Here is a 115,343-nt window from a genome sequence, read left to right on the forward strand (position 1 = left end):
TTGTAGAAACCGTCGAGGTTGGTGCGCATCACCACGTCCCAATCATCCTCGCTCAGCGCCGGAAAAGCACCGTCACGCGTCAGGCCGGCGTTGAGCACCACACCGTAATAGGCGCCGTGGGTTTCCACGTCGGCTTCGAGAATGGCTTTGCAGCTGGCGCGGTCGGACACGTCGAATTGCAGGACGCGCGCGTTGCGGCCAATCGCCTCGATGTCGGCTTTCACCGCGAGGGCGTCAGTCAGCCCGCTGCGGCAATGCAGCACGATGTCATGCCCGGCCTGAGCCAGACGCAACGCAATGGCACGGCCGATGCCACGGCTGGAACCGGTGACCAGTACGGATTCAGTCATGACTGGCTCCTGGAGTTTCATTGAGGTATTGAGCAGCCTGAGGCGGGCGGAACACGTTCAGACGAGCGGTGGCGTGAATGCCGGGGGCGTTGATGTGGCATTCGAACACACCCATGCCGTTGTCGTCTTCCAGCGAGCGAATGCCGTGGATGGTCAGCTCGGTGCCGGCGGGGAAGTGTTCGACATTGCATTCGAATTTGCGGGTGCCGAGCAGGAAGCCCAGCTCCACCGCATCGCCGCGCTGGCGCGCATGGCAACCGGCGTAGGCGGCCACGCTCTGGGCCATCAGTTCGATGCCGACCCACGCCGGCAGGCTGCCGTCGGGCCGATTGAACAGGCCATCGGGCTTGACGGTGAGGCGGGTATGGATCTGCTCGTCGTCGAACGACAGGATCTGATCGATGAGGATCATGTCGCCAGCGTGGGGCAGAAGTTCGGCGAGCGGCCAGTCAATCATGGGGCGTCTCCGATAATCAGGCTGACGTTATTGCCCCCGAAGGCAAAGGAATTGCTCATCAGGTAGCGAGGTGCAATGGACGCCAGGCGATCGGCCGGAGTCACCCAGTTCAGGGGCGGCAGGTCCGGGTCGGGTTGGCCGTCCCAGACATGGGGAGGCAGCGCGTGCCCGTGGTTGGCGGCGCTGAGGCTCAACCAGCAGAACGCCGCTTCCAGCGCGCCGGCCGCACCGAGGGTATGGCCGGTCATCGGTTTGGTCGAGGAGCATGGCACGCCGGTTGGAAACAATGCCGCCACGGCCAGGCTTTCCATGGCGTCGTTGTGTTGGGTGGCGGTGCCGTGCAAGTTCAGGTAGCCGATCTGCTCGGGTTGCAGGTTGGCGCGGCCCAGGGCTTTGCGCATCGCTTGCAGGGCGCCACGGCCGGTCGGTTCCGGTGCGGAAATGTGGTGGGCATCGGAACTGGCGCCGCTGCCCAGCAGGGCGATGGACGGTTGGTCGCCTGGCACTTTCGTCATCAGGAACAGCGCCGCGGCTTCGCCAATGTTGATACCGTTACGGTTGACCGAAAACGGGTTGCAGCGTTGTTCGGAAACCGCTTCCAGCGCCGAGAACCCGTTGAGGGTCAACTTGCACAAACTGTCGACACCGCCGCACAGCACCGCATCGCACAAGCCCAGGTCCAGCAGGCGCTGGGCGCTCATCAGTGCCCGGGCGCTGGAGGTGCACGCCGTGGAAATCACATAGGCCGGGCCACTCAGTTGCAGCCAGTCGGCGAGGAAGTTGGCCGGCGCACCGAGTTCCTGTTGCTGATAGTCGTAGTCGGCCGGGAACTGCTGCTCGCGGATGTAATGCGCCAAGCCGCGGCTGGCTTCATCGATGCCTGAAGTGCTGGTGCCGAGGATCACACCGATGCGGTCGCTGCCATAGGTCTGGATCGCTTGATCGATGTCGGCGCGGATCTGCAGCGCCGCTTCCAGCAACAGTTGATTGTTGCGGGTGCTCTGCTTCGCCAGTTCTGCCGGAATCGGTGCCAGTTCTCCGCGCACCGCGGCCACCGGCAATGTACGTTCCGGCACCCAGCCAGACTCGCTGCGCATGCCGGAGCAATCGCCGGCGAACAGGTGGCTCGCGACTTCCTGCTTGCCGCGACCCAGCGCGCAGATGACCCCGAGGGCATTGAGGTAGGCGGTCATGGCGTCTCACCACTCAGGGGCGTGACTTGATAGGTCGGGCCTTTGGGCAATTTCAATTCAAAGTTCAACGGTTGTGCGTAACGGACTTCCCAGTGCTCGGGCAAGGAGCGTTGTGCGCCATGCTGCCAGGCCGTGGGGTAGTTGCCGCGCAATTCATCTTTGGGCGTCAGCGCAAACAGCAAGGCCGCGAACAGCTCGCGGGCTTCCGGATTGGGTGGTAGCAGGCCGTCTGCCTGCCATTGGCCGTCGATCAGCTTTTGCCGCGCCTGAGGAATGCCCAGCAGGTCCATCATCGACCAGCGGATGCCCGGGCCTTCAGGCGCAATCACCAGCACCCAGTCCTGACGCTGATTGTCGAGCAGCCGCTGGATGTGCAATTGCTGCGGCAACGGCAGCGTCGGAGTCTGCTCGGGCAGCGGTGCCTTGCTGGCGCAGGCACTGATCAGCAGGGCTGCGCCAATGAGCAAAACTCTCAACACCGCCGCATACCCTGTGGGAGCGAGCCTGCTCGCGATGACGGCTATACAGTCGACATTTATGCTGACTGACCCACCGCTATCGCGAGCAGGCTCGCTCCCACAGTTGGCGTACGTTGAGTTCATCACACAGCACCTTCCCGCGGTTTTCGCGCCACCACATTGACCAGGGTTTCTTCCCGCTGGCCAAAGGGTTTTGGCTGGCGCAGCCCCATGCGTTCCAGCAGCCCAAAATCCTTGGCGCGGCTCCACCACAAGTAGGGATAAGACACATTGTGCGGACCGAATTCGAAGCCCTGGCGCTGAATCATTTCCAGGTACCCGGCGGCGCTTTTCTGCACATGCATCGGATGACGGAACAACCAGCGGATCACCCAGGTATCAATGTAAGCCTCGGTGGATTCGGCGAACAGCAGATAGCCACCTGGCTTGAGCACACGGTAGAACTCGGCGAGTGCCTTTTCCTGCTCGACCAGATGATGGAAGGTCTGGTGACAAAACAGCAGGTCGACGCTGGCATCCGGCACGGCCAGCGTCGCGCAGTCGCTGCCGATCAACTCCACGTCCATGCCCTGACGGGCGGCTTCTTCGCCGCTCAGGTCGAGGCTGTGCGGGTCGGCGTCGACGCCGATCAGGTGCTGCGGCGCGAAGGTCTGGCGCAGGTACTGGAACGACTTGCCCTGACCGCACCCGGCGTCCAGCAACACCGGCCGCTCCGGCAACGGTCCGCTGAACAGGCCGCGCAAATCATTGATCGCCACACGCAGCACATGGTGCTGCCAGGTGTGGCTGCGCAGGAACCAGAAACCGAAGCGGGTTTCTTCGACGTAGTTGTCGGTAAAGTAGGTCATGTGGCATCCCTTGCGCAGAGTTCCGACAGCATCCGCAGTCGGCGTTTCGGTTCGGCGACGAACGGGTTGCGCTCGTCCCAGGCATAACCGGCGAGGATCGAACTGATCATGCGACGGATGTCCGGCGAGCTGTCCGGATGGAAAATCACATCCTGGAACGTCCCTGCGTACCAGCCTTCGACGTAGCAGCGGAAGGTATCGACGCCACGTTTGAGCGGTACGGCGAATTCGCTTTGCCAGTCGACACTTTCACCTTGCAACTGACGGTGCAAAACCCCGGCGGCCATGCTCGCCGAACGCATGGCGATGGTCACGCCGGAGGAGAACACCGGGTCGAGGAATTCCGCCGCATTGCCTAGCAACGCAAAGCCCGGCCCGTGCAGGGTTTTGACGTTGGCCGAGTAGCCGCCGATGGTGCGCGCCGGGGTGTCCCATACCGCGTTGTTCAGCACGCCGGACAGGCTTGGCGTCTCGGCAATGAAGCCGCGCAGGCAGTCGTCCAGATTGTCGGTGCGCCCGGCGAAATGTTCCGCCGCCGCGACCACGCCCACCGAGCAACGGCCGTTGCTGAACGGGATGGTCCAGAACCAGATATCCCGTTGGGTCGGATGGGTGGTGACGAGGATTTTCGTGCGGTCGAACGTCGGGTGGTCGATATGGTCTTCGACGTGGGTGAACACGGCCTGGCGCACCGGGAAATTCGACGGTGCTTCTAGGTCAAGCAGGCGCGGCAGGACGCGGCCGTAGCCGCTGGCATCGAGCATGAACTCCGCTTCGACGTGGTACTCACTGCCATCCTCGCGTTGCACGCCTAGCAGCGGTTTCGCCCGTTCGATATCGACACTGACGATCGCTTCGCCATAGCGGATTTCCACGCCTTGCAGGGCCGCTTGATCGGCCAGCAGTTTGTCGAAATCGGCACGCTGGACCTGAAAGGTGGTCGGCTTGCCCTGGCTGAAGGTGTCGCCGAAATCGAAGGCGCTGTAGTGCTCGCCCCAGGCGAACGCCGCTCCGGTTTTCAACTGGAAACCGGCGGCGTTCACTGCGTCGAGCATGCCGGCTTCTTCGACGAAATCCAGGCAGTGGGACAACAGGCTTTCGCCGATGGAGAAGCGTGGGAAATGCTGGCGTTCGATTACCAGAACGTCGTGCCCTTTGCGCTTGAGCAATGCGGCGGCGATGGCGCCCGAAGGGCCCGCGCCGATAACGACGACCTGGCGACGTTCCATTTCAACGATTGGCATGGGGGCTCCTTGCCGGTACGGCAGCTTCCAGGGGGATTCGGTGCATGCCGACGAGTGCCGGCAGCAGCGTTGCGATCAGGCCCATCAGCATCAGCGCGAAGTACAGCGGCGGGCTGATGAGTTGTTGTTGCAGCAGCAGGTTGAGAAAGACGATCTCGCTCAATCCGCGAATATTCAGCAGCACGCTTTCGCGCCAGCGGCTGGCACCGGCAAACGACGCGCCGGCCCAACCCAGGCCCAGCCAGTTGCCCAGCAGTTTGCTGGCGATCGGGAACAGCAGCAGGGCGGCCAGTTGCGCCCAGCCGAGGCTGTCCATGGCGCTGTGCACGTTGATCTGCACGATGCCGAAGGTGAGGATCAGCGGGATCGCGACCCAGGTCTGCAACCCATTCATCCAGCGCGCCGGCACGGGCAGTACCAACGGGATCTTGAGCGCAGCCATGCACAGCAGGTAACCGATGCCGACAATCAGCGCATTGAGTTTGTAGTGCTCGGCCACCACCAGCAGGGCGAAGAAACAGCCGCTGTAGAGCCGTGGCCGACGCAGGCCGATTATCCGCAACAGCAAGGGCACGCACGCGCAGGCCAGCGGCAGCAGCAGGCTGCTCAGGTGCAGGCTGCCTTGGGCGATGGCGAACAGGGTCCAGCAGGTGAGGTCGATCAGGATTGCGGTCTGCACCAGGCGCCGGGTCGCCGTGGTCGGATAGCCGATATGCCGCAGGTACAAATACAACACCGGAATCGCGGTGATGGCGAACAGCAGACCGACCGCCAGCGAGCTGATCCACGGCTGTGGCGGCAGCAGCCAGACGGCCGTGGCCAGGCCACAGGCGAAGGGCACGCAGAAACTCGGCAGGGCGATTTTCAGGCTCTGGCGATCGAGTCGCAGGTCGATGACATCGCTGAGAATGTAGCCGAGCAGCAGCGCGAAACTCAGGCTGTAGAGGTTCTTCAGCCAGATCGGCGCGACCAGTGTCGCACCGCTCAATTGCCATTGCGGTTCGATCCAGAAATACATCAGCAACGGCAAACCGATCGTCGCCAGCAACAACTGGCTGACGATCGGGATCAGGCCGAAATGACGCCCGACCCGCGTGGCCACGGCGAACAGCGCCAGGGCCATCGCCCAGAACAATGCGACCATCACGTTGCCGACTCCGCGATCGTGGTCGCATGCACTTGCCGTCCGGCCCACGGTGCGAGCAGGAAACTGAACGCCAGGCCGAGGCTCACAGACAGCCCGAAATTGCTCACCGCCGGCGTACTGGACACCGCCAGCAACCCGAACGACAGCCAGGTGGTCAGCGCCGCCAACAGCGTGCCTAAAAGGCTCACGGCCGCGCCGCCCACCTGTTCGCGCATGAGGATCGCGTAATCGACGCTGATCGCCGTCACCAGCAGCAGACCGAACAGGCTGAACAAGGTCAGCGGCTGCCCGAGCCAGCCGAGACTTGCCAGGCTGCACAGCGCCGCCAGCAGCGGCAGGGCGACGATGCGCAACGCGCCGCCGAGGCCGAACGGCAGGATCAGCACCAGCACGATCAGCACGCAGGAAGCGAGTTTCAGCTCCGCGGCGCTGATCTGGGTTTTGGCGAACACGCTGTTCAGTTCACCCAGGCGATCCACCAGTTCGACGCCCGGCAAATCCAGCGCCTGCACCCGCAGCAGTGCCGGGTTGTTCAGGCCTTGCAGGCTGACCATCGCCGCCACGCCATCCTCGGTCGGGCCCAGCCATAGCGGGCGATAGGGTTCGGCCAGCGGACCGGTCAGCGCGCTGTCGATGTCTTCGACCGGCAGTGCCTGCAACGTCGCCAGCTCGGTCTTCAGCGCCTCGACGGGCACGCCGACCTCGAGCAACGGCTGCCAGAACGTCGGCAACTTGCTCAGGGCTTCGCGCACCTGTCGTTGTTCGCTCGGCTGGCTGACCAGTTGATTGAGCGACAGATAGCCCTGGAGCTTGTCCAGGTTGACCAACTGATCCAGCCGCTCGCTCAACGCGGTTTGACGCTCGAGCAATTCTTGCTGGTTGGCGGCCCGCACCAGAAAGAACTGGCTGGTGGGCTGGTAACCGGTGATGCGCGCGATGGTCTGGGCTTCGTCGGCCAATTGCTGTGGCGCGCCGACCCATTGGCGAATGTCGTTTTTGCTGTCGAGCTGCAACAGGCCGCCGACGCAAAAGGCGATCAGCAAGGCCAGCAGCACTGGCGTTTTCGCGATCCTGAGCAACGCCTCACGACGATCCAGCAAGTGCTCGGACACTCGCAACGGCCACTGCGCCGGGTGCAAATCCGCCCCTTTGAGCAGCGCGGGCAGCAGACACACGGCGGACAGATAGGCGCCGAGCAATCCGGCGGCGGAGAACACGGCAATCTGGGTCAGGGCCGGGAACGGTGTCCAGGCCAGCGCAAGGTAACCGATGCAACTGGTGATCAGGCTCAGGGTCAGGCCCGGCAAGGTCAGGCGCAGCGCCGGCCAGCTGTGCCAGGGTTTCAGGCTCCAGCTCTTGGACAAATAGTGCAGCGGGTAATCGACCGCGACTCCGATCAGACTGGAGCCGAGCACCAGGGTCATCACGTGCATATGGCCGAACAGCGCCACACAGGCCACCGCGCCAAACAGCATGCCCACCAGCACCGGGACGAACGCCAGCAACACGCGCCAGCGGCGGAAGGCCAGCAGCAACAGCAACAGAATGCCGATCGTCGCGCCGCCGCCGACCCAAGTCATTTCCCGGGTGGCCTGTTGCTGACCATTGGCGGCGTACAGCAGGCCGCTGGCGGCCAGCAGTTGCACATCGCTTTGCGCTGCTTCCTCGCGGCTGTGCTTGAGCAGCGCTGCCACTTGCAGCGGCAGGTTCATGTCGAAGGCATTGCCGGTGGTGCGCGCCCGCAGCAGCACCCAACTCTTGCCGTCGGCATCGGCGACCAGTGCGCCGCTGCCGATGTCCAGTTGCACCGAGCCATGTTGCGGCTGGCTGTTCTGGATGCGCCCGGTCAGGCCCAGCCAGTCATCCTGGCTCGGCACCAGGCTGAAACCGGTGAAGGGGTCGAACAGCGCTTGCACCCGTTGCTGGATAAAGGCGTCGGGATGCTCGATCAGCTGTTGCCGATCCGTCGCCGAGAGCATCGCCAGCCGGCCTTGCAGCAACTGTGTGCGCAGTGCCGGCAAGTCCGCTTGCAATGTCCATTGGACCTTCTCGAACAAACCGCTGGCCTGCCATTGTTCGCCCAGCTTCTGCGCCATGGCGACCGCTTGCTGGCGATCGGTGTGGCCAACCAGCACCAGCATTTCGCGGTTCAGCGGTTCCTGCATGCGTTGTTCGGCGCGCAGTTCCAGCGCGTCGGGCGCGGTGCCCGGCACCAGTTCCATCAGGTTGGCCGACAGCGGCGCGCCGTCCCGCCATTGCCAGCCGGCGAGCGCGAGCACCGCCAGCAGCAGGATCAGAAACAGGCGCGGAAGCGTGCGTTCACTCGGCAAAGTCATGTTGCTCCGCGTCGCTCAACGGTTGGCTGCTGGTGCTGTCCTGCATGCGCAGCAAGGTGCTGTCGCCCTGGGTTTCCAGCAACTCGATGGTGCTGACCAGTTCGCCGCCGGTGATGTTGATCCGGTTGAACACCTGCTTGAGCAACAGCGAGCGCGGGATCAGGGTCAGCGTCCAGTTCTGCGCGTCGCCGCTCAGGGACAGCTCGAAGTCCCGTTGCAGGCCGCTGCTGTCGCCTTGCAGCACGGCGAGGAACAAGCGGTTCTGCTCGGCGCCGGCACTTTTGCCCGGGAGCATTTGCCAGCCATTGGCGTCACGCCGGGCGATGCCTTTGGCGGTGATGCGGTAATCCTGTTGCAGCGGGGTTTTCAGCAACCACAGCAGACCGTGGTTTTTCGCGAGGACGAAGGTGCCCTTGCTGGTCAGCGGCTGGGGCAGGGCACGCAGGTGTTTTTCCTGGACGAACCGGCCGTGGATCACATCGGGTTTGGCCAGTTGATCGCTGAGCTGTTGCAGATCAAACGCCTGCGCCAGCCCCGGAATACCCAGCAACACACACAACACCGTAGGAGCGAGCTTGCTCGCGAAAAACCTGAGAGCACCGCGGGGTGTCAGGGGCCCAGCGTTATCGTTAACGACCATCGCCGGCAAGCCGGCTCCTACAGGGGGTGGGCAGAACATCATGGCAGGGCCCTCTCGACGGCGTCGGTGAAGATCTTGGGCGAAGCCAGCTGCATTTCGCGGCTGCTCATGTCGACCGCGACCTGCACCGAAACGGCTCGGGTCAGGCGCTCGCCGGTTTCCAGGTCGCTGATCAGGTAGTTGATCTTCAGACGGTTTTCCCACTCCACCAGATTCGCCCGCACGTTCAGCTTCTGCCCGAACACCGCACCGCGCACATAACGCAGTTGCAGGTCGATCACCGGCCAGGCGTAACCCGACTCGACCATCGCGGTGTAGTTGTGGCCGATTTTATCCAGCAGCGCACAGCGGGCGATTTCCAGGTATTTGACGTAATGGCCGTGCCAGACGACGTTCATGGTGTCGACGTCAAAGAACGGCACGAGGATTTCCGTATCGCTGTGAAGCACTCCCTTGCTACGCATGCAGCCTCCAGTGTTGCTCGGCAATCCGTTTCAGGCACAGGCGCAATTCGCCTTCCAGCGCACGATCCTCGATGACCGGCGGGAAGTCTTTGGCCAGTTCTTCATGCATGGCCGCCAGCGCCGGTGGCAACGGCCGGGCGTCCTGCGCCTTGCTGCGCAGCCACACGCCTTGATTGGCGGCGAGCAGGGTAGCGGCGGCGACCTGTTCGGTCAGCTCCAGCACGCGGATCGCGTCGCGGGCGGCGATGGTGCCCATGCTCACCTTGTCCTGGTTGTGGCATTCGGTGGAGCGCGAGAACACGCTGGCCGGCATGGTGTTTTTCAGCGCTTCGGCGGTCCAGGCGCTGGTGCCGATCTGCACGGCCTTGAAGCCGTGGTTGAGCATCGCGCGATCCGCCGTGGCGCCGGACAAATTGCTCGGCAAACCATGGTTGTAGCGCTCGTCCACCAGCAACGCGAGTTGCCGGTCGAGCAGGTCGGCGACGTTGGCCACCAGGTTTTTCAGACTGTCCATGGCGAACGCGATGTGGCCGCCGTAGAAGTGCCCGCCGTGCAACACGCGCTCGGCTTCGGCGTCGATGATCGGGTTGTCGTTGGCGCTGTTGAGTTCGATCTCGATGAACGAGCGCAGCCAGTTCAGGCTGTCGGCCAGCACGCCGAGCACGTGCGGCGCGCAACGCAGGGAATAGCGGTCTTGCAGGCGATGCAGCGGCGCGGTCGGCGCGTCGATCGCCAGGTCCTTGCGCAGCCACGCGGCGACTTGCATCTGCCCCGGGTGCGGCTTGGCGGCGAACAGGCGCTCGTCGAAGTGCTCGGGATTGCCTTGCAGCGCGACCACGTTCAGCGCGGTGATGCGTGTGGCCAGTTGCAGCAGGTAATCGGCGCGGGCGTAGGCCAGGCAGGCCAGGCCGGTCATCACGGCAGTGCCGTTCATCAGCGCCAGCGCTTCTTTCGGGCGCAGCACCAGCGGCTGCCAGCCGAGTTCGCGGTGTACATCGGCGGCCTGGCGGCGTTCGCCACGGAACATCACTTCGCGCTCGCCGGACAAGGTCGCCGCGACATACGAAAGCGGCGTCAGATCACCGCTGGCGCCCACCGAACCTTCCTCCGGAATCAACGGCAGGATGTCGTACTCGAGGAACGCTTGCAGGCGTTCCAGCAGCTCGATGCGAACCCCCGACACGCCGTGGCACAGCGACTGCAAACGCGCCGCGAGCACGGCGCGGGTGGCCTGGGCGTCGAGCAGTTTGCCGAGGCCGCAGCCGTGGAAGGTGTACAGATGACGTGGCAACGCCTCGACGTGATGCAGCGGCACCGCGACCACGCAGGAATCGCCGTAACCGGTGGTCACGCCGTAGATCACGCCTTCCTTGTCCAGCAGGGAATCGAGGAATCGCGCGCCCTTGGCGATGCGCTCGCGGTACGCAGGATCGGCCTGCAACTGCGTCGGCACCTGACGGTTGGCCAGGGCCAGCACGTCTTCGATGCGCAAAGGGAGTTCGCCGAAGGTTACCGGCTCAAGCGTTGGCGTCGTCATCGGTCTTCCAGAAAGGGTAAAAGTTGAACCATTGTTGGGGCGCTTCGAGGCAATAGTGACCCAGGCGTTCGGCGTAGCGGGTCGCCCACTGATGAATGACCTGCTCGCGGTCGCTGCGCTTCCAGGTGATGGCGTCGGCGAACGGTTCGAGGGTCAGTCGATAATCGCCGTCGGCTTTCTTCAGGCACAGCAGCAGGTTGACCGGGCATTTCAGCAAGCCCGCCAGCAGCCACGGCCCTTGCGGAAATCTTGCCGGGTGGCCGAGGAAATCCACGGTCACACTGCGCCCGCCATGCAACGGCACGCGATCCCCGGCAATCGCCAGCCACTCGCCGCGCTCCAGGCGCTCGTGCAGTTGCAGCATGATCACCGGGTCGAGCTCGCTGACCTGGATCAGCCGCAGGTTGGTCGCGCCGGCCTCGCCCAGCAAGCGGTTGAACTGCTCGGCGTGCTTGGTGTGCACCAGCACGTTCATCGTGACCTTTTCGCCGATCTCCGCCAGCGCGCGGCACACTTCGAGGTTGCCCAGGTGCGCGCCCACCAGCAGTTGCCCACGGCTGCCGCGCAACTGGTTGCGCAGCAGCGCCGGGTCGATGATTTCGATCTGCTCGATGCTCAGCTTGCCGTTCCACACGTCGAGCTTGTCGAGCATCGAATCGGCGAAGGCCATGAACTGGCCGAACACCCGCCAGTGGCTCGGGCGCAGCTCGTCGCGACCGCTCCAGTCGGCGAGGCGCTGCTGGTATTGCCAGGCACTGTGACGAGCGCTGCGACCAAACAGGAAAAAGTACAGGACGATGCCGTACAGCAACGGGCTCAACAGCCGCCGGCCGAGGACCTTGGCGCCGAACGCGGTGATCTTCATCAGCCAGAAGCTGCCGCGCTCCTGGCGGTCGGCCCAGTGTTGTTTGTCGGCTTCGCTGCTCATGCTCGCCACCGTCGCCAGAGGATCACCGGCGCCCGCAGCAACATGCCGAAGAACAGCCGGGTGTGCATGCTCGAAATCAGTACATTGTCGTGGAACATACGGAAATGCGAGACACCGTCCAGCGGGTAGTGCACCTTGGTCGGTAGCCACTGCATCGGCTGATTGCGCCAGGCCAGGCGCACCAGGATGTCCGAGTCGAAGTCCATGCGCTTGCCGACTTTCGCCGAGTCGATGACTGCCAGGGTTGGCGGCAAGGGGTAGACGCGAAAGCCGCACATGGAATCGCGAATCTGCAGCGACAGGGTGTTGATCCAGACCATCACGTGGGTCAGGTAGCGCGCATACAGGCGACCTTTCGGCACGCTGGCGTCGTATTGCGGGTAGCCGCAGATCACCGCGCGCGGATGGGCGCGTGAGTGCTGAATGAAGGTCGCGACGTCTTGCAGGTCGTGCTGACCGTCGGCATCGACCTGCAAGGCATGGCTGAAACCCAGGCGCGAGGCTTCGCGCAGACCGGTCATCACCGCGCCGCCCTTGCCCTGGTTGGCGGCGAGGCGGATCAGGTAGACCATCTCGCGGCGGGCCAGTTGATCGAGCACCGACGCGCAGGCCTGATCGCTGGCGTCGTCCACCAGGATGCACGGCAGGCCGCTGGCGATCAGCGCGTCGACCACGGTGGTGATCGCGGTTTCGTGGTTGTACACGGGGACGATGGCGCAGGGGTTATGCATGGTGGCATCCACCCGAGAGACCGAGTTGAATCCATCGCGAGCAGGCTCGCTCCCACAGGGGACCGTTTTGCACAGTTCCACTGTAGGAGCGAGCCTGCTCGCGATTGAGTGCGCAGCACTCACCAGACTTACGCATCACCCAAAGCCTCCAGCAAAATCCGCCCGCTGGAGCAGGTGGCGGTCTCGTTGCGATAGGCGAAATACAACTTGCTGCGCACCGGATCGAAGCGTAAATGCAACTGGACTTCATCACCCGGTCGTACCAGCTGCTGGAATTTCAATACTTCCATACCGGCGAATTTTTCCGGCAGGGTCATCAGTTGCTGGCCAAGCTGCAGGGCCCACTCCACCTGCACCACACCGGGCAACACCGGTGCCTGGGGAAAGTGGCCGCTGAAGTAGGCGAGGTCCGGTGGCACCGCCAGTTGCAGGCTCCACTCACCCTCGATTTGCTCTTGCTCCAGCACTTCCGGCGACTTCGGGCGCGGCGCCAGCAGCAACGCTTCGACGTCGGCCTGTGGCAGTTTTCCCTGGGTGTTCAGTGGCAGCTGCCGCAGCAGGCGCCAGCGTCGAGGCAGCGCCAGGGCTTCGCAATGCTGGCTCAGGTGTTGGCGCAGTGCCTGAGTGAGGGTGCGTCGACCCTGATTGCGCAAGGCATGCAAACCCGAGTCGCTGAGCACCAGCAAGGCGCCCAGCGAGGCGCGATTTTCCTGGACCACGCCGAGGCGCGCTTCGGCGACCCATTCGTGGGCGGTCAGCGCTTTTTCAAGCATCGGCAGCGAGATACGCTTTTCTTCCAGTTTGACGATCCGGTCCAGCCGTCCGAGCAATTCGAAGCGCCCGTCAGCGGCGATTCGTGCGGCATCCGCGGTGTGCTCAACGTGGCCGGGCGGCAGGTAGGGCGAGGCGATAAGCAACGCGCCGTCGCTGTCCTGGCTCAATTCGACACCGGCAAAGGCTTGCCAAAGATCGGGACCCCGACGCCAGGCGATGCCACCGGTTTCCGAGCTGCCGAGGATTTCCGTCGGCCACTGTTGCAGGCGTTGCTGCAGGCTTTGCGCGGCTTCGATCGGCAACGCACCGCCCGAGGAAAACACCCGACGCACCGCGCTCAGCGCCGGCCAGTCGAGGTTGTCACCCATGCGCTTGAGCAGCGCCGGGCTGGCGACCCAGGCGAAGGCTTTGTGTTCGCGGCTGGCGCGTTGCAGGTCTTCGGGAAACGCCAGTTGCTTGCGCACGAATGGGCGCCCGGCGCACAACGGCCACAACACCCGGAACAGCAGGCCGTAAATGTGCTGGGTGGCAACGCTGCCAATCACGCAGGCCTGGCCCAGATCGGCGCCCCACAGCTGTTCGAGCGCCTCGACCTCGTTGGCCAGTTGGCGCAGGGTTTTGTCGATGCGCTTGGGCTCGCCACTGGAGCCGGACGTGCACAGACTGAGCGTGCAGCGATCCAGGTCCAGGGCGGTGGCGGTCAGAGGCGCGTGGCGATAGTCGCTCAAGTGCGCATCATCGGCCTGATCCGTCAGCCACAGGTCAACCTCGCTGGACCAGCGCTGGCGCGTTTGCGGTTGCAGATCGGCGGGCAACAGCACGCTGGCACCGGCGCGCCATGCGCCGAACAGCGCAATGGCCAGCTCGGCGGCGTCTTCGAAGTGCACGGCGATGCGCCCTACGCCCTGGGCTTGCAGGCCGGCGGCCAGGCTCAGGGCCTGTTCGCACAGGTGTGCGTGATTCAGCGCCGGCTCGGCCGTCACGCGGCGGTCCGGTTGAGCCTTGAGCAACAACTGCTCAAGTTTTATCCAATTCATGGGTGGCCTCGTACCCGTTGTCGTATCAGCCATTCAATGGCAAACATCAGGCCGATCAACCCGTAGGAGATCAGGCCGGTGTACAACATCCACCAACTCAGCGGCGCCCAGAGGGTCAGGGCCGCGGCACACAAACCGTTGCACAGGAAAAACACGCACCAGGCAATGGTGACCTGGCGGGTATAGCGAATCGCCCTGGCCGGTAAACGCGGTTCGCGCAGGCGGGCCAGGCGTTCGACCATCGGCGGACCGTATTTGAGGCTCAACCCGAACAGCACCAGCATGAAACCGCTGATCAGCACCGGGTACCAGCGCAGCATGGCGGGGCTGTCGAACAGCGCCAGCAACAGGCAGAACACGATGGCGACCGTTGCCATCCACAAACTGCCCGGCCGGCGTACGCCCGTCAGCGCCCGCGCCAGCCACAGGCTGCCCAGGAGCAGGCCGAACTGCCACGGCGCGAAATGCTCCATGCCGAAATACACCGCAAAGGGATACAGCAGGCCCGCCAGCAGCAGGCCGAGGCCGATCAGTCGGCTCATGCGACGGGTTGAACCAGACGGTAGACCGCCTCGACCACGTCACTGACGGTGCGCACCGACTTGAATTCTTCGGCGGCGATTTTCTTGCCGGTCTGGCGTTTGATGTGGTCGATCAGGTCGACCGCGTCAATGCTGTCGATTTCCAGGTCCTGATAGAGGTTGGAATCGAGGCTCACACGTCCTGGATCCAGCTCGAAGAGTTCGACCAAGGCATCGCGCAGGGTGTTGAAAATGTCTTCACGAGTTTGCATGGTCCGGTCTCAAGCTGCCTGTTTTGCAGTGACGAACGCCGCAAGGCTCGCCACGTTGCTGAAGTGATTGCGGGTGTCCTTGGCGTCGGCGTCGATTTTGATGCCGTACTTTTTCTGGATCGCCAGGCCAAGTTCCAGGGCGTCGACGGAATCCAGGCCCAGGCCTTCGCCGAACAGCGTCTGGTCGTCGCCGATGTCATCGACGCTGACGTCTTCGAGGCCAAGGGCGTCGATGATCAACAGTTTTATTTCACGGTGCAGATCGCTCATCTTCGGCGAGCTCCTTAATAAAGTAGTGGTGCAAGTAATCATTGAGCTTGCGCGAGGCTTGGGGCGCGGGGCCTTGCGCGGCGAAGGCCTGTGGGTCTATATCGGCCCCGACGCGGAAACTGAAGTGCACGCGCCGTTTCGGGATCCGATACCAGGGCTCGGCCTTGGTCAATGTGGTCGGGCTGACCTTGATGACCACCGGGGTAAGGATTTTCGCCCCGCGCAAGGCAATCGACGCCGCCCCCCGATGGAAGGCGGGCGATTCGCCGGGCTGGGTGCGGGTGCCCTCCGGAAAAATGATCAGGGTCTGGCCACTTTTCAGCGCATCTGCCGCAGCGTCGAGCATGTCCATGCTGCCGTCGTTGCTGATGTATTCGGTGCGGCGCAAAGGGCCACGGGTGAACGGGTTCTCCCAGAGGCTGCTTTTGACCACGCAATTGGAGTGGCGCACCAGGCCGATCAGGAACACTACGTCGATCAGCGACGGGTGGTTGGCGATGATCATCTGGCCTGGGCGACCGAGCTTTTCCGCGCCTTGAATGTCGTAGGTCAGCACGCCGGTGCGGGCCATGAAGCGGACGAAAAACCAGAAGCAGCGACTGACGGTCTGCCGCGCCCGCAGCCGATGGGTCTGTGCGTTGCCCGGCAGGCAACTCAGAATCGGGAAAACCATCAGACGCAGGCACAGCCCACCCAACCCGAAGAGGGCGAAGCTTGCGGCAGTGGCCAGCAAACGCCAGTAGTAGGCGTCGCGGTTTTTTTCACTTACGGGTTGCGTTGCCAGGTCCATACACGATTTTTCCAGGCATGTTGGCAGGTGGTTTGCTGGCCGAGCAGGGTACGCAAGAGATTCAGGGCATGGGGCCAGTGGGCTTTGGACAACTCATCCGAAGTGCTGTTCAGGGACAGCTGCCAGTCGTTGCCGGGCGTCAGCAACAGACCCACCGCGTAAGGGAAGGGCACATCGTCTATCCAGTCCGAATAGGCTTGCGGCGGTTGCTCTTCGGTGACCACCAGCAGGACTGCGGGCGCGCCTTCGTCAAGCAGCGCCGCGGCCTCTAGCATGCCGTGTTCAAGGCCATCGCCAGCGGCTGCCAGTGCGGTCATTTCGCTGGTTTCACCGCGCATGATCGACCACAGGCCGATGACCGCGTTGTGCACCGACAGGCTGAACTGGGTCGGCGACAACGGCTGCTCGGCAGCGAGATCACTGAGGATATCGAAGGTGCGCGGGGTTTCGCCGTGGCGAGAAATAAAGACCAACGGTAGGTCAGGGCGACCATCGGCCAATGGCCAGCCGACGCTGAACGCCATGCGCGCCAGGCGACTGAGCCGACGCCGCTGCATGGCCGGCAGAAACGAGACGTCGGGGGCAGCATCGCAATTTGGCAGGACGACCGGTTGTCGGCTCCAGGCCTGCCAATCGTCCACGCTTTCGAGCCCAGGGGCCCACGCGCGCCATTGGGCGATGTTGAAGTTGATCACAGGCATTCATCCCGCCCCTGCGGGCTAACTTGACGCGGCGCGTCGAAAAAACAGCGGTTCACCTGACGTGACGCTGAGCGCCGAGTGGCGCGCATTATCCCGGTGCGGCGAGCGCGTAGCAAATGCTGGTTACATTTTGCTCAACGAAATGTACCGATTGGTTCGTGAACGGCTGTCGTTTAGCCATTATCCACATCGAGGTGAGCGTGTCTGTCGGATCAGGGAGGGTTTTTCTGGGTGAGAAGACGGTGTTTTCAGTGAGCCTTCGCACCTGACTGTGTAGTCCCTGTGCCGACGAGGTAGCTAAGCAACGCCGTGGACTACTACACTCGGTCATTCTTTGATACACGGAGGTTTTGACATGCGGCGGGTGGTATTCAATCAGAAAGGTGGCGTAGGCAAATCCAGCATTGCCTGCAATCTGGCGGCGGTCAGTGCCAGCGAGGGCTATCGCACCCTGTTGGTGGATCTCGACGCCCAGGCCAATTCCACCCAGTACCTCACCGGGCTCACCGGTGATGACATTCCGATGGGCATCGCCGACTTCTTCAAACAGACGTTGTCTTCAGGGCCGTTCTCGAAGAAAAACCAGGTCGATATCTACGAAACCCCGTTCGACAACCTCCACGTCATCACCGCCACCGCCGAACTGGCCGATTTGCAGCCAAAGCTCGAGGCGAAACACAAGATCAACAAGCTGCGCAAACTGCTCGAGGAGCTGGATGACGACTACGACCGCATTTACCTCGATACGCCGCCAGCCCTGAATTTTTATGCAGTATCGGCATTGATCGCCGCTGATCGTGTGCTGATTCCCTTCGACTGTGACAGCTTCTCGCGTCAGGCGCTGTACGGTCTGCTGGCTGAAATCGAAGAATTGAAGGATGACCATAACGAAGGGCTGGAAGTCGAAGGCATCGTCGTCAACCAGTTCCAGGCCCGCGCCAGCCTGCCCCAGCAAATCCTCGACGAATTGATTGCTGAAGGATTGCCGGTGCTGCCGGTGTACCTGGGCACTTCGGTGCGCATGCGTGAATCGCATCAAGCCAACACGCCGCTGATCCACCTCGACCCACGGCACAAGCTGACCCAGCAATTCGTCGAACTGCATAACCTGCTGGAAAAAGCCTGATCTTCCAGGCACCACCGAACTCCTGTGGGAGCGAGCCTGCTCGCGATAGCGGTGTGTCAGGCAACATCAATGTTGAATGACAGATAGCAATCGCCGGCAAGCCGGTCTCGCTCCCACATTGGATGTGTGGGGTGCTTAGATTCCCTGGCTACGCAACCAGCTCATCAACTGCGGTAACGGAAACGCCCCGCTCTGGCGCGCCACTTCCCGGCCGTTCTTGAACAGGATCAGGCTGGGAATCGAGCGAATCCCCAGCTGCGCCGACAATTGCTGATTCGCCTCGCTGTCCAGCTTGGCCAACCGACATTTACCCGCCAATTGCCCGGCAGCCTGCTCGAACACCGGCGCAAACGACTTGCACGGCCCACACCAGTCCGCCCACACGTCCACCAGCAACGGCAAATCGCCCTTGATCTGGCTCGCGTAATCAACTTGTTTCAATTCGAAAGGCTTGCTCAGCAAGACCTCGGCTTTGCAGCGCCCGCATTTCGGCTGATCACCGAGGCGCTCGGCGGGGATGCGGTTGAGGCCGTTGCAGTGGGGGCAGGGGATGAGGAGTGGGTCGGTCATTGTGGGCTCTCAGTTGGACAGCTAGTGACCCTTATCTGGAGTCGAGGTCTCCGTTAATCAAGAAATTAGTCTGTAGGTTGTTGCCTTCTTCTTTTGCGGATACTCCCTACAGGCAATGAAGTCTCGACTGATTGGCGATGAGAAGTTGGGCTTTTAATCTTCGGTAGCAGCTTAAGAAGGCACTTCCTTGTTGGAGTTGATGGCCCAGGGTGCATAAAGGCGCAATGCGCTACTACCTTCCCGACCTTCTCAGACTGCTTCCGCTCAACAAGGGGATTTTGTAGGAATGGAACACGTCAGATGTGATCAAAATGAGGCGCGGGATGCAAAAAGGTATTTGGATGAGAGCAAACGTTTGGCTGATTGCTCGAGAGATTGTTTGTCCTTGCTACGCAAGTCAAAAAACGAAGATGACTATAACCGGCTGGTTCAGGCGCTCGATGAGTTGCTTGAAATAACCGGCGATGACGAGTCGCACCCACTTATGAGCCTTGTCGACATCATCGGCGACTGGATTGAGGAATGGGATCACACGCACCACCCTATGGCCGAAGCCAGCGGTGTCGAGGTTCTCGGGTACCTGATGCGATAGCATGGTTTGACTCAGAGCGATCTGCCGGGTGTAGGCACGCAATCGGTCGTTTCGGAAATACTGAGCGGCAAGCGCCAGCTCAACCTGCGACAGATCCGCTGGTTGGCCGAGCGCTTTGGTGTTTCAGTGGAAACGTTTATCTGAATCACCTCAAGACGAGCAGCTAATTTCCAAATGCTTCCCCCACTCCGGCGGCCGTTCGGCATAACCCTCCATCCCCGGCTGCTCCTCGAACGGTTTGCTCAGCACCGCATGCAGCCGGCGAACCTCTGAATAGTCGCCGCTTTCCGCCGCATCGATGGCCTTCTGCGCCAGGTAGTTGCGCAGGATGTAGAGCGGATTGACCGCGTGCATGCGCTGGCGGCGCTGCTCCTGGTCAACGACTCCTTCGCGGGCGACACGGGCGACGTAGCCTTCGGCCCAGGCATCGAAGCCCTTGATGTCGACGAAGTCGTCGCGCAAGCGGGCGACGGCCAGTTCCGGCGATTGATCGCCGAGGCGGCGGAAGAACAGGCTGTAGTCGACGCCGCTGTTCTGCATCAGTTGCAGCAATTGCTCCAACAGTTTCTGGTCATCGTCTTCGGCGGTGGTGAGGCCCAGGCGGCGGCGCATCAGGTCCAGGTAATGGGCCTGGAACAGCGGCAGGTACAGGCCCAGGGTTTCGCGCAGGGCTTCGACGCTGATGAACGGCGTCAGGGCCTGGGCCAAAGCGCTGAGGTTCCACTGACCGATCGGCACCTGATTGCTGAAGGAATAGCGGCCCTGGTCATCGGAGTGGTTGCAGATGAAATTGGCGTCGAAATCGTCGAGGAAGGCGAACGGACCGAAGTCGAAGGTGATGCCGAGGATCGACATGTTGTCGGTGTTCATCACCCCGTGGCAGAAGCCGTAGGCTTGCCATTTGGCGATCAGCTCGGCATTGCGCTCGACGATTTCACAGAACATCGCCAGGTACGGTTCGGGTTGTTCGAGGCACTCCGGGAAGTGCATCGCCAGTACGTGCTCACCGAGCTCTTTCTGCTTCTCGGGGCGTTTGGTGTAGTAGAAATACTCGAAGTGGCCAAAGCGCACATGGCTTGGCGCCAGACGCAGGACCATGGCCGCGCGCTCCTGTTTCTCGCGCCACACCGGGGTGTCGGAGCCGATCACGCACAACGCGCGGGTGGTCGGAATGTTCAGCGCATGCAGGGCTTCGGAGGCGAGGAACTCGCGGATCGATGAGCGCAGCACGGCGCGTCCGTCGCCCATGCGCGAGAAAGGCGTCTGGCCGGCACCTTTGAGGTGCAGGTCCCAATGCTCGCCGGCCTCGTTGTACACCTCGCCCAGCAGCAAGCCTCGACCGTCGCCCAACTGCGGGTTGTAGGAACCGAACTGATGCCCGGAGTAGACCATCGCCCGGGGAATCGCATCGGCCCACAGCTTGTGACCGCTGAACAACTCGGCGAACTCCGAGGTTTCGGCCACGGCCGGGTCAAGGTCGAGGAGTGCCATGGCGGCAGGGCTCGCGACCACGAGGCGCGGGTTGTCGATGGGTTCGGGCAGTACATGGGCGGAAAACGTATCGCCCAGGCGATCGAAGCGATTATCGAAGGTCAGTTCGTCGAGGGCTTTCACCGGCCATCTCCAGCAGAATGTCCGAGCATTCTGCTAGGGATAGGGCGGTTAGTCGAGCTTGGCGGGCGGCGGCTCTTGCAGCGGTTTGCCATCGGCCATCGGCACGATGGTTTTGGTTTCCGGCTCGATCGGGACCATTTTGTATTCCTGGCCATGCAGGTTCTTGAGATAAACCTCCATCTGCCGGAACGAGATGTTGATGTGCTGCTTCTTGAATTCGCGGTTGATGAAGCGGTTGACCTCGTCGAGCACCGGGTTTCGGTCACCGAGGTCGCGCACGTGCATGCGCAACTCGTGGTCGAGGGTGCTTTCGCCGAAGTTCAGGAAGTACACGTGGGGTTCCGGATCCTTCAGTACCCGCGGGTTATCGCGGGCCGCCTTCAGCAGCAGTTCCTTGACCAGGTCCAGGTCCGAACCGTAATCGACGCCGAGTTTGAGGGTCACCCGGGTGATGGTGTCGGTCAGGGACCAGTTGATCAGTTGCCCGGTGATGAACGTCTTGTTCGGGACGATGATGTCCTTTCGGTCGAAGTCGGTGATGGTCGTGGCGCGGATGCGGATCTTGCTCACCGTGCCCGACAGGTTGCCGATGGTGATGGTGTCGCCGATCCGCACCGGGCGTTCGAACAGGATCATGATGCCGGAGATGAAGTTCGCGAAAATCTCCTGCATGCCGAAACCGAGGCCGACCGAGAGTGCGGCCACCAGCCATTGCAACTTGTCCCAGCTCACGCCAAGGGTCGACAGGGTCGAGACGAAACCGATGCCGGCGATCACGTAGGACAGCAACGTGGTTGTGGCATACGCGCTGCCCTGGGCCAGGTTCAGCTTCGACAGCACCAGCACTTCCAGCAAGCCCGGCAGGTTTCGCGCCAGGGCGAAGGTGATGCCGATGATGATCAGCGCACCCAGCATGTCGCCGATGCTGATCGGCACCATGCTCATGTTGGCGCCGGTGCCGCTGGTGTATTCGTAGAGAGTGATGTTGTCGAGGTACGAGAACACCGAGATCAGGTCCGACCAGACCCAGTACAGCGCGGCCATGAACCCGCCGAGCAGGGTCAGGCGAATCAGGCGCAGGGACTGTTCGTTGACCTTCTCGATATCCAGCGTCGGCTCTTCGATCACCGCTTCGCCATCGCCGGCCTCTTTGGCGGCCTGCCGCTTGGCCAGTGCGCGTTGGTAGGCCAGGCGCCGTGCCGCCACGCTGAGGCCGCGGACGAAGGTGGCTTCGATCACCAGCCAGAACATCAGCAGGTAAAGCGTGTTGATCAACCGGTCGCTGAGTTTCAGCGCGGTGTAGTAATAGCCAAAGCACACGGCGACGAACAGCGCGATCGGCAGGGCGGTAAACATGATCCCGACGGCTTTGCGGAACAGTGAGGCGTTTTCATGGGTCGGGCTGCTGATCAGCAGACGGCTGAGCAGCCAGGCCATCAGCGCGTAGCAGGTCAGTACCACCGGCATGCCGAGCACGTCATCGGCCAGCGCCGCCGGTTGCAGTTCAGCGACGGCCACCACCGCCACCAGGGCCATCACCACCAGGCCAAGTCGACGGACCCAGCCCTGGAGGAATTCGACCTGAGGTTTTTCCCAACGGAAATGCAGTTCGGCCACGCCACCCGGCGCGAGGATCCGGTAGGCGGTGTAGAACACCAGCCAGGCCTGACCCATTTGCAGCAGTGCCGAGCCCATGTTGGCGTTCTGCCCGCGAGCGTCGATCTGCAAGGCCAGGCCGCACAGCGCCAGGCCCAGCGCGACCGGCAAGGCCAGCAGAATATTGATCAGGATCGCCTGCGGCGTGTGCAACTGGCTGTCACGCTTGAAGTGGCCGATGTCCTGGTGAACCTTGTTCAATCGGGCATACAGGCTTTTGCGTCGCCACAGCAGGGCGCCGATCAGCAGCACCAGCGGCAGGAACAGCAGCGGTCGTTGCGTCAGGCCGTCAATCAGCTCGCTCACGCTCGAGGCCAGCGGCAGGGTCGCGACCTGGCGCTGCAGGCGCTCCGGCACGCCGCGCATCCATTCCGGATCCAGCGGCTTGTTGCTCGGAATCCAGAACATCTGCTCATCGAGCGTCGCCCGCAGGCTTTGCGCGGTGCTGAGCAACTGCTTCTGATTGAGTTGCAGCGTGATCGACTCGTTGAGCACCGCGCTGAGTTCGCGGTTCAGCCGCTCCAGCAGGTCGGCGCGGGTCGTGGCCAGTTCCAGCAGGCTCTTGCGCAGTTGCGGGGTGACTTGCTCCGGCGGCTGGGTCGACAGCAGGTTATCGACATAGGTCGCCGGGTTGCTGAGCAATTCCCGTTGCTGACTGACTTCGAACTGATACAGGCGAATGTCGGCGATCTGGTCGGCCAGGTCGCGGTCGAGCTTGAGGCGCGGCAGGCCCTGTTTCTGTTTGTAGAGAATTTTCGACAGCAGCAGGCTGCCCTTGAGCACGTTGATCTGCTCGTCCAGGGCCGAGTCGCTCTGGGTCACGTTGTCCAGTTGCTGCTTGGTTTGCAGGTTCTGCTGGGTGACTTCGTTGAGACGGTCGGTGCTCTTGAGTAGGTAGTCCGACAGCTTCAGGTTGGCCGCGCTTTCGGTGGCCAGCAGGGCGCTGCCGCCGGACTTCTGCGCCTCGATCGACTGCTGCGTCACCGTCTCCTGGGACTGGGCCAGGCGCTTCTGATTGATCAGGGTTTGCAGTTCCTGGATTTCCCGGTCCAGGCGATCGGACTTCTCTGTCAGCAAGTCATGCTGGCTGTTGCCCAGGTCCTGCAACTGGCTGTTGCCGGCCAGTTCCTGGCGGCGCAGCGGGATCAGCGCATTCAGGGCCGCCAGCTCGGCGTTGAGCAGGTCACGCTGTTCGCCACTCAAGGTTTTGCCGTTTTCTTTACCGGCCTTGAGGATGTTGTTGATCTGCTGAATGCGCGTCTGGCTGCTGGAGATCTCGGCCTGGGCGCGTTCGGGGCGGGTTTGCGCGGTAATGACCAGGCTGTTCGCGTCGGCGAGGGCTTTTTGCAGATCGCTTTGCTGGGTCGAGCGCTCGGTGAGCATCTGCTCCAGCTGCTGGATGGACTCTTTGGTGTAGCGCTGCGCCACCGGCGTTACGCTGCTGGCCTTGAGCCGAGCCAGTTCGCGCTGGTTCTCGATGTTCATCTTCGGCGCGGTGGCGAGCTGCTGCTTGAGGTCGACCAGTTTCTGCTCGTAGTCACGCTTGTTGTTGAGTTGGGTCAGCGTGTTTTGCAGCACGGTCTGCAGGGCTTTCTGATCGGCTTCCGGCAGTTTGCGGTCGGCGATCTTGTCCAGGCTCGCCTGCACGGCTTCGCTGGACGGCGGCTCGGCCGCTTGCAGGGTTCCGACAGAAAGGCTCAAGCCCAGCAGGGCCATGATGAAAAAGGTGCGCAGGGTTGACATAGAGACCGATCGAAAGCGAGACGAAGAATGGAGTTTAGAGGAAGAGTCCCGGACCCGGGCGACTTCCTTCGGGGAATCTGACGCCCACTTTGCCGATCTTGTTCCCGTCCATGACCGCGACGGTCCAGATGGTGTTGTTCCATTCCACCTGGTCACCCACGACGGGTGCACCGCCCACTTTCTGTGCAATGAAGCGACCCAGGGACATGTCCGGATCGATGCCTTCGACCTTCAACCCGTACAGGGCCGCAACCGCGGCCAGCTGGGCATCTCCTTCGAGTACGAAGTCGCCGAAGAAGCGCAAATCCAGACCGCGTTGCGGCGCCTGGCTGAACAGTTTTCCGAGGGCCGGCAGGTTGTGTTCGTGGCCGATTACGCACAGCAAATCATCGACTTCGAGCACCGTACTACCCGACGGATGGAGCAGTTGTTCGCCGCGAAACAGCGCCGCGATCCGCGTGCCTTCGGGCATTTTCAGTTCACGCAGGTGCGAACCGATGCACCATTTTTCGGCACCGAGGCGATAAACGAACAGCTCCCATTCACTGGTGACGTGCACTTCCAGGGCGGAACGCGAGATCGGCGCAGGTTCCGGCGGCACCGTTACCTTGAGCAGTTTGGCGATCCACGGCAGGCTCGTCCCCTGCACCAGCAGCGACACCAGCACGATAAAGAACGCGAGGTTGAAGTAGAGCTGGGCGTTGGGCAGGCCGGCCATCAGCGGGAACACCGCCAGAATAATCGGGACCGCACCGCGCAGGCCAACCCAGGAAATGAAGGCTTTCTCGCGCCCGTGGAAGGCCTTGAAGGGCAGCAGGCCGACCAGCACCGACAGCGGCCGCGCGAACAGGATCATCCACAGCGCCAGGCCCAGCGCGGGCAAGGCGATGGGCAGCAAGTCGTGTGGCGTCACCAGCAGGCCCAGCACCAGGAACATGCCGATCTGCGCCAGCCATGCCATGCCATCGAGCATGTGCAGGATGCCGTGGCGGCTGCGCACCGGGCGGTTGCCGATCACCAGGCCGCACAGGTAAACGGCGAGGAAGCCGCTGCCGTGCAGGGCGTTGGTCAAGGCGAACACCACCAGCCCGCCGGCGATCACCAGGATCGGATAGAGGCCGGTGGCCAGGTTGATCCGGTTGACCAGTTGCAGCATCAGCCAGCCGCCACCGAGCCCGATCACACCGCCGATGCCGAACTCGCGAAGCAGGTGGGTCAGCAGGCTCCAGTGCAGGCCGGTCTGGCCGCTGGCGAGCATGTCGATCAGGGTGACGGTGAGAAACACCGCCATCGGGTCGTTGCTGCCGGATTCGATTTCGAGGCTGGCGGTGACCCGTTCGTTCAGGCCTTTGCCGCCGAGCAGCGAGAACACCGCCGCGGCATCCGTGGAGCCGACGATGGCGCCGATCAGCAGGCCCTGGATCAGGTTCAGGTCGAACAGCCACGCGGCGGCCATGCCGGTCAGCCCGGTGGTGATCAGCACGCCGACCGTGGCCAGCGACAGCGCCGGCCATAACGCCACGCGGAAACTCGAGACCCGTGTGCGTAAGCCGCCGTCGAGCAGGATCACCGCCAACGCGAGGTTGCCGACCAGGTACGCCGTTGGGTAGTTATCGAAAATAATGCCGCCGCCATCGACGCCGGCCGCCATGCCCACGGCCAGGATGATCACCAGAATCGGGATGCCGAGGCGGGACGAAAGTGAGCTCACCAGAATGCTCGCACCTACCAGCAACGCGCCGATCAAGAACAGGCTGTTGATGGTCGTCGCATTCAAAGGCAGTACTCCAGAAAGCTGAAAGGCGGGCACAAACTGACCATGCAGTCTGCGTGCCAGCGATTCTAACCTGTTGAAATGTGATGCTGTCAAAAAGCTTTTGCAGATCAAAAGCCCGGCAAGGAATTCGCCGTTACGCAATCCCCTGTAGGAGCCGGCTTGCCGGCGATGGCGGCCTCAAGATCATCGCAAAATTTGAGGGCCTCATCGCCGGCAAGCCGGCTCCTACAGGGGAATTGTGGTGTTAGCGGGTCAGAGGCTGAACCGGCTGACCATCGTGTTCAGGTCCACCGCCAACCGTGACAGCTCATTGCTCGCCGCACTTGTCTGACTAGCGCCGGTCGCCGATTGCACCGACAGGTCGCGGATGTTCACCAGGTTACGGTCCACTTCACGGGCCACTTGCGCCTGCTCTTCCGCCGCGCTGGCGATCACCAGGTTGCGCTCGTTGATTTCGACGATGGCGCTGTTGATCGTGTCCAGCGACAGGCCGGCGCCGCGGGCGATGTTCAGGGTCGATTCCGCGCGCTCGGTGCTGTTGCGCATCGAGTCCACGGCGTGTTCGGTGCCGGACTGGATGCTGCCGATCATGCGCTCGATTTCGCTGGTCGATTGCTGAGTGCGATGCGCCAGTGCCCGCACTTCGTCCGCCACCACGGCAAAACCGCGCCCGGCTTCACCGGCACGCGCGGCTTCGATCGCGGCGTTCAAGGCCAGCAGGTTGGTCTGGTCCGCCAGGCCACGGATCACATCCAGCACCTTGCCGATGTCGCGGGACTCGTTGGCCAGGTCGCCGATCAGCGTCGCGGTGCTCTGCACGTCGGTGCTCATGCGTTCGATGGCGCTGACGGTTTCCTGCACCAGGTCACGACCGTCACCGGCCGAAGTGGTGGCGTTCTTCGACGCTTCCGAGGTGCTGACCGCATTGCGCGCGACTTCTTCCACGGCGCTGGTCATTTCGTTGACCGCCGTGGCGGCCTGCTCGATTTCGTTGTTCTGCTGGGTCAGGCCACGGGCGCTTTCGTCGGTGACGCTGTTGAGTTCTTCAGCGGCGGACGCCAGTTGGGTCGCCGAACCGGAAATCCGTTGCAGGGTATCGCGCAGCTTGTCCTGCATCTTCGCCATCGCCGCCAGCAGGCGACCGGCTTCGTCCTCGCCATCCACGGTGATCGGGCGCGTCAGGTTGCCTTCGGCAATGCCTTCCGCCGCGTTCAGCGCGTTGGCGATCGGTTTGGTGATGCTGTTGGTCAGCAACCAGGCAAACAGAAGGGTCAGGCCGGTGGCGATGACCAGCAGGGCGATCACCAGATTGAAGGAGGTTGAGTACTGCTCGCCGGCGGTGTTGTCGGTTTTTTCGATCTGCCGGGTGTTGATCTCAAGCAGTTTCGCCAGGGCCGCGTTGACCTCTTCGGAGTTGGCGAGCAGCTCGGAGTTGAGCATCTTGCGCAGGTCGTCGACCTGATTGTTGCGCGAGAACGTCTTCATCCGTTCTTCGAGCTGGCGGTACTGCGCCAGCAACTGCACGTACTTGTCATAAGCCGCACGTTCTTCCTGGCCATCGATCAACGGCTCGTAGACTTTCTGGGCCTCGCGGATCTGCTGATTACGTTGATCGAACAGGTCCATGGTTTTCTGCTGGACGTCGGGTTCGCGGTTCACCAGCAAACGGTAGGACAGCACCCGCAGGCGCAGGGTCAGTTGCGTGAACTCATCGAGGCTCTTGATGCTCGGTACGCTCATGGACGCGATGTCTTCACCGGCACCACGGATCTTGCTCATCTGGTTCAAGGCAAACACCCCCAGAACCAGCATCAAGCCGCCAATCAGGGCGAAGCCGAGGAACGCTCGGGGAGCGATATTCATATTACGAAGGGACATGGTGTTTACCGAAATGAGCGCATCCGTGCGGCGCTGAGACTGACGTATGGGTGACTTATCGGTCAGGTGGCGCAAGTCTTGAGCGGCCGCGCTCATTTGCCGCATGCATGCCGCCCTTTGTAGGAGCGAGCTTGCTCGCGATGGGCTCGAATACACCGCGTTTAATCAGAAAGGGCGCGTCATCGTTGACGACCATCGCGAGCAAGCTCGCTCCTACAGGTCGGGGTTGGCGACGAAGTGCAGGAACCAGATCCGCCAATCACAGTCTTTAACGTTCACGAGGAAGGTCGACCGCCAGGAAAATCAAGGCCTTGCGCCCCAATACCCCTGGCATCCGTGGTGACTTTTCTTTATCGTACGCGCCCCTTGAAAATGCCTGGAAAATCAAAATGTTGGAAGCATCCCTAAGCCAATTGGAACAGCTGGTCAGCGACCTGGTGCAACAGAACCAGAGCCTGCTCGGCACCAACCAGACCCTGAGCGCAGAACTGGCCCAGGCCAAGGATGAAAACGAAAGCCTGCAACTGAGCCTGATGGAACAGGAAGAGAAACAAGGCGCCACCGCGGCACGCATCCAGGCCCTGGTTGAACGCGTCAGCGCCGGTCCGGTCAGCGCATGAGTGTCGGCGCCGCAGGGGTAAAAGTCATCTCGATCCTGGGGGAGGACTATTCGATCAAGGCGCCGGCCGGGGAAGAGCAAACCCTGCTGGACGCCGTCACGATGTTGAAAGCTGCACTGGCCGACACCAAAAGGAAGTACCCGACGCTGATCGGTGACCGCCTGCTGGTACTGGCCGCGATGAATCTGTGTTCCCAGCAGATCGACATGAAAAAGCAGCACAAGCTCGAACTCGACCGTTACCAAGAGCAAGTCAGCGCCACGGTTGAAGTGATCTCCAAGACGATCAATCAGGCCTGATCGGCTTTGCGCACAACCAAAGAATAAATTGTCGTTTGCGTTGTATACAATCGGCACGGCTGTTGCAGTGTTTCAGCCTCTTATTCTTTGGGGGTGCTCCATGCAGTTCTGGCGACGCAGTATTCAATGGCAGTTGATCCTGAGTATGGGCACCGCCCTGCTGGTCAGCATCCTGATCGTGGTTGGCATTTATACCCTCGTGGTCAACCGTCTCGCCCAGCGTTATCTGGTGGAGCAAGCGCTGCCGTCGAGCATCGAAGCGATGCGCAACGACATCGAGCGCATCCTCGTTCAGCCCCTCACCGCCGCCAAGGACATCGCCAGCAACAGCATGGTGCGTGACTGGCTGGCAACGGGTGAAAACAGTGCCCAGACCGCCACGTTCGTCGAGTATCTGGAAGGCATCCGCGCCGAACACAAAGCCTTTACGGCACTGATCGTCGGCACGGCTTCAAACCATTACTTCACCGAAAAAGGCCTGGACCGGACCCTCAGCCGTGCCAATCCCAAGGACGCCTGGTTCTACTCGTTCCTCGACAGCGACCAGCCGCGCACCCTCAATATCGACAATGACACCGCGACCGGAGAATTGGCGCTGTTCATCGACCTCAAGGTTGAGCAGGCCGGCAAAGTCGTGGGCGTTGCCGGGCTAGGGCTGAGCATGAAAGAGCTGTCGGAGCTGATCCACAACTTCAACTTCGGTGAGCACGGCAAGGTCTATCTCGTGCGTTCCGACGGTTTGATCCAGGTGCATCCTGAAGCGCAGTTCAGCGGTAAGCGCACACTGGCCGAGCAAATTGGCCCGTCGGCAGCTCAGGCGGTCATGGGTCAAAAAGTTGCCACAAGCAGCGGCTTCGCGCGCGATGGCGAAGATTATCTGGCGTTGAGTCTGCCACTGCGGGATCTGGGCTGGACCCTGGTGGCCGAAGTGCCACAGGCGCAGATCTACGCCGAAGCCCGTCGCGCCCTGTGGATGAGCAGCGGCATCGGCCTGGCGGTGGCGCTGGTGTGCCTGTTGCTGGTGGTGTTGCTGGCCCGTGGTCTGGTGCGGCCGATTCGTCAGGTAACAGCGGCGCTGGTAGCCATCGGTAGCGGTGGTGGAGATTTGACCCACCGGTTAGATTCCAGCCGCGCCGATGAGCTGGGTGACCTTGCGCGCGGCTTCAATCGGTTTCTGGAGAGCCAGCGCGGCATGATCGGCGAAGTGCTGACCACCAGTGAGCGCTTACGCACCGCCGTCAGCCAGGTGGCGAAGGTCGTGGACAACACGGCGGAACGGTCCGGTCGGCAGCAGGAAATGACCGACATGGTCGCCACCGCTGTTCACGAAATGGGCCTGACCGTGCAGGAAATCGCCCAGAACGCCGGCAACGCGGCGGTCGCTTCGCAAAATGCCCGTGATGAGGCGATGCAGGCGCGGGAAGTGGTCGGCGGGTCGATCCGGCATATCGAAAGCATGTCCGATGAAATCGGCCTGGCCGCCAGTGCGGTGGGCGAACTGGCTGATCAGGTGGCGTCGATTGATCAGGTGCTGGCGGTGATTCGCGGAATTTCCGAGCAGACCAACCTGTTGGCGTTGAACGCGGCGATTGAAGCGGCGCGGGCCGGCGACATGGGGCGCGGGTTTGCAGTGGTGGCGGATGAAGTGCGGACGCTGGCGCGGCGCACCCAGTCGTCCACCGATGAGATTCAGCAGATGATCGGCAGCCTCAAGCACGGCGCGGAGAACGCGGTGTCGTCAATGCACAGCGGGCAAGCGGCGACGGGTACGGGCGTCGAGTCGAGCCAGCGCACCGGGGCCTCGTTGACGGCGATTACCGGGCAGGTCGAGCGGATCAGCGACATGAACCATCAGGTCGCGACGGCGACGGAAGAGCAGTCGGCGGTGACGGAAGAGATCAACCGCAATGTGCAGGGGATTTCCGATCTGGCCCGGGCGACGGCGGGGGAGGTCCGGGCGTGTCGGGAGGATTGCCAGACGTTGCAGCGGTTGGCGGATGATCTGGCGCGGCAGATGGGGAGTTTCAAACTGAGTTAATAGGGCGCCTGTTCGGACGCCATCGCGAGCAGGCTCGCTCCCACATTTGAACGCGTTGTCTGGTTAAACGCGAACCACTGTGGGAGCGAGCCTGCTCGCGATTGGTTTTCAGCGGCGCTGCAAAAATCTGATCAGAACCACTCATCCTGCATGTTCAAACACACATCATCCCGCGCCTCAAGAATCGCCAGCTCATGGTGGCAACCCGGGACTTCCCACGTCAGGAAATACCGCGCCGCCTGCAGCTTGCCTTTATAGAAGCTCACATCCGCCGCATTGCCTTTGGCCAGGCCTTCCTCGGCGCGAATCGCCTGTTCCAGCCAGCGCCAGCCAATCACCGTGTGCCCGAACACTTTCAGGTACAGCGCCGAGTTCGCCAGGCTGCTGTTGACCTTGCCTTGGCCCAAATCCGTCAACAAGCCGATGGTCACCGTTTGCAGGCGGGCCACCAGTTTTTCCAACGGTTCGCGCAATGCCGTCAGTGATTCATGGGCCTGCGCGCGCTCGGCCGTGTTGGCAATCAGGCGGATCAACTGCTTGAGCCCCGCGCCGCCGTTCTGCGCCAGTTTGCGTCCGAGCAAATCCAGCGACTGAATGCCGTGGGTGCCTTCGTGGATCGGGTTCAGGCGGTTGTCGCGGTAATACTGCTCGACCGGGTATTCCCGGGTGTAACCATGGCCGCCAAGAATCTGGATCGCCAGTTCGTTGGCCTTCAGGCAAAACTCAGACGGCCAGGATTTGACGATCGGCGTCAGCAAATCCAGCAGCTCGTGGGCGCGATGGCGCTCGGCTTCGGTTTCCAGCGTGGTGGTGTCATCGAACAGTCGCGCCGCGTACAGGCCAAGGTCGAACGAACCTTCGACGTAGGCCTTTTGCGTCAGCAGCATGCGCTTGACGTCGGCGTGCTGGATGATCGCCACGGGTGCGGTGTTCGGGTCCTTGCTGTCCGGCACGCGACCTTGCGGGCGCTCGCGGGCGTATTCCAGCGAGTACAGATAGCCGGCGTACCCGAGCATCACCGCGCCCATGCCGACGCCGATCCGCGCCTCGTTCATCATCTGGAACATATAGCTCAAGCCATGATGCGGCTTGCCCACCAGATAGCCGACACACTCGCCGTTGTCGCCGAAGTTCAGTGCCGTGGACGTGGTGCCGCGCCAGCCCATCTTGTGGAACAGCCCGGCGAGCAACACGTCATTGCGCTGGCCCAGGCTGCCGTCATCGTTGACCAGGAACTTGGGCACGATAAACAGAGAAATGCCCTTCACCCCGGCCGGCGCATCCGGCAATTTGGCCAGCACCATGTGCACGATGTTTTCCGACAGCGGGTGATCGCCGCCGGAGATGAAGATCTTGTTGCCCTTGAGTCGATAGGTGCCGTCAGACGCAGGTTCGGCGCGTGTACGAATATCCGACAGCGACGAACCGGCATGCGGCTCGGTCAGGGCCATGGTGCCGAAGAAGCGGCCGTCGATCATCGGTTGCAGGAAACGCTGCTTCTGCTCTTCGGTGCCGAAGCTTTCGATCAGGTTCGCTGCGCCCATGGTCAGGAACGGGTACGAGGTCGACGCCGCGTTGGCCGACTGGAAATGCGCGAAACAAGCCTGGGACAGCAATGTAGGCAGTTGCATGCCGCCGGCGTCGAAACTGCGCGCGGCGTTGAGGAAGCCGGCTTCGAGAAAGGCATCCACCGCCGGTTTCACTTCAGGAATCAGAATCGCCTGGCCGTCCTCGTAGCGCGGCTCGTTCTCGTCGCCCTTGCGGTTGTGCGGGGCGAAGAATTTCTCGGCAATGCTGCGGGCGGTGCCGAGGGCGGCATCGAACGTCTCGCGATTGTGCTCGGCGAAACGCTCACGCTGGGTCAGGCCTTCGGCGTCGAGGACTTCATACAGCTCGAAAGCCAGATTGCGGGAACTGAGCAACGTCTCGGACATGGCGGCCTACCTTTTTTTGGAATGGGCCGAGTCTAGGCGTGGGAATAGAGGCTGAACAGGATGATTGATGAGCGTGATGGTGGAGTCCGGGCACCGCTAATCAAATGTGGGAGCGAGCCTGCTCGCGATAGCGGTGTGTCATCCAACACAGATGCCGGATGACGCACCGCTATCGCGAGCAGGCTCGCTCCCACAAGGGTTTTGCATTCCAGGCGACCATTGCGGTCGCCTGGTTTGAGGCGGTTTAACCGATCGTCATCAAGCTCGCATTACCACCCGCCGCAGCGGTGTTGACGCTCAATGCCCGCTCGATCACCAGGCGCTCCAGCGCCACGTTGGTCTCGCCCTGGGACAAACCATGAACGCCGACAATCGCACCGGCACGCTTGGCCACTTGCTGGCACACCGCACGCAGCTGGTCGGAATGGCCATGATGCAGAACCGCATCAAACACCACTTCGTCCTTGTTCCAGTCGGACACCAGCTTGATGCGCGCCTGAACTTCCTTCGGCAAGCGTGCGAACAAGGCCTTGGTCAGGTCAGCTTCCGGCCACACGGCCGAACCGCCCACCGCCAATACCGCCGCCAGTTGCGTCAACAGATCGCCTTCGACTTCCGCCAGGCACAGCACGTGTTCGCGCGGCAGGATCGCATAGCTGTTGCGCTCGCCGGTCGGGCCGGCGAGTACACGGGTGATCCCGCTTTGCGATTGCGCGGCGAACTGCACGCACAGGGCGCTCAGGTCAGCGAACTTGTGGCTGTCGGCCCAGGCTTGCAGGGCGGTCAGCGGTTTGCTCATGGCGTCGCGCAGACGAACGTCCGGCGCGACGGCAGCATCACCGCGAGCGAAGGATTGTTCGATGGCGTCCGTAGGACGTGTCGACAGCAGGCGGTACAGGTACAGCGGACCACCGGCTTTCGGACCGGTGCCCGACAGGCCTTCGCCACCGAACGGTTGCACGCCAACCACGGCGCCCACGATGTTGCGGTTCACGTAGACGTTACCGGCGTTGACGTTGTCGATCACCTTGGCGATGGTTTCGTCGATGCGCGTGTGCACACCCAGCGTCAGGCCATAACCGGAAGCGTTGATCTGACCGATCAGCTGGTCGATGTCTTTGCGCTTGTAGCGAACCACGTGCAGCACCGGGCCGAAGATCTCGCGTTGCAGCTCATCGAAGCTTTCCAGCTCGATCAGCGTCGGCATCACGAAGGTGCCGCGTTTGACTTCTTCGGCATCGGCGATCGCCACCTGATACACGCTGCGACCTTTGTCACGCATGGCCTGGATGTGCTTCTCGATGCCAGCCTTGGCTTCGGCGTCGATCACCGGGCCGATGTCCACGGACAGTCGCTCCGGGTTGCCGAGACGGCATTCAGCCATCGCGCCCTTGAGCATTTCGATGACACGGTCAGCGGAATCTTCCTGCAGGCACAGCACGCGCAGTGCCGAGCAGCGTTGGCCGGCGCTGTCGAAGGCCGACGACACCACGTCGATCACCACCTGCTCGGTCAATGCCGAGGAGTCGACGATCATCGCGTTCTGACCACCGGTTTCGGCGATCAGCGGAATCGGGCGGCCCTGGGCATCCAGGCGACCGGCGACGTTGCGTTGCAGCAAGCGCGCGACTTCGGTGGAGCCGGTGAACATCACGCCTTTGACCCGATCGTCGCCGACCAGACCGGCACCGACGGTTTCGCCACGGCCCGGCAGCAGTTGCAGCACGCCTTCCGGAATCCCGGCTTCGAGCAGCAAGCGCACGGCTTGAGCGGCCACCAGCGGAGTTTGCTCAGCAGGCTTGGCCAGTACCGGGTTACCGGCGGCCAATGCGGCAGCCACCTGGCCACTGAAGATCGCTAGCGGGAAGTTCCACGGGCTGATGCACACCACCGGACCCAACGGGCGGTGGGCGTCGTTGGTGAAATCGTTGCGCGCCTGCACCGCGTAATAACGCAGGAAGTCCACGGCTTCACGCACTTCGGCGATGGCGTTGGCGAAAGTCTTGCCGGCTTCGCGAGCCAGCAGGCCCATCAGCGGCTGGATCTCGCCTTCCATCAAATCGGCGGCACGTTCCAGAATCGCCGCGCGCTCGGCCGGCGGAGTCGCCTGCCAGATCGGTGCGGCTTTCAGCGCGCACTGGATCGCGTTGTCGACGTCTTCGACGTTCGCTTCCTGGACATGGCCGACCACATCACGCAAATCGGACGGGTTCAGCACCGGCGCCGGGGTTTCCGTGCTGGAAGCGCAACCGAGCATCGGCGCGGCTTTCCAGTGGTTGTGCGCGGTGGCCAGCAATGCGCAGGACAGCGAAGCCAGGCGATGTTCGTTGGCCATGTCGATGCCGCTGGAGTTGGCGCGCTCGGTACCATAAAGGTCGCGCGGCAGCGGGATGCGCGGGTGTGGCAGGCCGAAGCCGCCTTCCAGCGTTGCCATCTGCTCGATGCTGGCCACTGGATCGGCCACCAGTTCCTGAATCGAAATGGACTGGTCGGCGATGCGGTTGACGAACGAGGTGTTCGCGCCGTTTTCCAGCAGACGACGTACCAGGTACGCCAGCAGCGTTTCGTGAGTGCCGACCGGTGCGTACACGCGGCACGGACGGTTCAGCTTGCCTTCGGAAACTTTGCCTACAACCTGTTCGTACAGCGGTTCGCCCATGCCGTGCAGGCACTGGAACTCGTACTGACCCGGGTAATAGTTCTGACCGGCGATGTGGTAAATGGCCGACAGGGTGTGGGCGTTGTGTGTGGCGAATTGCGGGTAGATGACTTCCGGCACCGACAGCAATTTGCGGGCGCAGGCGATGTAGGAAACATCGGTGTACACCTTGCGGGTGTAGACCGGGTAGCCTTCCAGGCCTTCGACCTGGGCGCGCTTGATTTCGCTGTCCCAGTACGCGCCTTTTACCAGGCGGATCATCAGGCGATGACGGCTGCGGCGAGCCAGGTCGATCACGTAGTCGATCACGTACGGGCAACGTTTCTGATAGGCCTGGATCACGAAACCGATGCCGTTCCAGCCAGTCAGTTGCGGTTCGAAGCACAGGCGTTCGAGCAGATCCAGCGACAGCTCGAGGCGGTCGGCTTCTTCGGCGTCGATGTTCAGGCCGATGTCGTATTGCTTGGCCAGCAAGGTCAGCGACAGCAGGCGCGGGTACAACTCATCCATCACGCGCTCGTACTGTGCACGGCTGTAACGCGGGTGCAGGGCCGACAGCTTGATGGAAATGCCCGGGCCTTCATAAATCCCACGGCCGTGGGACGCTTTGCCGATCGAGTGAATGGCTTGTTCGTACGACGCGAGGTACTTCTGCGCATCGTGCTCGGTCAGCGCGGCTTCACCCAGCATGTCGTAGGAATAGCGGAAGCCCTTGGCTTCGAACTTGCTCGCATTGGCCAGGGCTTCGGCGATGGTTTCGCCGGTGACGAATTGCTCGCCCATCAGGCGCATGGCCATGTCGACGCCCTTGCGGATCATCGGCTCGCCGCTCTTGCCGATGATGCGGCTCAGGGACGAAGTCAGGCCTGCTTCATTGTGGGTGGCGACCAGTTTGCCGGTTAGCAGCAGGCCCCAGGTGGCGGCATTGACGAACAGCGACGGGCTGTTGCCCAGGTGCGGCTGCCAGTTGCCGGTGCTGATCTTGTCGCGGATCAGTGCGTCGCGAGTGCCTTTGTCCGGGATGCGCAGCAGCGCCTCGGCCAGGCACATCAGCGCCACGCCTTCCTGGGATGACAGGGAAAACTCCTGCAGCAGGCCCTGAACAATACCGGCACGACCGCCGACGCTTTTCTGATTGCGCAGTTTCTCGGCAATCGAGGCAGCGAGCTTGTTGGTGGCTTCGGCCATGGCGACCGGCAGGCGCGCCTGTTCGATCAGCATTGGCACCACTTCCGGCTCTGGGCGACGGTAAGCGGCGGTGATCGCGGCGCGGAGCACCGATTGCGGCAGGATGCTTTCGGCGAACTCAAGGAAGCACTGGTGAGCGTGGTCGACGTGGACCTCGCCACTGTCGTCGGCTTCCTTGGCGGTCAGGCCGTTGAGTTCGGTCAGGGTTGCACCACCCTCGAGTTTTTCCAGGTAATTGAAAATTGCCTGCTTGATCAGCCAGTGCGGCGTGCGATCAATCGAAGTTGCGGCAGCCTTCAGGCGCTCGCGGGTCGGGTCGTCAAGTTTGACCCCAAGGGTGGTGGTAGCCATGTTTTTATCCTCATGTTTGCCACGACTGCGTGGCATCAGCTGGCGGCAAGATTAGCTGTGCGCTGATCGAGGTGCAACCGGGTGCAACCCTTTTTTTGTCGGAATAATAAGCAGCTCGTCAGGAATTAATTTCCGGTACGAACGTACCGCTCCTGCTTGGTGCTTTTGCTTCTAGTAAAGCGTCATGACTGCGCTAAAAGGGAGCAAAAACGGGCGCTTTTCAGCTAAATCCGATTAGGTGCAACTAATTCTCAAGAAATGGGTTGCACCTTATTTGAATTGTTGAATAGGATTCGCGCCCAAGGTGCAACCCGTCGAAAAAGACAGGTGCGCCGGCTGATGGCTTTCCTGGGGAAACATCAGTCCTAAATGCGTGGAACCGAAAATCGTCTGATCAAACGTTGTCGTTTATCGGCGTTTTCACACTCTGCCGCTACATAAAAACAAAGCCAGGGCATCACTTAATGAGCGTAAGCAATCCAACCCTGATCACGTTCGTGATCTACATCGCAGCAATGGTGCTGATCGGCTTCATGGCCTATCGCTCCACCAACAACCTTTCCGACTACATTCTGGGCGGTCGCAGCCTGGGCAGCGTTGTCACGGCACTGTCCGCCGGCGCCTCCGACATGAGCGGCTGGTTGTTGATGGGCCTGCCAGGCGCCATCTACATGTCCGGCCTGTCCGAAAGCTGGATCGCCATCGGCCTGATCGTTGGTGCTTACCTGAACTGGCTGTTTGTCGCCGGCCGTCTGCGCGTGCAGACCGAGCACAACGGTGATGCCCTGACCCTGCCGGATTACTTCTCCAGCCGTTTCGAAGACAAAAGCGGCCTGCTGCGGATCATCTCTGCGGTCGTGATCCTGGTGTTCTTCACCATCTACTGCGCCTCCGGCATCGTTGCCGGTGCCCGTCTGTTCGAAAGCACCTTCGGCATGTCCTACGAGACCGCGCTGTGGGCCGGTGCTGCGGCGACAATTGCCTACACCTTCGTCGGTGGTTTCCTGGCCGTCAGCTGGACGGACACCGTACAAGCCACGCTGATGATCTTCGCCCTGATCCTCACCCCGATCATCGTGCTGCTGGCCACCGGCGGCGTCGACACCGCGTTCCTGGCCATCGAAGCGCAGGATCCTGCCAACTTCGACATGCTGAAAAACACCACCTTCATCGGCATCATCTCGCTGATGGGCTGGGGCCTGGGTTACTTCGGCCAGCCGCATATCCTCGCGCGTTTCATGGCGGCGGATTCGGTCAAGTCGATCGCCAATGCCCGTCGCATCTCCATGACCTGGATGATCCTGTGCCTGGGCGGCACCGTGGCTGTAGGCTTTTTCGGTATTGCCTACTTCTCGGCCAACCCAGCGGTAGCAATGCCCGTCAGCGAAAACCACGAGCGCGTGTTCATCGAGCTGGCCAAAATCCTGTTCAACCCGTGGATCGCCGGTATCTTGCTGTCGGCCATTCTGGCGGCGGTGATGAGTACTTTGAGCTGCCAGTTGCTGGTGTGCTCGAGCGCCCTGACCGAAGACTTCTACAAAACCTTCCTGCGTAAATCGGCGTCCCAGGTGGAGCTGGTCTGGGTCGGCCGCGCCATGGTGCTGCTGGTCGCCCTGATCGCCATCGCGATGGCCGCCAACCCGGAAAACCGTGTACTCGGTCTGGTCAGCTACGCCTGGGCCGGTTTCGGTGCAGCGTTCGGTCCTGTGGTGCTGATCTCCGTGATCTGGAAAGACATGACCCGCAACGGCGCACTGGCCGGGATCCTGGTCGGCGCGATCACCGTGATCGTGTGGAAACACTTCGAGCTGCTGGGCCTGTACGAAATCATCCCTGGTTTCATCTTCGCCAGCCTGGCGATCTACATCGTCAGCAAACTGGGCGCGCCGACACAGGGCATGCTGCAGCGCTTCGCGGCTGCCGAGGCTGATTTCCGCCTGAACAAGTGATGGGGATGAGCTGAGGCTCAGAGCTTTCGCCGAACATGAAAACGGCCCGCTTCCTTTGGAGGCGGGCCGTTTTTATTGGGCGTTAGAAAAACCCTCTGTAGGAGCGAGCCTGCTCGCGATGGCGTCGTGTCAGTCGCCATCAGTATCGAATGATCGGCCGCTATCGCGAGCAGGCTCGCTCCCACAGTAGGACGGTGGTGTGTCTGACGGGAATGTCTGTAGCCGGGTGTCCCGATTCTTGAAGGACGATTCTTTAAAAAAACACGACAAATCTGAGTTTCCTGTCCCTCCCTCAACAGCCCTTGTCGCTCATGCAGAATCGCCCGCCTTCGTTCTGCAGAGACACATCGGATGTTCGCTCTTGCCAATCAACCGCGTTTTACGCTGACCGTCGACGGCGATCAGAATGAGCTCAAAGTGCTTGAGTTTTCTGGCAGGGAGGCTATCAGCCAGCCGTACCGTTTTGACCTGGAACTGGTCAGCGAACGACCGGACATCGAACTTGAAAGCCTTCTGAATCGTCAGGCATTTCTGAGTTTCGATGGGCAAGGTTCCGGTGTTCACGGTCAGATATGTCGGGTGGGCCAGGGTGAAACCGGCCACCGCCTTACGCATTACCAGCTCACCCTGGTCCCGCGCCTGACCTACCTCGACCAGCGGATCAACCAGCGAATCTTCCAGCACAAAAGCGTGCCGGTGATCATTGCGCAAATCCTCGAGGAACATGGCATCCAGCGTGATGCGTTCGAGTTTCAGCTCGGTAGCAATTACTCCGATCGCGAGTACTGCGTGCAATACGCGGAAAGCGATCTGGCGTTCATCCAGCGGCTCTGCGCCGAACTCGGCATTCACTACCATTTTCAGCACAGCCCCGAAGGGCATCGGCTGGTGTTTGGTGATGACCAGTCGGTTTTTCCTCTGATCGAAAAACAGGCAACTTTCTTGCCTGACTCCGGAATGGCGGCCGAAACCCCCGCAATCAATAGCTTCAATGTACGACTGGAAGCTCGCACCACCGCGGTCGCGCTTCGCGATTACGACTTCCGCAAGCCCGGGCTGCAACTGGAAAGCCGAATCGACAACGAGCAAGTGCCGGCGCTTGAGGATTACCAATTCCCTGGTCAGTTCACGGATCGCGAACACGGCAAGGATCTCGCTCGGCGGGCCCTGGAACGCCATAACGCGGATTATCGCCAGGCAGAAGGCTGGGGCGATGAGACTGCTCTGGTCAGCGGTCATTTCCTACGCCTCACCGAGCATCCCCGTCAGGCGTGGAATGATCTGTGGCTGATCACCGGTATCAAACACCATGGCCGCCAGCCGCAAGTGCTGGAGGAACTGGCCAGCAGTGATGAGTCGGATGATTTCCAGGGTTATCGCAATACCTTTCTGGCAACACCGTGGGACGTTTCGTTTCGCCCGCCGCACATCGGAAAACCCCGTGCTCCCGGTTATCAATCGGCTGTAGTCACCGGCCCGACCGACAGCGAAATCCATTGCGACGCGTACGGTCGCGTCAAGGTTCAGCTCGCCTGGGATCGTGATGGCAAACGCAACGAGCATTCCAGTTGCTGGTTGCGTGTCGCCACGGGCTGGGCGCATGACGACTATGGCGTCGGTCTGATCCCGCGGGTCGGCATGGAAGTGCTGGTGGGTTTCGTCGATGCCGATGTGGACAAGCCGCTGGTCATGGGCTGCCTGCCCAATGGCGCTAAGTCGATTCCTCTGAACCTGCCCGCCGACCATACCCGCAGTATTTTCCGCAGCCAGAGTAGTCCGGGTGGCGGCGGTTACAGCGAATTGCGCATTGAGGATCGCAAAGGTGCCGAGGAAATTTACCTGCGGGCGCAGCGAAACTGGACTCAGCACGTGCTGAACGACGTGCACGTGCAGGTCGATCACCAACGCAGCACGGTCATCGCAGCAAACGACAACCTGCATGTTCGCGGTGACCGACACGTTCGCGTCAATAGCCAGACCCTCAAGGCCAGTGGGGAGTTTCACGCCAGCGCTGGCCAGCAAATTGTCATCGACGGCGGAGCAAGCGCGACTATTCAGGCGGGCGGGCACTGGATCAACATCGGCCCTGCCGGGATCTTCAGCAGCGTACCGATTCAGCTCGGTGGTGCACCCATGCAGGCCATGGGCGTTGCAGCGTCACCACGAACACTTTTCGCACTCAGCGCGGCACAGATTCTTAGCCTGAAAAGCGACGCTCCATTCTGCGAAGAATGCGAGCGCTGCAAGGACGGTGTCTGTGCAGCCTGAACGCCTCTCACCTCGCGAATGGCTGGAGCGACAACCGCTGGATTCTTCCGAGCAGTTGTTCGCGATTTTCAGCAATGCCAGTTCCGCAGAACCGTTCAAAGCCTGGCGGGGCTCCTGCCCGTGTCCGATCTGGGCGGACACCCCTTATGCCGAGTGGGAACCGGTCATGCCCTATGTCGGAATTGTCGCCGCTGACAGTGAGTTTCTGGATTGGGTGGCCCGGACAGAATCCACTGACTGGGGATGGCTGGCTGTTTCTTCCTCGACTCAAGACTCGTTCGTCGAGCATTTGCGCAGCCTTACGCAGGTGCTTTTGCCCAATGGAAACGCCGTGTTTTTTCGCTTTTGGGACGGGGGCCATTTACTGCCGATTCTTCAGTCCGCAGAGGTCGACGTCGCTCAACTATTCCCGGTTGTGAGGCGCAGTCTGATCAATGGCAATCCATTCGACATCGGAGGCGCCGCGCACAACACCCCCAGGATTTTCCCCTGGTGGGAAGTCTCCCCAACGCTGCTGAAGCAACTTGCGGAGCAATCAAATACCACGCGGATAAACAACTTGCTCAAGTGGTTGAGCGAAGACCGCCCTGATCTTTTCGAGGCGTTTTCCGAAGGCATTTTGCGCCACAAGATTGCGATTTTCCTTGAGGCGCCAGACCTGCCCCCAGCACCGAAATCAGCGTTGGTGGATTACCTGATAACGGAGCTGGACTGATGGATCAGATCGTACGGATCGAGCAGGAACTCGATGGCTTCAAGGACACGTTGAGTGTGTACCGCGTGCAACTCCGAGGGTTCTTGAGTCGCACTGCGGATAAGGTCAGCCGGGCGCTGGATATGCCGTCGCTGATGGACATGGATCGGCTGGTCAAGGTGGGCAATACCACCACATCAGTGAGTAAAAGCGATGACGATTTTTTCTCCAGTGTTGCGCAGTGCTCGCTAAACGGAAATCTGGAAATTGAGAGCAAGTTCGAGTCGGTTCATGACATCCCGCTGGGGAACATTCAGGTTGATGTCATTGCTGTTGATGGCGGCGAGCGGACGACGATCACTCTTGATGAGTACGGCAAGGGATCGTTCAAGGGCACTGCAGGAAAGTTCTACCGTGTTCACGTCCAAAGCGAAGTAACCCCCAAGCAAGTCGATGATCTTTTCAAGTCTTACGATGGCCTGACCCAACAGCTGGAAACATGGCTGCGCAATGAGTGGCAAGGCTTCAAGCCGCAATGGTCGCAACAATCAGCATCCGCTTCGCTGGCCGCGGCGGGCAACGGAATGCTCGCGGGAAGTTGGGCAGCGATTCAGGGCGTCTGGGATGGCATTGGTGAACTCACCGACATTCTGAAAGACCCCAATGCCTTTGTCGAAAAGCTGGGTGAGAGCGCGGGAGAACTTGCCAGGCTCGCCGAAAGCGCGCCAGACATGATGGCAAAAGCCATGTTGCTGGCCAGTGACGAGGCCGCCCTGTGTTTGCTGATGCGCACCGCAACATTGTGGTTGGAGATGTTGCCGCCAACGCAGTTGGCCGGGTCGTCGGCCGAGGCCATTTCCAAAGTGGTCGTCGGGTTAGTCATTGATCTTTTGATCGGCCTGGTACTCAGTGTGGTCGGGGTAGGCATTGCCTGGCTGGGCGTGCGTCTGGCCAAGTACGGCGCGCAGATTTATCAAGCCGCGATGGCGTTCGTGAAGTCGATGGTCAGGATCATCGACAACTTCATGGGCCATGTAGGCGACTACAAGAAAGTGGCTGCGCGTGGTGCCGCAGCTGGCCTGAAAAATGGTGGAATGCGTTTACGCTGGAGTGGCCGTAAAAACACCACCCTCAAACAAAACGAACACCGCGACGACGTTCCAAACCAAGCAAAAAACCCCAACGGCGACAGCGCCGATTCCGCCGATAAAACCGCCACCAATAAATGCCCGGTATCGATGGTTACCGGTGAAGAACTGCTGACCCTCACCGACGGTTCGCTGGACGGCATCCTGCCGTTCGACTTCACCCGGCTCTATCGCACCAGTGCTGTCGAGATCGATGGCGGGCTCGGTTATGGCTGGAGTCACAGCCTCGCGCATCGACTGGAAATCGGTGGCGATTCCATCATCTGGATCGACCACGAAAACCGTCGCACGGTTTTCCCGTTGCCCTCAAACGAGCGACCGGCGATCCACAACAGCCTCTCGCGCGCCGCGATTTTTCTGGGTGATGAGCCTGAAGAACTGATCCTTGCCCAGGCCGGCGACGAGACGCGTTTTTATCACTTCATCAACGGTCGGTTGACCGCGATCAGTGACGGTTACGACAACCGGCTCCTCATCACCCGCGATCGTCAAGATCGCATCCAGCGCCTCGATAACGGCGCCGGCCGCGCCTTGCTTTTACGTTATGACCGCCGCCACTTAGTGGCTGTCGATTACCAGCGTTTCGTCTCTGCGGATACGGTGGACGAGGCTTGGGTCACCGAGCAGACACTGGTCAGTTATTGCTACGACGACCGCGCCCGATTGATCGCCGCCACCAATGCCGCCGATGAAAGCGAGCGCTACGACTACGACGATCAGCACGTCATTCTCCAGCGGCAACTGGCTGGTGGTGCAAGTTTCTTCTGGGAGTGGGAAAGGTCCGGCAAGGCGGCGCGATGCGTCCGGCACTGGGCGTCGTTTGCACTGATGGAAGCGCGGTACGTCTGGGATGACGAGGGCAGTGTCACCGTCCATAACATCGATGGCAGCGAAGAGGTTTACCAGCACGACGACCGCGCGCGTTTGGTGCGCAAGGTCGGTCTCGACGGCGGTGAACAACTTAACGCGTACGACGACAAAGGTCGGTTGATTGCCGAACAGGATCCGCACGGCGCCATCACCGAATACCAATACGACGAAGTAGGACGCCTGGTCGCGCTGATTCCGCCGGCGGACGAACCAACGTCCTATGAATACCGCAACGGTTTCCTGCACGCGCGGTATCGCGGTAAAGCGGTGTGGAAATACCAGCGCAATGCTCAGGGCGATGTCACCGAGGCAACCGATCCTGACGGCCATGTCACCCACTATCACCACGATGAAAAAGGTCGGTTGCTGTCGATCCGTTATCCGGATAACAGCCGGCATGCCTTTGTCTGGAATGCCTTGGGGCAGTTGCTCGAAGAGACGTTGCCGGACGGTGGCCAGCGGCGGTTTTCCTACGATGCGCTGGGGCGGCGGATTACGCGTCAGGATGAGCACGGTTCGCTCACTCACTACGCGTGGGACGCCGTTGGCCGACTGATCCAGACGACGCTGCCTACCGGCGCCACCCGCGCCTTCAGCTACAACGCCTACGGAAAAATCACCGCCGAGCGCGACGAGCTGGGTCACGTCACTCGCTACGAGTACGTCGATGACCTGCACCTGGTCAGTCGCCGAATCAACCCCGACGGCACTCAGCTCAAGTACCGCTACGACAACGCCCAGCTGTTGCTCACGGAAATCGAAAACGAATCCGGTGAAAAATATCAGCTGGACTACACGCCGAATGGCTTGATCCGACAGGAAAGCGGATTTGATGGTCAACGCACGGCGTATGCCTACGACCTCAACGGCCATCTGCTGGAAAAAACCGAGTTCGGTGATGACGGCTCGCAACTCGTCACGCAATACGAGCGCGATGCCGCCGGCCGGCTGCTGGTCAAAACCCTGCCCGATGGCATCAAGGTCGAATATGGCTATGACCGCCTCGGCCGCCTGATTAGCGTCGACGATGGTCACGACCATCCGCTGGAATTCGAGTACGACCAACAAGATCGATTGATCACCGAACACCAGGGTTGGGGCACGTTGCGTTATGGCTACGATGCTTGCGGCCAGCTCAGTCGCATGCGCCTGCCGGACGGCAGCAAGCTCGACTACCGCCACGAAAAGGGCGGCGCGCTAAGTGCCATCGACCTCAATGGCACGCCGCTCACCGCCCATCAATTCAGCTTCGGTCGTGAGTTGCAGCGTCAGCAAGGCCAACTCACCAGCCAGTACCATTACGACGAACAGGGTCGCCTGCAAGCCCACGCGATCAATCAGCAAACCCGGCCGCTGTACTTGCGCCACTACACCTACGCGGTCAACGGCAACCTCGCGACCCTTGCCGACAGCCGCCACGGCCAGCGCAGCTACTACTACGACCCGCTCAACCGCCTGACCCGCGTACGCCACACCCGCGACGACCCACCGGAAACCTTCGCCCACGATCCGGCAGGCAACCTGTTGATGCAGGATCGTCCCGGCGCCGCCAAGGTGCGTGGGAATCGTCTGTTGATGCAGGGCGATCGGCATTACGACTACGACGTCTTCGGAAACCTCCTGCGCGAACGGCGCGGCACCGGGCAAAAACTCGTCACTGAGTACGCCTACGACTGTCAGCACCGCTTGGTCAGCGTCACGACGCCAGACGGTCGTTGTGCGAGTTACCGCTACGACGCCTTCGGCCGCCGCATCGCTAAAACCGTTGACGGCCACACCACCGAATTTTTCTGGCAAGGCGACAACCTCGTCGCCGAAAGCAGCCGCGAGCACTACCGCAGCTACGTCTACGAACCGGGCACCTTCCGCCCGTTGGCCCTGCTCGACGGCAAAGGCCCACGCAAGGCTTGCCCGTTTTACTACCAGCTAGATCACCTGGGGACGCCGCAGGAACTGACGGACTACAGCGGCGAAATCGTCTGGTCGGCGAAGTACAACGCCTACGGGAAAGTTACCAATCAGACGTTTGGCGGGGGAGAGCGGCTCGAACAACCGTTGCGGTTTCAAGGCCAATACTTCGACACCGAGAGCGGCCTGCACTACAACCGGCATCGGTACTATGATCCGGAGGTTGGACGGTATCTGACGCCGGATCCAGTGAAGCTGGCGGGTGGGCTGAATCAGTATCGGTATGCGCTGAATCCGACGGGGTGGGTTGATCCGTTGGGGTTGAGCGGGAATTGCCCGCCGCCGAACAAGTCCGGGTGCGGGGCGCCGGATGATGTGGCTGGCGCTAAGGTTAATGAGGGTGAACCTTCGCTACCGAAGTTAACGGTTGAGCAGCGGAGGGCAAGGATTGACGAGTTGGCGGAAGCGAATGCCTATCGGCGTTTAGACGAGCTTGAACGCGCGACTCCCGGCGGCCATTTTTTAGAAAAACACGGAGCTCAAACTACGTTGCAATCGCAGATGGATAGGGTGACGTCGGCTAAAAATCCAACAACTGGAGTAGTAGAAACCTACACAAGTGGAAGGAAAAAAGGACAGCCTAAAATTCCTTCTGCCGCGACTCATTTTTTAAGTCATAGGGATCAATTGAATGCCATCCACAGGGCGCAGTTGATTTTCCGACAAACCGATCTACTGACTTCACGTAGGCCTATTGAAATGGGGAAAAAAATAGGGGAAGGGTATAAGCGAGGGAGCCTGGAGTATGGTGAGCAGACCAAGGCAGTAGTCATATTGGATGATGTTGGACGACCTAAAACTTCTTTTACGGACTTTGATTGATGAAAGGCTCTTACAGCATTGACGACATACGTGGTCTGCTTTTTGTTTTTGATATTGAGAACACGGACGATGAAGAGCGGGAGGAAATAATAGCGTCCAAGAACGTTAACGATGATGGGGAGCTTTCTGAGCTGTTTGATAATTTGATAAAGCCAGAATTTTTTGTTTATCGGGAGAAAGAGCGAGAGTCTTTAATTAATACGATCGAGCATTTTATTGATTTAGACGATGATTTTGATCGCGTTTTTAAGAAGATGACCAACTATTTTGACGATGAGGTCATCGATCAACGACGGTTTATGGTGATTCTTCTGCGTTGTTTGCAGCGGTATCAGCGAGGCAAAATCTGATTGTTGGGCTTCTCATCAATGATCGCGAAATTTCCGGACAAGGGCGTCGGAAGTTTCCTTCAAGTTGTAGCGGTTTCCATGAACTGGTGGGGAATGCGCTCCATCGATAGTCTCTGGTGGTCACTCATATTTCAGTGATGGGGGTGTAGGAACCCTTCAAGACTAGAGAAGACGCTTTGGCGTCGACACCTGAATTGCGGCGCTCATTAGGCGTCCGTAAGATCAGTTGCGGCGGCTGTGCGTGGGCACGCCTCGGTGTGGTCGAGTTCTCTGGTCTCGATATTCCTACCCCGCGCATAGCTGCCACCCAAGCCTGTAGGAAGGCCGATGGTAGCCCCACTTTTTACCAGAGGCTTAAAAAATGAAAAATCTTCATCCCGATCCACCCTACGCCAAACCATCCCCTTACCCCGAAAACCGCTTCAAACCCCTCACCAGCAATTGCGATCACATGCCGACGCTGTTCTTCGACACCCAAGCCCCGCTGTATGCGCTGAACGACGCTGCCGTCTACCGGATTGAAGCCGTTACCCAAGTGCTGGAGAACCTGAGCATGCGCGGGTCGATTGAGTGTGAGTCGTTCATCCTCAGTGATTTTGCGTTGCTCTGTGCCATTCCGTTGCGTGATGGTTGTGATTTGCTGGAGATGGTCAGGCAGCGGTTGCAGCCTCGGCCTGTGGCGGAATAGGTCTGGGATTTGCGGTGAATGGTCTGGCGCTATCGCTCCTACAGAGTTTTAGGTCGTCCCCCTTCTTTGCATACGGCGCAAAACCTGTAGGAGCCGGCTTGCTGGCGATGGCGTCTGTTCAGTCCGCGATCAAGGGCCAGGGCGCCCGCTCAGCGTGAGGCCCTGACGTTCGCCGCCGTACAAGGTAAACTTCCCGGCCTTCGCAGGAGCAATCATGAATTATCGTCACGCCTTCCATGCCGGCAATCACGCCGATGTGTTCAAACACCTGACCTTGACCCGCCTCATCGCCCTGATGTCGCGCAAGGAGCAGCCGTTTGCCTATCTCGACACTCACGCCGGCATTGGTCTGTATGACCTGCAAGGTGATCAGGCGAGCCGTACCGGTGAATACCTGGAAGGGATCGCGCGGTTGTGGGATCAGCCGGACCTGCCGGAGCTGACGGCCGATTACATGAAGGTGCTGCACGACATGAACCCGGATGGCCAGTTGCGCTATTACCCGGGGTCGCCGGAGCTGGCGCGGCGTCTGACGCGGCCGCAGGATCGGGTGATGCTCAACGAGAAGCACCCCGAAGACGGTGTGATGCTCAAGGACAACATGGCTGGTGACCGACGGGTGAAAGTGCACCTGGGCGAAGGCTGGCATGTCGCGCGGGCGATGTTGCCGGTGCAGGAGAAGCGTGCGGTGATGCTGATCGATCCGCCGTTCGAACAGCTCGATGAGATGCAACGTTGCGCGGCGTCGTTGAAAGAAGCGATTGGCCGGATGCGCCAAACTGTGGCGGCGATCTGGTACCCGGTGAAGGACCAGCGCATGTTGCGTCGTTTCTATCAGGACCTGGCCGGCACGGGCGCGCCGAAGTTGTTGCGGGTGGAGTTGCTTGTGCATCCGATGGACACGCCGAACAGCCTGAACGGTTCCGGATTGGCGATTGCGAATCCGCCGTGGGGGCTGGAAGATGAATTGCGTGAGTTGCTGCCGTGGTTGTCCAAGAAGCTTGGGCAAACCCAGGGTGGGTGGCAGATGGATTGGCTGATCGCCGAATAACCACGGCAAACGCAAACCCCTGTAGGAGCCGGCTTGCCGGCGATGGCGGTCGAGAGATCCACGCTGGATGTCCCGCCGCTATCGCCAGCAAGCCGGCTCCTACAATTTGGATCTGCGTTGGATCAGATCGATCGACTGCCGCCAATGCCGGTGCCGACGCAACATCATGGCCGACACACAACCTGTAGGAGCCGGCTTGCCGGCGATGGCGGCCGAGAGATCCACGCTGGATTTCCCGCCGCTATCGCCAGCAAGCCGGCTCCTACAGTTGCATCTGGGTCAGATCGGGCAGGTCACGCCGGTGCCGCCGATGCCGCAGTAGCCTTCAGGGTTTTTCGCCAGGTACTGCTGGTGGTACGCCTCGGCAAAGTAGACCGTCGGCGCTTCGTCGATTTCGGTGGTGATGATGCCTTGGCCAGCCTTGGTCAGTTCGGCCTGGAACACCTGCGCGCTGTGCTTGGCGGCTTCCAGTTGGGTCGGGTTGGTGGCGTAGATCACCGAGCGGTACTGCGTGCCGATGTCGTTGCCCTGACGCATGCCCTGGGTCGGGTTGTGCAATTCCCAGAACATTTTCAGCAGCGCTTCGTAGCTGACTTTCGCCGGCTCGTAGACCACCAGTACCACTTCGCTGTGGCCGGTCAGGCCCGAGCAGACTTCTTCATACGTCGGGTTTGGCGTGAAGCCGCCGGCGTAACCCACCACGGTGCTGACCACGCCTTCGCGCTGCCAGAACCGGCGTTCCGCACCCCAGAAGCAACCGAGGCCGAAGATCGCGAAGTCCACGTCCATGGCGAACGGGCCGAGCAGCGGAGCGTCGTGGACGAAGTGTTTTTCCGGCAGGTTCATCGGGGTTTCGCGGCCGGGCAGAGCTTGTTCTTTAGTCGGGAGCACGTTTTTGTTCACCAGGATTTCCGAGCGCAGAACCATTATCAGTCCTCTCAGTCAGGTTGGGATGTGGGTAATCAGACCGCCAGTTTGCCCAATGCCGCCCGGTTACGCACTACCTCTGTAGGAGTGAGCCTGCTCGCGATGGCGGTGGGTCAGTTGATATTAGAGTGACTGACCCACCGCTATCGCGAGCAGGCTCACTCCTACAGGGGGATGGCGGTGGGGTGGTCAGGCGAGCGGGCCGCGCGGGTAGCGTTTGAGCTTTTCGATCAGCTCGGAGCCCGGAATCGGCCGGTCGAACAGGTAGCCCTGGCCGACGTCGCAGCGGTGGCGGCGCAGGAACGCCAGCTGCTCGGCCGTCTCGATGCCTTCAGCCACGACCTTGAGCTTCAGGTTGTGGGCCATGGCGATCACCGCGGAGGTGATTTCCATGTCGTCCTGGTTGTCCGGGATTTCGTGAATGAAGCTTCGATCGATCTTGATGATGTCGATCGGGAATTTTTTCAGGTAACTGAGCGACGAATAACCGGTGCCGAAGTCGTCCATGGCCAGGGTCAGGCCCAGGCGCTTGAGCTGGTCGAGCTGCAAGTGCGTGTCTTCGGTGGCTTCCAGCAGCAGGCCTTCGGTCAGTTCCAGCTCCAGCAGGTTCGGCGGCAGCGCTTCTTCCTTGAGGATGTTGGCGATCGACGACACCAGGTCCGGGTCGGAGAACTGCTTGGGCGACAGGTTGATCGCCACTTGCAGGTTGCCGAGACCGGCGGCGGTCAGGTCTTTGCTCATGCGGCAGGCCTGGCGCGCGATCCATTTGCCGATGGGAATGATCAGCCCGGTTTCTTCAGCGACGCTGATGAACTGGTCCGGACGGATCATGCCTTTTTCCGGATGGTTCCAGCGCAGCAGCGCTTCCATGCCCAGCAGGCGACCGCTGCGCAGGCACAGTTTCGGCTGGTAAAACACGTCCAGCTCGTTCTGGGTCAGGGCGCGGCGCAGGTTGTTTTCGACGAATAGTTTGTAGCTGGCTTCGGCGTTCAGCGCCTCGGTGAACACCTGGACCTGATGCTTGCCGTTGGCCTTGGCCTTGTGCAGCGCGAGCCCGGCGTTACGCATCAGGGTTTGCGGGTCGCGGCCGTGCAGCGGCGCGCTGGCCAGGCCCACGGAGCCGGTGACGCTGATCAGCTGGTTGTCGACGAACATCGGTTTGTCGAGGGTCGCCAGCAGTTGATTGGCGACTTGCTGGCCGGTGGCGAGGTCGGTGTTGTCCAGCAACACGGCGAATTCGTTACTGGCGAAACGCGCCAGGCTGCCGCTCGGGATCAGGCTGTTGCGCAAACGTCGAGCGAGACTGATCAGCAGCTTGTCGCCGGTCTGGTGGCCGAGGCTGTCGTTGATCCGCTTGAAGTTGTCGATGTCCACCAGCAGCAGGCTGATCGGCGCATCGCTGTCCCGGGCGAAGCGCTCATCGAGGTTGCGGATGAACGCCGGGCGGTTGCCGAGGTTGGTCAGGTTGTCGGTGTAGGCCAGGCGCTCGATGCGCTGCTGGGCGAGTTTGGTCTGGGTGATGTCTTCGTAGATGCCGATGTAATGCGTCAGCTCGCGGTTGTCGCCATACACCTTGGAGATCGACAACTGGCCCCAGTAGGGTTCGAGGTTTTTCCGGCGGCTTTTGAATTCGCCTTGCCAGCTGTTGCTCTTGGCCAGCGCCGAGGGTGCGTCGAACAGCAGTTCGCTGAGGTTTTCCAGGGCCGGCAGTTCCGACAGCCGCTGGCCGTGGACTTCTTCGGTGCTGTACTGGGTGATCGCGGTGAAGCTCGGGTTGACGTATTCCACCACGCCGTCGCAGTTGACCAGCAGAAAGGCGTTGGCGCTTTGCTCGACCGCACGCTGGAACAGGTGCAGGGCGCTGGTGGCGGTGCGGCGGTTGTGGTTGTTGATGACTTGGGCGAACTGATCGGCCAGTTCGCCGGCGAAGGCGATTTCATCGGACTGCCAGGCGCGGGTTGCACCGGTCTGTTCGAGGCAGAGCACGCCGACCACCTGGCCATCGACGCGGATGCTGGCGTCGAGCATCGCGTTCACGTCGCGGGGGCGCAGGCTTTCGGCCATTTCCCGGGTGCGCGGATCGCGAATCGCATTGTGCGCATCGATCGCACGGCTGCCGTGCAGCGCTTCCATGTAATCGGGGAAGCCACTGATATCGATCGGGTCGGGTAATTCGTAGGTCTGGGTGGTGCGGTGATAGGCCGAGATCGGAATCAGCATCGAACCGTCGAGGTTCCACAGGCTGGCGCAGTCGATTTCGTAGATGTCACAGGCGCTGCGGGTGATCAGCTCGGCGGCTTCCTGCAGGGAATTGCCGGTGCTGTAGCGCTGGCGGGTCAGCAGCAGGATCAGGTCTTGCTGGGCGCGCACGCGATCCAGGTGCAGGAGTTGCTCCTGTTGGGCGCGCTGATTGAGTTCCAGGGCGATCTGCAGGCGCGTGTTCTGGGTTTCCAGGTCCATCGCCGGTAGCAGCGGGGCGTCCTTGAACAGGCCGTCGACCACCATCAGGTAGCCGCGCAGCAGGTGTCGATTGTGTTGTTTGTAGGCTTCGCCCAGTTCCAGCAGGCTCAAGGTGCCGGCGGCGGTGTGCAGGGTGTAGCGGATCAGGTAATGCGGGCTGTCGGCGAGTTGCTGCTGGACGGCGTCATGCAGATGGTAGCGCGCTTCCGGCTCCATCAGGCTGGCGTAGGGCGAGCCAACCAGGGCGCACAGCTCCACCGCCGGCAGCCCGAATTGTCGCTCGCAATTGGGATCGAGAAACAATAGCGCCCAGCTTGGTTCATTCAGCCGTTCGAAACGCAGCATGCCGAGCCGCGAGGGCACAGGCAACTGCGTCACTACCTCGGCCACCATACGGCTGGCGGCATCGGGTTGGCTTTTCATTGAGGGAAACTCGCTTCGAATGTGCTGATCGCGCCGGGCTCTCGCCCTCTTTACTGTTGCCTTCGGCAAGGTTGCATCATTGCGACACCGACTGACAAGAGACATGAAGGCCAAGTGCTATAAGAATATGTCGGCCGGCGTTAACTTTTCTTCAGTAATGACTGAAAACTAACGTGTTTGGGTGGGAATTGCGTAATGGCTGATCGCCGGCAAGCCGGCTCCTACAAGTTTGGTGGTGGCACGGAATCTGCGAAACGACATCAATCCCTGTAGGAGCCGGCTTGCTGGCGATGCTTTTCGGCATCAACGCAATGTAATGCTGGTCGACTGCAAAAATTTGCCATCCCGGTCGTGATAACTGACGCGAAGCTGCTCCGCCTCCACCACCAGATGGGCAAAATTGTCCCGGCTGATCACCTTGCTGGTCAGCTCATGCCGATACTCTCCCTCCACCGCCCGGGCCAGCGGTTGATCGAGGATGAAGGTGGAGGCCTTGGCGTAGGGCAACATTTTGCTGTTGCACAGCGGGGAGGAGACGAGGGTGTGCACCTCGAACTCCGGATCCTGGCTGTGGGTCAGCCGGCTGGTCAGGGAACCGTGGACATCGCCGGACACGATGAAGACGTTTTTGATGCGGTGTGTACGAATCGTTTCCAGTAACCGTAGGCGTTGCTCCGGAAATGCTTTCCAGGCGTCATCGCCCAGGCGCTTGCGGTCGGGAAAGAACATCACGCTGGTGACCACGAATTTGACCCTGGCAGGGCTGTGGATCAACCAGTCGCACAAGGCTTTTTCCTGTTCCTCGTCGAGGATGCGCCGGTTGCCGGGAGACAGCTCGCGGCGGGTTCGGCTGTCGGTGACAAACCACTCGATATCACCGTTGGCAAACTGATACCAATAGCGCTTCAGGTGTGGATCGACATTCCCGTTTTCAAGCAGCTCATGAGCGGGGCCGTGGCTGGCTTGATACAACTCGTAGGCGGTGATCGCATTGTTATAGAGACGCTCGTCGTTTTTGTTTTTGTTGGCGGGCCAGTTGTCCTCGATTTCGTGGTCGTCGAGGATCATGTAGGTCGGCAGGCCGGACATCAGCTTCGCAATATGCGGCTGGGAAAACGCCGTGCGGTACTTGCTGAGTATTTCCTTGAATTCACGATCGGGCGCGATGATGTTCAGGTCGTCGATGTAGACCTGGTCGCCGGTCATCAACAGGGCGTTGACGGGGATCGTGGCGCGCTGGGCCAGGTGGGCGATCGAGGCAAAGATCCGGTCGCCCAGGTACGGCAGCGACGGCACGCCGGCCGTCATCCGCAAATAGCGACATGAGCCGACGATGTAGGCGCGCGGCGTCTGGCGTTCACTCGACTGGGTTCTGAAACGATAGATCTCCCGGGGCCATTGCAGCGGCAGTTCCTGAACCGTCTCCACGGTGTGCACCGGACTCATCGGGCTGAACCAGCCCGCCTGGTATTCGTATTCGGTGGCGGCGGCGAGGTCGTTGAGGGTAATGACGTCGCACAGGTCGCGTGCGCTGTTCAGTTGGCTGAAAACGCCTTTGGACCAATGCGTGTCACCGCTGCGCCGATAGCGAAGTCCGGCAAACACCCGCGCATTTTTTTGCAGGTCGCCGCGCAGGAAGATGCGTGCGTGATGAGGTGTCGTGTGGCCAATGATCGGGCCAACGGTAGGTTTGAACATGTTCGAATCCATTCGAAGTAGTGATTGGGTGGCGCGTTCCGGCGGGAACGGCTGCGCCCAGCCTAGTGATTGGCCCGCAAAAAAATACCGGGGTGAAGTGGACGGGCGTCGTGGGCGATGTAAGCCAGATGCGTAGGAAGTGATGCGTGCCCGAAATCAGTGTGGGAGCGAGCCTGCTCGCGAAAGCCGTCAGGACAACGCGTTCATTCAGACAGCGCGCGTTACCGTTGACGTCCATCGCCGGCAAGCCGGTCTCGCTCCCACAGGTGGGAACGGGTTTTTTCGGGACAAAAAAAGCCCCGCCAAATTGGCGGGGTTGAGGTACGAGCGTGGCGCTCGGAAAACGTGGAACGCGACGGGCCCTCCGGTGAAGGAGGGCCGGCCGGTGTTACAGCAGGATGGTGCGGATGTCCGCCAGCAGGCTGCTCAGACGCTGGGTGAAGCGTGCAGCAGCGGCGCCGTTGATCACACGGTGATCGTAGGACAGCGACAGCGGCAGCATCAGCTTCGGCTGGAAGGCTTTGCCGTCCCAGACTGGCTGCATGGTTGCCTTGGAAACACCGAGGATCGCCACTTCCGGCGCGTTGACGATCGGCGTGAAGCCGGTGCCGCCAATGTGGCCGAGGCTGGAAATGGTGAAGCACGCGCCTTGCATGTCGTCAGCGGTGAGCTTCTTGTCGCGGGCTTTGGCGGCCAGCGCAGCGGCTTCGGCTGCCAGTTGCAACAGGCTCTTCTGGTCGACGTTCTTGATGACCGGTACCAGCAGGCCTTCAGGGGTGTCGACGGCGAAGCCGATGTTCACGTATTTCTTGCGGATGATCGCCTTGCCGCTTGGTGCCAGCGAACTGTTGAAGTCCGGCAGTTCCTTGAGCAGGTGCGCGCAGGACTTGAGCAGCAGCGGCAGGATGGTCAGCTTGACGCCGGCCTTCTCTGCAACGGCTTTCTGAGCGATACGGAACGCTTCCAGCTCGGTGATATCAGCGGAATCGAACTGAGTCACGTGCGGAATGTTCAGCCAGCTGCGGTGCAGGCTCGACGCGCCGATCTGCATCAGGCGGGTCATCGGCACTTCTTCGGTTTCACCGAAGCGGCTGAAGTCCACGACCGGAATCGGCGGGATGCCCGCGCCGCCGGTGGCGCCGGCAGCAGCGGCCGGTGCTTCCTTGGCCTTCTGCATCATGGCTTTGACGTAAACCTGCACGTCTTCTTTCAGCACACGACCGTGCGGGCCGCTTGGGCTGACCGCGCTCAGCTCGACGCCGAATTCGCGGGCCAGTTGGCGTACAGCAGGGCCTGCGTGAACCTTGGCGCCCGACTTGGCCGGGGCCGCCGCAGGTGCTGGAGCAGCAGGAGCAGCGGCAGCGGCTGGCGCAGGAGCGCTCGGTGCCGCAGCGGCTGGAGCCGACGCAGGTGCTGGAGCCGCGGCCGGTGCAGCGCCTTTGACTTTCAGCTTCAGGATCAGGTCGCCGGTACCGACTTCGTCATCCAGCTTGATGGAAACGCTTTCCACCACGCCAGCGGCAGGCGATGGAATTTCCATGCTCGCCTTGTCGGATTCCAGGGTGATCAGCGACTGGTCGGCAGCGACGGTGTCGCCAGCCTTGACCAGCACTTCGATGATCTTGGCCTTGCCCGACGAGCCGATGTCCGGGACGTGGATGTCCTGAACGCTGTCGGCAACCGGAGCGGCCGGGGCAGCAGCGGCTGGCGCAGACGCAGCGGCAGCAGGCGCCGCTGCCTGGGCTGGGGCGGCAGCAGCCGGTGCCGCAGCACCTGCCACTTCCAGGTCCAGGATCAGGTCGCCAGTGCCGACTTCGTCGTTGAGCTTGACGCTGATGGCCTTGATCACGCCAGCGGCAGGCGATGGGATTTCCATGCTGGCCTTGTCGGATTCCAGGGTGATCAGCGACTGATCAGCCTCGACGGTGTCGCCGACCTTGACCTGGATCTCGATGATCTGGGCCTTGCCTGCCGAACCGATGTCCGGCACGTGCACTTGCTGAACCGAAGCGGCGGCTGGCGCAGCAGCAGGAGCAGCCGGCGCTGGAGCAGCGGCCGGTTTCTCTTCTGCCTTGGCGGCCGGCGCAGCGGCAGCCGCAGGCGCCGCAGCAGCGGCACCTTCGACTTCCAGCTCGAGCAGTTCGTCGCCTTCTTTCAGGCGATCGCCCAGCTTCACTTTCAGGCTCTTGATGATACCGGCCTTCGGCGCAGGCACTTCCATGCTCGCCTTGTCCGATTCCAGCGTCAGGATGCTCTGGTCGGCTTCGATGCGGTCGCCGACCTTCACAAACAGTTCAATTACTTCACCTTCACCGCTGCCGATGTCAGGTACGCGAATGAGTTCGCTCACAGAGTGTCTCCTCAGCAGTCCAGTGGGTTGCGTTTTTCCGGGTCGATACCGAACTTGACGATGGCTTCAGCTACCACCTTAGGTTCGATGTCGCCACGGTCAGCCAGAGCTTCCAGGGCTGCCAACACCACGAAATGACGGTCAACTTCGAAGAAATGACGCAGTTTCTTGCGGCTGTCGCTACGGCCGAAACCGTCGGTGCCCAGGACTTTGAATTCCTTGGACGGTACCCACTGACGGATCTGCTCGGCGAACAGCTTCATGTAGTCGGTAGAGGCGATGACCGGACCTTTACGGCCGCTCAGGCACTCTTCGACGTAGCTCAGCTTAGGCTTCTGGCCAGGGTGCAGACGGTTGGTGCGCTCGACGGCCAGGCCATCGCGACGCAGTTCGTTGAAGCTGGTAACGCTCCACACGTCAGCGCCGACGTTGAATTGTTCACGCAGGATCTTCGCCGCTTCACGGACTTCACGCAGGATGGTGCCGGAGCCCATCAGCTGAACGTGGTGCGCCGCTTCGCGGGTATCTTCCTCGAGCAGGTACATGCCCTTGATGATGCCTTCCTCGACACCGGCCGGCATGGCTGGCTGCTGGTAGGACTCGTTCATCACGGTGATGTAGTAGAAAACGTCCTGCTGCTCTTCGGTCATCTTCTTCATGCCGTCCTGGATGATCACCGCCAGCTCGTAGCCGTAGGTTGGATCAAAGGTGCGGCAGTTCGGGATGGTGGCAGCCAGGATGTGGCTGTGACCGTCTTCGTGTTGCAGGCCTTCGCCGTTCAGCGTGGTCCGGCCGGCGGTGCCGCCGATCAGGAAGCCACGGGTACGGCTGTCGCCGGCAGCCCAGGCCAGGTCGCCGATGCGCTGGAAGCCGAACATCGAGTAGAAGATGTAGAACGGCAGCATTGGCTGGTTGTGGCTGGAGTACGAAGTACCGGCAGCGATGAAGGAGCTCATGGCGCCTGCTTCGTTGATGCCTTCTTCGAGGATTTGGCCTTTCTTGTCTTCCTTGTAGAACATCACCTGGTCTTTATCGACTGGCTCGTAGAGCTGGCCGACGGACGAGTAGATGCCCAACTGACGGAACATGCCTTCCATACCAAAGGTACGGGCTTCGTCCGGGATGATCGGAACGATGCGCGGGCCGATTTCCTTGTCCTTGACCAATTGCGCGAGGATCCGCACGAAGGCCATGGTGGTGGAGATTTCACGGTCGCCCGAACCGTCGAGGATAGCCTTGAGGGTATCCAGCGATGGGGTCGGTACGCTGAAGCTCTGCGCGCGACGCTGTGGCACGAAACCGCCCAGTGCAGTGCGGCGCTCGCTCAGGTAGCGGGCTTCGGCGCTGTTTGGCTCTGGCTTGAAGAACGGCAGGTTCTCCAGCTCTTCGTCCTTGACCGGAATGTCGAAACGATCGCGGAACAGCTTCAGGCTGTCGACATCGACTTTCTTGGTGTTGTGCGCGGTGTTCTTCGCTTCGCCGGCACCGGTGCCATAACCCTTGATGGTCTTGGCCAGGATGACGGTTGGTTGTTCTTTGTGGTTGACCGCTTCGTGGTACGCCGCGTAGACCTTGTACGGGTCGTGGCCGCCACGGTTGAGTTTCCAGATCTCGTCGTCGGACAGGTCTGCAACCATCGCCTTGAGTTCCGGCGTGTTGAAGAAGTGTTCACGAACGAACGCGCCGTCTTTGGCTTTGTAGTTCTGGTACTCGCCGTCGATGACTTCGTCCATGCGACGTTGCAGGATGCCGTCGACGTCCTTGGCCAGCAGTGGGTCCCAGAAACGGCCCCAAATGACTTTGGTCACGTTCCACTGAGCACCGCGGAACACGCCTTCGAGCTCCTGGATGATCTTGCCGTTGCCGCGAACCGGGCCGTCGAGGCGCTGCAGGTTGCAGTTGATGACGAAGATCAGGTTGTCGAGCTTCTCGCGGCCGGCCAGCGAGATCGCGCCCAGGGATTCCGGCTCGTCGCACTCGCCGTCGCCCAGGAAGCACCAGACTTTCTGCTTGCCTTCCGGAATGAAGCCACGGGCTTCCAGGTACTTCATGAAACGTGCCTGGTAGATCGCCTGGATCGGGCCCAGACCCATGGATACAGTCGGGAACTGCCAGAAATCAGGCATCAGCCAAGGGTGCGGATAGGACGACAGGCCCTGACCGTCCACTTCCTGGCGGAAGTTGTTCATCTGGTCTTCGGTGATGCGGCCTTCCATGAACGCACGGGCGTAAACGCCTGGCGAGGTGTGGCCCTGGAAGTAGATCAGGTCGCCGCCGTGTTCGTCGGTCGGGGCCTGGAAGAAATAGTTGAAGCCGATGTCGTACAGGGTTGCGCTGGAGGCGAAGCTGGAGATGTGACCGCCCAGGTCAGAATCTTTCAGGTTCGTACGCATCACCATGGCCATCGCGTTCCAGCGTACCAGCGAGCGAATGCGGCGTTCCATGAACAGGTCGCCAGGCATGCGTGCTTCGTGGGTAACGGGGATGGTGTTGCGGTATGGCGTGGTGATGGCGTAAGGCAATTGCGAACCGCTGCGGGTTGCGAGTTCGCCCATACGGGTCATCAGATAGTGAGCACGGTCTTCGCCTTCTTTGTCGAGAACCGATTCCAGGGCGTCCAGCCATTCCTGGGTTTCGACGGGATCGAGGTCTTGCATGGCTTGCTCCAGGGCGGAAAGGCTTCCAGAATCGGTTGCCTGAGTTTGCGACTGGCCTTGTGGGCAGACGATATAAATTCTTGGATTGCCGAGAGGTAGGATTCGGCGGCGTGTAGTTTTACTACAAATCATCGGGCATTTCAGCTATCCGAATGTATATACGAGTAGTAAAACTACAGATGAGCGGCTTGTGGCCTCCGGCTGCGTTGTGAGAATAATCGTTAAGGTTGGTCTTTTGCCAACCGAAAAAGGTGAAAGCTTGATGCTGCCTGCCAAAAATAAAGAAATTTCAGCTATTTCTAACCTTTGTTCGACAGTCGATCAGGTAGTGCAATTTGAAAATTCACTACATGCAGCCTCCTACACGCCGATCAAGGATAGACCATGAGCCTTCCTGTGCTTGCCGAACTGCCCGGCATTCTCCTGCCGTTTGTCACCCGTGCCGAGCAGTCGTTCCGTGCTGCCGTCGAGGCGCTCGACGATGATCATGGCCTGTCTGCCTGGACGCCCGAGCGCTGGGCGCAATTCGCCCGCGTCACCGCCGCCAGCGACTTCGTGATTGAACAGAGCGTTCGTGACCCTTTGATGTTGCTGGCGCTGGTGCAGTCCGGCGAGCTGGACCGTGGCTTCGCCCCCGGCGAACTGTGCGCGCAGATTGCGGCGGCGGTGAACGGGGCTGAAACCGAAGACGAGCTGGGTCGTGCCCTGCGCCGCCAGCGCACCCGCCATCAAGTGCGGATCATCTGGCGCGACCTGACCCGTCAGGCCGACCTGGTCCAGACCTGCCGCGACCTCTCGGACATGGCCGATGCGAGCATCGATCAGGCCTATCAGTGGTTGTACTCGCGGCATTGCCAGCAATTCGGCGTGCCCACCGGGCGACGCAGCGGCGAGCCGCAGCAAATGGTCATCCTCGGCATGGGCAAGCTCGGCGCAGTCGAGCTGAACCTGTCGTCGGACATCGACCTGATCTTCGCCTACCCCGAGGGCGGCGAAACCGTCGGGGTGAAGCGCTCGCTGGATAACCAGGAATTTTTCATCCGCCTCGGCCAGCGCGTGATCAAGGCCCTGGACCCGATGACCGTCGACGGCTTCGTGTTTCGCGTCGACATGCGCCTGCGCCCTTACGGTTCGTCGGGCGCGTTGGTGCTGAGCTTCAACGCGCTTGAGCAGTATTACCAGGATCAGGGTCGCGACTGGGAACGCTACGCGATGATCAAGTCGCGGGTGGTGGCCGGCGACCAGGTGGCCGGCGCGCAACTGCAAGAGATGCTGCGTCCCTTCGTTTACCGGCGTTACCTGGACTTCTCGGCCATCGAAGCGCTGCGCACCATGAAGCAGCTGATTCAGCAGGAAGTGCGGCGCAAGGGCATGGCCGACAACATCAAGCTGGGTTCCGGCGGTATCCGCGAAGTCGAGTTTATCGCCCAGGCGTTCCAGCTGATTCACGGCGGCCGCGACCTGAGCCTGCAACAACGTCCTCTATTAAAAGTGCTGAGCACCCTGGAAGGTCAGGGTTACCTGCCGCCGGCGGTGATCAGCGAGCTGCGTGAAGGCTACGAATTCCTGCGGTACACCGAGCACGCGATCCAGGCGATTGCCGACCGCCAGACCCAGATGCTGCCGGATGGCGCGCAGGATCAGGCGCGCATTGCCTTTATGCTGGGCTTCGCCGATTGGGACGCCTTCCATGCGCAGCTGATGTACTGGCGCGGGCGGGTGGCCTGGCATTTCGGGCAGGTGATTGCCGATCCCGACGAAGAAGAGGGCGCCGAAAGCGAAGTGGTGGTGGGCGGTGAGTGGTTGCCGCTGTGGGAAGAAGCGCAGGACGAAGAGGCCGCGTGCCGTCAGTTGCAGGAAGGCGGTTTCACCGATGCCACCAAAGCCCTGAAAGCCCTGGCCAGCCTGCGCAGCAGCCCGCAATTGCGTGCCATGCAGCGCTTGGGCCGCGAACGCCTCGATGCCTTTATTCCACGGTTGCTGGCCCAGGCGGTCGAGCACGCCAATCCCGATCTGGTGCTGGAACGTGTGCTGCCGCTGGTGGAAGCCGTGGCCCGGCGCTCCGCGTATCTGGTGCTGCTGACGGAAAACCCCGGCGCGTTGCGCCGTTTGCTGACCTTGTGCGCCGCGAGTCCGTGGATCGCCGAGCAGATCACTCGCTTCCCGCTGCTGCTCGACGAATTGCTCAACGAAGGGCGTTTGTTCAAGCCGCCGTTGGCCCCGGAACTGGCCGCCGAGTTGCGCGAGCGCCTGACGCGGATTCCCGAGGACGACCTCGAACAACAAATGGAAGCCTTGCGCCATTTCAAACTGGCGCACCGCTTGCGCGTTGCCGCGTCGGAAATCGCCGGCAGCCTGCCGTTGATGAAAGTCAGCGACTACCTGACCTGGCTCGCCGAAGCGATCCTCGAACAGGTGCTGGCCCTGGCCTGGCGCCAGACCGTTGCCAAGCATGGCACGCCGCAGCGCACTGACGGCACGTTGTGCGATCCCGGCTTCATCATTGTCGGTTACGGGAAAGTCGGCGGGCTGGAACTCGGGCATGGTTCGGACCTGGACCTGGTGTTCATCCACGACGGCGATCCGCAGGCGGAAACCGACGGGCCGAAACCGATCGATGGCGCGCAGTTCTTCACCCGTCTCGGCCAGCGGATCATCCACTTGCTCACGGCCCAGACCAACTCCGGACAGTTGTATGAAGTGGACATGCGCCTGCGGCCGTCCGGTGCTTCCGGTCTGTTGGTGAGTTCGCTCGGGGCGTTTGCCCGGTATCAGGAAAACGAAGCCTGGACCTGGGAGCATCAGGCGCTGGTGCGCGCCCGGGTGCTGGTGGGCAGTCAGGATGTCGGCCAGGCGTTCGAGAAGGTTCGTGCGGCGATATTGGGCAAAGTCCGGGATTTGCCGACCTTGCGCCAGGAGGTCAGCGAGATGCGCGCGAAGATGCGCGATAACCTTGGCAGCAAGAGCACCGCGGCCGGCACCGGGGCAAATGCCTTCGAGGCCACGGCGCCGTTCGATCTCAAGCAGGACGCGGGAGGTATCGTCGATATTGAATTTATGGTGCAATACGCGGCTCTGGCGTGGTCCGAAACACACCCGCCATTGCTGCGCTGGACCGATAACATCCGCATTCTGGAAGAGCTGGAACACGAAGGGCTGATGCCCGCCGAAGACGCCAGCCTGTTGCGCGAGGCCTATAAAGCCTACCGCTCCGCCGCCCACCGGCAGGCCTTGCAGAAGGACGCCGGGGTGATACCGGGCGACCAGTTCGTGGACGAGCGGCGGCAGGTGTTGCGGATCTGGAAAGAGTTGGGGCTAAGCTGAAACCGGGTAGTTGATACGCCAATATCCCCTGTAGGAGCGAGCTTGCTCGCGATGAATTTGAAATCGCCGCGGGGTGCCAGACTTGTCGCGTTATCGTTAACGACCATCGCGAGCAAGCTAGCTCCTACAATAGATCTGCAGTGTTTTGTAGAAGGGGAGGCGTATGCCTCCCCGGTTCGTTTTTGGAAACCACATGAAAATTCTGATCGTTGGGCCCAGTTGGGTCGGTGACATGGTGATGGCGCAGACACTGTTTCAGTGCCTCAAGCAGCGCCACCCGCAATGCGAAATCGACGTGCTGGCCCCCGAGTGGAGCCGGCCGATTCTTGAGCGCATGCCCGAAGTCCGCCAGGCCTTGAGCTTTCCGCTCGGCCACGGCGCGCTGGAACTGGCGACGCGTCGGCGCATCGGCAAATCCCTGGCCGGCCAGTACGACCAGGCGATCCTGTTGCCCAACTCCCTGAAGTCGGCGCTGGTGCCGTTCTTCGCCGGCATCCCGAAACGAACCGGCTGGCGTGGCGAATTCCGCTACGGCCTGCTCAATGACGTGCGCACGCTGGACAAGGACCGTTACCCGCTGATGATCGAGCGCTTCATGGCCCTGGCTTACGAGCCTGGTCTCGAACTGCCGAAACCCTATCCGCGCCCGACCTTGCAGATCGATCCGGTCACCCGCGAAGCGGCGCTGGACAAGTTCGGCCTGACCCTCGACCGTCCGGTATTGGCGCTGTGCCCCGGTGCCGAGTTCGGCGAGTCCAAGCGCTGGCCGTCGGAGCATTACGCCAAGGTCGCCGAAGCGAAGATTCGCGAAGGCTGGCAAGTCTGGCTGTTCGGTTCGAAAAACGACCACGCGGTGGGCGAAGACATTCGCGCGCGACTGATTCCCGGTCTGCGTGAGGAGTCGGTTAACCTCAGTGGCGGCACGTCCCTGGCCGAGGCGATCGACTTGCTGTCCTGCGCTGACTCGGTGGTGTCCAACGACTCCGGCCTGATGCACGTCGCGGCGGCGCTGAATCGTCCGTTGGTGGCGGTGTACGGCTCGACGTCGCCGGGCTTCACCCCGCCGCTGGCCGAGCACGTCGAGATCGTGCGCCTGGGCATCGAATGCAGCCCGTGCTTCGATCGCACGTGCCGTTTCGGTCATTACAACTGCCTGCGCCAGCTCATGCCGCAAGCGGTGAACGAAGCCTTGCAGCGTTTGCAGGGCACTGTGGTCGAGGTCAAATAGTTTGCGGGTTCTGCTGATCAAGACTTCATCGCTGGGCGACGTGATTCATGCGTTGCCGGCGCTGACCGACGCGGCCCGGGCGATCCCCGGCATCAAGTTCGACTGGGTGGTGGAAGAAGGTTTCGCCGAGATCCCGACCTGGCACCCGGCCGTGGGCAAGGTGATTCCGGTGGCGATCCGCCGCTGGCGCAAAAACATCTGGCAGACGATCAAGAGTGGCGAGTGGAAGCGCTTCAAACAGAGCGTTCGCGCGACGAAATACGATCTGGTGATCGACGCCCAGGGCCTGTTGAAAAGCGCCTTGCTGACCCGTTACGCCAAGGCGCCGGTGGCGGGCCTCGATAAAGGCTCGGCGCGGGAACCGATTGCTGCACGCTTCTATGACCGGCGCCTGGCGGTTGCCCGTGGCCAGCACGCGGTCGAGCGTGTGCGCCAATTGTTCGCCATCGCGCTGGGCTACGACTTGCCCAAAGGCCTGGGCGATTACGGCCTGAACATCGAGCGCTTGGTGGAATTGCCGCGTAAGAATCCCTACGTGCTGTTCCTGCACGGCACCACTTGGGACACCAAACACTGGCCGGAAGCCTACTGGCGCGAGCTGGCGGAGCGCGTCGGTTACCTGGGTGTCGGCGTGAAGCTGGCGTGGGGCAACCCGGCGGAGAAGGCCCGGGCCGAACGGATCGCCAAGGACATGCGCCACGTCGAAGTGCTGCCCAAGCTGAACCTGGCCGGCGTCGGCAAAGTCCTGGCCGGTGCGCAAGCCTGCGTCGCGGTCGACACCGGCCTCGGCCACCTCGCCGCCGCGCTCGACGTGCCGACGCTGTCGTTGTTCGGCCCGACCAATCCGGGTCTGACCGGTGCCTATGGCAAGGCGCAGATTCACATCGCCAGCGATTTCCCCTGCGCACCCTGCCTGCAAAAGAAATGCACTTATCAACCGACGGCCGAAGATGCCCGCCGGTTTGACCTGAAACGCGAGTCGCCACTGTGCTTCACGCGTTTGAATCCCGAGCGTGTCGCGACCCGACTGAGCACGTTGTTACTGGCTGAGGAGCTGCGCTGATGCAATTGGCATTCGTCTTGTACAAGTACTTTCCGTTTGGAGGCTTGCAGCGCGATTTCATGCGCATAGCCCTGGAGTGCCAGCGGCGCGGTCATCAGATTCGCGTCTACACGCTGATCTGGGAAGGTGACATCCCGCCGGGTTTTGAAGTGCTCGTGGCGCCGGTCAAAGCGTTTTTCAATCATCGCCGCAACGAAAAACTCAGTGAGTGGATGGAGGCCGATCTGGCCAAACGTCCCGTGGACCGTCTGATCGGCTTCAACAAGATGCCGGGCCTGGATGTTTACTACGCCGCTGATGGCTGTTTCGAAGACAAGGCGCAGAACCTGCGCAACTCGCTGTACCGTCGTTGGGGGCGTTACCGTCACTTCGCCGAGTACGAGCGCGCGGTGTTCGCCAAGGACGCCAAGACCGAAGTGCTGATGATTTCCGAAGTCCAGCAGCCGCTGTTCATCAAGCATTACGACACGCCGCTGGAGCGTTTCCATTTGCTGCCGCCGGGCATCTCCCAGGACCGTCGCGCGCCGCCCAATGCCGCCGAGATCCGCGCCGATTTCCGTCGCGAATTCAACCTGAAGGACGACGAGCTGCTGCTGGTGCAGATCGGCTCCGGGTTCAAGACCAAAGGCGTGGATCGCAGCCTCAAGGCGTTGGCCGCGTTGCCTGCTGATCTGAAGAAACGCACCCGGCTGTTTGTAATTGGCCAGGACGACCCCAAATTATTCCAGATGCAGAGCGCCACCCTGGGGCTCGGTGACAACGTGACGTTCCTCAAGGGCCGCAGCGATATCCCGCGTTTCCTGCTGGGTGCCGACCTGTTGATCCATCCGGCCTACAACGAAAACACCGGGACCGTGTTGCTCGAAGCGCTGGTCGCCGGGTTGCCGGTGCTGGTGAGTGCGGTGTGCGGTTATGCCCATTACATCGCCGAAGCCGACGCGGGCCTGGTGCTGGACGAACCCTTCGATCAGGCGCAACTCACGCAATACCTGACCGGCATGTTGAACGACGCAAATGCACGGGCGGCCTGGAGCCGCAACGGTCTGGCCTTCGCTGAGACGGCCGACCTCTACAGCATGCCGCAGCACGCGGCGGATGTGATTCTGGCGGAGCACGCTTAATGAAGTTGATGCTGGCTGAACCGTTCAAAAGCCTTTGGGCCGGACGTGACCCGTTCACCGAAGTCGAGGGCTTGCAGGGCGAGGTTTACCGCGAGCTGGAAGCGCGTCGCACGTTGCGCACTGAAGTGAACGGCCACGGTTTTTTCGTGAAGATTCACCGGGGCATCGGCTGGGGCGAGATCTTCAAGAACCTGCTCACCGCCAAGCTGCCGGTACTCGGCGCGGGCCAGGAATGGAAAGCCATTCAGCGCCTGCAGGAAGTCGGCGTGCCGACCATGACTGCCGTCGCCTACGGTGAAAAGGGCAGCAACCCGGCGGATCAGCATTCGTTCATCGTCACCGAAGAGCTGGCGCCGACCGTCAGCCTCGAAGACTTCAGCATCAACTGGGTCAAGCAGCCGCCGGAGCCAACACTCAAGCGTGCGCTGATCGCCGAAGTCGCGCGCATGACCGGCATGATGCACCGCGCCGGGGTCAACCATCGCGATTGCTACATCTGCCACTTCCTGCTGCACACTGACAAGCCGGTGACCGCTGAAGACTTCAAGCTCTCGGTAATCGACCTGCACCGCGCCCAGACCCGCCCGACGATCACCCAGCGCTGGCGCAACAAGGATCTGGCGGCGCTGTACTTCTCGGCCCTGGACATCGGCCTGACCCGCCGCGACAAGCTGCGTTTCCTCAAGGGCTATTTCCAGCGACCGCTGCGTCAGATCCTCGGCGAAGAAGCCGGGCTGCTCAGCTGGCTCGAAGGCAAGGCGAACAAGCTCTACGACCGCAAACAGCGATACGGGGATGCGCTCTGATGTCGGGCTGGAGACTGGAACCCGCTTACAGCGACCTGGCCGACGACTTCGGCAGCCTCGAGGCCGTCTTCGCCCTTCAAGGCGAGCAGTTGACCCGCGACCCGTTGTCCGAGGTCGTACGAGTCCAGCGCAAGGGCGTCAACTATTACGTCAAACGCTACGTCGGCGCCGGCAAGGGCTTGCGTCGTTACCTCGGTAAGCCGCGGGTGAAAATGGAATGGCAGAACCTCAAGCGCTTTGCCAAGTGGGGCATCCCTACGGCCGAAGTGGTTGCCTGGGGCCTGGAACGCCGTGGTGCGACCTACGCTCGCGGGGCAATGATCACCCGTGAGCTGCCGCATACCGAAGACTTGAATGCGCTGGCCGAGCGGCATGACCCGAAACTGGCGGATCGCGCCTGGGTCGATCACATCAGCCGGCAACTGGCCGGTTACACCCGGACCATGCACGACAATCGCTTCACCCATAACGATTTGAAGTGGCGCAACCTGTTGGTGGACGATCAGGCGCGACTGTTCCTGATCGACTGCCCCAACGGAGATTTCTGGAGCGGTTTCTGGCTCAAGTACCGCATCACCAAGGATCTGGCCTGCCTGGACAAAGTCGCCAAATATCATTTGTCGGCCACCCAGCGCCTGCGCTTTTACCTGCAATACCGCCAACGGACGCGGCTCAATGCCGCCGATAAGAAACGTATCCGGCACGTGGTGAGATTTTTCGAGGGACGCGAATGACTGATTTTCTGGCCGCTGAAGACCGTGCGCTACTGGAGCGACACGGCCTCGGCACCTTCGACGCACTGTGGGCCCGGCAGCTTGAGGCTGTGGATGAGCCCAATACCGCGCGCGGTGGCTGGAGCAGCGTGTTTCGGCTGGATCTTGAAGGTCATGGCTTTTACCTCAAGCGTCAAAGCAATTACCAGATGCGCACCTTGCATGCGCCTTTTGGCGAACCCAGTTTTGCCCGGGAATTTCGCAACATCAGCCGTTATGAAAAACTCGGCATTCCCGCGCTGAAAGCGGCGTTCTTTGGCCAGCGCAAGGTCGACGGCGAAGTCCGCGCGGTGCTGCTGACCCGCGCGCTGGACGGCTGGAATGACCTGGATTCGCTGTTGGAGCGTTGGTCGGAACTTAGCGACGCGCAGCATTCGGCGATCCTGAAAGCCTGCGGGCAACTGGCTCGGCGCCTGCACGGCGCGCGTCAGGTTCACGGCTGCTTTTACCCCAAGCACATTTTTCTCCAGGCCACCGGTGACGGCTACATGGCCCAGCTGATCGACCTGGAAAAGACCCGCCCGCTGTTGTTCGGTCATCGCGACCGGGTCAAGGATCTGGAACCGCTGACGCGTCGCGCGTCGCAGTGGACGGATGCGCAGCTGCGTGAGTTGCTGGCCAGCTACCTGGATCAACCGCAGGACAGTTCGCTGATTGACAGCTGGTTGACGCGATTGACCGCGCGCCGCAGTTACAAGAGGTCGGTCTGATGCGTTTGTCTGAACTTAAAGATGCCGGGCGTCATCCGGTTCTGCCAGTGAGCATTGCGTTGGCCGATGCTGCCGGGCCTGCCGATTTGCAGTTGTTGAGCCTGTTGCGCGTATTGCCGGGGCAGCGCTACGTTGGTGCCGGTGTCTGGCGTGGCCGGCCGGTGCTGGCCAAGTTGCTGGTGGGCAGCAAGGCTGCGCGGCATTTTCAGCGTGAAGTGAACGGTGTGCGTTTGCTCGCAGCCCAGGGCTTGACCACACCGCAGCTGTTGGCCGACGGTCTGAAGGACGGCGAGGGCGGCTGGCTGCTGTTCGATTTTATTGAAGGCGCCGAGAGCCTCGGTGATACCTGGAAGCAGGTCGAGCATCAGCCGGTGCTTTCAGACGGGCAAGGGGCCGTGTTGGCCGAGGCGCTGGGCGCGATCGGTCAGATGCACCGCAGAGGCTTGTGGCAGGAAGACCTTCATCTGGACAACCTGCTGCGCCAGGGTGGTCGATTGTATTTGATCGATGGCGCCGGGATCTGCAGCGAGACCCCTGGTCAGCCGCTGTCTCGACAGAAAGTCCTGGAAAACCTCGGGGTGTTTTTCGCCCAGTTGCCCAAGTCGCTGGAGCCGTTCACCGAAGAACTGCTGGTGTATTACCTCCTGAGCAACGGCGAGCATGCCTTGCCGATGGAAGCGTTGCAGAAGCAGATCGACAAGGTGCGCAGCTGGCGTCTCAAGGACTTCCTGATCAAGGTCGGCCGTGAGTGCACGTTGTTCAGTGTGCAGCGCGGGGCGTTCGGCTTGCGGGCGATTCGTCGCGAAGAAGAAGCGGCCATGCTGCCGGTGCTCGATCAGGCGGACGCACTGCTTGATCAAGGTCATTTGTACAAGACGGGCGGCGCGGCGAGCGTGGGAAAAGTCGTTGTGGCCGGTCGGACGCTGGTGATCAAACGCTACAACATCAAGGGGTTTGCCCATTGGCTCAAGCGCTTCTGGCGGCCGAGCCGGGCCTGGCATTCCTGGCGCGAGGGTAATCGGCTGGCGTTCCTGGGGATCGCCACGCCGAAACCGCTGGCGGTCCTGGAAAAGCGTTTCCTCTGGTTGCGCAGCCGGGCGTATCTGGTGACCGAATACTTGCCGGGGCCGGACATCATTGAGCGGTTCGCACCGTATGTTGAAAGCGGTGAAGCACCCGAGGCCGAGCTGGTTGCGCTGGATCATCTGTTTGCCGAGCTGATTGGCGAGCGGATCAGCCACGGCGATTTCAAGGGCCACAACCTGTTCTGGCAGCAAGATCGCTGGTCGCTGATCGACCTGGACGCCATGCGTCAGCACAGTTCCCTCGCCAGCTTCGCCCCGGCGTATGCGCGGGACCGGGCGCGGTTCATGCGTAACTGGCCTGAGAGCAGTGCGCTGTATCAGGTGATTGACCATCGGCTGCCCAAAGACATCTCCGGCGCGGTCTGAATCGGACCTGCGGCCCTATCGCGAGCAGGCTCGCTCCCACAATGGATGGGTGTGCACAACACTTCAATTGTAGGAGCGAGCCTGCTCGCGATGAGGCCGGAAAACCCAATACAAATGCCAAGCCATTCATGCCGGACAAGTTCTTATGAAACGCCCTACATGATCTCCAGACCCCATGAACTGTGCCCTGAATAGTCACGATGCTAGCGTGCCTGACGATTCTCGGAGGGCAGATCTTGACGATAAAAACAGCGGTCGTGCTCGGCGTATGTTCACTGGCGTTATCCGGTTGCGGCACCGTTTCGACGGTCCTGCAAAACGATGAAGACGCCGCGCGCAGTCTCAGAAAACAAAAAACCTACTGCCAGTCCATCCCGCGTATCTACAGCGGTCTGGCCTACGATTTCTGCGTGCTGAACGCACCGCCAGACCCCACGGGCGTTCTCGTACCACTGATCCTGCTGGACCTGGCGTTGTCCGGCGCGCTGGACACGGTAGCCTTGCCATACACGGTCTACCGGCAGGGGGTCGACGGCAATATCAGGATTTACGGGTGGCCAGGGCGCGGATAGCTCTTTTGTATTTTATGAATGAACGTTTACCTTCGATCGGAAAGTACAGCGACTTTGTCATATACGTCGACGAGAGCGGCGATCACGGGATGCAAACACTAGATCCAAACTATCCAGTGTTTGTATTGGCGTTTTGTGTTTTTCATAAAAGGCACTATTGCGAGAAAGTCATTCCGGCTCTCCAGAAATTCAAGTTCAGTCATATGGGGCACGATCTGATCGGCCTGCATGAACTGGAAATTCGAAAAGAGAAAGGAGCCTTTTCTAAGCTCTTCACCTCTAGACAACACAAACATGCCTTTCTCGATGAGCTGACAGACATCATTGAGGCAAGCAACTTCGTCCTGATCAGTTGTGTGGTCGACAAGGTCCCTCTACGTGAGAAGCAAGGTCCCGCTCATAATCCTTATCACGTCGCGCTTGGCTTCTGCCTGGAAACGCTTTACGAGTTTCTACGGGAAAAGAATCAGCAAAGTGCGTTGACTCATGTGATTTTCGAGCGTCGAGGGAGGCGGGAAGATAACGAATTGGAACTGGAGTTTCGCCGCATGTGCGATGGCGCGAACCGAGCGGGCATCCAGCTGCCGTTCGACATCGTCTTTGCTACCAAACAAGTGAACTCAACGGGGTTGCAGCTAGCGGATCTTGTTGCAAGACCCATTGGTTTGAGCGTTTTAAGGGCAGGGCAGGAAAATCGTGCTTTTGACGTACTAAAGCGTAAGTTCTACTGCAGTGGTGGGCGCGACAACGTAGGTGAGGGGTTTGAAAACTGGGGGTTGAAAATTTTCCCTCTCCCAGAAAGCGAAAAGCCCCGGTGAAACTCACCGAGGCCATAACGCCGACCGGGATCCCCCAGTCCATTTGCGCAGGAGTCTATGTCGATAGATCTTGCGCTGTCAACGCGACAGCCCGCTGTTTCCCGCTAGAGGTTTGGCGCAGCTTTTAAGCTATAATCCCGCCCTTTAGCTGTCTCTCGCCCATTGCGAGGGCACATTCATTTTGTGGCGCCTTGGCGCCTGCATGCAGACTAAAGAGGCTAGACCCCTGTGGCATTGACGATTCTTGGCCTGTCCGGCGCCCTTAGCCATGATCCTTCCGCAGCCTTGTACATCGACGGCAAGCTGGTCGCGGCGGCTGAAGAAGAGCGCTTCGTACGCGATAAACATGCAAAGAACCGCATGCCCTACGAATCGGCGAAGTTCTGCCTCGAGCAGGCGGGTATCAAGCCGTCCGACGTTGACGTGGTCGCCATTCCATTCGCGCCGATCAGCCTGTTCGGCAAGGCGCGCTGGCAGTACGCCAAGCGTTACTGGTACGCCCCGGACCGCGCCCTCGACGCGATCCTGATGGGCAACCGTCGCTACAAGCGTTATCGCAACAAGATCGTCTGGTGCCTGGAGCAACTGGGCTTCGATCCGAAGAAGATCAAGATCGAGCCGGTCGAACATCACCTGGCTCACGCCTCCAGCGCCTACCATTGCTCCGGCTTCAAAGAGAAAACCGCGATCCTGGGGATCGATGGCAAGGGTGAATACGCCACGACCTTCTTCGGCTACGGCGAAAACGGCAAGATCCACAAGATCAAGGAATTCTTCGATCCGGACTCCTTGGGCGGTCTGTACGGCGCGATCACCGAGTTCCTCGGTTTCGACATGCTCGACGGTGAGTTCAAGGTCATGGGCATGGCGCCGTACGGCGACGCCAGCAAATACGATTTCTCGCGCCTGGCTTCGTTTGAAAACGGCGAACTGGTGATCAATACCGACTACGCCAACGTCATCGGCCTGCGTCGCTATAAAGAGAAGGGCAAGGGTTACTACTTCTCGCCGAAGCTGATCGAGTGGCTGGGTCCGAAGCGCGAAGGCGACATTGCCGACGAGCCTTACATCCACTATGCCGCCAGCATTCAAGCGCTGTTCGAAAAAATTGCGCTGCAGATGATCGATTACTACCTGGGCGACGTGCTCAAGGAAACCGGCAAGCTGGCCTACGCCGGTGGCTGTGCGTTGAACGTCAAGCTGAACCAGAAAATCATCGCTCGTGATGACGTCAAAGAGCTGTTTGTACAGCCTGCGTCCGGCGACGCCGGTACTGCGGTCGGCGCCGCAGCCTATGTGTCCCATGCCCGTGGTGTGCCGGTCGAGAAGATGGAACACGTCTACCTCGGCCCGTCGTACACCAACGAAGACGTGCTCGCCGCGTGCGCCCGCCACCCGAGCAAACCGGTGTGGCGCAAACTCGACAACATGCCGGAAAACATCGCCAGGATCATGGTCGACGGTAACCCGGTGGCCTGGTTCCAGGGCCGGATGGAGTTCGGTCCGCGAGCCTTGGGTGGTCGTTCGATCATCGGTTGCCCGAGTGCCACCGGCGTGGCTGACCGCATCAACCACCAGATCAAGTTCCGCGAGCGCTGGAGGCCTTTCTGCCCGTCGATGCTCGACACCGTTGCTCCGCAGATGATCAAGATCGATCACCCGGCGCCGTTCATGACCTTCACTTTTGAAGTGGCGGAAGAGTGGAAGACCCGCGTCCCGGAAGTCGTCCATGAAGACGGTACTTCTCGCGCCCAGGTGCTCAAGCGCGAATACAATCCGCGCTACTACGACATGATGAAAGCGCTGGAAGTGCTGACCGGTAACGGCGTGTCGCTGAACACCTCGCTCAACCGTCGTGGCGAGCCGATGATCTGCTCGCCGACGGATGCCCTGAACATGTTCTTCGGATCCGACCTACAGTATTTGATCATGGAAGACATCCTGGTGGTCAAAGAGGGCGCGGACGCATATGACACGCTCGGCTGAACGCCACGTGCTGCAGTTCTGCCACGGCTATGACGGTCCGTTTCTGGACTGTGCCCGGCAGTACGCCAGCCTGTTCGCGGGGACTGGCTATCGAGTGACCACGGTGTTTCTGACCGGGGTCGCCGATGCTGACGTGGCCGCGAACTGCGCTTCCGATGATGTGTTGTTCATGGAATTCAGCTCCCGGGCGATTCGTGGCCTCAAGCTGGGTGCCATCCGCGAGCTGCGCAAGATCGCCGCTTCGCGCGATTTCAGTTTTTGCATCGCGCACCGTTTCAAGCCGATTTACATTGCTTTGCTGGGCACCTCGCTCCCAGTGATCGGCGTGCACCACGCGTTTGGCGATTACAAGCGCGGTACACGCCAGTTCTTTGCGAATTTTTTCCGCAAGCGGCTGAGCCTGCTCGGCGTCTCCGATGCCGTGCGCGACGACATCCGCCGTTGCCTGCCTAAATGGCCGGCGGCAAGGATTCAGACGCTTTACAACCGCATCAATGTGCAAGCCTTGCAAGACAGTCACGTGTCCGTTCGCGAAGCCCGGGAAACCCTGGGCCTGTCGATGGATGCGTGGGTCATCGGCAACGTCGGCCGGCTTCATCCGGACAAGGACCAGGCCACGCTGCTCCACGGTTTTGCTGCGGCATTGCCGGGTCTGCCGGCCAACAGTCAGCTGGTGATTCTCGGTATTGGCCGGCTGGAGCAGGACCTCAAGGCCATGGCCCGCGAGCTGGGGATCGGCGACCGTGTACTGTTTCTCGGTCAGGTGCCCGATGCCCGTCGGTATTTCCGTGCTTTTGATGTGTTTGCCCTGAGCTCCGATCACGAACCGTTCGGCATGGTATTGCTGGAAGCCATGGCTGCCGGCGTGCCGCTGCTCGCAACGGCCTGCGGCGGGGCGAAGGAAGTGGTCGAAGGCGTTGGCATTCTGTTTCCGCTGGGCGATGCCGAGCACCTGGCTCAAGGGCTGCAACACCTGGCGGCGATGGATGATCAACAGCGTCGCCAATGCGCCGAGTTGATGCTCGATCGCCTGCGGGAGCGCTTCTCCGATCGCGCAGTGCGCGAGGCTTTCTGGCGTCTGCCACAGGTTTCCGAAATGGCACCGAGGGGTTGATGCTCAACCGATTTCAAGGCTGGCGCGAGCGTGGCTGGTCGGCCGTCGATGCCTCGACGTATGCCGAGGCCTGGCAACGTTATGGTGGCAGCGTCGCCACTCATCCTTTGGTGGTCGAGCGCCTGGCACAGTTGGCCGGCATTCCGGTGCGCTACCTGGCCTGGGCGCCGAATGGCGAAGTCGAGGCGGCGATTCCGACCTGGGGGCGCGACCTGGCCTTGTCCAAGGACGTGCTCAAGCGCAGCGGCAAAAAAGGTCTGTTCGACCTGGGGAATGCCGAGCTCATCCTCCCGGCCGCTGTTGATACGCAAGCCCCTCTGCGTCATCGCGCACGCTATTTGTCCGCACTGAATGAAGGCCGCTTCAGCGGCATCAGGGTGCAGGCCGAACAGTTGGCCATGGCCCGCACGCCCGAAGAACTGTCGAAGAAATTTCGCTACAACCAGCGCCGCGAATTGCGTTTGCTGGAAGAGGCGGGCGGCGTCGTGCGCCCCGTCAGCGAGTTTTCCAGTCAAGAGCTGGCGGCCATCTACTGCGATTTGTTCCTGCGTCGCTGGGGTTTCCCTGCGACCGGGGCGGAGCGCATGGCCGAGGTGATCGAGCTGTTGCGTGACTTGCTGATCGGTTCGGTGATCTTCCTCAACGAAGCGCCCATCGCGATTCAGCTGGTGTACCGGGTCGAAGCGCCGCAATGGATCAGCGTCGAGTACATCAATGGTGGCGTCGATCCGCAAACCCGTGAATTCAGCCCCGGCAGCGTATTGAGCTTCCTCAATACCCAAAGCGCCTGGGAGCATGCACGCGCGCTGGACAAGCCCTTGCGGTTCTCCTTCGGTCGCGCCGACCGTGAATATAAGGACCGCTGGTGTAATCCTGTGCCGGTCTTCACCGTATGAGCCCACCCATGAGTCGTAAACAGCAATTGCTCAAGCGTCACCGGCGCAACAAGCGCGTCGGTCTGTTGATTGCCCTGGTGCTGTTGATTGCCGTGGGTGTGCTGGTGGCGTGGTGGCTGCCGCTGGTGCTGGCGGTCCTGGGCTGGATCGCTCACGAAGCCTGGTTCGCTGACCATTTGTTCTATTCGCCCAAGGACGATTACGCGTACAGCTTCCCGCCCTTTACGCCGCAACCCAAGGTTCACCTGAATGGCGAGCGCTTGCGCCTGGATGACGGCGTGATGCTGGTGGACGACGCGACGCTGATTTTGGCCGTACGGGTCAAAAGCACCTGGCTGGGACGCTTCATCGATCCGTTTGTCGAGCTGTCGGGAGGCGAAAACCCGGATCGCCAGACCTTCGAGCGCGGTGCCAATGGGCTGCGTTACCTCAATCTCAGTGGTCAGGCGCAAGTCCTGTCCCGGGGCGAATTGCGCCTGCGGGGACGTTTTTGCCGAGTGTTTGGCGAACCTGTGCTCTGGGCGCTCGAGCAACCGGATTACCGTCGTCAGCGAGTGATGGTCATCGCGCCGCATGCCGACGATGCCGAGCTGGCGGCCTATGGCTTGTACAGTCAGGCCGACGAAGCCTGGATCGTGACCCTCACCGCCGGCGAAATCGAAGCCGAGCACTATCAGCAGGTGGGGCTGAACAAGGTCGAAGCGGCGCGCCTGAAGGGCCGGCTGCGGGCCTGGGACAGCATCGCGGTACCACGCTGGGCCGGTGTGCCCGAAGCCCATTGCGTACAGCTGGGTTATTTTTGCCTGCAATTGGCTGCGATGCAGGCCGCCCCTTCCCGGCCAGTGGGTTCGCGGGAAGCGGAGATGGATGACACCCGCTTGTTCCGCCAGTTGAACCCCTTTGCGCTGCCGGGCGACGTCGACGGCGCGCCCACCTGGAACAATCTGCTGGCCGATCTGCGCGAATTGTTGTTGCGGGCTCGCCCTGAAGTCATCGTGTTGCCGCACCCGACGCTGGATCCGCACCCGGACCACATTTGCGCTCAGCAAGCGGTCCTGGAAGCGCTGCGCGGCCTGGAATGGCAGCCGACCACGCTGCTCGGTTATGCCAACCACCTGCATGACAACGATCGATGGCCCATGGGGGATGCCGGTCATGGCATCGCACTGCCGCCCGCGTTCGATTCGTCGCTGGCGATGCAACCTTGCTGCCTGCCGGTTCCTTTGGCACTTCAGCGGGATAAGGCCATGGCGCTGGGGATGATGCATGACCTCCAGCCACGCATGCCCTCCAAGCGGAAAGTGCGGCGGTTGATACAGTGGCTCTTGGCCAGTAGAGTGCCGCCCATCTATGGAGAGAACGAGTTCTTTCGCAAGGCGGTCAGACGCCACGAACTGTTCTGGCTTCTGAAGCATGGTGAAACACCTGTGAAGCAGAACTGAAGTACATCTCTGCCTAGCATGGCGGAGTTTCCAGCATTTACAGTGAGTTTTCCGTGATTAATCCTTGCCCGCGTATTTTGTTTCTGATGCCTTACTTTGGCCGCTGGCCCTTCTGGATGCCGTTTTTCCTGGAGAGCTGCCGTCGCAATCCTGACATCGATTGGCTGTTCTTCACCGACTGCGGGGTTCCGGAAAACCTGCCGCCGAACGTGACCATCGAATGCATGATGTTCAGCGATTACTGCGGGTTGGTGTCCCAGCGACTGAATATCGACTTCGCGCCGAAAGAAGCCTACAAACTGTGCGACATCAGACCCGCGTTTGGAGTGATCCACGCCGATCGCCTGGAGGGCTATGATTTCTGGGCATTCGGCGACATTGACCTCGTGTACGGCGATCTACGCAGTTACTTCACCGCAGACCGGCTCGCCTCCTATGACCTGTACTCGACCCACGAGCGACGAGTAGCAGGGCATCTCTGTCTGATCCGAAACACTGCCCGCAAGCGCGAGTTGTTCAGGCAGATCAAGGACTGGGAAGCGCGGTTCACCGATCAGAAGCATCACGCAATCGACGAAGGCGCGTTCAGCCGGATCTTTCTCTGGCGCAAGAATTTCCCCGAGCCGTTGTTCAAGCTGGTGGGCAAGTTCAACCCGTGGCGCCGCCGCAGCGAATTCACCGAGGCCTTCAGTACGCCGGGTGGGTGCATCAAGTGGCATGACGGGACAGAGAATTTTCCACACCAATGGTATTGGCGCGACGGTGTCGTGACCAATGATCGCGATGGCGATCGCCGTTTTCCGTATTTCCATTTCGTCTGCTGGAAGCGCAATGAGTGGCCGCTGTTGCCGCAACCCGATCCAGCGCAGATCAAGCGCCTTGCCGCTGAGCCCGCCTGGGTCATCGATGCGACGGGTTTTCACCGGGGAGAGTTATGAGTCAACGGTCAAAGGTTCTGCAGCTGCAGCCTGACTACAATGTCAAAGCCCATGACTTCGCCGACCTCGCGGAGCAGATCGTCAAGGCTTTGCCGGGTGATCGCTATGAAGTGACCGCCGCGTTCCTGCGCGGCAAGCCCGGGCCGGGCGAAGCCGTAAGTCGTGCCGATCGTTCGGTTTATTTCGAGTTTTCCGACAAGGCGCTCAAGGGCATGCGCCTGCGTGCCATGTGGCGGCTGTACCAGTTCTGCCGCAAAGAAAAATTCGATGTGGTGATCTGCAACCGCTTCAAACCCGTGAACATGATGCTGACGCTCAACCGCTGGCTGAAAGTGCCGCTGTGCATCGGCATTTCCCACGGCTTTGGCGAGTACGACCGGTTCTACCGGCGTCGCCAGACCCAGCGTCTGATCGATGGTCACTGGCGTTTTGTCGGCGTGTCGCCGGCGGTCAAACAGTACCTGCTGGACTGCGACTGCGGTTTCACCGATGACAACACCTATGCGATTACCAACGCGATCGACATCGAACAGGCCGAAGGCTTGCAGCACAGCCGCGAACGCGCCCGTGAACTGCTCGGCATTGATCCGTCGGTGCGCTTGATCGGCGCGTTGGGGCGCCTGGTGCCGGTCAAGGGGCACACTTACCTGTTGCAGGCGTTTGCCGCGCTCAAGGACAAGTACCCGAATACCCAGTTGGCAATCATTGGCGCCGGTCGCGAAGAGTCGCGCCTGGCTGCCGAGATCGAGCGTCTGGGGCTTGGCGGGCGTGCGCACTTGCTGGGCTTCAAGGAAAACGCCTTGCAGTACGTACGCGCCTTTGACATCTGGACCATGCCATCGCTGGCCGAAGGTCTGGGGCTGGCATTGCTGGAAGGCATGAGCGGCCATCTTCCGGTGATCGCCTCTGACGTGCCGGCGATGCTGCCGCTGATTCAGGGCGCGGGCGGTCTGGCGATCACGCCGAAAGACGTGCCGAGCCTGGTGGCGGCGCTGGATAACTACCTCGGGCTGCCGGATGACGCGCTCAAGGCCAAGGGTGAGCAAGCCTATCGTTATCTCCAGGAACAACATGACATCGAGGTGTTCCGCCAGGAATACCTGAACCTGATCGAATCCGGCTTGAGCAAGGCCCGCAAGGAATATTCATGAGCGACGCACAACCCATCGTCACGGTCATTATCGCGTCGTATAACCACGGTCGTTACATTGAGGAGAGCATTCTCAGCGTTCTCAACCAGACCTACCCGAACATCGAGTTGCTGGTGGTCGATGACGGCTCCAGCGATGACAGCGTGGAGCGAATCAAGGTCTTGCAGGCGCAACACGGCTTTGATTTCCGGGTGCAGCAGAATCAAGGGCTGACCAATACCCTCAACGGTGCCATCGCTCGCGCAAAAGGCAGCCTGATCGTACCCTTCGGCTCCGATGACATCATGCTCCCCGAGCGCATCGCTACGCAGGTTGCGCACATGGACGGCAAGCCTGAAGTCGGCATCTGCGCCGGTAATATCGAGCTGATGGACGCTGACGGCATTGCCTACCCGGAGTCGCGCCAGCGCCGCGACGTGCCGTTCCGTCGCCTCGACTTCGATGACATGTTCCTCGAGCGCAAGCCTTATCCGCCGGCGCCGACCCTGATGATTCGCCGCGAGGCGCTGGACAAGGTCGGTGGCTTCGATCCGACCATTCGCCTGGAAGACTTGCTGATCGAGCTGAAAGTGACCCACGCCGGTTACTTCATTGATGGCTTGAACGTACTGATGGCGCGCTATCGCAAGCACGCCACCAATTCCTACAAGAATCACCGCTTCATGATCGATAACATCCTGCGTACCTACGCCTTGTTCAGCGATCATCCGCTGTACGACCACGTACGTTACAAGTTCCTCAGTTCGATGTTCCTGAAAACCGCCAATCGCGACCGCAAGCTGGCGCGCGAACTGCTGGCGCAGATCCCGTTCAAGGCGTGGAACAAGAAAACCTGGCGTGGTCTGGGGCGCTTGTATTTCTCGCCGCTCGAGAAAGATTGAGCCAAGGCTGAACCTGAACCTGAACCTGAACCTGTAGGAGCGAGCCTGCTCGCGATGGACGTTAACGATTCCGCGTGCTGTCTGAATGACCGCGTTGCCGATGAGTCCATCGCGAGCAGGCTCGCTCCTACAGGGAGAGTCGTAAGCCTTGGAGTCAGTGGGCCTGGGCAGACGGGCTCGTCGCCAGCACTTGTTTGTGCAGGGTATCCACCGCCGATTTCGAGGCTGTCACCGCATAGCCTTGCAGCAAGGCCTGGAAATGATCTTCGAACAACCAGCGTCGATCAACGGTGTAGCGCTGCATATGGCGCAGATTGCGCTGGCGCAGGGACAGGCTCAGTGAAGAGGGGTAGAGACGCAGGTCAGCCACATCGATCAGACCGAACTCACCGTCTTCCAGCACCAGCACATTTCCCAGGTGCAGGGAGCGGAAATACACCCCCTGCTCGTGCAGTTGGGCCATGAACTTGCCGAAACGCTCCACCAGCGCCTGACGCACGTCCGGTGCCGTGATGCCTTGCAGGACCTGACGCAGGGTGTTGCCCGGCAAAGGCGTGTAGTGCACGGCGCTGCTGCCGTCACTGAGACGGTAAAGGTCGAGGATCTGCGGCGTCGGGAACCCCATGTTGCGCAGTCGTTCGCTGTTGACGGCAAAGCGTTCGGAGTAGGCGTTGAAGCTGCCCGAGGTGTACCAGCGACGCGGCCGGAACAGTTTGAGAAAGCTGCCATCGACCAGGCGCAAGACTTTCGGCCCCAGGCCATCTTCTTCTATTACCCGGGCATCAGTGGTCAACGTCTGGAAGTCTGACGGCGTCAGTTTCTTGATCGAAACGGCCAGCAGGCGGCCGGCACGCTGGTTGATGCTCAGGGCGGCGATCAGTGCCAAAGGAATCCACAGCAGGAACCAGTGCTCCTTGGGCCGCGAGATGATCCCGCCGCCCTCGGTCAGGCCTGCACCGATGCCGAACACCAGCCAGGTCGAGGCGATGATGAACAGCGGTTGCACTCGATGACGCCAGCTGCTCAGCAGGCCCCATGCCTGGAAGAACAGCCATGGGATGAAGCCGAAAATGCCGACATAGAAAAGCACGCCAAGGGCGAAACTGTGGGGTTCCGCCAGCGTGTATCCGATGCCCACATCGATGTCCATGCTGGCGTCGTAGCCATGGCCGATCCACGGGTGTTCGGCGATTTTCTGCAATACCACGCTCCAGATTTCAAGACGATAGGAATCGCCCCTTGCCAGGATCATGTCCGAAAAAAGCGCTACCACGGCGCCGCCGCCAACGAAGAGGATAACCAGCATTGCAACGGATCGGCGGTTCCAGCAAAGGAAGCCCAGCCACAATGCAGCCAATGTCAGGGCAACCAATGGGGTTCGCGAGCCGGTGGCGAGTACGGCAATGAACATGACGACCATCGCCGGAATGCTCAGCCACAGAATCTGCGGGCGCTTGCAGGTCATGCTCAGGCTGAGCCAGTAGGCGCAGAAGAAACCGAACAGGTGCGAGCTCAACAGGGAATTGTCAAAAGCGCCTCCACCGACCAGGCGCACGCCCGGCTGATGGACCTGGGCAAAAATGTACAGGTTGTAGATCGACGCGATCAGCCCGACGATCGCCGCACTGAACAGCAGGGGCTGAACGATTTCGCTGCGGTAACGGACCAGCAGGTAGCACCCGGCGAACAGCATCAGGGTGTGCAATGGCGGTTTCAAATTGCCCGAAAACCCTTCATCACCGGGCCCCCAGCACAAGCTCAACAGCGCCCAGCTGGCGAACAGCAGTGCCGCCATGATGATCGGCTCGCGCAGCAACTCCTTGAGTTCCCGGGGGCGCATGCACAGGGCGATCAGCGCTGGAATGCTGAACAAACCATAGTAGAGCTTGTGAAGCAGACTGCGGTCCGGCAGGAAGAACAGCGAGCACAGAAGCAAAAGATAGCCAAGTGGAAGCATCCACAGGCAAATGAAATCGAAGACTCGATTGGACGTGTTGAAACCGCTGACTTGCATGCTGAAAGATTCAATCCTGAAGTTGATCGGCCATTCCGGTGATGGCTATATGATACCGTTTGCGCCGTCTAACAATAACAGCCTTTATGGGATTGCCAGAACCCGGAGGAAGCTGTGCTAAAGTCAGCGTCCTTTTTATCGACATTCGCGTGATATGACCGACTCCAGTCTCTCCGCAAGCCCCTCGAGCTTGAAAATCTACTTCCGTCTGCTTGGTTATGTCCGGCCGTACATCAGCCTGTTCCTGATCAGCATCGTCGGTTTCCTGATTTTCGCTTCGACGCAGCCAATGCTCGGCTACATCCTCAAGTATTTCGTCGATGGCCTGTCCAACCCCGAAGCGGTGCTGTTTCCAACCGTCCCGTATCTGCGCGACCTGCAACTGCTGCAAGCCGTGCCGCTGCTGATCATTCTGATCGCGGCCTGGCAGGGGCTGGGATCTTATCTGGGCAACTACTTCCTGGCCAAGGTTTCTCTCGGCCTGGTCCACGATCTGCGGGTCGAGCTGTTCAACAACCTGCTGGTCCTGCCCAACCGCTATTTCGACAAGCATAACTCCGGTCACCTGATTTCCCGTATCACCTTTAACGTGACCATGGTCACCGGGGCGGCAACAGATGCGATCAAGGTCGTAATCCGTGAAGGCATGACGGTGATCTTCCTGTTTGCGTCGTTGCTGTTCATGAACTGGAAGCTGACGCTGGTCATGGTGGCGATCCTCCCGCTGATCGCGCTGATGGTCCGCACGGCGAGCAAGAAATTCCGCAAGCAGAGCAAGAAGATCCAGGCGGCCATGGGGGACGTGACGCACGTGGCGTCGGAAACCATCCAGGGTTATCGCGTGGTACGCAGCTTCGGTGGCGAAGTCTACGAAGAGAAGCGCTTCTTCGACGCGAGCCAGGGCAACACCGACAAGCAATTGCGCATGACCCGTACCGGCGCCATCTACACGCCGCTGCTACAACTGGTCATTTACAGCGCCATGGCGGTGCTGATGTTCCTCGTTCTGTTCCTGCGGGGCGATGCGTCCGCCGGTGACATGGTGGCCTACATCACCCTGGCCGGCCTGCTGCCCAAGCCGATCCGTCAACTGTCCGAAGTCAGCTCGACCATCCAGAAAGGCGTGGCCGGTGCCGAAAGCATCTTCGAGCAGCTGGATGTTGAACCGGAAGTCGATACCGGCACTGTCGAACGCGACGCCGTGACCGGGCGCCTGGATGTGCGCCATCTGAGCTTCACCTACCCAGGCACTGATCGCCAGGTGCTCGACGACATCAGTTTCTCGGTCGAACCCGGGCAAATGGTCGCGCTGGTCGGTCGCTCGGGCAGCGGCAAGTCGACCTTGGCCAACCTGATTCCGCGCTTCTATCACCACGACAAGGGCGAGATCCTGATCGATGGCGTGGAAGTCGAACAATACAAACTGCTGAACCTGCGCAAGCACATCGCTCAGGTGACCCAGCACGTGACCTTGTTCAGCGATACCGTGGCCAACAACATCGCCTATGGCGATCTGGCCGGCGCACCCCGTGAAGACATCGAAAAAGCCGCGAAAGACGCTTATGCAATGGACTTCATCGCGCAATTGCCCGAAGGCCTGGATACTCAGGTCGGCGAGAACGGCGTGTTGCTCTCCGGTGGCCAGCGCCAGCGCCTGGCGATTGCCCGGGCCTTGTTGAAGAACGCACCGTTGCTGATTCTCGATGAAGCTACTTCGGCCCTCGACACCGAGTCGGAGCGGCACATTCAGGCCGCCCTGGATCAAGTGATGAAAGGCCGGACCACCTTGGTCATTGCTCACCGCCTGTCGACTATCGAGAAGGCTGACCTGATTCTGGTCATGGATCAGGGCCGGATCGTCGAACGCGGCACGCATGCCGAACTGTTGGCACAAAACGGCTATTACGCACGTCTGAACGCCATGGGCCTGGATGCACCGGCTGAAGATATCGCCTGATAGCCGTCGACGTTCATTCGTGGTGAACGACCAAAACGAATCGCAGTCTGAAGTTTTCGAACTTGCCCAGGCTGCGATTTTTTTGCTTTTGGCTCCCGCGTTCATGCCATGGGCAAGCCCTGCGCCAACCCTGTGCTAATATCCCGCCCTTGTTCATTTTGTATGTGGGTTGCTCCATGAAGTTGTCCATGCCGCGATTCGATCAAGCCCCTGTATTGGTGGTCGGCGATGTCATGCTCGACCGCTACTGGCATGGTGGTACCTCACGGATTTCCCCTGAGGCACCTGTGCCGGTGGTCAAGGTCGAGCAAATCGAGGACCGCCCGGGCGGTGCCGCTAACGTTGCCCTGAACATTGCTGCGCTCGGCGCGCCGGCCTCGCTTGTGGGTGTGACCGGTGACGACGAGGCTGCCGACAGTCTGGCCAATAGCCTCAAGGGCGCGGGTGTGCGCGCGCTGTTCCAGCGCATTGCGCACCAGCCGACCATCGTCAAGTTGCGGGTGATGAGTCGTCACCAGCAATTGTTGCGAATCGATTTCGAAGAACCCTTTGCCACCGACGCGCTGGCGTTGGGCGAGCAAGTGGATGAATTGCTTGAAGGCATAAAGGTGCTGGTGCTGTCCGACTACGGCAAAGGCGCGCTGAAAAACCATCAGGTGCTGATCCAGGCCGCTCGCGCCCGTGGCATTCCGGTACTGGCCGACCCCAAGGGCAAGGATTTCTCGATCTACCGCGGTGCCAGCCTGATCACGCCGAACCTCAGCGAATTCGAAGCCATCGTCGGCGGTTGCGCCGATGAGCACGAACTTGTGAGCAAAGGCGCGCAACTGATGCACGACCTGGACCTTGGCGCCTTGCTGGTGACCCGTGGCGAACACGGCATGACCCTGTTGCGCCCGGAACACCCTGCGTTGCACTTGCCTGCCCGTGCGCGGGAAGTGTTCGACGTGACCGGTGCCGGCGACACGGTGATTTCCACCCTGGCCGCTGCGATCGCCGCCGGCGAAGAATTACCTCACGCAGTCGCGTTGGCCAACCTCGCCGCCGGCATCGTCGTCGGCAAGCTCGGTACGGCGGCCATCAGCGCACCCGAGTTGCGCCGTGCGATTCAGCGCGAGGAAGGTTCCGAGCGTGGTGTGCTGGGCCTGGAGCAGCTGCTGTTGGCCGTTGACGATGCTCGGGCGCACAAAGAAAAAATCGTTTTCACCAACGGTTGTTTCGACATCCTGCATGCTGGTCACGTGACCTATCTCGAACAGGCGCGGGCCCAGGGCGATCGTTTGATCGTCGCGGTCAACGACGATGCGTCGGTAAGTCGCCTGAAAGGGCCTGGGCGCCCGATCAACAGCGTCGACCGTCGCATGGCTGTCCTGGCTGGGCTGGGTGCCGTGGACTGGGTCATCAGCTTCCCCGAGGGCACACCTGAAAACCTGTTGCGCGAGGTCAAGCCGGACGTGCTGGTCAAGGGCGGCGATTACGGAATCGATCAAGTGGTCGGTGCCGACATCGTGACGGCTTACGGCGGCACCGTAAAAGTGCTGGGGCTGGTGGCCAACAGCTCTACGACCGCGATTGTCGAGAAGATCCGCAGCCGTTGATCAGTTCAATAACTCCCGTTTCGTACTGCGTATGAGCGGGTTTTATCGTGAGGATATGGACGTCTCTGATGATGTTGGTGGGTGTTGCCCATTGCTCTTGCCTGCTTTGTCTCGTGGTAAATGATTTATGAAAGTCATGCTCCTGGTGATGGACGAGCAACGGGTAATTCTGGACAGGCTCTATGAAATCGTGCAGCAGAACTGCGACGAGTGTGTCGTCTATCGCCTGAGCAAAAAGCAGCAAATGAACCTGGGCCCGTTCTTCGCTTCTATCGACTATCAGGGCTTCGACCGGATCGTGATCTTCTCCAGGGTCAAGCGCCTCGTCCCGCAACTGAGCGTCCTGAAGTGCATTCCCGGTCTGGTTTTTCTTGAGCATGACGCTTATCAGAACTACATGCGCGAGAGTAAATACCATCGGGTTTACTCGCTTCTTTATAAACGTCTGCCAAGTGCTCGGGTGCTGGTTTCCGGCGCTGTTGTCGCCCGTCGGATGCAGGCTGAAAACATTGATGCAGTGTTTGTTTCGAAGGGATATGACGAACAAATGCTGCATAACACCGGGAGCGTGCGGGACATTCCGGTGGGCTTCCTCGGTAGCCTGAAAAGTACCGAATACGCGCAACGCCGGGCGCTGCTCGAATCCCTCTCCCAAAGAACCGGCATGTTGGTGGGACGCACCAAGTCAGGCGCCGACTATCTGCAAATGCTCAATCGGATCAAGATTTTTGTGAGTGCCGATATCGGCATGAATGAATTCATGATCAAGAACTTTGAAGCCATGGCGTGTGGCTGTGTACTGCTGGCGTGGAGTCAGGGTGAGGAAGACGAGCTGCTGGGGTTCCAGGACATGCACAACGTGGTGTTCTATCGCAGCGAAGACGAGGCCGTGGAAAAACTCAAGCTGCTGCAGAATGACCCGTCGCTGACAGCGCGTATCGCCAGTAACGGGCAGGCTTTCGCCGAGAGTCAGTATTCCTTTGATCGCGTAGGTCGCACTCTGGCTGCCGAGATTCAGCGTGAAATGCGCCCTTGGCAACCGCCTTCAGCGTTCACTCGCCTGTGGGTAAAAGTGCGTTACGGCATGCAGGTTCCAGAGTAGCCATGGACAATCAGTCGCCTCGGCCCGATGAGTCAATGGCGCTGGATGCGTTGCCCGGCGGGCATCAGTCTGTGCCGGGCGGGCTGCCGGAAGAGCTGAAGGCGTGTCTACGCAAGGCCGCCCGAGTCCTGTTGGTGGCCAATAACCCGGCCATTACCCGAGACGATTTCCAGGCGCTGGACATCGGCGTGGACGATGTCGTCGTCAGCTTCAACAAATGTGTCCTGGCGGAACTGCTTTGCTCGCGCAGCGTCAATCTCTTCGTGCATGGTTTCAATGCGCCGGACGCTTACTTTTTCGGCCTTCCCTACGGACCTGAAGTGCAGCGGATTTTCCGACAACCTGACGCGCGATGTTTCACGATGCTGGTCGGGTGCACTGGCGCCATGTGCCCTTTGCCGCAGGTGGCGCTCTATTGGGAGCGTATTCCGTTGCCGGCCTTGTGGAACTATCCGGTGGATCGCCCGGGCGGTAAACGTTATGTCGGGCCTACAACCGGATTCAATGCGCTGGTGTTGTTTAACTGGTTGCGCGGGCAAGCGGATTACAACTTCCAGCTCATGACCCTGGGCTTTTCCAACGAAGCGGGTAAGCGCTGGGGCGGGCATGCGTGGGATTACGAGCGGGACTGGTTGTTGAAATCGGACGTCACCGTCATCCCCCTGCAGCGTCGCCGTTGGTGGCAGAAACTGTTCCATCGTTAATGGGCTTGTCCCGGTTACCCGCCGGGCGCCAAACGATGAGCCTGATTATTTAACAAGGGGTGCTGTCGAGTGTTGAAGATTGCGGTGGCTTTTTTTGGTATCCCGAGAAATTCGCAAATCTGCTTCCCCTCCATCCAGGAAAACGTACTTGCTCAGCTGCCTTCCGACAGCGACGTGAAGTGCTTTTATCACCTGTATAAAATCGACGAAGTCCAGAATTCGCGCTCGGGTGAGCAGGGCGAGTTGGCGGCGGACAACTACGCGCCCTTTGAAACCATGACCGGGCAACTGACTTCGACCGAAGGCGTGCTCGAGCGCTGGAACTTCGAACAAGTAAAAGCATTGGGCGATACCTGGGCGGATGATTACGCGTCCCTCAGAAACCTGATCTATCAGCTCAACTCGCTGCACACGGTCACGACCCAGATGGAGTCGTTCAATCCCGACTTCGTCGTCTTCGTACGGCCGGACAACTTCTTCCACACGCCGCTACCTGTCTATGTGTTCAAGCACGCCGACGCCCGGCGGCTCAACACCTACATTCCCGACTGGCAGTGGTGGGGCGGCTTGAATGACCGGTTTGCCATTTGCGGGCGCGACACCTACGTCACCTACGGCAAAAGGATCGAGCGCATTTTCGAGTTCAGTAAAGCGACGGGAAGAAAGCTGCACTCCGAGCGGTTGCTCAAGTTTGCCTTGCAACAGGCTCGGGCGAAGATCTGCACCCTGGAGACCCAGGCGTCGCGAGTCCGGATCACCGGCGCCTTTGCCGAGGAATCGTTTTCCCCCAAGCGCGGCATGGGCAAGCGCGAGAATCGCTATTTCCATTTTTTTGCGCGGCTGCGCACCTTCATGGACAAACAGCGGGCAGGCTAGATAGGGTTATTTACGCAAACTGCCCCGCACCAGCCGGACCAGACTCAGGGCTTTGACACTCAGTTTCTTCAAGCCCCGTCGCGGCGCCTTCGGTACTTCCAGCCCTTGTTGGGCCACCCAGTCCTTCCAGCGAATACGCTCCTCGCGCACCGTCCAGCCGTCCTGAATGGCGAAACTCTCCGCCAGATACAAACCACGGGTACTGGCCGGCAGAAGCTTGTCGCGCTTGAGCGTGTACAGCTCGGGAAGCGGGACGCCATCGTTCAACGGCATCAAATACAAATCCGGGCGTTTGCGATCCAGGCGAGCCACCAGTTGGTCGCCTTCCAGCCGCTCGTCGACATGAAACAGGCTCAGGGACTTGGCTTCCTTGGGCACGTCCAGACGCAAGTCGTAGATCAATTGCAGCGACGCGGTCGGCAGGTGCACGTAGGCTCGTGGGCGCTCAATCAATTGCAGGTTGGCGCATCGCACCGGCCGCGCCGCGCCGGACAGCGGCGTCAGGCGAAACGGCAACGCCTCACGGTAATGCAGCGCCGACGAGTAGGGCGCCGGCAGCCAGGTGTCGTTGAAGCGCCCGCCGAGCCAGCCTTCCGGGGTTTCCAGCAGGCACTCTTCGGCAATCTCCTGGATCGCCGTGTGCAGCGGCAGGTTCAGCTCGTGGGCCGGCACATAACCGGAGATCAGCTTGAGCACCACATCGCCACGGTCTTGCCGACGCTGACGCACCAGCACCCAGTAATCGCGATTCTGCCAGTGCAGCGTCAGGCGCACCGAGACCCCGAGGTTGGCCAGCTCCAGCGAAAACCGTTCGCTGTCGGCCACCGTCACCGGACGGCGACGTTGCAGGGTCTGGGAAAAATTCAGCGGCATCCCGACGCTCTGGTAGCTCAAGCCTTCGGGCGTCGCTTCGACGAATAGCGGCAGGGTCTTGAAGTTGCTCGGGTTCTTTCTAATGAGCGTACGCGGCATGTCGGCTCCTGCTTAAGGCCGCGTGGGGCGGCATCAGTTGCTACGTAGGACCTGGGCAACGGTCGCGACGTTATGGGCGAGGTGCAGCGGATTGATGGTCCCGACAATAGCACTGGCCACACCCGGGTGTTCAAACAACAGCTCGAAACTGGCGCGCACCGGGTCCACGCCCGGACTCAGGCAGACGTGTCCGCTGGCGAGGGCTTTTTTGACCAGGATGGCTTTGCCGTGAGCAGCAGCATAGTCAATGACCGCCTTCTCATGCTGCTCGTTCAGATTGTAGGTGACCATGGCGCAATCGCCTTGCTCCAGAGCCTTCAAACCACCGTCGACGGTTTTGCCGGAAAAACCGAAACCGCGAATCTTGCCCTCGGCCTTGAGCGCCGCGAGAGTGGCATAGACTTCGCTGTCGTTGAGGATGGCCAGATCGTTGCCGTCGGAGTGCACCAGCACCAGGTCGATAAAGTCCGTTTCCAGACGTTGCAGGCTGCGTTCCACCGAGAGACGGGTGTGTGCAGCGCTGAAATCGTGGCTCGACTGGCCGTTGGCAAACTCTTCGCCGACCTTGCTGACGATCACCCACTCCTGGCGCTGGCCGCGCAGCAACGGGCCGAGGCGTTCTTCGCTGCGGCCATAGGCCGGGGCCGTGTCGATCAGGTTGATGCCCAAATCGCGCGCCTGTTTTATCAGCATGCGCGCTTCGTCGTCGTCGGGTATCTGAAAGCCGTTGGGGTATTTCACGCCCTGGTCGCGGCCGAGCTTGACCGTGCCAAGACCCAACGGCGAAACCAGCAGGCCGGTGCTGCCCAGTGGGCGGTGAAAATCGTGCAGGCTCATGGCAGTAATTGCTCCCAGGCGGGAACGCCCATCGGCGGCTTCGGCAATTCGGGCAATGGCGCCGGGTGGCTAGGCTGGATGCCGTCACGCTGCAAGGCGCTGATCACGCGATCGGAGAAGTCCGGCGCCAGGGCCAGCTTGGTCGGCCAGCCAACCAGCAGCCGGCCTTCTTCGGCGAGGAACGCGTTGTCCGGACGGGTCAGGCCCGATTGCAGCGGCTCGGCGCGGTCCACGCGCAACGTCGCCCATTGCACGGTGCTGAGGTCGATCCAGGGCAGCAACTGGCCGAGTTCTTTCTGCGCGGTGGCAATCTGCTCGGCGGGTTCGCGGGCGACACCTTCGGCTTCGGCAATGTCGCCACCCAGGTACCAGACCCACTGACCATCCGCCGCCGGATGGGTCGTGACGGTGATGCGCGGTTTGGTGCCGCCGCCCAGGCAGTGAGCGTACAGCGGTTTGAGGCTCGGGCCTTTGGCGATGATCATGTGCAGCGGTCGGCGTTGCATGGCCGGGCGGCTGAGGCCCAGCGCTTCGAGCAGTGCCGCGGTACCGCCGCCGGCGCTCAGGACGATGCGCTGGGCGCGGATCTCGCGCTCGTCGACCTTCAGGCCCACCAGCACGCCACCGTCCAGCAGCGGCTCGATCTTCTGGCCGGCGAGCAAGCCATCACCCGCCAGGTCGGCCAAGCGCTGAATCAGGCTCGGCACGTCGATCACCAGTTCCGCCAGGCGATAGACCTTGCCCTTGAAGCGCTTGTCTTGCAGGGCTGGTGGCAATTGGTCGCCCTTGACCTGGTCGACACGGCCACGCACGGCTTTGCTGGCGAAGAAACTGGTGAGGTTGCCGGCGATCGTGCCGGGGGACCAAAGATAGTGAGCTTCGGACAACAGACGTACACCGGACAGGTCCAGCTCGCCGTCGCCGGCCAGGGCTTCACGCCAGCGGCGCGGCATGTCGGCAATGGCTTCCGAGGCGCCGGTCAGGGCGCCGTGCAGCGCGTACTTGGCGCCGCCGTGAATGATGCCCTGGGACTTGAGGCTCTGCCCGCCGCCGAGGGTGGCGCTTTCCACCAGCACGGTCGAAAAACCCTGGCGGCGCAGGCGTGCATTCAGCCAGAGGCCGGCGACACCAGCGCCGACAATCAGAACGTCGGTGGAAATAACGGATGGCATGCGGCGACCTCAGTGTTCAAGACGAGGGCGCAGTATACAGACTCGAAGAACAGTGGATTAAGTCAGGGGTGTACGCAAAACCTGTGGGAGCGAGCCTGCTCGCGATAGCGGTGTGTCAGTCGACACAAATGTTGCCTGATACATCGCTATCGCGAGCAGGCTCGCTCCCACAATGGGATTGTGTTTCAGGTTCTAGTGGCCGGCGGTTTTGGAGAAGAGCTGGATCACCACCACGCCCAGTACGATCAGCGCCATCCCCAGCATCGCCGGCACGTCCAGCTTCTGGCCGTAGATGAACAGCGCCGCAACGCTGACCATCACGATGCCCATGCCGGCCCACACCGCGTATGCCACGCCCACCGGCACGCTGCGCACCACCAGGGTCAGCATCCAGAAGGCGATGCCGTAACCGACGATCACCAGAATCAGCGGCAACGGCGTGCTGAAGCCCTTGACGGCTTTCATCGACACGGTCGCGATCACTTCGGCGCAGATGGCAATGGCCAGGTAGTAGTAAGCGGTCATGGGGGCATCCTCGTGTGAAGTGTTGCTTTCTGAGTTCGGCATTTTAGAGATTATCCAGATGCGGTAAAGTCATTACCTATCTGTTCAGGAGATGGGTTGCCCATGAGCATGCAATGGAATCTGGAGCAGCTGCGCCTGTTCGTCAGCGTAGCGGAGCAGCGATCGTTTTCCGCCGTGGCACGGGATCAGCGCAAGGCGCAGTCGGCGGTCAGCAGTTCGATTGCGCTGCTGGAAGAAGACCTCGGGATGAGCCTGTTCGACCGCAGCAGCGGCCGTCAGCCGAAACTCACCGAAGCCGGCAGCGCCTTGCTGGAAGAAGCGCGGGAAGTGCTGCGTCAGTGCGAGCGCTTGAACGGTCGGGCCTTGGCGATGATGCGCGGCCAGGAGGCGCGCATTCAGCTGGCGCAGGACGAAGCCATGCCGTTTCAGCCGATCATCGACAGCCTCGACGAACTCGCCGAGCAGTTCCCCAGCCTGGAGGTGCAGCTGTCCAACGGCACCCAGGGCGATGTGGCGCGAAAACTGTTGGAGCGCCGTGCCGATCTCGGGCTGCTGTTCTACCACGAGCAGATTCCCGAGGCTCTGGAGCGGCGGGTATTGGGCAGCATTGAAATGGTCACGGTCTGCGGCGTCGGCCACCCGCTGGCGACATTGGGCGAGGTCAACTGCCAGCAGCTGGCTCAGCATCGGCAATTGCTGATGGCGGCTCAATCCAGCGTTTACCCCGGCAGCGAGCCCGCCAGCCCGCAAGTCTGGCGGGCCGACAGTTTCTACGTCATCGCCGAATTGCTGATGCGCGGCCTCGGCTGGGCGTGGTTGCCGCGCAACGTTGTGCAGTATTCGGGTTATCGAAATCAGATCGTCGAACTGGTCAGCGAATGGACGCCACCCGCGCTGGTGGTGGAGCTGGTCTGGCGCCGTGACGAACCCCTCGGCCCGGCGGCCCGTTGGCTGGCGGAACGTTTTGCCGTGCACTTGCAGGCGATCGGCGAGAAAAGCCGATAAACTCCGCCGCCATGAATAGAACTCTCTACACCGCGCTGTTTTACCTGGGGCTGCCACTGGTAGCGATTCGGCTGTGGCTGCGCTCGCGCAAGGCCCCGGCGTATGCCAAACGCATCGGCGAGCGTTTCTCCTTCGGGCTGCCGGCGATGAAGCCCGGCGGTATCTGGGTGCACGCGGTGTCCGTGGGCGAAAGCATCGCCGCCGCGCCGATGATTCGCGCGTTGCTGCAACGCTACCCGGCGCTGCCGATCACCGTGACCTGCATGACCCCGACCGGCTCCGAGCGCATCCAGGCGTTGTTCGCCAATGAGCCACGCATTCAGCACTGCTATTTGCCTTACGACCTGCCGTGCGCTGCGGCGCGATTCCTTGATCGGGTGCGACCAACCCTGGCGGTGATCATGGAAACCGAACTGTGGCCCAACCACATTCACCAGTGCGCCAAACGCGGGATTCCCGTGGCGCTGGCCAACGCGCGGTTGTCCGAGCGTTCGGCCAAGGGCTATGGGCGTTTCGGCAAACTGACCCAACCGATGCTCGCCGAGATGAGCCTGTTCGCGGTGCAGACCGAAGCCGAAGCGCAACGCTTCCGTGATCTGGGAGCGCGTGCGGACACCGTCGAAGTGACCGGCTCGATCAAGTTCGACCTGACCATCGACCCGCAATTGCTCCAGCGTGCCACCGAGCTGCGCGGACAATGGCAGGCGCAGGAACGTCCGGTGTGGATCGCCGCCAGTACTCACGACGGTGAAGACGAAGTCGTGTTGGCGGCGCATCGGCAGCTGCTGGCCGGTCATCCCGATGCGTTGCTGATTCTGGTGCCGCGTCATCCGGAGCGTTTCAACTCGGTGTTCGACCTGTGCAAGCAACAGGGTTTCGCCACGGTCCGTCGTTCCAGCGGCGAGCCGGTCACTGCTGATACGTCGGTGTTGCTGGGCGACACCATGGGCGAGTTGCTGTTCTTGTATGCCCTGGCGGACAGCGCATTTGTCGGCGGCAGCCTGGTGGCGAACGGTGGCCATAACTTGCTGGAGCCCGCTGCCCTGGCGAAGCCGGTGCTCAGCGGTCCGCACCTGTTCAACTTCCTCGAAATCGCCGCGCAGTTGCGCAGCGCCGGGGCGTTGCAGGAAGTGGAAGACGCCGAGGGCCTGGCGCTGGCGGTGCAGCGTTTGTTCGAATTGCCGCGCGATGCGCAGCGGATGGCGGAGGCGGGGTTGCAGGTGATGCGCCGCAATCAGGGCGCGTTGCAGCGGTTGCTGGACGGGCTGGATCGATTGATCAAGCGCTGACCTGTGTAGGAGCCGGCTTGCCGGTGGTGGCGTCTTCGAAATCGTCATCGCCGGCAAGCCGGCTCCTACAGGGTTTTGCGTGAACCCAGAATCGCCGTCATCCCCCGAATCTGTAGGAGCCGGCTTGCCGGCGATAGCGTTTTCGGAACCGCCATCACCGGTCCATTACTGCCCCGGTTTTGCTCTGAGCTGCTCCGCCGCAGCCTGCGCCAGGTCCGGCGGCAGGAAATCCTTGTCCGGGTTGTAATCGGCCTTCAGGTAGCGCTTCAGATCCTGCAGATCACCCGGATTCAACGTCCCGGCGGCCTGCTTCAGGCGCAGGTTGTCGAGGATGTAGTCGTAGCGGGTGTTGTTGTAATTGCGCACCGAGGTGTAGAGCTGACGCTGCGCATCGAGCACATCGACGATGTTGCGCGTGCCCACCTGGTAACCGATTTCGGTCGCTTCCACCGCGCTCTGGTTGGAGATGATCGACTGCTTGCGCGCCTGCACCTGTTCCACATCAGTGTTCACCGCGCGGTGCAGGTTGCGGGTGTTTTCCACCACTTGCCGACGCAGACTCTCACGCTGTTGTTCGGTCTGGTCCAGTTGCGAGTACGACTGACGCACCTGCGAACTGGTCAGCCCGCCGCTGTAGATCGGGATGTTCAATTGCAAGGCCAGCGTGGTTTGCTCGACGGGGCCACCATAAGACTGGCCGAAGGCATTCGGGTTACTGAAACCGAACGCGTCGTTGTCACCCTTCTCATACTTGGCCACCGCATCCACCGTCGGCGCGTGACCGGCCTTGCGTTGCTTGAGGGTTTCTTCGGCGGCGCTGACCGCGAAGTTGCTGGCCAGCAGGTTCAGGTTCTGCTTGGCGGCGGTGTCGACCCAGGCCTTGGCGTCGTTCGGCGCCGGCGGCAGGATCGGCAGCGTGTGGACGATGCCCTGAATCGAGTTGTACTGACGGTTGGTCAGGGTGATCAGGGCTTCGAACGCATCATCCACCTGACGCTGGGCAACGATCCGGTTGGCTCGCGCGGTGTCGTAGCTGGCCTGGGATTGCAGCACGTCGGTCTTGTCCGACAGGCCGACATCGAAGCGTTCGTTGGACTGATCGAGCTGGCGCTTGAACGCGGCTTCTTCAGCCTTGGTCGACGCCAGGTTGTCCTGGCTGCGCAGCACGTTGAAGTAGTCCTCGGCGGTTTGCAGGATCAGGTTCTGCTCGGTGGCCGAGAGTTGCAGGGCCGCCTGTTCGTTGACGTCCTTGGCAGCCTGATACTGGAACCAGCGATCGGCACGGAACAGAGGCTGGGCCAATGTCGCCTGCCAGGAGTTGGCGCTGCGGTTGGCAATGGCCGCCGGTTGATTGATGTCGGTGCGCACATTGGCCACCTGGGCGCCGCCGTTGATGTTCGGCAGCAAGCCGGCGCGGGCCTGGGGCACCACTTCTTTCTGCGCGCCATACTGGGCGCGGGCGGCGGCCAGGTCGGCGTTGTTGTCGACCGCTTCCTGGTAGACGTTCACCAGATCGGTTTTGGTCGATAAGGGCGCTTCTGCTGCCCAGGCCATTCCATTGGAAGCACAAGACACGGCGAGGGCCAGTGAGAGTTTGCGCAGCATGAGGCCATCCCTAAAAATTACACTGATAATTTGAGCGCCAAAGGTACGGCGCAGCCCACTCAGCGTCAATGCGCGACATGGCCGTTGCGAGTGTAGTTGCGCATCCGTGCGGCAACAATCGTCTGATTGCGCCATTCATCATGGTGTTTATCGCGGTGTTGGCGTTCTTTGTCAGTTGTGTCTAGACTGGCCGGGTTCTTGTCGGGGTGCCTTGCTATGAGGCTGAGATCGAATAATTTCGGATCCCGTTGAACCTGATCAGGTTAGCGCCTGCGTAGGGAACAAGATTTCTCGTCACCCGGCGAGTCCTCTTGTGCTTCGTCCGGGATGTTGTTCGACAATCGAACACCCCTCGAGCACTGAGCACAGCACTGCTGGTTTTCCCAGCGCCCGTGCGTCCATTCGATTACAGGTTCGCTCCGACAAAAATCCACTGCCTGGATGTGTTCGGAGAGCCCGTGATGACGATAAAACCAAAAAACATAACGAACCTGAGTGACTCGGCCCAAGTCGATCAACAGTCGGTTCAGCCGTTTACCCGCTCGCAAAAAATCTATGTCCAGGGCTCTCGTCCGGACATCCTCGTGCCGATGCGCGAAATCAGCCTCGATGTGACCCCGACCGACTTCGGCGGCGAGATCAACGCGCCGGTCGTCGTCTACGACACCTCCGGCCCGTACACCGATCCCAACGTCATCATAGACGTGCGCAAGGGCCTGGCCGACGTCCGTTCGCCGTGGATCGAGTCCCGTGGCGATACCGAGCGTCTGCCGGGCCTGAGCTCGAACTTCGGCCAGGAGCGCCTCGCCGACGCCGAGCTGACCAAGCTGCGTTTCGCTCACGTCAACAATCCGCGCCGCGCCAAGGCCGGGGCCAACGTCAGCCAGATGCACTACGCGCGCAAAGGCATCATCACCGCCGAGATGGAATACGTCGCCATCCGCGAAAACATGAAGCTGGAAGTGGCCCGCGCCGCTGGCCTGCTGGACCAGCAACATGCCGGCCACAGCTTCGGCGCCAGCGTGCCGAAAATCATCACCCCGGAATTCGTTCGTGACGAGATCGCCCGCGGTCGCGCGATCATCCCGGCCAACATCAACCATACCGAATTGGAACCGATGATCATCGGCCGTAACTTCCTGGTGAAGATCAACGGCAACATCGGCAACAGCGCCCTGGGTTCGTCCATCGAAGAAGAAGTGGCGAAACTGACCTGGGGCATTCGCTGGGGTTCGGACACGGTCATGGACCTGTCCACCGGCAAGCACATTCACGAAACTCGCGAGTGGATCATCCGTAACTCGCCGGTGCCGATCGGGACCGTGCCGATCTACCAGGCCCTGGAAAAAGTCGGCGGCGCCGCCGAAGACCTGACCTGGGAACTGTTCCGCGACACGCTGATCGAGCAGGCCGAGCAGGGCGTCGATTACTTCACCATCCACGCCGGCGTGTTGCTGCGCTACGTGCCGCTGACCGCCAAGCGCGTGACCGGCATCGTGTCCCGTGGCGGTTCGATCATGGCCAAGTGGTGCCTGGCGCATCACAAGGAAAACTTCCTCTACACCCATTTCGAAGACATCTGCGAAATCATGAAGGCCTACGACGTCAGCTTCTCGCTGGGCGATGGCCTGCGTCCGGGCTCGATTGCCGACGCCAACGACGCCGCGCAGTTCGGTGAGCTGGAAACCCTCGGCGAGCTGACCAAGATTGCCTGGAAGCACGACGTGCAATGCATGATCGAAGGCCCGGGCCACGTGCCGATGCAGTTGATCAAAGAGAACATGGACAAGCAGCTCGAGTGCTGCGACGAGGCGCCGTTCTACACCCTCGGCCCGCTGACCACCGACATTGCACCGGGCTACGACCACATCACCTCCGGCATCGGTGCGGCGATGATCGGCTGGTTCGGTTGCGCGATGCTCTGCTACGTCACGCCGAAGGAGCACTTGGGCCTGCCGAACAAGGATGACGTGAAGACCGGGATCATCACCTACAAGATCGCCGCGCATGCCGCCGATCTGGCGAAGGGGCATCCGGGGGCGCAGATTCGCGACAATGCCCTGAGCAAGGCGCGTTTCGAATTCCGTTGGGAAGACCAGTTCAACCTGGGCCTCGATCCGGACACCGCACGTTCGTATCACGATGAAACCCTGCCGAAGGATTCGGCCAAGGTCGCGCACTTCTGTTCGATGTGCGGGCCGAAATTCTGCTCGATGAAAATCACCCAGGAAGTTCGCGAGTACGCGGCCAACCAGCGGATCGAGACCGTTGACGCGGAAGTCGCCCAGGGATTGGCGGAACAGGCCGAGCGCTTCAAGCAGGAAGGCAGTCAGCTGTACAAGAAGGTTTGATCTGACCTGAAAGGGTGGGGCCTGCACAGGCCCCATCGCCAGCAGGCTGGCTCCCACATTGGATCTGTGGCGTTCACATGTCCCCTGTGGGAGCCAGCCTGCTGGCGATAGCGATCCACACAACAACAAATGTCCCTCTGAGATAACACCCTTGAGCATTCAACCCAGCACTTACTCACCTGATATCGCTGTGCCGATCGACAAACGTGTCTTCGGCGGTCGCGATCTGTTTTCCCTGTGGTTCTCCCTCGGCATCGGCCTGATGGTCCTGCAGACCGGCGCACTGCTCGCACCAGGCCTGGGCCTGTCCGGCTCGCTGCTGGCTATTTTTCTTGGCACGCTGGTTGGCGTCCTGCTGCTGGCCGCCGTCGGCGTGATCGGCAGCGACACCGGCCTGTCGTCGATGGCCGCGCTCAAACTCAGCCTCGGCGCGAAAGGCGCGAGCCTGCCGGCGGTGCTGAACCTGCTGCAACTGATCGGTTGGGGCTCGTTCGAAATCATCGTGATGCGCGACGCCGCCAGCCTGTTGGGCGCGCGGGCGTTCAGCGAGGGCAGCCTGCTGTCGAATCCGCTGCTCTGGACCGTGTTCTTCGGTGGCCTGGCGACCTTGCTCGCGGTCAGTGGCCCGCTGACTTTCGTGCGGCAAATCCTGCGTAAGTGGGGCATCTGGCTGCTGCTGGCCGCGTGCATCTGGCTGACCTGGAACCTGTTCGCAAAGGCCGACCTCGCCGCACTGTGGGCGCAGGCCGGTGACGGTTCGATGCCGTTCGCCGTGGGCTTCGACATTGCCATTGCGATGCCGCTGTCGTGGCTGCCGCTGATTGCCGACTATTCCCGTTTCGGCAAACGCGCGAAAAACGTGTTCGGCGGCACGGCGATTGGCTTCTTCATCGGTAATTTCTGGCTGATGAGCCTGGGCGTGGCTTACACCCTGGCGTTCGCGCCGAGCGGTGAAGTGAATGCCTTGTTGCTGGCTTTGGCGGGCGCGGGTCTGGGGATTCCGCTGTTGCTGATCCTGCTCGATGAGTCGGAAAACGCCTTTGCCGACATTCACTCGGCGGCGGTGTCCAGCGGGATTCTGTTGCGCTTGAAGGTCGAGCACCTGGCGCTGGCCATCGGTGTGGTCTGCACCTTGATCGCCTTGCTGGCGCCACTGGCCCAGTACCAGAACTTCCTGCTGCTGATCGGTTCGGTGTTTGCGCCGCTGTTCGGCGTGGTGCTGGTGGATCACTTCATCCTGTGCAAGCGTGGCGCCCGGGTCGCGTCAGCCGCATTGCGCTGGCCGGCGTTGCTCGCCTGGCTGGGCGGGGTGAGCACCTATCACTTGCTGGCCAATCTGTATCCGGACATCGGCGCAACCCTGCCGGCGTTGATTCTGGCAGGGCTGCTGCAACTGGTGCTCGGTCGGGCCTTCAGTTACGGCCAGGAAACAGCTCGGGCTTGAGAATGCCGTTCAGGCGCGGGTAGGGGATCTTCAATTCGACGTGGCCCAGCGCGTAAGGCGCGATGGTGCTCACTTCGTACTTGAGGATCACCCCGCCATAGGTCAGCGCCACGTTCTGGGTTTTCTGGAACGGCCAGCTCTTCACGAACTCCGGTTCCTGATCGAGCTTGGTGCTGATCAGCCAGCTGTTGTGCGCCACTTGCGCGGCTTTCCAGAAGGCGTCTTCCTGTCCTGGCACCAGCATGTCCGACAAGGTCAGCACTTTATGCTGCTGGCGCGAATAGTTGATGAAGCCGCGGCCCGGGGTGCCATGGGCGCCGCCGGTGTCCAGGTAGCTGGAAAGTTCGACGATCACCAAGCCGTCATGCTGCTCGCGTACCTTGGCCTGCAAGTAGCTGCTGTTGCGCGGGGCGGCGGTGCGCAGGAACCCGTCGCGATACGCCGCCAGCGTCGGTGCCACCGGGGCGTCCGGCGAGGTGCGGGTCATTTGCAGCAGGCGTTTTTCGATGATGCCGTCCAGCTGCGGCTCGGCGGGGAAGCGCAGCGTGTCGATATTCACCAGGGGGCAGTCCGGGGTGGTGCAACCCGGTTGCAGGGTTTCCGTGGCATCGCGGGTGGTTTCCAGCGGCGTCCGGTAATTGGGCTGGAACAGGCTCTGGCAAGCGCCCAGGGTCAGGGCGATTGCAGCCACGGAGGCGATTTTAAAAAGCGACATGGGCGTCCTTCATAAAACAGGGAAAGGCGAAAAGTTATCCGCTTCGACTCTCAACGAAGCAGTCAGTTCGCCACTAAGCTAATTAGAGTTGGTTTCGCCGCCACCGTCTATCCCGCTGACGGGAAAGGGGCTGCATCAAACGTCGTGGGCGCGTTAGGATGGCGCGAAGTCGAGGCAGGAGCCTCGGTGCAGATACGAGGATTGTCATGACAGATTTCGCCAGCGCCATTCCGACCGCCGTTGATATCGTTCGGCGCGAAAAGTGCTACGAGGGCTTTTACAAGCTCGACCGTGTGCACTTGCGCCACGAGTTGTTTGCCGGTGGCATGAGCCGCGAAATCAGTCGTGAAGTGTTTGTTCGCCACGACGCCGTTTGTGTACTGCCCTACGACCCGCAACGCGACGAAGTGGTGCTGATCGAGCAGTTTCGCGTCGGCGCCATGGGCAAGACCGCCAACCCGTGGCTGATCGAACTGGTCGCTGGTCTGATCGACAAGGATGAAGTGCCGGAAGAAGTTGCTCACCGCGAAGCGCAGGAGGAAGCTGGGCTGGTATTCGGGGCGCTGTGGCCGATGACTCAGTATTTTCCATCGCCGGGCGGCAGCAATGAACTCGTGCATTTGTACCTGGGGCGTTGCGAGACAACCGGGGTCGGCGGCCTGCATGGGCTGGAGGAAGAAGCAGAAGATATCCGCGTCAGGGTCTGGGCGTTCGAAGATGCCCTGCAAGCCGTGCGCGATGGGCGAATTGCCAACGCGGCCAGCATCATTGCCTTGCAATGGCTGGCATTGAACCGCGTTGAAGTGAGGGGGTTATGGTCGTAAACAAGCTGCGCGATCGCTACAGGGTTGACCTTGTGGGGCTGCAAGCCTCTTGCGAGGCCAACTACGCGCGTCTGATGCGACTGCTGCCGGACATGCGCGAAGAGCCGGCGGCGCGGCGCATTGCCGTGACCCATGGCGAGCAGATGCTCGGCGTGCTGGCCCTCGAAGTGCTGCAGGTCTGTCCGTATACCACCACCCTGCAAGTGCGCCAGGAACACAGCCTGCCGTGGCTGCCGGTGCCGCAACTGGAAGTGCAGGTCTATCATGATGCCTGCATGGCCGAAGTGGTCAGCGCCGAACATGCGCGACGCTTTCGCGGCATCTATCCTTACCCGAACGCCTCGATGCATCAGCCGGACGAAAAGGCCCAGCTGAATATGTTTCTCGGTGAGTGGTTGAGCCATTGCCTGGCGCTGGGACATGAGTACGAAGTCGTTCGCTAAGTGTGAACTGCGTCCGGTTCACGGGTTTCCCCTTTTGATCGTCCCCCAGCATAATCGCGGCATTCCACTTATCCCGTGTTCAGCCTTGGGAGAACGCCTTGCCGAGCGTATCCACATTGACCACCGCCGATCCGGCGTTGCTGGTGCAACTGTCCGACAGCCACCTGTTCGCCGAGGCGGACGGTACGTTGCTGGGCATGAATACGCGGGACAGCCTGCAAAAGGTCATTGAACTGGTCAGGCTGCAACAGCCGCAGATCGATCTGATCATCGCCAGTGGCGATCTTTCCCAGGACGGGACGCTGGAGTCATACCAGCGGTTTCGCGACCTGACCCGGCAGCTCGATGCACCGGCGCGCTGGATTCCCGGCAATCACGATGAGCCGCAGATCATGGCCGAGGCTGCCGTGCACAGTGCACTGCTGGAGCCGGTGGTGGACATCGGCAACTGGCGCGTCACGTTGCTCGACTCGGCGGTGCCGGGTTCGGTGCCGGGGTATTTGCAGGACGAACAATTGCAGTTGCTTGCCCGCTCGTTGAGCGAAGCGCCGGAGCGGCATCACCTGGTGTGTTTCCATCACCACCCGGTGTCGATCGGCTGTGCATGGATGGAGCCGATCGGGTTGCGCAATCCCGAGGCGCTGTTTGCCGTGCTGGACCGCTTCCCGCAGGCGCGCGCGGTGCTTTGGGGCCATGTGCATCAGGAAATCGATCAGGAGCGCAACGGCGTGCGCTTGATTGCATCGCCATCGACCTGCATCCAGTTCGAGCCGGGCAGCGAAGATTTCAAGGTTGGGGACCAGGCGCCGGGTTACCGCTGGTTGCGGCTGCTGCCCGATGGCCGGATCGAAACCGGCGTAGAACGCGTGACCGGGTTCGACTTCCAGGTCGATTACGGCTCCAACGGCTACTGACATCCCACTGTAGGAGCGAGCCTGCTCGCGAAAAACCTCCGGGCAACGCGTTCTAATAGAAAGAATGCGTAATCGTTGTCGTCCATCGCGAGCAGGCTCGCTCCTACAGGGGATGTGTGAACGCCGTAGAACCAGTGTGGGAGCAACTGTCCTAACCATGCCATTAGTCACCGCCACCCTGTAAACTCCGCCTTCTTTACCCGACGCACAGGGAGTTCAAATGTCCGGTTCGATCCTTTATATCCACGGTTTCAACAGCGCGCCCGCCTCGAAAAAGGCCACGCAGTTGATGCAGGTGATGGAACGTCTGGGCTTGAGCGATCAGCTGCGTGTTCCAGCCTTGCATCACCATCCACGCGAGGCCATCGGTCAGCTGGAGCAGGCGATTGCCGAGCTGGGGCGGCCACTGCTGGTCGGCAGCTCACTCGGCGGCTACTATGCGACTCACCTGGCCGAGCGCCATGGCCTCAAGGCCCTGCTGATCAACCCTGCCATCAGTCCGCACCGGATGTTCGACGGACACCTGGGAACGCAGAAAAACCTGTATACCGATGAGACCTGGGAATTGACCCACGACCACGTTACGGCCCTGGCCGAACTGGAAGTGCCGGCGCCCCGGGACCCGCAGCGGTATCAGGTATGGTTGCAAACCGGCGATGAAACGCTGGACTATCGCCTCGCCCAGCAGTATTACCGGGCCTGTGCATTGCGCATCCAGGCCGGCGGCGACCATGGTTTCCAGGGTTTTGCCGGGCAATTGCCGGCCATGCTGAGTTTTGCCGGCATCGGCGCAGATTTGTATCAGGCGATCGATTTCACAGCACTGTGAATCATCGCCTCTATTTAATAGAACATTTGACGACGAGACCCCATGGCCACTCCCAGCGCTAGCTCTTATAACGCAGACGCCATCGAAGTCCTCTCGGGCCTCGACCCGGTGCGCAAACGCCCCGGCATGTACACCGACACCAGTCGGCCGAACCACCTCGCCCAGGAAGTCATCGACAACAGCGTCGACGAAGCCTTGGCCGGGCACGCGACATCGGTGCAGGTCATCCTGCACGCCGATCACTCGCTGGAAGTCAGCGATGACGGTCGTGGCATGCCGGTGGACATTCACCCGGAAGAGGGCGTGTCAGGCGTCGAACTGATCCTCACCAAACTCCACGCGGGCGGCAAGTTTTCCAACAAGAACTACCAGTTCTCCGGCGGTCTGCACGGGGTGGGTATTTCCGTGGTCAACGCCTTGTCGACCGAAGTCCGGGTGCGCGTCAAGCGTGACGGCAACGAGTACCAGATGACCTTCGCCGACGGTTACAAGAAAACCGAGCTGGAAGTGGTCGGTACCGTCGGCAAGCGCAACACCGGCACCAGCGTGTTCTTCGCGCCGGACCCGAAATACTTCGATTCGCCGAAATTCTCCATCAGCCGCCTCAAGCACGTGCTCAAGGCCAAGGCCGTGTTGTGCCCGGGGCTGCTGGTCAGTTTTGAAGACAAGGCCACCGGCGAGAAAGTCGAATGGCATTACGAAGACGGCCTGCGCTCCTACCTGGTGGACGCAGTCAGCGAATTCGAACGCCTGCCGGACGAGCCGTTCTGCGGCAGCCTGGCCGGTAATAAAGAAGCGGTCGACTGGGCGCTGCTGTGGCTGCCGGAAGGTGGCGACAGCGTGCAGGAAAGCTACGTCAACCTGATCCCGACGGCCCAGGGCGGTACGCACGTCAACGGGCTGCGTCAGGGCCTGCTCGATGCCATGCGCGAATTCTGCGAGTTCCGCAGCCTGCTGCCGCGCGGCGTGAAGCTGGCGCCGGAAGACGTCTGGGAACGCATCGCTTTCGTCCTGTCGATGAAAATGCAGGAGCCACAATTCTCCGGTCAGACCAAGGAACGCCTGTCGTCCCGTGAGGCGGCGGCGTTTGTCTCCGGCGTGGTCAAGGACGCGTTCAGCCTGTGGCTCAACGCCCACCCGGAAACCGGCATGCTGTTGGCGGAACTGGCGATCAACAACGCCGGCCGTCGCCTGAAGGCCAGCAAGAAAGTCGAGCGCAAACGCATCACGGCAGGACCAGCATTGCCGGGCAAACTCGCCGACTGCGCCGGGCAGGACCCGATGCGTTCCGAGCTGTTCCTGGTGGAAGGTGATTCCGCCGGCGGTTCCGCCAAACAAGCGCGGGACAAGGAGTTCCAGGCGATCCTGCCGCTGCGCGGCAAGATCCTCAACACCTGGGAAGTCGACGGCAGCGAAGTGCTGGCCAGCCAGGAAGTGCACAACATCGCCGTGGCCATTGGTGTCGATCCGGGCGCGGCGGACATGAGCCAGCTGCGCTACGGCAAGATCTGCATCCTCGCCGACGCCGACTCCGACGGTCTGCACATTGCCACGCTGTTGTGCGCGCTGTTCGTCCAGCATTTCCGCCCGCTGGTGGATGCCGGTCACGTCTACGTCGCGATGCCGCCGCTGTACCGCATCGACCTGGGCAAGGAAATCTACTACGCCCTCGACGAGGCGGAGCGTGACGGCATTCTCGATCGCCTGGTGGCCGAGAAGAAACGCGGCAAGCCACAGGTCACCCGATTCAAAGGCCTGGGTGAAATGAACCCGCCGCAGTTGCGCGAAACCACCATGGACCCGAACACCCGGCGCCTGGTGCAGCTGACCCTGGAAGATTTCGAAGCGACTTCGGAAATGATGGATATGTTGCTGGCGAAGAAACGCGCCGGCGACCGTAAATCCTGGCTCGAATCCAAAGGCAACCTGGCCGAGGTTCTTGGCTGATGCGGGTTGGCTTTGCCCTGGCGTGTGCGTTACTCCTGACTCCGGTTGTGGCATGGGCCGAACCGGCACCGGAGTTGCGCCTGTTGTCCGAGCATCCCGTGGAGGGCATGCGCGGCGGCAACCTGTCGGGGCTGGCCCAGTGCGGCAAGGACCTGTGGACGATTTCCGATCGTGACGACGACCAGATCTATCGCCTCGAAACCGGCGACACGGTCTGGCAGGCTGAAACCGTCGGCATCGGCGTGCCGCCCGTGCCGGACAGCGGTTTGCCCTGGGGCCTGCGTTCGCGGACCTGGGCGGCTTCGTTCGTGCGCGGTGGCGACCTGGATTTCGAAGGCATCACCTGTGACAGCGCCGGCAATCGCTACATCGTCAGCGAGTCCCATGCCGCGGTGCTGCAAGTGCCGCCGGTGGGGCCGGCGTCGTGGCTGAAGATTTCGCCACTGCTGGTCCGCGAGGCCCGCGCCAGTGGCATGTTGCTGAATTTCAACGCGCTGTTCGAAGGCCTGGCGATCAATCCGGCGGGCGATCAATTGTGGTTGGCCGCCGAGCGCGAGAGCCGTGGCTTGCTGACGATCAAACGCCAGCAAACGGTCTGGGATTGTGATGGCGGCTGCGTGCTGCTGAGCGAAGCCGGTCTGGAAATGCAACCGGCGCAATTTCCCAAGGCCAGGGCGGTATCGCGGGATTTCGCCGATCTTTCATTGTTCAACGGCAAGCTGTTTACCCTTGAGCGCAATGCGTTCCAGATTTGCCGTCGTGACGCGGTGACGGCCAAGGTCGAGCGCTGCTGGTCGTTTGCCGACGCGGCGCTGCAGGAAAACCGTCGTTATCCACAGGGCTACGGCCTGACGGAAGCGCTGATCGTGGACGCCGAGGGCGCCTGGGTCGGTGTTGATAACAACGACGGTGCCCGTGCGGATGGCGAGTATCGCCCGATCGTCTGGCGTTTCGCGGCGCCTGACGGTGGCTGGAGCGCCAAGCCGTGACCCCGCAAACGCCGGGCAAGCGCGCCGGTCGGGTGTTCATGGTGCTGGCCTGGTGCGCGGCGCTGTTTCTGGCGACGCGTTTTTTCGGCCAGTGGGAGGAGCGACAGCACAACCCCAATGTCGTCGTCAGCTCGGAACAGGGCGAAGGTTTTATCGAAGTGAAACTGGCCAGCAACACCCAGGGACACTTTGTCGCCAGTGGCCAGATCAACGGTCAGCCGGTGGATTTCATGCTGGACACCGGGGCGACTGATGTGGCGATCCCGGCGGAAATAGCCGAACGGCTAAAACTTGAACAAGGCTTCGGGGTGACCCTGAGCACGGCAAACGGTCGCACCGAGGGGTATCGAACCCTGGTCGCCCGGTTGCAACTGGGCGACATTGTGCTGCGCGACGTGCGCGCCATCGTTGTGCCAGGCCTGGATGGCAAGCAAGTGCTGCTCGGTATGAGCGCACTGAACAAACTTGAATTTACCCAGCGCGGTGGCACCATGCTGCTGCGCCAGACAACGAACCGATGAGGCCCGCATGAGCGACTCCCTTGATCTCAGCCTGGACGGTGTAGAACGCCGGTCACTGGCTGACTTCACCGAAAATGCCTACCTCAACTACTCCATGTACGTGATCATGGACCGTGCCTTGCCGCATATCGGCGACGGCCTGAAACCGGTACAGCGCCGCATCGTCTATGCGATGAGCGAGTTGGGGCTGGACGCCGATTCCAAGCACAAGAAGTCCGCGCGTACCGTCGGTGACGTGCTCGGTAAATTCCACCCGCACGGCGATTCGGCCTGCTACGAAGCCATGGTCCTGATGGCCCAGCCGTTCAGCTATCGCTACACGCTGGTCGACGGCCAGGGTAACTGGGGGGCGCCGGATGATCCCAAGTCCTTCGCCGCCATGCGTTACACCGAAGCGCGGCTGTCGCGTTATTCCGAAGTGCTGCTCAGCGAACTGGGCCAGGGCACGGCGGACTGGGGCCCGAACTTCGACGGCACCCTCGACGAACCGCTGGTGTTGCCGGCACGTTTGCCGAACATCCTCCTCAACGGCACCACCGGCATCGCCGTGGGCATGGCCACCGACGTTCCGCCGCACAACCTGCGGGAAGTCGCGACGGCCTGCGTGCGTTTGCTCGATGAGCCGAAAGCCACGGTCGAACAGCTCTGTGAACACATCCAGGGCCCGGATTACCCGACTGAAGCGGAAATCATCACCCCGCGCGCCGACCTGCTGAAGATGTACGAAACCGGCAAGGGTTCGGTGCGCATGCGCGCCGTTTACCACATCGAAGACGGCGACATCATCGTCACCGCGCTGCCGCATCAAGTGTCTGGCGCCAAGGTGCTGGAACAGATCGCGGCGATGATGCAGGCCAAACCGTCCAAAGCCCCGCAGATCGCGGACCTGCGCGACGAGTCCGACCACGAAAACCCGTGCCGGATCGTGATCATTCCCGGCGCACGGAAAAACTTCGACCACGACGCGTTGATGCAGCACCTGTTCGCCAGCACCGAGCTGGAATCGAGCTACCGGGTCAACATCAACATCATCGGCCTCGACGGCAAGCCGCAGCTGAAAAACCTGCGGGCGCTGCTGGTCGAGTGGCTGGAGTTCCGGGTGCAGACCGTGCGTCGTCGCCTGCAATTCCGCCTCGACAAGGTCGAGCGTCGCCTGCACCTGTTGGACGGTTTGCTGATCGCCTACCTCAACCTGGATGAAGTGATTCACATCATTCGCACCGAGGAGCATCCGCGTGCCAAGTTGATCGAACGCTTCGCCCTCAGCGAAATCCAGGCCGACTACATTCTCGACACCCGTCTGCGTCAGTTGGCGCGACTGGAAGAAATGAAGCTGCGTGCCGAGCAGGATGAACTGCTCAAGGAACAAGCCAAGCTGCAAGCCCTGCTGAGCAGCGAAGCCAAGCTGAAGAAGCTGGTACGCACCGAGCTGATCAAGGATGCCGAAACCTACGGCGACGACCGCCGTTCGCCCATCGTCGAGCGTGCCGAGGCCAAGGCCTTGACCGAGCACGATCTGCTGCCGAACGAGAAAGTCACCGTCGTGCTGTCGGAAAAAGGCTGGGTTCGCTCGGCCAAGGGCCACGAAATCGACGCCACCGGCCTTTCCTACAAAGCCGGGGATGGGTTCAAGGCTTTGGCGCCCGGTCGCTCTAACCAGTTCGCGGTGTTCATCGACTCCACTGGCCGCAGCTATTCGGTGGCGTCGCATACGTTGCCGTCGGCCCGTGGCCAGGGTGAGCCGTTGACCGGTCGTCTGACTCCGCCGCCAGGCGCAACGTTTGAATGCGTGCTGATGCCGGAAGACGATTCGCTGTACGTGATCGCTTCCGACGCCGGTTACGGTTTCGTGGTCAAGGGCGAGGACTTCCAGGCCAAGAACAAGGCCGGCAAGGCGCTGTTGAGCTTGCCGAACAATTCGAAAGTGATTCTGCCGCGCCCGGTAGCGGATCGTGAGAACAACTGGCTGGCTTCGGTGACCACCGAAGGTCGCCTGCTGATCTTCAAAATCAGCGACCTGCCACAATTAGGTAAGGGCAAAGGCAACAAGATCATCGGAATCTCCGGTGAGCGTGTGGCCAGTCGCGAAGAATATGTCACGGACATCGCCGTCATACCGGATGGCGCCACGTTGGTGCTGCAGGCCGGAAAACGTACCTTGTCACTGAAAGCGGACGATCTCGAACACTACAAAGGTGAGCGTGGGCGTCGTGGTAACAAATTGCCACGTGGCTTTCAGCGGGTGGATGCGCTGCTCGTCGAAAACCTCAATTAAGCGTCCTAGAGCGCTCGATCTACGATTTAACGCGTAGATCGACGCTTTGCCGCTGGAGTCGGAACGCATATTCACGGATGATATGGCCTTTCAAGCGCCGGCGTGGCCGAGCGTTCTTCATATTTATTGAGTATTTTCACTGTGGTTAGCCTTGTGGCAACCACCTGGATGGGACGATGACTGCTCTGCGCCTTCCTTTTATTTTGATGCTCGCTGGCGTTCTTGGCCTGGCGGGTTGCAGCACACACCAACCGGTGTCGCTGTATCAGCTGGACAGCGGAAGTCCGGCACAACCTGCGCAAAGCGCAGGCATGGCGGTATTGCTTGGCCCGGTAACCGTTGCCGACTACCTGCAACGTGAAACGCTGCTTCAGCGTCAACCGGACGGCAGCCTTCAGGCTTCGACCGATGGTCGTTGGGCGGGCAGCCTGTCTTCCGATATCGACCAGCTGTTGCTGCGTCAGGTCGCGGGTCACCTGGACAGCCAGCGCGTTGTGCTGGCGCCAGCGACCATTGGCTTCACGCCTGATGTTCAGGTGTTGCTGACCATCACGCGTCTGGACTCGGGTGAGTCGCAACCGGCGATCCTGGATGCGCAATGGCGTTTGATCGACCGTCGTGGTCAGGTTCGCGATAATCGCATCGTTCATCTGCAGGAGCAGCACGGTGGCGGCACCGCCGCTCAGGTTCAGGCCCAAGGCGTATTGCTGCAGCGTCTAGCCGAGCAGCTGTCCGTGGCGCTGAAGCCATTGGCCAACCAGCCGCCGATTGCAGAAGCACCGAAGAAACCGGCCGCCAAGCCTGTCGCTCCGGCGGCGGAGCAAGAGAAGCAGCCGAAGATCCCGATGGCTTCGCCGATCCGCACGGATATGGAAGTGTTCAGGTTCTAAAGCCTGGATGAGTTGAAACAGAGCCCGCATTGATGCGGGCTTTGTTGTTTCTGCCTGTTGGAAATCTTGGGTGCTGCTGATGGCCCCATCGCGAGCAGGCTCGCTCCCACATTGAATCGGCGTCGCTTACAAATCCCCTGTGGGAGTGAGCCTGCTCGCGATGGGGCCGCGACAGGCAACAAAAAAGCCCGCAGACGATCACTCGTCTGCGGGCTTCTTCACATCAGCGCCTGAGGCTTAAGCCCGACGCTCATGCATCCGCGCCAACTGCCGCTCCAGCATCGACGGATAAGGCTCCATCAACCGCTCCACACAGCACGCGCCTTCCGGGCTAGCGATCGGGCGGATTCGCGCACGCTGGCGAATCAGTGCGTCGTCGCTGATCTTGCGCTCCACCAGCAGCAGGTTGCGGCTATGTTGCGACAGGGCCAGGGCGTCCTGGGCGGTTTCGGTCAGCAGCAGGTCGATCTGGCTCAGGCCGAACAACTCGTCGCCCAGCGTCAGGCCCAGCTGCAATTGCAGGGTGATGCCGCTGTCCGCGACTTCGATCTGCAACTGATGGCCCAGCGCCCGCAGCAACTCGCCGCAGCAGATGGCGTTGGTCAGGTAGTCGTCGCCGCTGTCTTCGGTGTGGAACACCATCAGCGTGCTGCCATCGTTCAGGCTATGCAGTTCGCCCTCATAGAGCGAGGCGGCCTGGTCCAGGCAATCGCGGTAGCGCTTGAGCAGTTCTTCCAGACGTGCGCGGGGCAGGCGACGCAATTGATCCTGGGCGCCGAGTTGCACCGCGAGCACCGCGCTGTGTTGCGGTACGTTCGACACCTGCGGCTTGGCCACTGGCTTCGGCGCTACCGACTCGTCGCGCAGATCGGCAAACGCGTCGTCGTCTTCTTCATCTTCTACAGTGCTGACGATGTGCCGTGGCGCAGGCTTGAGGGCGGCAACAGGCTTGGACTCATCGAAGCTCGGATCGCGCAGGTTGCGCACTTCAAACGAAGGCTCGTCGGCGTCTTCGTACTCGCTGTCGTCGAATTCCGGTTCCGGCACAGGCTCGGGCTCGGCCGGTTCCGGCGCGAAGTTGGCGTGCAGCTGGCGCGCCAGGTCGCCGATCTCGTCCTGACGCCCGGTCCCCGGGGTGTATTCGTCGATATTGCGCAGCCACACGCGCAGTTGCAGCAGCGGCGTGGAGATGTGCCGCCCCAGGCGCAGGCTCAAAGCCAAAGACAGGGCCAGCAGAATCGCGCTCAGGATGCCCATGCTTTGCAGGCTGATGGTCATCGGCTGCTGGAACTGATCCATGTCCAGGCTGATGCGCAGTTGCCCGGCGGTCACGTCCTGGAAGGTGATCTTGCTCTGGTACATGCCCTCGGCTTCGCCCAGCAGGCTGTGCTTGGGACGCTGACCGGCTTCGGCGAGGATGCGGTTATCCACGCTGTAGATGGCGGCGTGGGCCACCAGCTTGTTCTTGGTCAGGTTGTTGAGCAGCACGTTGAGGCTGAGGATGTCGTTCGACACCAGCAGCTCGGTGGCGGACGTGGCAGTCTGCGTGGTCAGGCTTTCGCCCAGGGCATCCGCCTGCTCGTGCATGGCCTGCTTGAACTGCAAACCCATCACGCAGGCGTAGATCACCAGGGCCAGAGCGACCAGGATCACGTTATGGCTGGCGATGCGCAATGCAATCGGTACACGGCGGTGGCGCAGTGCCCGGAAGATCAGCAGAAAGAAGTTGTCGGTTTTAACTGGCGTGGGCCGGTTCACTTGAGCTCGGCTCTTTTGTCCGTGAAGTTGACGCGCAGTATAGCGACAGGCCCTAGACCGGCAAAGCGCTCACGGTGCCCGATGGTCACTGAAAGTGGGTAGAATGCGGTTTTTTTCCACCTGCGGGGGTGCGCCTTGCGCGAAATCGTCCTGATAAACATCACGGGAGTCGACCGTCCGGGTCTGACTGCGGCCATTACCGGCGTTCTGGCCCAGGGTGGTGTGAACATTCTCGACATCGGTCAGGCGGTGATCCACGACACCCTGTCGTTCGGCATCCTGGTTGAAATTCCCGGCACCGAGCAAGGCAAGTCGGTGCTCAAGGACATTCTGTTCAAGGGTTATGAGCTGGACCAACAGGTGCGTTTCACGCCGGTGTCCGAAGAGGATTACCAGCAGTGGGTCGGTAACCAGGGCAAAAAACGCCACATCGTGACGCTATTGACCCGCAAAGTGACCGCCGGGCAATTGCAGGCCGTGAGTTCGATCACCGCCAAATATGGCCTGAACATCGACCACATCGATCGTCTGTCCGGGCGCATGCCGCTGGACACGCCGGCCGACAAGGGCAAGGGTTGCATCGAGTTTTCGGTACGTGGCGAAGCGGCCGAACCGCAAGCGCTGCGAGCGGAATTCCTCAGCGTTGCCCAGGAATTGAACGTCGACATCGCCTTCCAGGAAGATTCGCTGTTCCGTCGTAACCGTCGCCTGGCGGTATTCGACATGGACTCGACCCTGATCGAAGCCGAAGTCATCGACGAACTGGCCAAGGCGGCCGGCGTGGGTGATCAGGTCTCGGAGATTACCGAGCGGGCCATGGCCGGCGAGCTGGATTTCCGTGCCAGTTTCAAGGAGCGCCTGGCCTTGCTCAAAGGGCTGGACATCAGCGTCCTGGACTCGATCGGCGCCTCGCTGCGCTTGACCGAAGGCGCGGAAACCCTGTTCGCCGAACTCAAGCGCCTGGGCTACAAGACCGCCATTCTGTCCGGCGGCTTCAACTACTTTGCCAAGCAATTGCAGGCCAAGCTGGGTATCGACTACGTGTTCGCCAACGAACTCGAAGTGGTCGATGGCAAGGTCACGGGCGTGGCGGTCGAGCCGATTGTCGATGCGCAGCGCAAGGCCGACTTGCTGAAAGAGCTGGCGCACAAGGAAGGCCTGCGTCTGGAGCAGACCATTGCGGTCGGCGACGGCGCCAACGATTTGCCGATGCTGGCGATTGCCGGGTTGGGCGTGGCGTTCCGTGCCAAGCCGCTGGTCAAGCAGTCGGCGAAGCAGGCGATTTCCACTCTCGGGCTGGATGGCGTGCTGTATCTGTTGGGCTTTCGGGATCGTGACGGGCAACTCTGAAATCATCGTTGCCTGATCGGGCCCCATCGCGAGCAGGCTCGCTCCCACATTGGAAATGCGTTTTCCTGTGGGAGCGAGCCTTACAGATTCACCTTCAAAGCGTCTGCCATAACGAATCAAAATCTTCCTCTGAACTGACCGCGCCGCTCCCCGCGGCGTTGTCGTTTTTGGCCGCCTCCAGTGACCGATAGGCAAACTGATTGAAACTGTTGGTGCTCGCCACCCGCCGATCCAGCCCGGCCCGGCGCTTGTCACCGTTGGTATTGATCAGCACCTTGTTGCCTTCCTGAAACGGTAGTCGCGGGGCGAGCAGGGTGGCCGGCAGATCGATCGCACTGATGGCCGGCAACAACAGGCCGCGCAAGTAATGGCTGTGGTCGTCACGGGTGCGCACCAGTTGCAAACCGCACGGCTCGGCATAGGGTGCGACCTGCTCGATGCCCATTTGCGTCCCGCCACCTCGCACCTGACGAATCCAGCGCACTACCGCAATGCTCCAGCCAGCCCCCGCCGAATCCTCGATGCCGACCATTTCGCCGGCCTGCAACTCGGCCGGCACTTCGCCGGGCCAGGCCAGGCAATACCCGCCCGGACTGTGATTGATCACCGGCAGGGCGTAGGTCGGGAAATCACGATTGCGGTCGGCGGCTTCGTGACTGTCATCATTCTGCAGTTGCGGGTACTCGATTTCTTCATAAGGCAGCAACACGTCGGCGGTGCCGTGTTTCGCTGCGTCGAAAGCATGGCTCCACTGGTCTCTCTCCCGGGTGACGGGCGAGGTCGCGGTGAATTGCGCACGGCCGGAACCAGGGTGTTTCAGGATCTCGTTGAACGGGCGTTGCCCGCCCAGGTAGAAATGCAGCGCGCTCATGCCCACGCAAAGCGTCAGGGTGCCTTGACTCGGGGTGCGCTGGAAACTGCGCTCGACCGCCTGGCCCCATGCAGCACTCAGGTGCTGCAGCGTATCCATGCTCAGTCCCGCCGGCACAGGCAGTGGCGAGGAACTGTCTTCTTTCTGCAAATGCGCTTCGATGGCTGCAACCAGCGGCTGTGGATCAAGCCCCAGCAAACTGGCCTGCTGTTCGGGGCGAAACTTCGACCGGTAACGTGGCCCGACGTCGAGCTCCGGCGCGACCGCAAACAACCCGTCCACCGGCGTTTCCGGGTGCAGCTTGATCAATTTGCTCCACGGCTCCAGCACTTCGGCAAGCCGTGCGATCTGGTTCTGACGCAGTTGGTTGCAACGGGCGGCGCCCAGCAGCAGGACGGCCACGTAAGTCTGTTCGATGCTCAGGGTTTGCGTCTGGCTGGCCAGCTCATCGCGCAGGCTCAGGTGCTGCAAGCGGTGGGTGCAGGCGATCCGGTACAGCTGGTGCAATTCCAGCCACACACCTTCCGGCACCGGGCAATAGAGTTCGGTTGCGCGGATCAACGGGCCGTTGAGGCAATGAATCGCCCGTTGCAGCGCCTGGGTCAACAGTTGCGCGCGGTCCTTGCTGAAGCGCGGCGCGATGCGCACGACGATCTGTTTGTAGCCGATCGCCAGATGGCTTTGCAGCGCCTGGCAGAGGTTGGCGATCTTGCGCGAGCGCTCGTCGAGCACGATCGATTGATGCAGGAAGTGTCGCTCCAGGTGCTTGCAGACGTAATACACCTCGGGCCGCAGCAGTTCGAGCAATTGCAGGCGATTGTCACTGGGCGTCAGCAACTGGTTCAGTTCGCTCAAGCCTTGATAGAGCTGGCGCGCGGTTTCGCCGATGTTGGCTTTGGGCAGGTTGGCGATCCAGCGCTTGAGGTCGCGCGGGGTGGCTTCGCAGAACGACAGACGCGCCTGTGTGGGGGCAGGGGCGCGTAACAGAAGATGAGGACTGGTCTCATTCATGCCGTGGACAAACTCCAACCGGGAAATGGGCAGTGAATGACCAGACTGTAGCAGCTATGCCCTGTGGATAGCGACGCCGAATGCTTTCTGTAGGAGCCAGCTTGCTGGCGATGGTCGTTAACGATAACGCGCCGGGTCTGGCACCCCGCGTCGTTCTCAGGTTCATCGCGAGCAGGCTCGCTCCTACAGTGATTGTGCGATAACCGATCAGGCTTTCGGCAGGCCCAGACCCTGACCCATCTGCACCGGAGAACCGGCCGCCAGTTCTTCAGCCCACTTGACCTGATCCGGCCCGAACAGCACGACAGCCGTCGAACCCAGTTTGAAGCGACCCAGCTCCGCACCTTTTTCCAGGTGGATCGGCGCGCGGGCAGCTTCGTCGTAACGGAAGGTTTTCAGCTCGCGTTTCGGCGGCGTCACCAAACCGGCCCATACGGTTTCGATCGATGCCACGATCATCGCGCCCACCAGCACCACGGCCATTGGCCCGCGCTCGGTGTCGAAAATGCAGGCCACGCGCTCGTTGCGGGCGAACAGTTCCGGTACGTTTTCCGCCGTGGTCTGGTTGACCGAGAAAATCCGCCCCGGAATGTAGACCATCTCGCGCAGGGTGCCGGCCAGCGGCATGTGCACGCGGTGGTAGTCCTTCGGCGACAGGTAAATCGTGGCGAAATCACCGCCCATGAACGGCGCAGCGTTGGCCGCGTCACCGCCGAGCAATTCCAGCACGCTGAAACTGTGGCCCTTGGCCTGGAACACGCGACCGTGCTCGATCGGGCCGAGCTGGCTGACCGCGCCGTCGGCCGGGCTGAGGATCGCGCCCGGGGTTTCGTCCAGCGGGCGAGCGCCGTCTTTCAGGGCGCGGGTGAAGAATGCGTTGAAGTGCTCATAGGCGGTCAGGTCTTCGACCAGGGCCTGGGACATGTCCACCTGATAACGCTTGGCGAACCATGCGGTGAAGGCATTCTTGAACCAGCGTACGCGGCATTCGGCGATGCAGCCGGCCAGTCGCGAGAGCAAGTGGTGAGGCAGCAGGTACTGGCTGAGGATAAACAGACGCTTGTTCATTAACTGTCCTTAAAAACCTTAAATCTCTACAGGGGTGTCGGGGTGGTTGCCCCATTCGCCCCAGGAGCCGGCGTAGCCTTTGACCCGCGGATAACCGAGGGACTTGGCCACCAGATAGGTGAAGCC

At 61.1% G+C, this 115,343-nt stretch carries 89 protein-coding genes, 3 pseudogenes and 1 riboswitch (2 of these 93 only partly in view); of the genes and pseudogenes, 49 read left to right on the plus strand and 43 right to left on the minus strand.

What is annotated here, in order from left to right; all coding sequences use genetic code 11:
• The 19 genes from fabG to ACF6ZU_RS14905 all read right to left on the minus strand — a co-directional run.
• Positions 1-350 carry the 5' portion of a 3-oxoacyl-ACP reductase FabG gene (gene fabG / locus ACF6ZU_RS14815; RefSeq protein ID WP_392893594.1) on the minus strand. 379 nt of this gene lie to the left of the window's left edge, so the window shows 350 of its 729 coding nt (coding positions 1-350); its start codon is at positions 348-350; its stop codon lies off the left edge, out of view.
• Positions 343-807, minus strand: coding sequence for a hotdog family protein (locus ACF6ZU_RS14820; RefSeq protein ID WP_392893596.1), 465 nt, complete (start codon positions 805-807; stop codon positions 343-345). The genes fabG and ACF6ZU_RS14820 overlap by 8 nt, the downstream gene beginning before the upstream one ends.
• Positions 804-2,000: a beta-ketoacyl-[acyl-carrier-protein] synthase family protein gene (locus ACF6ZU_RS14825; RefSeq protein WP_392893598.1), complete on the minus strand. Its 1,197-nt coding sequence runs from the start codon at positions 1,998-2,000 to the stop codon at positions 804-806. The genes ACF6ZU_RS14820 and ACF6ZU_RS14825 overlap by 4 nt, the downstream gene beginning before the upstream one ends.
• A complete protein-coding gene (locus ACF6ZU_RS14830; protein ID WP_392893599.1) occupies positions 1,997-2,602 on the minus strand; it encodes a hypothetical protein in 606 nt (201 codons plus the stop codon). Before ACF6ZU_RS14830 ends, ACF6ZU_RS14825 begins: the two co-directional genes overlap by 4 nt.
• Complete coding sequence (locus tag ACF6ZU_RS14835; RefSeq protein ID WP_392893601.1) at positions 2,602-3,327, minus strand: class I SAM-dependent methyltransferase; 726 nt, start codon at positions 3,325-3,327, stop codon at positions 2,602-2,604. Before ACF6ZU_RS14835 ends, ACF6ZU_RS14830 begins: the two co-directional genes overlap by 1 nt.
• Positions 3,324-4,571, minus strand: a complete 1,248-nt coding sequence (locus ACF6ZU_RS14840) for an NAD(P)/FAD-dependent oxidoreductase (RefSeq protein ID WP_392893602.1) — start codon at positions 4,569-4,571, stop codon at positions 3,324-3,326. The genes ACF6ZU_RS14835 and ACF6ZU_RS14840 overlap by 4 nt, the downstream gene beginning before the upstream one ends.
• Positions 4,558-5,715, minus strand: coding sequence for a sodium:proton antiporter (locus ACF6ZU_RS14845; protein ID WP_392893827.1), 1,158 nt, complete (start codon positions 5,713-5,715; stop codon positions 4,558-4,560). The genes ACF6ZU_RS14840 and ACF6ZU_RS14845 overlap by 14 nt, the downstream gene beginning before the upstream one ends.
• Positions 5,715-8,054, minus strand: a complete 2,340-nt coding sequence (locus tag ACF6ZU_RS14850) for an MMPL family transporter (protein WP_392893604.1) — start codon at positions 8,052-8,054, stop codon at positions 5,715-5,717. Before ACF6ZU_RS14850 ends, ACF6ZU_RS14845 begins: the two co-directional genes overlap by 1 nt.
• Complete coding sequence (locus tag ACF6ZU_RS14855) at positions 8,038-8,736, minus strand: outer membrane lipoprotein carrier protein LolA (protein WP_392893606.1); 699 nt, start codon at positions 8,734-8,736, stop codon at positions 8,038-8,040. Before ACF6ZU_RS14855 ends, ACF6ZU_RS14850 begins: the two co-directional genes overlap by 17 nt.
• Positions 8,733-9,158 carry an acyl-CoA thioesterase gene (locus ACF6ZU_RS14860; RefSeq protein WP_392893608.1) on the minus strand — a complete coding sequence of 142 codons (426 nt, stop codon included), beginning with the start codon at positions 9,156-9,158 and terminating at the stop codon, positions 8,733-8,735. The genes ACF6ZU_RS14855 and ACF6ZU_RS14860 overlap by 4 nt, the downstream gene beginning before the upstream one ends.
• On the minus strand, positions 9,151-10,695 hold the full coding sequence (gene hutH, locus ACF6ZU_RS14865) for a histidine ammonia-lyase (RefSeq protein ID WP_392893610.1): 1,545 nt from the start codon (positions 10,693-10,695) through the stop codon (positions 9,151-9,153). The genes ACF6ZU_RS14860 and hutH overlap by 8 nt, the downstream gene beginning before the upstream one ends.
• Complete coding sequence (locus ACF6ZU_RS14870) at positions 10,676-11,623, minus strand: glycosyl transferase (protein ID WP_392893612.1); 948 nt, start codon at positions 11,621-11,623, stop codon at positions 10,676-10,678. The genes hutH and ACF6ZU_RS14870 overlap by 20 nt, the downstream gene beginning before the upstream one ends.
• A complete protein-coding gene (locus tag ACF6ZU_RS14875; RefSeq protein WP_392893613.1) occupies positions 11,620-12,354 on the minus strand; it encodes a glycosyltransferase family 2 protein in 735 nt (244 codons plus the stop codon). Before ACF6ZU_RS14875 ends, ACF6ZU_RS14870 begins: the two co-directional genes overlap by 4 nt.
• A 128-nt stretch (positions 12,355-12,482) precedes the next feature.
• Positions 12,483-14,165: an AMP-binding protein gene (locus ACF6ZU_RS14880; RefSeq protein ID WP_392893614.1), complete on the minus strand. Its 1,683-nt coding sequence runs from the start codon at positions 14,163-14,165 to the stop codon at positions 12,483-12,485.
• Positions 14,162-14,707, minus strand: a complete 546-nt coding sequence (locus ACF6ZU_RS14885) for a hypothetical protein (protein ID WP_392893615.1) — start codon at positions 14,705-14,707, stop codon at positions 14,162-14,164. Before ACF6ZU_RS14885 ends, ACF6ZU_RS14880 begins: the two co-directional genes overlap by 4 nt.
• Positions 14,704-14,958 carry an acyl carrier protein gene (locus ACF6ZU_RS14890; RefSeq protein WP_392893616.1) on the minus strand — a complete coding sequence of 85 codons (255 nt, stop codon included), beginning with the start codon at positions 14,956-14,958 and terminating at the stop codon, positions 14,704-14,706. Before ACF6ZU_RS14890 ends, ACF6ZU_RS14885 begins: the two co-directional genes overlap by 4 nt.
• A 9-nt stretch (positions 14,959-14,967) precedes the next feature.
• Positions 14,968-15,228, minus strand: coding sequence for a phosphopantetheine-binding protein (locus ACF6ZU_RS14895; RefSeq protein ID WP_392893618.1), 261 nt, complete (start codon positions 15,226-15,228; stop codon positions 14,968-14,970).
• Positions 15,209-16,018 carry a lysophospholipid acyltransferase family protein gene (locus ACF6ZU_RS14900; RefSeq protein ID WP_392893620.1) on the minus strand — a complete coding sequence of 270 codons (810 nt, stop codon included), beginning with the start codon at positions 16,016-16,018 and terminating at the stop codon, positions 15,209-15,211. The genes ACF6ZU_RS14895 and ACF6ZU_RS14900 overlap by 20 nt, the downstream gene beginning before the upstream one ends.
• Positions 15,994-16,719, minus strand: a complete 726-nt coding sequence (locus tag ACF6ZU_RS14905) for a beta-ketoacyl synthase chain length factor (RefSeq protein ID WP_392893621.1) — start codon at positions 16,717-16,719, stop codon at positions 15,994-15,996. The genes ACF6ZU_RS14900 and ACF6ZU_RS14905 overlap by 25 nt, the downstream gene beginning before the upstream one ends.
• A 355-nt stretch (positions 16,720-17,074) precedes the next feature.
• On the opposite strand from ACF6ZU_RS14905, the gene ACF6ZU_RS14910 reads away from it, so the two are divergent.
• Positions 17,075-17,845, plus strand: coding sequence for a ParA family protein (locus ACF6ZU_RS14910; protein ID WP_392893623.1), 771 nt, complete (start codon positions 17,075-17,077; stop codon positions 17,843-17,845).
• A gap of 135 nt (positions 17,846-17,980) precedes the next feature.
• On the opposite strand, the gene trxC is transcribed toward ACF6ZU_RS14910, so the two are convergent.
• Complete coding sequence (trxC, locus tag ACF6ZU_RS14915; RefSeq protein WP_392893625.1) at positions 17,981-18,415, minus strand: thioredoxin TrxC; 435 nt, start codon at positions 18,413-18,415, stop codon at positions 17,981-17,983.
• Positions 18,416-18,752: 337 nt separating this feature from the next.
• On the opposite strand from trxC, the pseudogene ACF6ZU_RS14920 reads away from it, so the two are divergent.
• Positions 18,753-19,151: pseudogene (locus ACF6ZU_RS14920) on the plus strand (type II toxin-antitoxin system HigA family antitoxin).
• 6 nt (positions 19,152-19,157) lie between these two features.
• On the opposite strand, the gene selO reads toward ACF6ZU_RS14920, so the two are convergent.
• The 5 genes and pseudogenes from selO to ACF6ZU_RS14945 all read right to left on the minus strand — a co-directional run.
• Entirely contained in the window at positions 19,158-20,621 is a 1,464-nt protein-coding gene (gene selO, locus ACF6ZU_RS14925) for a protein adenylyltransferase SelO (protein WP_392893627.1), read from the minus strand.
• 48 nt (positions 20,622-20,669) lie between these two features.
• On the minus strand, positions 20,670-24,020 hold the full coding sequence (mscK, locus tag ACF6ZU_RS14930; RefSeq protein ID WP_392893629.1) for a mechanosensitive channel MscK: 3,351 nt from the start codon (positions 24,018-24,020) through the stop codon (positions 20,670-20,672).
• A 34-nt stretch (positions 24,021-24,054) separates the two neighbouring features.
• Positions 24,055-25,797, minus strand: a complete 1,743-nt coding sequence (locus tag ACF6ZU_RS14935; protein ID WP_392893631.1) for a potassium/proton antiporter — start codon at positions 25,795-25,797, stop codon at positions 24,055-24,057.
• Between the two features lie 252 nt (positions 25,798-26,049).
• Entirely contained in the window at positions 26,050-26,922 is an 873-nt protein-coding gene (locus ACF6ZU_RS14940; protein ID WP_392893829.1) for a methyl-accepting chemotaxis protein, read from the minus strand.
• A pseudogene (locus ACF6ZU_RS14945) lies at positions 26,905-27,780 on the minus strand (MCP four helix bundle domain-containing protein); the annotation flags it as partial. The gene ACF6ZU_RS14940 and the pseudogene ACF6ZU_RS14945, both read right to left, overlap by 18 nt.
• A gap of 284 nt (positions 27,781-28,064) precedes the next feature.
• On the opposite strand from ACF6ZU_RS14945, the gene ACF6ZU_RS14950 reads away from it, so the two are divergent.
• The 4 genes and pseudogenes from ACF6ZU_RS14950 to ACF6ZU_RS14965 all read left to right on the plus strand — a co-directional run bounded on the left by ACF6ZU_RS14950 (position 28,065) and on the right by ACF6ZU_RS14965 (position 30,632).
• On the plus strand, positions 28,065-28,295 hold the full coding sequence (locus ACF6ZU_RS14950; RefSeq protein ID WP_054053207.1) for a hypothetical protein: 231 nt from the start codon (positions 28,065-28,067) through the stop codon (positions 28,293-28,295).
• Complete coding sequence (locus ACF6ZU_RS14955) at positions 28,292-28,594, plus strand: cell division protein ZapA (protein WP_392893633.1); 303 nt, start codon at positions 28,292-28,294, stop codon at positions 28,592-28,594. Before ACF6ZU_RS14950 ends, ACF6ZU_RS14955 begins: the two co-directional genes overlap by 4 nt.
• A gap of 262 nt (positions 28,595-28,856) precedes the next feature.
• Positions 28,857-29,717 (plus strand): annotated as a pseudogene (locus ACF6ZU_RS14960) (cache domain-containing protein); the annotation flags it as partial.
• A 207-nt stretch (positions 29,718-29,924) separates the two neighbouring features.
• Positions 29,925-30,632, plus strand: coding sequence for a methyl-accepting chemotaxis protein (locus ACF6ZU_RS14965; protein WP_392893831.1), 708 nt, complete (start codon positions 29,925-29,927; stop codon positions 30,630-30,632).
• Between the two features lie 131 nt (positions 30,633-30,763).
• On the opposite strand, the gene ACF6ZU_RS14970 is transcribed toward ACF6ZU_RS14965, so the two are convergent.
• Both ACF6ZU_RS14970 and putA read right to left on the minus strand, forming a co-directional pair.
• A complete protein-coding gene (locus ACF6ZU_RS14970) occupies positions 30,764-32,566 on the minus strand; it encodes an acyl-CoA dehydrogenase (RefSeq protein WP_392893635.1) in 1,803 nt (600 codons plus the stop codon).
• Between the two features lie 244 nt (positions 32,567-32,810).
• Complete coding sequence (gene putA, locus ACF6ZU_RS14975; protein ID WP_392893636.1) at positions 32,811-36,764, minus strand: trifunctional transcriptional regulator/proline dehydrogenase/L-glutamate gamma-semialdehyde dehydrogenase; 3,954 nt, start codon at positions 36,762-36,764, stop codon at positions 32,811-32,813.
• A gap of 464 nt (positions 36,765-37,228) precedes the next feature.
• On the opposite strand from putA, the gene putP reads away from it, so the two are divergent.
• From putP to ACF6ZU_RS15010, 7 genes are all read left to right on the plus strand, one after another.
• Positions 37,229-38,713: a sodium/proline symporter PutP gene (gene putP / locus ACF6ZU_RS14980; protein WP_392893637.1), complete on the plus strand. Its 1,485-nt coding sequence runs from the start codon at positions 37,229-37,231 to the stop codon at positions 38,711-38,713.
• Between the two features lie 351 nt (positions 38,714-39,064).
• Entirely contained in the window at positions 39,065-40,981 is a 1,917-nt protein-coding gene (locus ACF6ZU_RS14985; protein WP_392893639.1) for a type VI secretion system tip protein VgrG, read from the plus strand.
• Positions 40,971-41,696 (plus strand): DUF4123 domain-containing protein, encoded by a 726-nt coding sequence (locus ACF6ZU_RS14990; protein WP_392893641.1) that lies wholly within the window; start codon positions 40,971-40,973, stop codon positions 41,694-41,696. The genes ACF6ZU_RS14985 and ACF6ZU_RS14990 overlap by 11 nt, the downstream gene beginning before the upstream one ends.
• Positions 41,696-46,483, plus strand: coding sequence for an RHS repeat-associated core domain-containing protein (locus ACF6ZU_RS14995; RefSeq protein WP_392893643.1), 4,788 nt, complete (start codon positions 41,696-41,698; stop codon positions 46,481-46,483). Before ACF6ZU_RS14990 ends, ACF6ZU_RS14995 begins: the two co-directional genes overlap by 1 nt.
• Positions 46,483-46,833 carry a hypothetical protein gene (locus ACF6ZU_RS15000; RefSeq protein ID WP_392893645.1) on the plus strand — a complete coding sequence of 117 codons (351 nt, stop codon included), beginning with the start codon at positions 46,483-46,485 and terminating at the stop codon, positions 46,831-46,833. Before ACF6ZU_RS14995 ends, ACF6ZU_RS15000 begins: the two co-directional genes overlap by 1 nt.
• A gap of 361 nt (positions 46,834-47,194) precedes the next feature.
• A complete protein-coding gene (locus tag ACF6ZU_RS15005; RefSeq protein ID WP_392893647.1) occupies positions 47,195-47,521 on the plus strand; it encodes a hypothetical protein in 327 nt (108 codons plus the stop codon).
• 214 nt (positions 47,522-47,735) lie between these two features.
• Positions 47,736-48,572: a 23S rRNA (adenine(2030)-N(6))-methyltransferase RlmJ gene (locus ACF6ZU_RS15010; RefSeq protein ID WP_392893649.1), complete on the plus strand. Its 837-nt coding sequence runs from the start codon at positions 47,736-47,738 to the stop codon at positions 48,570-48,572.
• Between the two features lie 279 nt (positions 48,573-48,851).
• Here ACF6ZU_RS15010 and msrA read toward each other — a convergent pair whose 3' ends face one another.
• From msrA to aceE, 5 genes are all read right to left on the minus strand, one after another.
• Positions 48,852-49,499 carry a peptide-methionine (S)-S-oxide reductase MsrA gene (gene msrA / locus ACF6ZU_RS15015; RefSeq protein WP_392893650.1) on the minus strand — a complete coding sequence of 216 codons (648 nt, stop codon included), beginning with the start codon at positions 49,497-49,499 and terminating at the stop codon, positions 48,852-48,854.
• A gap of 189 nt (positions 49,500-49,688) precedes the next feature.
• Positions 49,689-52,382, minus strand: a complete 2,694-nt coding sequence (locus ACF6ZU_RS15020; RefSeq protein WP_392893652.1) for a putative bifunctional diguanylate cyclase/phosphodiesterase — start codon at positions 52,380-52,382, stop codon at positions 49,689-49,691.
• Positions 52,383-52,685: 303 nt separating this feature from the next.
• A complete protein-coding gene (locus ACF6ZU_RS15025) occupies positions 52,686-54,080 on the minus strand; it encodes an alkaline phosphatase D family protein (protein ID WP_392893654.1) in 1,395 nt (464 codons plus the stop codon).
• 388 nt (positions 54,081-54,468) lie between these two features.
• Positions 54,469-56,430, minus strand: a complete 1,962-nt coding sequence (gene aceF / locus ACF6ZU_RS15030; protein ID WP_392893656.1) for a dihydrolipoyllysine-residue acetyltransferase — start codon at positions 56,428-56,430, stop codon at positions 54,469-54,471.
• An 11-nt stretch (positions 56,431-56,441) separates the two neighbouring features.
• Positions 56,442-59,087: a pyruvate dehydrogenase (acetyl-transferring), homodimeric type gene (gene aceE / locus ACF6ZU_RS15035; protein ID WP_392893658.1), complete on the minus strand. Its 2,646-nt coding sequence runs from the start codon at positions 59,085-59,087 to the stop codon at positions 56,442-56,444.
• A 384-nt stretch (positions 59,088-59,471) separates the two neighbouring features.
• Between aceE and glnE the strand changes: the two genes are divergently transcribed.
• The 17 genes from glnE (at position 59,472) to ACF6ZU_RS15120 (ending at position 79,361) form a co-directional block, all read left to right on the plus strand.
• Entirely contained in the window at positions 59,472-62,411 is a 2,940-nt protein-coding gene (glnE, locus tag ACF6ZU_RS15040; RefSeq protein ID WP_392893660.1) for a bifunctional [glutamate--ammonia ligase]-adenylyl-L-tyrosine phosphorylase/[glutamate--ammonia-ligase] adenylyltransferase, read from the plus strand.
• Positions 62,412-62,604: 193 nt separating this feature from the next.
• Positions 62,605-63,639, plus strand: a complete 1,035-nt coding sequence (gene waaF, locus ACF6ZU_RS15045) for a lipopolysaccharide heptosyltransferase II (protein ID WP_392893662.1) — start codon at positions 62,605-62,607, stop codon at positions 63,637-63,639.
• A 1-nt stretch (position 63,640) separates the two neighbouring features.
• Complete coding sequence (waaC, locus tag ACF6ZU_RS15050; protein ID WP_392893664.1) at positions 63,641-64,702, plus strand: lipopolysaccharide heptosyltransferase I; 1,062 nt, start codon at positions 63,641-63,643, stop codon at positions 64,700-64,702.
• A complete protein-coding gene (locus ACF6ZU_RS15055) occupies positions 64,702-65,823 on the plus strand; it encodes a glycosyltransferase family 4 protein (RefSeq protein ID WP_392893666.1) in 1,122 nt (373 codons plus the stop codon). Before waaC ends, ACF6ZU_RS15055 begins: the two co-directional genes overlap by 1 nt.
• Positions 65,823-66,629, plus strand: a complete 807-nt coding sequence (gene rfaP / locus ACF6ZU_RS15060) for a lipopolysaccharide core heptose(I) kinase RfaP (RefSeq protein ID WP_392893667.1) — start codon at positions 65,823-65,825, stop codon at positions 66,627-66,629. The genes ACF6ZU_RS15055 and rfaP overlap by 1 nt, the downstream gene beginning before the upstream one ends.
• Entirely contained in the window at positions 66,629-67,363 is a 735-nt protein-coding gene (locus tag ACF6ZU_RS15065; protein WP_392893669.1) for a lipopolysaccharide kinase InaA family protein, read from the plus strand. Before rfaP ends, ACF6ZU_RS15065 begins: the two co-directional genes overlap by 1 nt.
• Positions 67,360-68,112, plus strand: a complete 753-nt coding sequence (locus ACF6ZU_RS15070; protein ID WP_392893671.1) for a lipopolysaccharide kinase InaA family protein — start codon at positions 67,360-67,362, stop codon at positions 68,110-68,112. The genes ACF6ZU_RS15065 and ACF6ZU_RS15070 overlap by 4 nt, the downstream gene beginning before the upstream one ends.
• Positions 68,112-69,563, plus strand: coding sequence for a lipopolysaccharide kinase InaA family protein (locus ACF6ZU_RS15075; RefSeq protein WP_392893673.1), 1,452 nt, complete (start codon positions 68,112-68,114; stop codon positions 69,561-69,563). The genes ACF6ZU_RS15070 and ACF6ZU_RS15075 overlap by 1 nt, the downstream gene beginning before the upstream one ends.
• Before the next feature lie 236 nt (positions 69,564-69,799).
• Positions 69,800-70,135: a YceK/YidQ family lipoprotein gene (locus ACF6ZU_RS15080; protein ID WP_392893675.1), complete on the plus strand. Its 336-nt coding sequence runs from the start codon at positions 69,800-69,802 to the stop codon at positions 70,133-70,135.
• Between the two features lie 14 nt (positions 70,136-70,149).
• Positions 70,150-70,953, plus strand: a complete 804-nt coding sequence (locus tag ACF6ZU_RS15085; protein ID WP_392893677.1) for a DUF3800 domain-containing protein — start codon at positions 70,150-70,152, stop codon at positions 70,951-70,953.
• Between the two features lie 228 nt (positions 70,954-71,181).
• On the plus strand, positions 71,182-72,939 hold the full coding sequence (locus ACF6ZU_RS15090) for a carbamoyltransferase (protein ID WP_392893679.1): 1,758 nt from the start codon (positions 71,182-71,184) through the stop codon (positions 72,937-72,939).
• Entirely contained in the window at positions 72,923-74,053 is a 1,131-nt protein-coding gene (locus tag ACF6ZU_RS15095; RefSeq protein WP_392893681.1) for a glycosyltransferase, read from the plus strand. Before ACF6ZU_RS15090 ends, ACF6ZU_RS15095 begins: the two co-directional genes overlap by 17 nt.
• Positions 74,053-74,949, plus strand: a complete 897-nt coding sequence (locus ACF6ZU_RS15100; RefSeq protein ID WP_392893683.1) for an antimicrobial resistance protein Mig-14 — start codon at positions 74,053-74,055, stop codon at positions 74,947-74,949. The genes ACF6ZU_RS15095 and ACF6ZU_RS15100 overlap by 1 nt, the downstream gene beginning before the upstream one ends.
• A gap of 8 nt (positions 74,950-74,957) precedes the next feature.
• Positions 74,958-76,391 (plus strand): PIG-L deacetylase family protein, encoded by a 1,434-nt coding sequence (locus tag ACF6ZU_RS15105; RefSeq protein WP_392893685.1) that lies wholly within the window; start codon positions 74,958-74,960, stop codon positions 76,389-76,391.
• A gap of 53 nt (positions 76,392-76,444) precedes the next feature.
• Positions 76,445-77,329 carry a DUF6625 family protein gene (locus ACF6ZU_RS15110; protein ID WP_392893686.1) on the plus strand — a complete coding sequence of 295 codons (885 nt, stop codon included), beginning with the start codon at positions 76,445-76,447 and terminating at the stop codon, positions 77,327-77,329.
• Positions 77,326-78,480, plus strand: coding sequence for a glycosyltransferase family 4 protein (locus ACF6ZU_RS15115; protein WP_392893688.1), 1,155 nt, complete (start codon positions 77,326-77,328; stop codon positions 78,478-78,480). The genes ACF6ZU_RS15110 and ACF6ZU_RS15115 overlap by 4 nt, the downstream gene beginning before the upstream one ends.
• The gene (locus ACF6ZU_RS15120; protein ID WP_392893689.1) at positions 78,477-79,361 is read left to right on the plus strand and encodes a glycosyltransferase; all 885 of its coding nucleotides are present in this window, start codon (positions 78,477-78,479) and stop codon (positions 79,359-79,361) included. The genes ACF6ZU_RS15115 and ACF6ZU_RS15120 overlap by 4 nt, the downstream gene beginning before the upstream one ends.
• Positions 79,362-79,515: 154 nt before the next feature.
• Here ACF6ZU_RS15120 and ACF6ZU_RS15125 read toward each other — a convergent pair whose 3' ends face one another.
• Complete coding sequence (locus ACF6ZU_RS15125; protein ID WP_392884915.1) at positions 79,516-81,375, minus strand: O-antigen ligase family protein; 1,860 nt, start codon at positions 81,373-81,375, stop codon at positions 79,516-79,518.
• 154 nt (positions 81,376-81,529) lie between these two features.
• Between ACF6ZU_RS15125 and msbA the strand changes: the two genes are divergently transcribed.
• The 5 genes from msbA to ACF6ZU_RS15150 all read left to right on the plus strand — a co-directional run bounded on the left by msbA (position 81,530) and on the right by ACF6ZU_RS15150 (position 87,612).
• Positions 81,530-83,332, plus strand: coding sequence for a lipid A export permease/ATP-binding protein MsbA (gene msbA / locus ACF6ZU_RS15130; protein ID WP_392884917.1), 1,803 nt, complete (start codon positions 81,530-81,532; stop codon positions 83,330-83,332).
• Between the two features lie 176 nt (positions 83,333-83,508).
• Entirely contained in the window at positions 83,509-84,930 is a 1,422-nt protein-coding gene (gene hldE / locus ACF6ZU_RS15135) for a bifunctional D-glycero-beta-D-manno-heptose-7-phosphate kinase/D-glycero-beta-D-manno-heptose 1-phosphate adenylyltransferase HldE (RefSeq protein WP_392884918.1), read from the plus strand.
• Positions 84,931-85,057: 127 nt separating this feature from the next.
• Positions 85,058-86,032, plus strand: a complete 975-nt coding sequence (locus ACF6ZU_RS15140) for a glycosyltransferase (RefSeq protein WP_392884920.1) — start codon at positions 85,058-85,060, stop codon at positions 86,030-86,032.
• Between the two features lie 35 nt (positions 86,033-86,067).
• Positions 86,068-86,736 (plus strand): hypothetical protein, encoded by a 669-nt coding sequence (locus ACF6ZU_RS15145; RefSeq protein WP_392884922.1) that lies wholly within the window; start codon positions 86,068-86,070, stop codon positions 86,734-86,736.
• A gap of 69 nt (positions 86,737-86,805) precedes the next feature.
• Positions 86,806-87,612, plus strand: coding sequence for a hypothetical protein (locus ACF6ZU_RS15150; protein ID WP_392884923.1), 807 nt, complete (start codon positions 86,806-86,808; stop codon positions 87,610-87,612).
• 6 nt (positions 87,613-87,618) lie between these two features.
• Here the strand turns inward: ACF6ZU_RS15150 and ACF6ZU_RS15155 are convergent, their stop codons facing one another.
• The 4 genes from ACF6ZU_RS15155 to ACF6ZU_RS15170 all read right to left on the minus strand — a co-directional run bounded on the left by ACF6ZU_RS15155 (position 87,619) and on the right by ACF6ZU_RS15170 (position 91,118).
• A complete protein-coding gene (locus tag ACF6ZU_RS15155; RefSeq protein WP_392884925.1) occupies positions 87,619-88,584 on the minus strand; it encodes a metal ABC transporter ATPase in 966 nt (321 codons plus the stop codon).
• Positions 88,585-88,617: 33 nt separating this feature from the next.
• On the minus strand, positions 88,618-89,421 hold the full coding sequence (locus tag ACF6ZU_RS15160) for an aldo/keto reductase (protein ID WP_392884926.1): 804 nt from the start codon (positions 89,419-89,421) through the stop codon (positions 88,618-88,620).
• Positions 89,418-90,593, minus strand: a complete 1,176-nt coding sequence (locus tag ACF6ZU_RS15165) for an NAD(P)/FAD-dependent oxidoreductase (RefSeq protein ID WP_392884927.1) — start codon at positions 90,591-90,593, stop codon at positions 89,418-89,420. Before ACF6ZU_RS15165 ends, ACF6ZU_RS15160 begins: the two co-directional genes overlap by 4 nt.
• 192 nt (positions 90,594-90,785) lie before the next feature.
• A complete protein-coding gene (locus ACF6ZU_RS15170; protein ID WP_008027887.1) occupies positions 90,786-91,118 on the minus strand; it encodes a multidrug efflux SMR transporter in 333 nt (110 codons plus the stop codon).
• Positions 91,119-91,220: 102 nt separating this feature from the next.
• On the opposite strand from ACF6ZU_RS15170, the gene ACF6ZU_RS15175 reads away from it, so the two are divergent.
• Both ACF6ZU_RS15175 and waaA read left to right on the plus strand, forming a co-directional pair.
• Positions 91,221-92,123, plus strand: coding sequence for a LysR family transcriptional regulator (locus ACF6ZU_RS15175; protein WP_392884930.1), 903 nt, complete (start codon positions 91,221-91,223; stop codon positions 92,121-92,123).
• An 11-nt stretch (positions 92,124-92,134) separates the two neighbouring features.
• Positions 92,135-93,412 carry a lipid IV(A) 3-deoxy-D-manno-octulosonic acid transferase gene (gene waaA, locus ACF6ZU_RS15180; RefSeq protein WP_392884932.1) on the plus strand — a complete coding sequence of 426 codons (1,278 nt, stop codon included), beginning with the start codon at positions 92,135-92,137 and terminating at the stop codon, positions 93,410-93,412.
• 165 nt (positions 93,413-93,577) lie between these two features.
• Here waaA and ACF6ZU_RS15185 read toward each other — a convergent pair whose 3' ends face one another.
• On the minus strand, positions 93,578-95,017 hold the full coding sequence (locus ACF6ZU_RS15185; protein WP_392884933.1) for a TolC family outer membrane protein: 1,440 nt from the start codon (positions 95,015-95,017) through the stop codon (positions 93,578-93,580).
• Between the two features lie 192 nt (positions 95,018-95,209).
• Positions 95,210-95,315, plus strand: a riboswitch (TPP riboswitch).
• Positions 95,316-95,478: 163 nt separating this feature from the next.
• Between ACF6ZU_RS15185 and thiC the strand changes: the two genes are divergently transcribed.
• On the plus strand, positions 95,479-97,368 hold the full coding sequence (gene thiC, locus ACF6ZU_RS15190) for a phosphomethylpyrimidine synthase ThiC (RefSeq protein WP_392884934.1): 1,890 nt from the start codon (positions 95,479-95,481) through the stop codon (positions 97,366-97,368).
• Between the two features lie 151 nt (positions 97,369-97,519).
• Positions 97,520-98,812 (plus strand): putative hydroxymethylpyrimidine transporter CytX, encoded by a 1,293-nt coding sequence (cytX, locus tag ACF6ZU_RS15195; protein ID WP_392884936.1) that lies wholly within the window; start codon positions 97,520-97,522, stop codon positions 98,810-98,812.
• On the opposite strand, the gene ACF6ZU_RS15200 is transcribed toward cytX, so the two are convergent.
• A complete protein-coding gene (locus ACF6ZU_RS15200) occupies positions 98,781-99,527 on the minus strand; it encodes an RsiV family protein (RefSeq protein WP_392884937.1) in 747 nt (248 codons plus the stop codon). The genes cytX and ACF6ZU_RS15200 overlap by 32 nt on opposite strands.
• Before the next feature lie 206 nt (positions 99,528-99,733).
• Here ACF6ZU_RS15200 and ACF6ZU_RS15205 point away from each other — a divergent pair, with 206 nt between their 5' ends.
• The 9 genes from ACF6ZU_RS15205 to ACF6ZU_RS15245 all read left to right on the plus strand — a co-directional run bounded on the left by ACF6ZU_RS15205 (position 99,734) and on the right by ACF6ZU_RS15245 (position 109,159).
• On the plus strand, positions 99,734-100,351 hold the full coding sequence (locus tag ACF6ZU_RS15205) for an NUDIX domain-containing protein (RefSeq protein WP_392884939.1): 618 nt from the start codon (positions 99,734-99,736) through the stop codon (positions 100,349-100,351).
• The gene (locus ACF6ZU_RS15210; protein ID WP_392884940.1) at positions 100,342-100,794 is read left to right on the plus strand and encodes a DUF1249 domain-containing protein; all 453 of its coding nucleotides are present in this window, start codon (positions 100,342-100,344) and stop codon (positions 100,792-100,794) included. The genes ACF6ZU_RS15205 and ACF6ZU_RS15210 overlap by 10 nt, the downstream gene beginning before the upstream one ends.
• A 98-nt stretch (positions 100,795-100,892) precedes the next feature.
• Positions 100,893-101,708 (plus strand): 3',5'-cyclic-AMP phosphodiesterase, encoded by an 816-nt coding sequence (gene cpdA / locus ACF6ZU_RS15215; RefSeq protein ID WP_392884942.1) that lies wholly within the window; start codon positions 100,893-100,895, stop codon positions 101,706-101,708.
• A 220-nt stretch (positions 101,709-101,928) separates the two neighbouring features.
• Entirely contained in the window at positions 101,929-102,537 is a 609-nt protein-coding gene (locus tag ACF6ZU_RS15220) for a YqiA/YcfP family alpha/beta fold hydrolase (protein ID WP_392884944.1), read from the plus strand.
• A gap of 42 nt (positions 102,538-102,579) precedes the next feature.
• Positions 102,580-104,484: a DNA topoisomerase IV subunit B gene (gene parE / locus ACF6ZU_RS15225; RefSeq protein WP_392884946.1), complete on the plus strand. Its 1,905-nt coding sequence runs from the start codon at positions 102,580-102,582 to the stop codon at positions 104,482-104,484.
• Positions 104,484-105,473 carry an esterase-like activity of phytase family protein gene (locus ACF6ZU_RS15230; RefSeq protein ID WP_392884947.1) on the plus strand — a complete coding sequence of 330 codons (990 nt, stop codon included), beginning with the start codon at positions 104,484-104,486 and terminating at the stop codon, positions 105,471-105,473. The genes parE and ACF6ZU_RS15230 overlap by 1 nt, the downstream gene beginning before the upstream one ends.
• A complete protein-coding gene (locus ACF6ZU_RS15235; RefSeq protein ID WP_392884949.1) occupies positions 105,470-105,994 on the plus strand; it encodes a TIGR02281 family clan AA aspartic protease in 525 nt (174 codons plus the stop codon). The genes ACF6ZU_RS15230 and ACF6ZU_RS15235 overlap by 4 nt, the downstream gene beginning before the upstream one ends.
• Before the next feature lie 7 nt (positions 105,995-106,001).
• A complete protein-coding gene (gene parC, locus ACF6ZU_RS15240) occupies positions 106,002-108,269 on the plus strand; it encodes a DNA topoisomerase IV subunit A (RefSeq protein ID WP_392884950.1) in 2,268 nt (755 codons plus the stop codon).
• 176 nt (positions 108,270-108,445) lie between these two features.
• Positions 108,446-109,159 (plus strand): membrane integrity-associated transporter subunit PqiC, encoded by a 714-nt coding sequence (locus ACF6ZU_RS15245; RefSeq protein ID WP_392884951.1) that lies wholly within the window; start codon positions 108,446-108,448, stop codon positions 109,157-109,159.
• A gap of 237 nt (positions 109,160-109,396) precedes the next feature.
• Here ACF6ZU_RS15245 and ACF6ZU_RS15250 read toward each other — a convergent pair whose 3' ends face one another.
• The gene (locus tag ACF6ZU_RS15250; protein ID WP_392884953.1) at positions 109,397-110,917 is read right to left on the minus strand and encodes an AhpA/YtjB family protein; all 1,521 of its coding nucleotides are present in this window, start codon (positions 110,915-110,917) and stop codon (positions 109,397-109,399) included.
• A 135-nt stretch (positions 110,918-111,052) separates the two neighbouring features.
• Here ACF6ZU_RS15250 and serB point away from each other — a divergent pair, with 135 nt between their 5' ends.
• Positions 111,053-112,267: a phosphoserine phosphatase SerB gene (gene serB, locus ACF6ZU_RS15255; RefSeq protein ID WP_392884955.1), complete on the plus strand. Its 1,215-nt coding sequence runs from the start codon at positions 111,053-111,055 to the stop codon at positions 112,265-112,267.
• Positions 112,268-112,361: 94 nt separating this feature from the next.
• On the opposite strand, the gene ACF6ZU_RS15260 is transcribed toward serB, so the two are convergent.
• The 3 genes from ACF6ZU_RS15260 to ACF6ZU_RS15270 all read right to left on the minus strand — a co-directional run.
• On the minus strand, positions 112,362-114,149 hold the full coding sequence (locus ACF6ZU_RS15260) for a molecular chaperone (protein WP_392884957.1): 1,788 nt from the start codon (positions 114,147-114,149) through the stop codon (positions 112,362-112,364).
• A gap of 207 nt (positions 114,150-114,356) precedes the next feature.
• Positions 114,357-115,217, minus strand: coding sequence for an archaetidylserine decarboxylase (asd, locus tag ACF6ZU_RS15265; protein WP_077045404.1), 861 nt, complete (start codon positions 115,215-115,217; stop codon positions 114,357-114,359).
• Between the two features lie 18 nt (positions 115,218-115,235).
• A protein-coding gene (locus tag ACF6ZU_RS15270) for a rhodanese-like domain-containing protein (RefSeq protein WP_392884959.1) crosses the window boundary here: on the minus strand, positions 115,236-115,343 show its final stretch. The gene runs 708 nt beyond the window's last position; the window shows 108 of its 816 coding nt (coding positions 709-816); its start codon lies off the right edge, out of view; the stop codon is at positions 115,236-115,238.

Origin of the sequence: Pseudomonas migulae (assembly GCF_043225285.1) — a bacterium.
GTDB lineage: Bacteria > Pseudomonadota > Gammaproteobacteria > Pseudomonadales > Pseudomonadaceae > Aquipseudomonas > Aquipseudomonas migulae_C.

Excerpts from the sequence above, each read along its gene's own strand:
- ACF6ZU_RS14820 (WP_392893596.1), bottom strand. The coding sequence starts at position 807 with ATGATTGACTGGCCGCTCGCCGAACTTCTGCCCCACGCTGGCGACATG.
- ACF6ZU_RS14825 (WP_392893598.1), bottom strand. The coding sequence starts at position 2,000 with ATGACCGCCTACCTCAATGCCCTCGGGGTCATCTGCGCGCTGGGTCGC.
- ACF6ZU_RS14830 (WP_392893599.1), bottom strand. The coding sequence starts at position 2,602 with ATGAACTCAACGTACGCCAACTGTGGGAGCGAGCCTGCTCGCGATAGC.
- ACF6ZU_RS14835 (WP_392893601.1), bottom strand. The coding sequence starts at position 3,327 with ATGACCTACTTTACCGACAACTACGTCGAAGAAACCCGCTTCGGTTTC.
- ACF6ZU_RS14840 (WP_392893602.1), bottom strand. The coding sequence starts at position 4,571 with ATGCCAATCGTTGAAATGGAACGTCGCCAGGTCGTCGTTATCGGCGCG.
- ACF6ZU_RS14845 (WP_392893827.1), bottom strand. The coding sequence starts at position 5,715 with ATGGTCGCATTGTTCTGGGCGATGGCCCTGGCGCTGTTCGCCGTGGCC.
- ACF6ZU_RS14850 (WP_392893604.1), bottom strand. The coding sequence starts at position 8,054 with ATGACTTTGCCGAGTGAACGCACGCTTCCGCGCCTGTTTCTGATCCTG.
- ACF6ZU_RS14855 (WP_392893606.1), bottom strand. The coding sequence starts at position 8,736 with ATGATGTTCTGCCCACCCCCTGTAGGAGCCGGCTTGCCGGCGATGGTC.
- ACF6ZU_RS14860 (WP_392893608.1), bottom strand. The coding sequence starts at position 9,158 with ATGCGTAGCAAGGGAGTGCTTCACAGCGATACGGAAATCCTCGTGCCG.
- hutH (WP_392893610.1), bottom strand. The coding sequence starts at position 10,695 with ATGACGACGCCAACGCTTGAGCCGGTAACCTTCGGCGAACTCCCTTTG.
- ACF6ZU_RS14870 (WP_392893612.1), bottom strand. The coding sequence starts at position 11,623 with ATGAGCAGCGAAGCCGACAAACAACACTGGGCCGACCGCCAGGAGCGC.
- ACF6ZU_RS14875 (WP_392893613.1), bottom strand. The coding sequence starts at position 12,354 with ATGCATAACCCCTGCGCCATCGTCCCCGTGTACAACCACGAAACCGCG.
- ACF6ZU_RS14880 (WP_392893614.1), bottom strand. The coding sequence starts at position 14,165 with ATGAATTGGATAAAACTTGAGCAGTTGTTGCTCAAGGCTCAACCGGAC.
- ACF6ZU_RS14885 (WP_392893615.1), bottom strand. The coding sequence starts at position 14,707 with ATGAGCCGACTGATCGGCCTCGGCCTGCTGCTGGCGGGCCTGCTGTAT.
- ACF6ZU_RS14890 (WP_392893616.1), bottom strand. The coding sequence starts at position 14,958 with ATGCAAACTCGTGAAGACATTTTCAACACCCTGCGCGATGCCTTGGTC.
- ACF6ZU_RS14895 (WP_392893618.1), bottom strand. The coding sequence starts at position 15,228 with ATGAGCGATCTGCACCGTGAAATAAAACTGTTGATCATCGACGCCCTT.
- ACF6ZU_RS14900 (WP_392893620.1), bottom strand. The coding sequence starts at position 16,018 with ATGGACCTGGCAACGCAACCCGTAAGTGAAAAAAACCGCGACGCCTAC.
- ACF6ZU_RS14905 (WP_392893621.1), bottom strand. The coding sequence starts at position 16,719 with ATGCCTGTGATCAACTTCAACATCGCCCAATGGCGCGCGTGGGCCCCT.
- ACF6ZU_RS14910 (WP_392893623.1), top strand. The coding sequence starts at position 17,075 with ATGCGGCGGGTGGTATTCAATCAGAAAGGTGGCGTAGGCAAATCCAGC.
- trxC (WP_392893625.1), bottom strand. The coding sequence starts at position 18,415 with ATGACCGACCCACTCCTCATCCCCTGCCCCCACTGCAACGGCCTCAAC.
- mscK (WP_392893629.1), bottom strand. The coding sequence starts at position 24,020 with ATGTCAACCCTGCGCACCTTTTTCATCATGGCCCTGCTGGGCTTGAGC.
- ACF6ZU_RS14940 (WP_392893829.1), bottom strand. The coding sequence starts at position 26,922 with ATGGCGAAGATGCAGGACAAGCTGCGCGATACCCTGCAACGGATTTCC.
- ACF6ZU_RS14950 (WP_054053207.1), top strand. The coding sequence starts at position 28,065 with ATGTTGGAAGCATCCCTAAGCCAATTGGAACAGCTGGTCAGCGACCTG.
- ACF6ZU_RS14955 (WP_392893633.1), top strand. The coding sequence starts at position 28,292 with ATGAGTGTCGGCGCCGCAGGGGTAAAAGTCATCTCGATCCTGGGGGAG.
- ACF6ZU_RS14965 (WP_392893831.1), top strand. The coding sequence starts at position 29,925 with ATGGGCCTGACCGTGCAGGAAATCGCCCAGAACGCCGGCAACGCGGCG.
- ACF6ZU_RS14970 (WP_392893635.1), bottom strand. The coding sequence starts at position 32,566 with ATGTCCGAGACGTTGCTCAGTTCCCGCAATCTGGCTTTCGAGCTGTAT.
- putA (WP_392893636.1), bottom strand. The coding sequence starts at position 36,764 with ATGGCTACCACCACCCTTGGGGTCAAACTTGACGACCCGACCCGCGAG.
- putP (WP_392893637.1), top strand. The coding sequence starts at position 37,229 with ATGAGCGTAAGCAATCCAACCCTGATCACGTTCGTGATCTACATCGCA.
- ACF6ZU_RS14985 (WP_392893639.1), top strand. The coding sequence starts at position 39,065 with ATGTTCGCTCTTGCCAATCAACCGCGTTTTACGCTGACCGTCGACGGC.
- ACF6ZU_RS14995 (WP_392893643.1), top strand. The coding sequence starts at position 41,696 with ATGGATCAGATCGTACGGATCGAGCAGGAACTCGATGGCTTCAAGGAC.
- ACF6ZU_RS15000 (WP_392893645.1), top strand. The coding sequence starts at position 46,483 with ATGAAAGGCTCTTACAGCATTGACGACATACGTGGTCTGCTTTTTGTT.
- ACF6ZU_RS15005 (WP_392893647.1), top strand. The coding sequence starts at position 47,195 with ATGAAAAATCTTCATCCCGATCCACCCTACGCCAAACCATCCCCTTAC.
- ACF6ZU_RS15010 (WP_392893649.1), top strand. The coding sequence starts at position 47,736 with ATGAATTATCGTCACGCCTTCCATGCCGGCAATCACGCCGATGTGTTC.
- msrA (WP_392893650.1), bottom strand. The coding sequence starts at position 49,499 with ATGGTTCTGCGCTCGGAAATCCTGGTGAACAAAAACGTGCTCCCGACT.
- ACF6ZU_RS15020 (WP_392893652.1), bottom strand. The coding sequence starts at position 52,382 with ATGAAAAGCCAACCCGATGCCGCCAGCCGTATGGTGGCCGAGGTAGTG.
- ACF6ZU_RS15025 (WP_392893654.1), bottom strand. The coding sequence starts at position 54,080 with ATGTTCAAACCTACCGTTGGCCCGATCATTGGCCACACGACACCTCAT.
- aceE (WP_392893658.1), bottom strand. The coding sequence starts at position 59,087 with ATGCAAGACCTCGATCCCGTCGAAACCCAGGAATGGCTGGACGCCCTG.
- glnE (WP_392893660.1), top strand. The coding sequence starts at position 59,472 with ATGAGCCTTCCTGTGCTTGCCGAACTGCCCGGCATTCTCCTGCCGTTT.
- waaF (WP_392893662.1), top strand. The coding sequence starts at position 62,605 with ATGAAAATTCTGATCGTTGGGCCCAGTTGGGTCGGTGACATGGTGATG.
- ACF6ZU_RS15055 (WP_392893666.1), top strand. The coding sequence starts at position 64,702 with ATGCAATTGGCATTCGTCTTGTACAAGTACTTTCCGTTTGGAGGCTTG.
- rfaP (WP_392893667.1), top strand. The coding sequence starts at position 65,823 with ATGAAGTTGATGCTGGCTGAACCGTTCAAAAGCCTTTGGGCCGGACGT.
- ACF6ZU_RS15065 (WP_392893669.1), top strand. The coding sequence starts at position 66,629 with ATGTCGGGCTGGAGACTGGAACCCGCTTACAGCGACCTGGCCGACGAC.
- ACF6ZU_RS15070 (WP_392893671.1), top strand. The coding sequence starts at position 67,360 with ATGACTGATTTTCTGGCCGCTGAAGACCGTGCGCTACTGGAGCGACAC.
- ACF6ZU_RS15075 (WP_392893673.1), top strand. The coding sequence starts at position 68,112 with ATGCGTTTGTCTGAACTTAAAGATGCCGGGCGTCATCCGGTTCTGCCA.
- ACF6ZU_RS15085 (WP_392893677.1), top strand. The coding sequence starts at position 70,150 with ATGAATGAACGTTTACCTTCGATCGGAAAGTACAGCGACTTTGTCATA.
- ACF6ZU_RS15095 (WP_392893681.1), top strand. The coding sequence starts at position 72,923 with ATGACACGCTCGGCTGAACGCCACGTGCTGCAGTTCTGCCACGGCTAT.
- ACF6ZU_RS15100 (WP_392893683.1), top strand. The coding sequence starts at position 74,053 with ATGCTCAACCGATTTCAAGGCTGGCGCGAGCGTGGCTGGTCGGCCGTC.
- ACF6ZU_RS15105 (WP_392893685.1), top strand. The coding sequence starts at position 74,958 with ATGAGTCGTAAACAGCAATTGCTCAAGCGTCACCGGCGCAACAAGCGC.
- ACF6ZU_RS15115 (WP_392893688.1), top strand. The coding sequence starts at position 77,326 with ATGAGTCAACGGTCAAAGGTTCTGCAGCTGCAGCCTGACTACAATGTC.
- ACF6ZU_RS15120 (WP_392893689.1), top strand. The coding sequence starts at position 78,477 with ATGAGCGACGCACAACCCATCGTCACGGTCATTATCGCGTCGTATAAC.
- ACF6ZU_RS15125 (WP_392884915.1), bottom strand. The coding sequence starts at position 81,375 with ATGCAAGTCAGCGGTTTCAACACGTCCAATCGAGTCTTCGATTTCATT.
- msbA (WP_392884917.1), top strand. The coding sequence starts at position 81,530 with ATGACCGACTCCAGTCTCTCCGCAAGCCCCTCGAGCTTGAAAATCTAC.
- hldE (WP_392884918.1), top strand. The coding sequence starts at position 83,509 with ATGAAGTTGTCCATGCCGCGATTCGATCAAGCCCCTGTATTGGTGGTC.
- ACF6ZU_RS15140 (WP_392884920.1), top strand. The coding sequence starts at position 85,058 with ATGAAAGTCATGCTCCTGGTGATGGACGAGCAACGGGTAATTCTGGAC.
- ACF6ZU_RS15145 (WP_392884922.1), top strand. The coding sequence starts at position 86,068 with ATGGCGCTGGATGCGTTGCCCGGCGGGCATCAGTCTGTGCCGGGCGGG.
- ACF6ZU_RS15155 (WP_392884925.1), bottom strand. The coding sequence starts at position 88,584 with ATGCCGCGTACGCTCATTAGAAAGAACCCGAGCAACTTCAAGACCCTG.
- ACF6ZU_RS15160 (WP_392884926.1), bottom strand. The coding sequence starts at position 89,421 with ATGAGCCTGCACGATTTTCACCGCCCACTGGGCAGCACCGGCCTGCTG.
- ACF6ZU_RS15165 (WP_392884927.1), bottom strand. The coding sequence starts at position 90,593 with ATGCCATCCGTTATTTCCACCGACGTTCTGATTGTCGGCGCTGGTGTC.
- ACF6ZU_RS15170 (WP_008027887.1), bottom strand. The coding sequence starts at position 91,118 with ATGACCGCTTACTACTACCTGGCCATTGCCATCTGCGCCGAAGTGATC.
- ACF6ZU_RS15175 (WP_392884930.1), top strand. The coding sequence starts at position 91,221 with ATGAGCATGCAATGGAATCTGGAGCAGCTGCGCCTGTTCGTCAGCGTA.
- waaA (WP_392884932.1), top strand. The coding sequence starts at position 92,135 with ATGAATAGAACTCTCTACACCGCGCTGTTTTACCTGGGGCTGCCACTG.
- ACF6ZU_RS15185 (WP_392884933.1), bottom strand. The coding sequence starts at position 95,017 with ATGCTGCGCAAACTCTCACTGGCCCTCGCCGTGTCTTGTGCTTCCAAT.
- thiC (WP_392884934.1), top strand. The coding sequence starts at position 95,479 with ATGACGATAAAACCAAAAAACATAACGAACCTGAGTGACTCGGCCCAA.
- ACF6ZU_RS15200 (WP_392884937.1), bottom strand. The coding sequence starts at position 99,527 with ATGTCGCTTTTTAAAATCGCCTCCGTGGCTGCAATCGCCCTGACCCTG.
- ACF6ZU_RS15205 (WP_392884939.1), top strand. The coding sequence starts at position 99,734 with ATGACAGATTTCGCCAGCGCCATTCCGACCGCCGTTGATATCGTTCGG.
- ACF6ZU_RS15210 (WP_392884940.1), top strand. The coding sequence starts at position 100,342 with ATGGTCGTAAACAAGCTGCGCGATCGCTACAGGGTTGACCTTGTGGGG.
- ACF6ZU_RS15220 (WP_392884944.1), top strand. The coding sequence starts at position 101,929 with ATGTCCGGTTCGATCCTTTATATCCACGGTTTCAACAGCGCGCCCGCC.
- parE (WP_392884946.1), top strand. The coding sequence starts at position 102,580 with ATGGCCACTCCCAGCGCTAGCTCTTATAACGCAGACGCCATCGAAGTC.
- ACF6ZU_RS15230 (WP_392884947.1), top strand. The coding sequence starts at position 104,484 with ATGCGGGTTGGCTTTGCCCTGGCGTGTGCGTTACTCCTGACTCCGGTT.
- parC (WP_392884950.1), top strand. The coding sequence starts at position 106,002 with ATGAGCGACTCCCTTGATCTCAGCCTGGACGGTGTAGAACGCCGGTCA.
- ACF6ZU_RS15245 (WP_392884951.1), top strand. The coding sequence starts at position 108,446 with ATGACTGCTCTGCGCCTTCCTTTTATTTTGATGCTCGCTGGCGTTCTT.
- ACF6ZU_RS15260 (WP_392884957.1), bottom strand. The coding sequence starts at position 114,149 with ATGAATGAGACCAGTCCTCATCTTCTGTTACGCGCCCCTGCCCCCACA.
- asd (WP_077045404.1), bottom strand. The coding sequence starts at position 115,217 with ATGAACAAGCGTCTGTTTATCCTCAGCCAGTACCTGCTGCCTCACCAC.